The organism is Bosea sp. (in: a-proteobacteria) (assembly GCA_023910605.1).
Classification (GTDB): domain Bacteria; phylum Pseudomonadota; class Alphaproteobacteria; order Rhizobiales; family Beijerinckiaceae; genus Allobosea.
In genome coordinates this window covers 2265139-2380013 of record JAAVVV010000001.1, presented here as the reverse complement: position 1 = coordinate 2380013, position 114875 = coordinate 2265139, and the positions used below count along the sequence as shown (strand labels likewise).

At 65.2% G+C, this 114875-nt stretch carries 98 protein-coding genes, 2 tRNA genes and 3 pseudogenes (2 of these 103 only partly in view); 41 read left to right on the top strand and 62 right to left on the bottom strand.

Annotated features, from left to right (window positions below; translation table 11 throughout):
- Nucleotides 1–851, bottom strand: partial view of a glutamine-hydrolyzing GMP synthase gene (gene guaA, locus HEQ16_11430; GenBank protein MCO4054638.1) — the 5' portion only. It extends 706 nt beyond the left edge of the window; 851 of the gene's 1557 nt are visible here — the first part of the coding sequence; the start codon lies at nucleotides 849–851; its stop codon lies off the left edge, out of view.
- A 48-nt stretch (nucleotides 852–899) separates the two neighbouring features.
- Nucleotides 900–4295, bottom strand: coding sequence for an AsmA-like C-terminal region-containing protein (locus HEQ16_11425; protein MCO4054637.1), 3396 nt, complete (start codon nucleotides 4293–4295; stop codon nucleotides 900–902).
- A gap of 147 nt (nucleotides 4296–4442) precedes the next feature.
- Here HEQ16_11425 and HEQ16_11420 point away from each other — a divergent pair, with 147 nt between their 5' ends.
- A complete protein-coding gene (locus HEQ16_11420) occupies nucleotides 4443–4916 on the top strand; it encodes a peroxiredoxin (GenBank protein MCO4054636.1) in 474 nt (157 codons plus the stop codon).
- 147 nt (nucleotides 4917–5063) lie between these two features.
- Nucleotides 5064–6320, top strand: a complete 1257-nt coding sequence (locus HEQ16_11415; protein ID MCO4054635.1) for a M23 family metallopeptidase — start codon at nucleotides 5064–5066, stop codon at nucleotides 6318–6320.
- Nucleotides 6321–6364: 44 nt separating this feature from the next.
- On the opposite strand, the gene HEQ16_11410 is transcribed toward HEQ16_11415, so the two are convergent.
- From HEQ16_11410 to HEQ16_11400, 3 genes are all read right to left on the bottom strand, one after another.
- Nucleotides 6365–7496 (bottom strand): peptide chain release factor 2 gene (locus tag HEQ16_11410; GenBank protein MCO4054634.1). Its coding sequence is split into 2 segments (ribosomal slippage): nucleotides 6365–7426 and nucleotides 7428–7496, totalling 1131 coding nucleotides; the frame shifts between segments, so codons are not numbered across the junction.
- Nucleotides 7497–7610: 114 nt separating this feature from the next.
- Nucleotides 7611–10052 carry a penicillin-binding protein 1A gene (locus HEQ16_11405; protein ID MCO4054633.1) on the bottom strand — a complete coding sequence of 814 codons (2442 nt, stop codon included), beginning with the start codon at nucleotides 10050–10052 and terminating at the stop codon, nucleotides 7611–7613.
- Nucleotides 10053–10199: 147 nt separating this feature from the next.
- Nucleotides 10200–11432 (bottom strand): N-acetylmuramoyl-L-alanine amidase, encoded by a 1233-nt coding sequence (locus tag HEQ16_11400; GenBank protein MCO4054632.1) that lies wholly within the window; start codon nucleotides 11430–11432, stop codon nucleotides 10200–10202.
- A 547-nt stretch (nucleotides 11433–11979) separates the two neighbouring features.
- Between HEQ16_11400 and HEQ16_11395 the strand changes: the two genes are divergently transcribed.
- Nucleotides 11980–14769, top strand: a complete 2790-nt coding sequence (locus HEQ16_11395) for a ribonuclease E/G (protein ID MCO4054631.1) — start codon at nucleotides 11980–11982, stop codon at nucleotides 14767–14769.
- 91 nt (nucleotides 14770–14860) lie between these two features.
- Here the strand turns inward: HEQ16_11395 and HEQ16_11390 are convergent, their stop codons facing one another.
- Nucleotides 14861–16069 (bottom strand): aminotransferase class I/II-fold pyridoxal phosphate-dependent enzyme, encoded by a 1209-nt coding sequence (locus HEQ16_11390; GenBank protein MCO4054630.1) that lies wholly within the window; start codon nucleotides 16067–16069, stop codon nucleotides 14861–14863.
- 153 nt (nucleotides 16070–16222) lie between these two features.
- Here HEQ16_11390 and HEQ16_11385 point away from each other — a divergent pair, with 153 nt between their 5' ends.
- The 5 genes from HEQ16_11385 to accC all read left to right on the top strand — a co-directional run bounded on the left by HEQ16_11385 (nucleotide 16223) and on the right by accC (nucleotide 20815).
- On the top strand, nucleotides 16223–17548 hold the full coding sequence (locus HEQ16_11385; GenBank protein MCO4054629.1) for a M48 family metallopeptidase: 1326 nt from the start codon (nucleotides 16223–16225) through the stop codon (nucleotides 17546–17548).
- A 51-nt stretch (nucleotides 17549–17599) separates the two neighbouring features.
- A complete protein-coding gene (locus tag HEQ16_11380) occupies nucleotides 17600–18370 on the top strand; it encodes a DsbA family protein (GenBank protein MCO4054628.1) in 771 nt (256 codons plus the stop codon).
- A gap of 117 nt (nucleotides 18371–18487) precedes the next feature.
- Entirely contained in the window at nucleotides 18488–18943 is a 456-nt protein-coding gene (gene aroQ / locus HEQ16_11375) for a type II 3-dehydroquinate dehydratase (protein MCO4054627.1), read from the top strand.
- A gap of 29 nt (nucleotides 18944–18972) precedes the next feature.
- On the top strand, nucleotides 18973–19449 hold the full coding sequence (gene accB, locus HEQ16_11370; GenBank protein MCO4054626.1) for an acetyl-CoA carboxylase biotin carboxyl carrier protein: 477 nt from the start codon (nucleotides 18973–18975) through the stop codon (nucleotides 19447–19449).
- 13 nt (nucleotides 19450–19462) lie between these two features.
- Nucleotides 19463–20815 (top strand): acetyl-CoA carboxylase biotin carboxylase subunit, encoded by a 1353-nt coding sequence (gene accC / locus HEQ16_11365; GenBank protein MCO4054625.1) that lies wholly within the window; start codon nucleotides 19463–19465, stop codon nucleotides 20813–20815.
- 49 nt (nucleotides 20816–20864) lie between these two features.
- Here accC and HEQ16_11360 read toward each other — a convergent pair whose 3' ends face one another.
- The 8 genes from HEQ16_11360 to HEQ16_11325 form a co-directional block, all read right to left on the bottom strand.
- Nucleotides 20865–21686 (bottom strand): MBL fold metallo-hydrolase, encoded by an 822-nt coding sequence (locus tag HEQ16_11360; protein MCO4054624.1) that lies wholly within the window; start codon nucleotides 21684–21686, stop codon nucleotides 20865–20867.
- A complete protein-coding gene (locus tag HEQ16_11355; GenBank protein MCO4054623.1) occupies nucleotides 21683–22483 on the bottom strand; it encodes a TatD family hydrolase in 801 nt (266 codons plus the stop codon). Before HEQ16_11355 ends, HEQ16_11360 begins: the two co-directional genes overlap by 4 nt.
- The gene (locus tag HEQ16_11350) at nucleotides 22483–24060 is read right to left on the bottom strand and encodes a methionine--tRNA ligase (GenBank protein ID MCO4054622.1); all 1578 of its coding nucleotides are present in this window, start codon (nucleotides 24058–24060) and stop codon (nucleotides 22483–22485) included. The genes HEQ16_11355 and HEQ16_11350 overlap by 1 nt, the downstream gene beginning before the upstream one ends.
- 33 nt (nucleotides 24061–24093) lie before the next feature.
- Nucleotides 24094–25149: a DNA polymerase III subunit delta' gene (locus tag HEQ16_11345; protein MCO4054621.1), complete on the bottom strand. Its 1056-nt coding sequence runs from the start codon at nucleotides 25147–25149 to the stop codon at nucleotides 24094–24096.
- Nucleotides 25146–25862 carry a dTMP kinase gene (locus HEQ16_11340; protein MCO4054620.1) on the bottom strand — a complete coding sequence of 239 codons (717 nt, stop codon included), beginning with the start codon at nucleotides 25860–25862 and terminating at the stop codon, nucleotides 25146–25148. The genes HEQ16_11345 and HEQ16_11340 overlap by 4 nt, the downstream gene beginning before the upstream one ends.
- Nucleotides 25863–25864: 2 nt before the next feature.
- Complete coding sequence (locus tag HEQ16_11335) at nucleotides 25865–27022, bottom strand: D-alanyl-D-alanine carboxypeptidase (protein MCO4054619.1); 1158 nt, start codon at nucleotides 27020–27022, stop codon at nucleotides 25865–25867.
- 146 nt (nucleotides 27023–27168) lie between these two features.
- The gene (locus tag HEQ16_11330; GenBank protein MCO4054618.1) at nucleotides 27169–28170 is read right to left on the bottom strand and encodes a septal ring lytic transglycosylase RlpA family protein; all 1002 of its coding nucleotides are present in this window, start codon (nucleotides 28168–28170) and stop codon (nucleotides 27169–27171) included.
- A 334-nt stretch (nucleotides 28171–28504) separates the two neighbouring features.
- On the bottom strand, nucleotides 28505–28879 hold the full coding sequence (locus tag HEQ16_11325) for a hypothetical protein (protein MCO4054617.1): 375 nt from the start codon (nucleotides 28877–28879) through the stop codon (nucleotides 28505–28507).
- Nucleotides 28880–29119: 240 nt separating this feature from the next.
- Here HEQ16_11325 and HEQ16_11320 point away from each other — a divergent pair.
- Nucleotides 29120–29209 (top strand) — tRNA-Ser (locus HEQ16_11320).
- Between the two features lie 322 nt (nucleotides 29210–29531).
- Here HEQ16_11320 and HEQ16_11315 read toward each other — a convergent pair.
- From HEQ16_11315 to HEQ16_11305, 3 genes are all read right to left on the bottom strand, one after another.
- Nucleotides 29532–31223, bottom strand: a complete 1692-nt coding sequence (locus tag HEQ16_11315; GenBank protein MCO4054616.1) for an IS66 family transposase — start codon at nucleotides 31221–31223, stop codon at nucleotides 29532–29534.
- Between the two features lie 76 nt (nucleotides 31224–31299).
- Nucleotides 31300–31644 (bottom strand): IS66 family insertion sequence element accessory protein TnpB, encoded by a 345-nt coding sequence (gene tnpB / locus HEQ16_11310; protein MCO4054615.1) that lies wholly within the window; start codon nucleotides 31642–31644, stop codon nucleotides 31300–31302.
- Nucleotides 31641–32024 (bottom strand): transposase, encoded by a 384-nt coding sequence (locus tag HEQ16_11305; GenBank protein MCO4054614.1) that lies wholly within the window; start codon nucleotides 32022–32024, stop codon nucleotides 31641–31643. The genes tnpB and HEQ16_11305 overlap by 4 nt, the downstream gene beginning before the upstream one ends.
- A gap of 97 nt (nucleotides 32025–32121) precedes the next feature.
- Between HEQ16_11305 and HEQ16_11300 the strand changes: the two genes are divergently transcribed.
- The gene (locus HEQ16_11300; protein ID MCO4054613.1) at nucleotides 32122–32721 is read left to right on the top strand and encodes a GNAT family N-acetyltransferase; all 600 of its coding nucleotides are present in this window, start codon (nucleotides 32122–32124) and stop codon (nucleotides 32719–32721) included.
- A gap of 143 nt (nucleotides 32722–32864) precedes the next feature.
- Nucleotides 32865–33041, top strand: a pseudogene (locus HEQ16_11295) (transposase family protein).
- Nucleotides 33042–33078: 37 nt separating this feature from the next.
- On the opposite strand, the gene HEQ16_11290 reads toward HEQ16_11295, so the two are convergent.
- The 9 genes and pseudogenes from HEQ16_11290 to HEQ16_11250 form a co-directional block, all read right to left on the bottom strand.
- Nucleotides 33079–33870: an RES family NAD+ phosphorylase gene (locus HEQ16_11290; GenBank protein MCO4054612.1), complete on the bottom strand. Its 792-nt coding sequence runs from the start codon at nucleotides 33868–33870 to the stop codon at nucleotides 33079–33081.
- Entirely contained in the window at nucleotides 33830–34210 is a 381-nt protein-coding gene (locus HEQ16_11285; GenBank protein ID MCO4054611.1) for a DUF2384 domain-containing protein, read from the bottom strand. The genes HEQ16_11290 and HEQ16_11285 overlap by 41 nt, the downstream gene beginning before the upstream one ends.
- Nucleotides 34211–34232: 22 nt before the next feature.
- The gene (locus tag HEQ16_11280) at nucleotides 34233–34586 is read right to left on the bottom strand and encodes a helix-turn-helix domain-containing protein (protein MCO4054610.1); all 354 of its coding nucleotides are present in this window, start codon (nucleotides 34584–34586) and stop codon (nucleotides 34233–34235) included.
- Between the two features lie 402 nt (nucleotides 34587–34988).
- Nucleotides 34989–35378 (bottom strand): hypothetical protein, encoded by a 390-nt coding sequence (locus tag HEQ16_11275; GenBank protein ID MCO4054609.1) that lies wholly within the window; start codon nucleotides 35376–35378, stop codon nucleotides 34989–34991.
- A gap of 398 nt (nucleotides 35379–35776) precedes the next feature.
- A complete protein-coding gene (locus HEQ16_11270; GenBank protein ID MCO4054608.1) occupies nucleotides 35777–36601 on the bottom strand; it encodes an IS5 family transposase in 825 nt (274 codons plus the stop codon).
- Complete coding sequence (locus HEQ16_11265; protein MCO4054607.1) at nucleotides 36588–37199, bottom strand: hypothetical protein; 612 nt, start codon at nucleotides 37197–37199, stop codon at nucleotides 36588–36590. The genes HEQ16_11270 and HEQ16_11265 overlap by 14 nt, the downstream gene beginning before the upstream one ends.
- Before the next feature lie 292 nt (nucleotides 37200–37491).
- A pseudogene (locus tag HEQ16_11260) lies at nucleotides 37492–37698 on the bottom strand (type II toxin-antitoxin system Phd/YefM family antitoxin).
- A 34-nt stretch (nucleotides 37699–37732) separates the two neighbouring features.
- Nucleotides 37733–38113, bottom strand: a complete 381-nt coding sequence (locus HEQ16_11255) for a type II toxin-antitoxin system VapC family toxin (protein MCO4054606.1) — start codon at nucleotides 38111–38113, stop codon at nucleotides 37733–37735.
- A complete protein-coding gene (locus tag HEQ16_11250; GenBank protein MCO4054605.1) occupies nucleotides 38113–38325 on the bottom strand; it encodes an AbrB/MazE/SpoVT family DNA-binding domain-containing protein in 213 nt (70 codons plus the stop codon). Before HEQ16_11250 ends, HEQ16_11255 begins: the two co-directional genes overlap by 1 nt.
- An 84-nt stretch (nucleotides 38326–38409) precedes the next feature.
- Between HEQ16_11250 and HEQ16_11245 the strand changes: the two are divergent.
- A pseudogene (locus tag HEQ16_11245) lies at nucleotides 38410–38763 on the top strand (hypothetical protein).
- A 156-nt stretch (nucleotides 38764–38919) separates the two neighbouring features.
- Here HEQ16_11245 and HEQ16_11240 read toward each other — a convergent pair.
- The gene (locus HEQ16_11240) at nucleotides 38920–42681 is read right to left on the bottom strand and encodes a vitamin B12-dependent ribonucleotide reductase (GenBank protein MCO4054604.1); all 3762 of its coding nucleotides are present in this window, start codon (nucleotides 42679–42681) and stop codon (nucleotides 38920–38922) included.
- Nucleotides 42682–43484: 803 nt separating this feature from the next.
- Between HEQ16_11240 and HEQ16_11235 the strand changes: the two genes are divergently transcribed.
- Entirely contained in the window at nucleotides 43485–43895 is a 411-nt protein-coding gene (locus HEQ16_11235) for an NADH:ubiquinone oxidoreductase subunit NDUFA12 (protein MCO4054603.1), read from the top strand.
- Nucleotides 43896–44058: 163 nt separating this feature from the next.
- Complete coding sequence (locus HEQ16_11230; protein ID MCO4054602.1) at nucleotides 44059–44673, top strand: DUF2155 domain-containing protein; 615 nt, start codon at nucleotides 44059–44061, stop codon at nucleotides 44671–44673.
- Nucleotides 44674–44676: 3 nt separating this feature from the next.
- Here HEQ16_11230 and HEQ16_11225 read toward each other — a convergent pair whose 3' ends face one another.
- The 4 genes from HEQ16_11225 to lipB form a co-directional block, all read right to left on the bottom strand.
- Complete coding sequence (locus tag HEQ16_11225; GenBank protein ID MCO4054601.1) at nucleotides 44677–45342, bottom strand: leucyl/phenylalanyl-tRNA--protein transferase; 666 nt, start codon at nucleotides 45340–45342, stop codon at nucleotides 44677–44679.
- 331 nt (nucleotides 45343–45673) lie between these two features.
- On the bottom strand, nucleotides 45674–47281 hold the full coding sequence (locus HEQ16_11220; GenBank protein MCO4054600.1) for a methylcrotonoyl-CoA carboxylase: 1608 nt from the start codon (nucleotides 47279–47281) through the stop codon (nucleotides 45674–45676).
- Between the two features lie 112 nt (nucleotides 47282–47393).
- On the bottom strand, nucleotides 47394–47591 hold the full coding sequence (locus tag HEQ16_11215; GenBank protein MCO4054599.1) for a hypothetical protein: 198 nt from the start codon (nucleotides 47589–47591) through the stop codon (nucleotides 47394–47396).
- A gap of 344 nt (nucleotides 47592–47935) precedes the next feature.
- The gene (gene lipB, locus HEQ16_11210; protein ID MCO4054598.1) at nucleotides 47936–48667 is read right to left on the bottom strand and encodes a lipoyl(octanoyl) transferase LipB; all 732 of its coding nucleotides are present in this window, start codon (nucleotides 48665–48667) and stop codon (nucleotides 47936–47938) included.
- Nucleotides 48668–48739: 72 nt separating this feature from the next.
- Between lipB and HEQ16_11205 the strand changes: the two genes are divergently transcribed.
- The 3 genes from HEQ16_11205 (at nucleotide 48740) to mgtE (ending at nucleotide 50820) form a co-directional block, all read left to right on the top strand.
- The gene (locus HEQ16_11205; protein MCO4054597.1) at nucleotides 48740–49042 is read left to right on the top strand and encodes a hypothetical protein; all 303 of its coding nucleotides are present in this window, start codon (nucleotides 48740–48742) and stop codon (nucleotides 49040–49042) included.
- Nucleotides 49043–49135: 93 nt separating this feature from the next.
- Nucleotides 49136–49220 (top strand) — tRNA-Leu (locus HEQ16_11200).
- A gap of 193 nt (nucleotides 49221–49413) precedes the next feature.
- Entirely contained in the window at nucleotides 49414–50820 is a 1407-nt protein-coding gene (gene mgtE / locus HEQ16_11195; protein MCO4054596.1) for a magnesium transporter, read from the top strand.
- A gap of 10 nt (nucleotides 50821–50830) precedes the next feature.
- Here mgtE and queF read toward each other — a convergent pair whose 3' ends face one another.
- On the bottom strand, nucleotides 50831–51283 hold the full coding sequence (queF, locus tag HEQ16_11190) for an NADPH-dependent 7-cyano-7-deazaguanine reductase QueF (GenBank protein ID MCO4054595.1): 453 nt from the start codon (nucleotides 51281–51283) through the stop codon (nucleotides 50831–50833).
- 215 nt (nucleotides 51284–51498) lie between these two features.
- On the opposite strand from queF, the gene eno reads away from it, so the two are divergent.
- Both eno and HEQ16_11180 read left to right on the top strand, forming a co-directional pair.
- Nucleotides 51499–52782, top strand: coding sequence for a phosphopyruvate hydratase (gene eno, locus HEQ16_11185; GenBank protein ID MCO4054594.1), 1284 nt, complete (start codon nucleotides 51499–51501; stop codon nucleotides 52780–52782).
- Between the two features lie 111 nt (nucleotides 52783–52893).
- The gene (locus HEQ16_11180; protein ID MCO4054593.1) at nucleotides 52894–53820 is read left to right on the top strand and encodes a DMT family transporter; all 927 of its coding nucleotides are present in this window, start codon (nucleotides 52894–52896) and stop codon (nucleotides 53818–53820) included.
- Between the two features lie 13 nt (nucleotides 53821–53833).
- Here the strand turns inward: HEQ16_11180 and HEQ16_11175 are convergent, their stop codons facing one another.
- Nucleotides 53834–54130: a hypothetical protein gene (locus tag HEQ16_11175; GenBank protein MCO4054592.1), complete on the bottom strand. Its 297-nt coding sequence runs from the start codon at nucleotides 54128–54130 to the stop codon at nucleotides 53834–53836.
- A 186-nt stretch (nucleotides 54131–54316) separates the two neighbouring features.
- On the opposite strand from HEQ16_11175, the gene mazG reads away from it, so the two are divergent.
- Nucleotides 54317–55162 (top strand): nucleoside triphosphate pyrophosphohydrolase, encoded by an 846-nt coding sequence (gene mazG, locus HEQ16_11170; GenBank protein ID MCO4054591.1) that lies wholly within the window; start codon nucleotides 54317–54319, stop codon nucleotides 55160–55162.
- Between the two features lie 24 nt (nucleotides 55163–55186).
- Here mazG and hflX read toward each other — a convergent pair whose 3' ends face one another.
- Nucleotides 55187–56650, bottom strand: coding sequence for a GTPase HflX (gene hflX / locus HEQ16_11165; GenBank protein MCO4054590.1), 1464 nt, complete (start codon nucleotides 56648–56650; stop codon nucleotides 55187–55189).
- Between the two features lie 128 nt (nucleotides 56651–56778).
- On the opposite strand from hflX, the gene HEQ16_11160 reads away from it, so the two are divergent.
- A complete protein-coding gene (locus HEQ16_11160) occupies nucleotides 56779–58065 on the top strand; it encodes a SulP family inorganic anion transporter (protein ID MCO4054589.1) in 1287 nt (428 codons plus the stop codon).
- 44 nt (nucleotides 58066–58109) lie between these two features.
- Nucleotides 58110–59285, top strand: coding sequence for a UbiH/UbiF family hydroxylase (locus HEQ16_11155; GenBank protein ID MCO4054588.1), 1176 nt, complete (start codon nucleotides 58110–58112; stop codon nucleotides 59283–59285).
- Between the two features lie 6 nt (nucleotides 59286–59291).
- Here the strand turns inward: HEQ16_11155 and HEQ16_11150 are convergent, their stop codons facing one another.
- Entirely contained in the window at nucleotides 59292–60260 is a 969-nt protein-coding gene (locus HEQ16_11150; protein ID MCO4054587.1) for an AEC family transporter, read from the bottom strand.
- A gap of 207 nt (nucleotides 60261–60467) precedes the next feature.
- Here HEQ16_11150 and hspQ point away from each other — a divergent pair, with 207 nt between their 5' ends.
- Nucleotides 60468–60803, top strand: a complete 336-nt coding sequence (gene hspQ / locus HEQ16_11145) for a heat shock protein HspQ (GenBank protein MCO4054586.1) — start codon at nucleotides 60468–60470, stop codon at nucleotides 60801–60803.
- A 112-nt stretch (nucleotides 60804–60915) separates the two neighbouring features.
- Here the strand turns inward: hspQ and HEQ16_11140 are convergent, their stop codons facing one another.
- The gene (locus HEQ16_11140) at nucleotides 60916–61647 is read right to left on the bottom strand and encodes an invasion associated locus B family protein (GenBank protein ID MCO4054585.1); all 732 of its coding nucleotides are present in this window, start codon (nucleotides 61645–61647) and stop codon (nucleotides 60916–60918) included.
- Between the two features lie 278 nt (nucleotides 61648–61925).
- Between HEQ16_11140 and HEQ16_11135 the strand changes: the two genes are divergently transcribed.
- Together HEQ16_11135 and HEQ16_11130 are read left to right on the top strand one after the other, a co-directional pair.
- Nucleotides 61926–63812 (top strand): ABC transporter substrate-binding protein, encoded by a 1887-nt coding sequence (locus HEQ16_11135; GenBank protein MCO4054584.1) that lies wholly within the window; start codon nucleotides 61926–61928, stop codon nucleotides 63810–63812.
- Nucleotides 63813–63827: 15 nt separating this feature from the next.
- Complete coding sequence (locus HEQ16_11130; protein MCO4054583.1) at nucleotides 63828–64817, top strand: AMP-binding protein; 990 nt, start codon at nucleotides 63828–63830, stop codon at nucleotides 64815–64817.
- 39 nt (nucleotides 64818–64856) lie between these two features.
- On the opposite strand, the gene HEQ16_11125 is transcribed toward HEQ16_11130, so the two are convergent.
- The 5 genes from HEQ16_11125 to HEQ16_11105 form a co-directional block, all read right to left on the bottom strand.
- Nucleotides 64857–65261 carry a DUF350 domain-containing protein gene (locus HEQ16_11125; GenBank protein MCO4054582.1) on the bottom strand — a complete coding sequence of 135 codons (405 nt, stop codon included), beginning with the start codon at nucleotides 65259–65261 and terminating at the stop codon, nucleotides 64857–64859.
- Between the two features lie 16 nt (nucleotides 65262–65277).
- A complete protein-coding gene (locus HEQ16_11120; GenBank protein MCO4054581.1) occupies nucleotides 65278–66120 on the bottom strand; it encodes a VOC family protein in 843 nt (280 codons plus the stop codon).
- A complete protein-coding gene (locus HEQ16_11115; protein ID MCO4054580.1) occupies nucleotides 66120–67751 on the bottom strand; it encodes a CTP synthase in 1632 nt (543 codons plus the stop codon). The genes HEQ16_11120 and HEQ16_11115 overlap by 1 nt, the downstream gene beginning before the upstream one ends.
- A gap of 140 nt (nucleotides 67752–67891) precedes the next feature.
- The gene (secG, locus tag HEQ16_11110; GenBank protein ID MCO4054579.1) at nucleotides 67892–68284 is read right to left on the bottom strand and encodes a preprotein translocase subunit SecG; all 393 of its coding nucleotides are present in this window, start codon (nucleotides 68282–68284) and stop codon (nucleotides 67892–67894) included.
- A 293-nt stretch (nucleotides 68285–68577) separates the two neighbouring features.
- On the bottom strand, nucleotides 68578–69351 hold the full coding sequence (locus tag HEQ16_11105; protein MCO4054578.1) for a triose-phosphate isomerase: 774 nt from the start codon (nucleotides 69349–69351) through the stop codon (nucleotides 68578–68580).
- Between the two features lie 233 nt (nucleotides 69352–69584).
- On the opposite strand from HEQ16_11105, the gene HEQ16_11100 reads away from it, so the two are divergent.
- From HEQ16_11100 to lexA, 8 genes are all read left to right on the top strand, one after another.
- Nucleotides 69585–71495, top strand: coding sequence for a peptidylprolyl isomerase (locus HEQ16_11100; protein MCO4054577.1), 1911 nt, complete (start codon nucleotides 69585–69587; stop codon nucleotides 71493–71495).
- Nucleotides 71413–73017: an anthranilate synthase component I gene (gene trpE, locus HEQ16_11095; protein ID MCO4054576.1), complete on the top strand. Its 1605-nt coding sequence runs from the start codon at nucleotides 71413–71415 to the stop codon at nucleotides 73015–73017. The genes HEQ16_11100 and trpE overlap by 83 nt, the downstream gene beginning before the upstream one ends.
- A 127-nt stretch (nucleotides 73018–73144) precedes the next feature.
- Entirely contained in the window at nucleotides 73145–73810 is a 666-nt protein-coding gene (locus HEQ16_11090; protein ID MCO4054575.1) for an aminodeoxychorismate/anthranilate synthase component II, read from the top strand.
- A 6-nt stretch (nucleotides 73811–73816) separates the two neighbouring features.
- Nucleotides 73817–74830, top strand: a complete 1014-nt coding sequence (gene trpD, locus HEQ16_11085) for an anthranilate phosphoribosyltransferase (GenBank protein MCO4054574.1) — start codon at nucleotides 73817–73819, stop codon at nucleotides 74828–74830.
- A gap of 9 nt (nucleotides 74831–74839) precedes the next feature.
- A complete protein-coding gene (trpC, locus tag HEQ16_11080) occupies nucleotides 74840–75655 on the top strand; it encodes an indole-3-glycerol phosphate synthase TrpC (GenBank protein MCO4054573.1) in 816 nt (271 codons plus the stop codon).
- A complete protein-coding gene (moaC, locus tag HEQ16_11075; GenBank protein MCO4054572.1) occupies nucleotides 75652–76140 on the top strand; it encodes a cyclic pyranopterin monophosphate synthase MoaC in 489 nt (162 codons plus the stop codon). Before trpC ends, moaC begins: the two co-directional genes overlap by 4 nt.
- Nucleotides 76115–77359, top strand: coding sequence for a molybdopterin molybdotransferase MoeA (locus tag HEQ16_11070; GenBank protein MCO4054571.1), 1245 nt, complete (start codon nucleotides 76115–76117; stop codon nucleotides 77357–77359). Before moaC ends, HEQ16_11070 begins: the two co-directional genes overlap by 26 nt.
- Before the next feature lie 88 nt (nucleotides 77360–77447).
- On the top strand, nucleotides 77448–78146 hold the full coding sequence (gene lexA, locus HEQ16_11065; protein ID MCO4054570.1) for a transcriptional repressor LexA: 699 nt from the start codon (nucleotides 77448–77450) through the stop codon (nucleotides 78144–78146).
- On the opposite strand, the gene HEQ16_11060 is transcribed toward lexA, so the two are convergent.
- Entirely contained in the window at nucleotides 78124–80331 is a 2208-nt protein-coding gene (locus tag HEQ16_11060) for a ComEC family competence protein (GenBank protein MCO4054569.1), read from the bottom strand. The two genes, lexA and HEQ16_11060, sit on opposite strands and share 23 nt — an antisense overlap.
- Before the next feature lie 221 nt (nucleotides 80332–80552).
- On the opposite strand from HEQ16_11060, the gene HEQ16_11055 reads away from it, so the two are divergent.
- Nucleotides 80553–81995, top strand: coding sequence for a glutamate--tRNA ligase (locus HEQ16_11055; GenBank protein ID MCO4054568.1), 1443 nt, complete (start codon nucleotides 80553–80555; stop codon nucleotides 81993–81995).
- Nucleotides 81996–82155: 160 nt separating this feature from the next.
- Nucleotides 82156–83448 carry a citrate (Si)-synthase gene (gene gltA / locus HEQ16_11050; protein ID MCO4054567.1) on the top strand — a complete coding sequence of 431 codons (1293 nt, stop codon included), beginning with the start codon at nucleotides 82156–82158 and terminating at the stop codon, nucleotides 83446–83448.
- 46 nt (nucleotides 83449–83494) lie between these two features.
- Here the strand turns inward: gltA and lpxB are convergent, their stop codons facing one another.
- The 13 genes from lpxB to HEQ16_10985 all read right to left on the bottom strand — a co-directional run bounded on the left by lpxB (nucleotide 83495) and on the right by HEQ16_10985 (nucleotide 98385).
- Nucleotides 83495–84706 (bottom strand): lipid-A-disaccharide synthase, encoded by a 1212-nt coding sequence (gene lpxB, locus HEQ16_11045; protein MCO4054566.1) that lies wholly within the window; start codon nucleotides 84704–84706, stop codon nucleotides 83495–83497.
- Nucleotides 84706–85554: a UDP-2,3-diacylglucosamine diphosphatase LpxI gene (gene lpxI / locus HEQ16_11040; GenBank protein MCO4054565.1), complete on the bottom strand. Its 849-nt coding sequence runs from the start codon at nucleotides 85552–85554 to the stop codon at nucleotides 84706–84708. The genes lpxB and lpxI overlap by 1 nt, the downstream gene beginning before the upstream one ends.
- On the bottom strand, nucleotides 85551–86372 hold the full coding sequence (lpxA, locus tag HEQ16_11035; GenBank protein ID MCO4054564.1) for an acyl-ACP--UDP-N-acetylglucosamine O-acyltransferase: 822 nt from the start codon (nucleotides 86370–86372) through the stop codon (nucleotides 85551–85553). The genes lpxI and lpxA overlap by 4 nt, the downstream gene beginning before the upstream one ends.
- Nucleotides 86373–86395: 23 nt before the next feature.
- Nucleotides 86396–86887: a 3-hydroxyacyl-ACP dehydratase FabZ gene (fabZ, locus tag HEQ16_11030; protein ID MCO4054563.1), complete on the bottom strand. Its 492-nt coding sequence runs from the start codon at nucleotides 86885–86887 to the stop codon at nucleotides 86396–86398.
- Nucleotides 86887–87960 (bottom strand): UDP-3-O-(3-hydroxymyristoyl)glucosamine N-acyltransferase, encoded by a 1074-nt coding sequence (gene lpxD / locus HEQ16_11025; GenBank protein ID MCO4054562.1) that lies wholly within the window; start codon nucleotides 87958–87960, stop codon nucleotides 86887–86889. Before lpxD ends, fabZ begins: the two co-directional genes overlap by 1 nt.
- Before the next feature lie 52 nt (nucleotides 87961–88012).
- The gene (bamA, locus tag HEQ16_11020; protein MCO4054561.1) at nucleotides 88013–90517 is read right to left on the bottom strand and encodes an outer membrane protein assembly factor BamA; all 2505 of its coding nucleotides are present in this window, start codon (nucleotides 90515–90517) and stop codon (nucleotides 88013–88015) included.
- Between the two features lie 163 nt (nucleotides 90518–90680).
- Complete coding sequence (rseP, locus tag HEQ16_11015; GenBank protein MCO4054560.1) at nucleotides 90681–91835, bottom strand: RIP metalloprotease RseP; 1155 nt, start codon at nucleotides 91833–91835, stop codon at nucleotides 90681–90683.
- A 3-nt stretch (nucleotides 91836–91838) separates the two neighbouring features.
- A complete protein-coding gene (locus tag HEQ16_11010; GenBank protein MCO4054559.1) occupies nucleotides 91839–93254 on the bottom strand; it encodes a 1-deoxy-D-xylulose-5-phosphate reductoisomerase in 1416 nt (471 codons plus the stop codon).
- A gap of 697 nt (nucleotides 93255–93951) precedes the next feature.
- The gene (locus HEQ16_11005; protein ID MCO4054558.1) at nucleotides 93952–94716 is read right to left on the bottom strand and encodes an isoprenyl transferase; all 765 of its coding nucleotides are present in this window, start codon (nucleotides 94714–94716) and stop codon (nucleotides 93952–93954) included.
- 167 nt (nucleotides 94717–94883) lie between these two features.
- Nucleotides 94884–95447: a ribosome recycling factor gene (frr, locus tag HEQ16_11000; GenBank protein ID MCO4054557.1), complete on the bottom strand. Its 564-nt coding sequence runs from the start codon at nucleotides 95445–95447 to the stop codon at nucleotides 94884–94886.
- Nucleotides 95448–95536: 89 nt separating this feature from the next.
- Nucleotides 95537–96250, bottom strand: coding sequence for a UMP kinase (locus HEQ16_10995; protein ID MCO4054556.1), 714 nt, complete (start codon nucleotides 96248–96250; stop codon nucleotides 95537–95539).
- Between the two features lie 91 nt (nucleotides 96251–96341).
- Entirely contained in the window at nucleotides 96342–97265 is a 924-nt protein-coding gene (locus tag HEQ16_10990) for an elongation factor Ts (GenBank protein MCO4054555.1), read from the bottom strand.
- Nucleotides 97266–97392: 127 nt separating this feature from the next.
- Nucleotides 97393–98385 carry a 30S ribosomal protein S2 gene (locus tag HEQ16_10985; protein ID MCO4054554.1) on the bottom strand — a complete coding sequence of 331 codons (993 nt, stop codon included), beginning with the start codon at nucleotides 98383–98385 and terminating at the stop codon, nucleotides 97393–97395.
- 270 nt (nucleotides 98386–98655) lie between these two features.
- Here HEQ16_10985 and HEQ16_10980 point away from each other — a divergent pair, with 270 nt between their 5' ends.
- From HEQ16_10980 to HEQ16_10970, 3 genes are all read left to right on the top strand, one after another.
- A complete protein-coding gene (locus tag HEQ16_10980) occupies nucleotides 98656–99480 on the top strand; it encodes an IS5 family transposase (GenBank protein ID MCO4054553.1) in 825 nt (274 codons plus the stop codon).
- Nucleotides 99481–99578: 98 nt separating this feature from the next.
- Complete coding sequence (locus HEQ16_10975) at nucleotides 99579–101012, top strand: hypothetical protein (protein MCO4054552.1); 1434 nt, start codon at nucleotides 99579–99581, stop codon at nucleotides 101010–101012.
- Nucleotides 100940–101764, top strand: coding sequence for an IS5 family transposase (locus tag HEQ16_10970; GenBank protein ID MCO4054551.1), 825 nt, complete (start codon nucleotides 100940–100942; stop codon nucleotides 101762–101764). Before HEQ16_10975 ends, HEQ16_10970 begins: the two co-directional genes overlap by 73 nt.
- A gap of 272 nt (nucleotides 101765–102036) precedes the next feature.
- Here the strand turns inward: HEQ16_10970 and HEQ16_10965 are convergent, their stop codons facing one another.
- The 7 genes from HEQ16_10965 to HEQ16_10935 form a co-directional block, all read right to left on the bottom strand.
- On the bottom strand, nucleotides 102037–102861 hold the full coding sequence (locus HEQ16_10965; protein ID MCO4054550.1) for an IS5 family transposase: 825 nt from the start codon (nucleotides 102859–102861) through the stop codon (nucleotides 102037–102039).
- A 354-nt stretch (nucleotides 102862–103215) separates the two neighbouring features.
- Nucleotides 103216–106656 carry a DNA polymerase III subunit alpha gene (dnaE, locus tag HEQ16_10960; protein ID MCO4054549.1) on the bottom strand — a complete coding sequence of 1147 codons (3441 nt, stop codon included), beginning with the start codon at nucleotides 106654–106656 and terminating at the stop codon, nucleotides 103216–103218.
- A gap of 318 nt (nucleotides 106657–106974) precedes the next feature.
- Nucleotides 106975–107676: an ABC transporter ATP-binding protein gene (locus HEQ16_10955; GenBank protein MCO4054548.1), complete on the bottom strand. Its 702-nt coding sequence runs from the start codon at nucleotides 107674–107676 to the stop codon at nucleotides 106975–106977.
- Nucleotides 107669–108940 carry a lipoprotein-releasing ABC transporter permease subunit gene (locus tag HEQ16_10950; GenBank protein ID MCO4054547.1) on the bottom strand — a complete coding sequence of 424 codons (1272 nt, stop codon included), beginning with the start codon at nucleotides 108938–108940 and terminating at the stop codon, nucleotides 107669–107671. The genes HEQ16_10955 and HEQ16_10950 overlap by 8 nt, the downstream gene beginning before the upstream one ends.
- Nucleotides 108937–110286 (bottom strand): proline--tRNA ligase, encoded by a 1350-nt coding sequence (locus HEQ16_10945; GenBank protein MCO4054546.1) that lies wholly within the window; start codon nucleotides 110284–110286, stop codon nucleotides 108937–108939. Before HEQ16_10945 ends, HEQ16_10950 begins: the two co-directional genes overlap by 4 nt.
- Before the next feature lie 134 nt (nucleotides 110287–110420).
- Entirely contained in the window at nucleotides 110421–110921 is a 501-nt protein-coding gene (gene coaD, locus HEQ16_10940; protein MCO4054545.1) for a pantetheine-phosphate adenylyltransferase, read from the bottom strand.
- A gap of 45 nt (nucleotides 110922–110966) precedes the next feature.
- Nucleotides 110967–111638: an HAD family hydrolase gene (locus HEQ16_10935; protein ID MCO4054544.1), complete on the bottom strand. Its 672-nt coding sequence runs from the start codon at nucleotides 111636–111638 to the stop codon at nucleotides 110967–110969.
- 171 nt (nucleotides 111639–111809) lie between these two features.
- Between HEQ16_10935 and xylF the strand changes: the two genes are divergently transcribed.
- The 3 genes from xylF to HEQ16_10920 form a co-directional block, all read left to right on the top strand.
- Nucleotides 111810–112859, top strand: coding sequence for a D-xylose ABC transporter substrate-binding protein (gene xylF, locus HEQ16_10930; GenBank protein MCO4054543.1), 1050 nt, complete (start codon nucleotides 111810–111812; stop codon nucleotides 112857–112859).
- 151 nt (nucleotides 112860–113010) lie between these two features.
- A complete protein-coding gene (locus HEQ16_10925) occupies nucleotides 113011–114264 on the top strand; it encodes a sugar ABC transporter permease (protein ID MCO4054542.1) in 1254 nt (417 codons plus the stop codon).
- A 4-nt stretch (nucleotides 114265–114268) separates the two neighbouring features.
- On the top strand, nucleotides 114269–114875 hold the 5' portion of the coding sequence (locus HEQ16_10920) for a sugar ABC transporter ATP-binding protein (protein ID MCO4054541.1). Its footprint extends 176 nt past the window's final position; only the first 607 of its 783 coding nucleotides appear in the window; its start codon is at nucleotides 114269–114271; the stop codon falls past the right edge of the window.

Here is a 114875-nt window from a genome sequence, read left to right as displayed (position 1 = left end):
TCCGAAGCGTCCACGTGCACCAGCGGGATGTTGTAATGGCCGCGGAACAGCGACACGACCTGCTCTGCCTCGGCATGGCGCATCAGCCCGTGATCCACGAACACGCAGGTGAGCTGCTCGCCGATGGCCTCATGAATGAGTACGGCAGCGACCGCCGAATCAACGCCGCCAGACAGCCCGCAGATCACCTTGCCCGAGCCGACCTGTGCCCGGATCCTGGCAATCATCTCCTCGCGATACGCAGCCATCGACCAGTCCGCGCAGGCGCCTGCGATGCGCGTCACGAAGTTGCGCAGCAGCGCCGCGCCATCAGGGGTATGCACCACTTCGGGGTGGAACATCGTCGTGTAGATCTTGCGGTCCTCATCGCTGGCCACGGCGAAGGGCGCGTTCTCGGACACGGCCTTGACGGTGAAGCCCTCGGGCAGCACGGTCACACGGTCGCCATGGCTCATCCAGACCGGATAGCGGCCGCCAACCTGCCAGACGCCCTCGAACAGGGCGCTCGGCGCCTGCACAGCGACCTCGGCGCGGCCGAACTCGGCGGCGTGGCCGCCTTCAACCCGCCCGCCCAGCTGAACGGCCGTAGTCTGCTGGCCGTAGCAGATCGCCAGAACCGGAAGCCCGGCCTCGAAGATGCCTGCAGGAGCGCGGGGACTGCCCTCTTCCGTCACCGAGGCTGGGCCGCCCGACAGGATCACGCCCTTGGGGCGAAGCCGGTCAAAGGCAGACTGTGCAGACTGGAATGGGTGGATCTCGCAATACACGCCGGTTTCACGCACGCGGCGCGCGATAAGCTGCGTGACCTGGGAGCCGAAATCGACGATGAGGATGGTGTCATGCTGGGCCATGGCGGTGCGTTACGCCATCGGCGGCAGGGGCGCAACCGCCAGGCCCTGTCATTGCTCCGGAAGCCGCAGGGCAGCGCCATCGCCGCTCGGCACGCCGCCCATCGGGTCCACGAAGCGACGGAGTATTCCCGGCGCGATGGCCGACAGCGGATTGATTGTCATGGTCGGCGCCGTTGCAGGACCGGCGATCCGAAAATTGATCGCGAAAAGGCCCTCATATTGACCGCCGCCGAGCAGCGGTCCGATCAGCGGCACCTTGGCGAAGACGTTATTGAGCGCATAGCCGGGCACGAACGTGCCGGCGATGTCGGCGCGGTTGCGGGCATAGTCGATCGAGCCCTGCGCCGAGATGCCGATCTCGTTGCCCCAGATCACGCCATCCTTGATTTCGAATCGGCCCGGAGTGCGGATAAAATTGCCCTTGAGCCGTGTGAAGCGCACTTCGGTTCCTGCATCGCCACGGCCAGCGCTTCGTCCGGGCTGTGTAAACTGTTCGGCCAACACGCGCCGCAGGGCCGGCTCTCCCTGGACGGTGAAGTCGCTGAAATGGATTCCGCCCGCCATGCCGTCATTGCCTGGCCGCGCATCCACCACAAGTTCGCCCCCGAAAGCCCTCGTGTAGAGGTCGGCATAGCGCAGCAGTGCGCCGCCATCGGCGCTGCGCACCCTGAAGATCCGCCCCTCGCTTTCGCGCAGTTGCTGGATCGTCACGGGCGCGCGGCCGATCCGTCCGGAGAATTCGAGCTGGCGCATCTCGCGGCCGCGCATGCCGAGCTTCAGCGCAGCATTGCCGATCGCCTCGCTGTTGAAGCCCGTCAGGATCTGGACCGCCAGATCGAGATCGACATCGGGCGGCGCATCGGCCGGCCGCCGCGGCGCGGCTCCGCCGGGCGGCTTGAGAAAAGCCCGCGCATCCGCCACGGCGCCGCGGATGGTGATCTTGCTGACGTTGCCATCGCGCCGGATCTCGGCCTTCATGTCATCGCCGGTCGCCAGCCGGAACTGCGTGAAGGATGCCTTCTGGAGCTGGCCATCTGTCCCCAGCGAGGCCTTGCCGCGGATCAGGACTGGCGATGCGTCGAGGTTGATGTCGTTGAGGTCGGGCCCTTCATCGTCATCTGCCACGAGCGTGAAGCTCAGCCGCCCGGGACGGCCGGCCGGTTTGGTCCAGCTTGGCAAAAGCCCATCGATGGCCGCCCGGGCCAGATCGATCTCGAAGCGCGGCGATGCGTCGGGCTTGCGGCCCAGAGGCTTTACGACTCGCAGGCCGACCGGCCCCGTCACGGTTCCGCCAAGGCCAAGCCCGCGGCGCTGCCGGGTTGCCTGGTCCACCGTCATGGTCAGAACGGCCTCGCCAATGCCTTTCGCATCCTGCCGGATGTCCACCTGTGCAGGAGCCCCCGCCACACGCACATCGCCGCGCAGCGACAGTGCGCCACGATCATATTGCGCAGCCAGCGAGCCGTTATCGAATCTCTCGTTTCCGACCACGCCCTCGGCTGAGAGGCCAGCGATTGTCCCTGCCGCCTGCACGGCCACATCGGCAGCGGTGATGCCCTCAATCAGCGGCAGCGCAACCTGCGTGCGCAGGTCGATGCGCCCCTTGATGCTGTCAGGGTCGATCTGTCCGGGCGCGGCCTCCCTGAAGGCCGGCACGGCCAGCAGCGCCGCCAGCGCATCGACCCCGCCGGTCGCGCGGAAGCTCGATGTGCCGATCGGGCGCTCCGCCCATGTGTCAGCGATGGCGAAGCTGCCCTCGCTGAGCGCAAGCCTGCGGTTCGGGGCAAGGTCCATGCTCGCGCCGCTGGCCTGCACGGCCAGGGTGCGGCCAGTTCCGACCGCCGTCAGCGCCACATCCGTGAGCTTGGGAATGCCTTCTCCGATGACGAAGCGCACCCCGCGCCCGGCAACGTCGACCCGTATGGCCTCATCCGGCGTCGGTTCGCCTGCGCGCACCATGCGCAGCGCCGCTGGCGGCATGGCCACGCGCAAGGTCATGGTGTCGACGGTCCCCTTCTCCACGCGGTCGACCAGCAACTGCCGGATGATGGGCGACACAAGGTTGGGCCAGCCTGCCAGAAGCCCTCTCACGTCGGATGCGTTCGCCGTTAGCTGCGCATGAAGCTCCGGGCCCTCGGCGGTTTTGACAGCACGGCCGGCCGCGCCAAAATCGAGGTTTGGACCGCGCACGCTGAGAGACTTGATCTCGGCGACATCAAGACCTGTTCCCTCGATGAGCGCGCGCAGTTCCGTGACCGGCTGCGGCGCGTCGGGTCCCTCCCCGGCGAACTGGCCGGCTCCTGTCGCGGAAACGCGCCAGTCATTCTCTGAGCTGCGCTCGAAGGCGCCGGTGACGGCGAAGCGCGTGGCGCCGCGCATCACCTCGAGCGTCGTCACCTCGACCCGCTTCAAGGCGGCGTCGGCGTTGAAGCGGGCACGAGCCTGATCGATGCCCATCGAAAGCGCCCCGGAATCAGGCGAACGTATCCGGCCCGGGCCTAGCGCCAGATCCCCCTCAAGGCGCTTCGGCACTCCCGTCTCCTCGATGAGGTTGATGGTGCCCGAAAGCGGGAAACCGGCCATCATCGAGCCGCCTGTTCCCATGAACAGGCTCTCGACCTTGTCGATTTGGAAAGATCTGACAGCAAGCTCGATGCGCTGACCCGAGTCGCCATGGGGCTTGCGCGAGAAAATGATGTCCTTCGGCCCGGACTGCGATTGTCCGCTCAGGCGCAGGGCGCGGCCATCCGCCGTGCGGTCGAGATGAATCGCCACGTTCTCGAGGCCGACACGTTCACGGCCATCGGGCGCGACCAGGATCAGCCTTGCTCCTGTCAGCGCGATGCGGTCGAGGCCCGGCAGGATTCCGTCCTTCTCCAGCAGCGTGCCGATGATCCCGCCCGCCTGCTCGATCACGCCGAGGTTCGCCTGCTCGGGCGTCTGCGGCACAGCCGCCTTCGCGAGCGGCAGAGCGCCCTCCCCGGCATCGAGCGTGAGCGCGCCGCTCGCGTCCACTTGCAGGCGCAGGTTCACGCCGTGAATGTCGACCGAACTGATGTCAACGCCGCCACGCAGCAACGACCACGGATTGTAGCGCACATGGGCGTCCGGGGCCTTGATCCGAAGCCCGGAGCTGTGGCGGAACTCCGCGTTCTGGATTTCAAGCGCCGCGTGGCCGTCACGGCGCACGATCGCGGCCTTGCTGGTGAACACGGTCCAGCCATCGCCCAGACGTTTCTGCAAATCAGCCGCCACATAATGTTGCAGCCCAGTGAGAGGAACCACGCCCGAGACGAAGAGCGCGCCGGCGGCGGCCGCCAGGACGAAGACGATGACGCTTGTGGCGGTGATGACCCCGGCGACCAGACCCAGCAGGTCACGCCGCGTCCGCCGCCCCGTCTTGCGTGCCTTTGCAGCTGGCGCCGTGGGCGCAGGTGGCGGCATATCCGGTGTCAACGGGCCAGGTTTCCATCGCCGATGGGGGAGCGGGAGCGCAGGCGCGGAGCCATGAATCGCACCTTCACGGAAGTTCGCGGCGCACTATATCCAGCTCTCGGAGAAGCACCACAATCCCGACGAAAGGAAGGCATGATGACCCTGTCAGTTGGAGCCCAGGCACCCGACTTCACGCTCCCGGCCGATGGCGGCTCGACCATCTCCCTGTCGGGACTGCGCGGCCGTCACGTCGTACTCTATTTCTACCCCAAGGATGACACCAGCGGCTGCACCAAGGAAGCGATCGCCTTCAACGGGCTGCGCGGGGCTTTTTCGGCCGCCAACACCGAGATCATTGGCATGTCTGCGGATAGCGTGGCCAGCCACGACAAGTTCAAGAAGAAATACGACCTGAACTTCGCCCTGGCGGCAGATGAAGGCAGGTCTGCGCTTGAGGCTTACGGCGTCTGGGTCGAGAAGAGCATGTATGGCAAGAAGTACATGGGCATAGAACGCACCACCGTTCTGATCGATTCGCACGGCGACGTCGCCGCCATCTGGAACAAGGTCAAGGTCGATGGCCATGCCGAAGAGGTTCTGGCCGCTGCGCAGAAGCTTTCCGCAGCCTGACCATTTGAACGGGAAGTCCGCGCGGCGATTGCCCCGGCCGCATTTGGAAAGGATTAACCCTAATCGGGCGTAATCATCATATCCGTTCTGGCTGTGGTGACTCGCGTGTCAAAAGTTCCGCCTTCCTCAAGATATGACTACGCACTGGTGACAGTTCGTCGTTCGACTGTCGTCGCCGGCCTTTTCGCCGCAACCATCCTGACAGGATGGAGCGCGGGTGCGACATGGCTCATCCTGGCCCGGGACAATTTCACGGGCCACATGATCAAGCGCGAGACGGCGCGGCAATATGCCTATGAAGATCGCATCGCCGCGCTGAAGGCCGAGATCGACAAGCTCTCGAGCCGTCAGCTCGTGGACCAGGATGGCATTGAAGCGCGCGTGGCGGAACTCGTCACGCGGCAGAGCCAGCTGGAGACGCGCCAGGCCATCGTGGCGGCGCTCGCTGACAGCGTGTCAAGCCAGCAGCTGATTTCAGGAAGACAAGCGCGGGCTTCAGCTCCGCCGGCTCCGCTTGCCTCCACCCCGGCGAGCCCGTCTGCTTCCACGACATCCAGCATCTCGAGCTTCGTCCCATTCAGCCGGCCCATGCCCGTGCCGGAAATCCCCGGTCTGCGACGTGAGGGCGAAGCGCGGACGTCGCAGGCCGCAGGTGCCTGGGAGCAAAGCGCGATCGCGGCGCCGTCTCCCATCGATGCGCGCCTGGGCAAGGTCGAGCGGGGCCTCGGCCAGGTCTCTGCCGCGCAGATCAGGGCTCTTGGCCGCATCGAGGCGTCCGTCACCAGCGCGCATCAGGCGCTGCGCTCGGTCGTCACGGAGGTCGGGCTCGAAGCAGACCGTCTGGTTGCCACACAGCGAGCCCCCGCCGTCGGCGGGCCGTTCGTGCCTGCGAACATCGATCCGAAGGCCAGCCCATTCGAGGCGAGCGTGATCCGGCTCCAGCCCAGGCTGCAAGCGGTAGAGAAGCTGCGACAGGTGGTGGGCGCCCTGCCCGTCCGGCGGCCCATCAGTGCCGACGCCGAGCAGACCAGCCCGTTCGGCCACCGGCTTGATCCGTTCACACGCGGCCTCGCCATGCATACAGGCCTCGACTTTCGCGCCGAGACCGGCTCGCCCGTCCTCACGGCAGGCGCAGGGCGGGTCGTCACAGCGGAATACAATGGCGGGTACGGCAATATGGTCGAGGTGGACCACGGCTATGGACTGACAACGCGCTATGCCCACCTCTCGCAGATTCTGGTCAGCGAAGGACAACAGGTGGCGGCAGGCGCGCTTGTCGGGCGCGTTGGCTCGACGGGCCGCTCCACCGGCCCGCATCTTCATTATGAGACCCGGATGGACGGCGAGGCCGTCGATCCCCAGCGCTTCCTCAAGGCCGGCCAGCGCTTCTTTGCGCGCGACTGAGGCCAACCTGGCTGACTGCGGGCGCGCCGCTGGCCTTTATGGCCTCAGTCCACGTCCCCGACATCTCCCACCGTCGTGCCGTAGACACGTTGCGCCAGCGACGCCTCCATGAACGGATCGAGCGCTCCGTCGAGCACGTCGCCCGGACTGGTTGAGGTGGCGCCGGTGCGCAGATCCTTCACGAGCTGATAGGGCTGCAACACATAGGACCTGATCTGGTGCCCCCAACCGATATCGGTCTTGGAGGCTTCCACAGCGTTGGCCTTTTCCTCGCGCTTCTTGAGTTCGAGCTCGAAGAGGCGGGCTCGCAGCATGTCCCAGGCCTTGGCACGGTTCTTGTGCTGGGAGCGTTCCTGCTGGCAGCCTACTACGATGCCCGTGGGAAGGTGCGTGATGCGGACTGCCGAGTCGGTCGTATTGATGTGCTGTCCCCCAGCGCCCTGCGCGCGGAAGGTATCAATCCGGCAATCGGATTCCTTCACATCGATGACGATCTTGTCGTCGATGACCGGATAGACCCAGGCCGATGCGAAGCTGGTCTGGCGCCGCGCGTTCGAATCGAATGGCGAGATGCGCACCAGCCTGTGTACGCCCGATTCGGTCTTGAGCCAGCCATAGGCGTTGTGGCCCTTGATCAGAAGCGTTGCGGATTTGATGCCGGCCTGGTCCCCGGCCTGGCTTTCCATCAGCTCGACCTTGAACTTCCGCCGCTCGGCCCAGCGCGTGTACATGCGCAGCATCATCTCGGCCCAATCCTGGCTTTCGGTGCCGCCCGCGCCGGGATGGATTTCGAGATAGGTGTCGTTGCCGTCGGCCTCGCCGGAGAGCAGGGTCTCGACCTGACGGCGCGCCGCCTCGGCATGGACCGCGCGCATGGCCTCCTCGCCCTCGAGGATAGTCGCCTGATCGCCTTCGATATCGCCGAGCTCGATTAGGGTCCTGGCGTCATCGAGGTCCCGCTCGAGCCTGGCGATGCCGTTGATCTGATCCTCGAGAGAGGTGCGCTCGCGCATGATCTTTTGCGCAAGGTCGGCATCGTTCCACAGATCGGGATCTTCAGCCTGCGCGTTCAGCTCAGCCAGACGTTTTGTCGCCGTATCGTAGTCAAAGATGCCTCCTCAGCAGTCCGATGGACTGCCTGGCGGTTTCGGCAAGGGCCTCGATTTCGGGACGCATGGCGCGGCAAGCTTCTTTCGATGTCTGGAAACGGAGCGGCCGGATCGCATCGCGACCCGGCCGGGTTTCACTTAAGGTCGCGCCGACGCCGTGTAAAGCCGGGCGCGGCGGAGCTCAATACAGCCCGCCGGTGCCGGCGCGCAGGTTGCGCTCGGCCTCGGGCGAAACGCTGATGCCGCGCGGCCCGGCGGCCGACAGCCCGATGATCGAATAACTGTCCGGCGGAGCTGTGCCGGGCTTGAACGCTTCGAGAAAGCCGCCCTGCCCGCTCGAGCGCATGCCGGTACGCGGATCGACCGGGATCAGCTTGATGTTGGCCGGCACACGGAACGGCGTGTCAGGCTTGTCGCGCAGCGCGGCCCGCATGAAGTCGCGAAACACAGGGGCAGCATATTGCCCTGCGGTGGCCGAGTTGCCGAGCGACTTGGGCTTGTCGAAACCAAGATAGACGCCAACCGCAAGGTCGGGCGAGAAGCCAACGAACCAGACATCCTTCGCCTCGTTGGTGGTGCCGGTCTTGCCGGCAAGACGCTTGCCGACATCGCGGATCACCGTCGCCGTGCCGCGCTGGACAACGCCTTCAAGCATCGAGGTCATCTGGTAGGCCGTCAACGGATCCAGAACCTGTTCGCGACTGTCGACAAGGCGCGGCTCGCGCTGGTTGTTCCAGCTTTCGGCAGAGCAGCCTTCGCAGACGCGCTCGTCATGGCGGTAAATCGTTGCGCCCCAGCGGTCCTGGATGCGGTCGATCAGCGTCGGCTTGATGCGGCGTCCGCCATTGGCCAGCATGGCATAGGCGGTCGTCATGCGCATGACCGTGGTTTCGCCGGCTCCCAGCGACATCGACAGCACCGGCAACATATCATCATAGACGCCGAACCGGCGGGAATACTCGGCGACGAGCGGCATCCCCACATCCTTGGCCAGCCGCACAGTCATCAGGTTCTTGGACTGCTCGATTCCGTAGCGCAGCGTGCGCGGGCCTGCCGGCTTGCCGTCATAGTTGTCCGGCCTCCAGACGCCGAGGCCGCCCCCCTGGTCGATCTCGATCGGGCCGTCGAGCACGATGCTGGACGGCGTGTAGCCATTGTCCAGCGCGGTGGCGTAGACGAACGGCTTGAAGGACGAGCCCGGCTGCCTCAGCGCCTGCGTCGCGCGGTTGAATTCGGACTGGTCATAGGAGAACCCGCCCACCATGGCGAAGACTCGGCCTGTATGCGGGTCCATCACGACAATGGCGCCCTGAACCTCCGGGATCTGGCGCAGGCGGCCGAGGCCCGGCCGGTTCTCCACCGGCTCGACATAGACGACATCGCCTGCCGACAGCACTTGGCGGATGTTGCGGCGCGTCCAGCGGTGACCGTCCACGGTCACGGTCAGGATATCGCGCTCGGGAGCGACCTGGTTGCCGGCCTCGCGGCGGGGCTGAAGCCCCACCCGGGCCGAATCGCTCGCGACATCGAGAACCACGCCAAGACGCCAGGGCTGCACATCTGCAAGAGACGGCAGGGCAGCGAGAGCCGGGCCCCAATCACCAGAATACTCGAGCTTCTGGATCGCTCCGCGCCAGCCGCGCGCCTCGTCGTAGCGCACCAGGCCGTCGACGAGCGCCTTGCGGGCCATGAGCTGCATCCTGGGATCGATGGTGGTGCGGACGGACAGGCCGCCCTCAGTCACCTTTTTCTCGCCATAGCGCTCATTGAGGTCACGCCGCACTTCTTCTGCGAAGAAGCCGGCCGCGATGTTGTTGGGCGAGATGTTGCGCGGCTGCACGCCAAGCGGCAGCTTCTTCGCGGCTTCCGCCTCTTCGCGCGTGGCCGTGCCATCGATCGCCATGCGGTCCAGCACATAATTGCGCCGTTCCATGGCACGCTCGCGATTGCGGAACGGATGCAGTTCGCTGGGCGCCTTCGGCAAGGCTGCGAGATAAGCCGCCTCATGCAGTTGCAGCTCGTGCACCGACTTTCCGAAGTAATCGAGCGCGGCGGCGGCGATGCCGTGGCTCAGGCGCCCAGGCGTCACCGCACCAAGGTAGATTTCGTTCAGATAAAGCTCAAGGATCTTGTCCTTTGAATAGGCAGCTTCCATACGGATCGCCACCAGCGCTTCACGGATCTTGCGCTCGAAGGAGCGTTCATCGCCCACGAGGAAGTTCTTGGCGACCTGTTGCGTGATTGTAGAGCCGCCCTGAAGACGCCGGTTCGTGCCCCTGTTGCGGAAGCTGGCGACAACAGCGCGCACCAGCCCCTCGGGGTCGACCCCCATGTGCCGGTAGAAATTCTTGTCCTCCGCTGCGAGGTAGGCGTTGATCACCAGCTTCGGGACGGCCTGGATCGGGAGATAAAGCCGCCGCTCCTTGGCGTATTCCGCTATCAGGCTGCCGTCGCCTGCATGGACGCGCGACATCACCGGCGGCTCATAGTTCCGCAGCTGCGCGTAGTCGGGCAGGTCCTTGGAGTAATGCCACACGACCGCGCCAACGACGGCGACGCCGATCAGGAACAGAACGGCGCCAGCTGCGAACAGCCAGCCGAAAAACCGAAGGACAAACCGCATTCAGGGCCTCTGCAGAAACCGATCATCCGCACCATGCCGGACATCGCGGAGCGAATGTGCGCCCACCATCAGTTATGAGCATGGTTTATGAACAGTAACTCAACGGCGGTGGCATGGAGCCCGCCGCGAATCCACACTAGATCACTGTTAAGGTGAAATCGAGGCACCGCGCCGCGGTTGTGAGATTTTTCCAGATAAATGGCCGATGACGGCCCGGGTGATCGCTTCGGCGGCCTGCTGCTGCCATGCATCCGAGGTCAGCAACGCCATATCGTTGCGGCTGGACAGAAAGCCAAGCTCGATCAGCACCGAGGGGACATCCGGCGCCGTCAGGACCCGAAATCCCGCAGCCCTTTGCGGAACGCGGTGCATCCTCACGGCGCCGGACATCTCCGTGACAAGCCGGGCCGCGACAGCGCCGGATTGCGCCCGCGTCTCGCGCCGCGCGAGGTCCATCAGAATGTCGTTCACCTCTTCCCCGCGCTCGCCCGTCTCGGCGCCGCCGATCGCATCCGCCGCGTTTTCCTTCTGCGCAAGCCGGGCCGATTCCGCGTCGGTCGCCCGTTCGGACCCTGTGTAGACGGTGGCACCGCGGACATCCTGGGCGGCCGACAGCGAATCGGCGTGGAGCGAAACGAACAGATCGGCCCTCGCCTCGCGCGCAATGCGCACGCGTTCGGACAGGCTGAGGAACCGGTCATCGGCTCGCGTCATCATCACGCGAGCCACGCCTCGGGCCTCGATCCTTTCCTTGAGCTTGAGTGCGACGGCCAGAACCAGGCTCTTCTCCATGACGCTGCCGGAAACCGCGCCGGGGTCGATGCCGCCATGGCCCGGATCAATCACAACCAGCGGCAGCCGGTCGGACTCAGGCCGCGGCGCGATGACGAGCGGCGCAAGCGCCGCGGCGGCGCGGCTGGCTGCGCCTTCAGCAACCTGCGCCTCGAACTGGGCGGCGCCCTGCGTCTCGAATTCGATCACGAGGTCCACGACGCCATCGTTCCGCATCGTTTGCCGCACCGACGCCATCCGGGCAGGGCCGGAGAGATCGAACACGATTCGCGACCGGCCCGGCGCCACGAGCCCCGCGCGGAACCCGCGCACAAGGCCGATCTGGCGCGCCGGGCCCGAGCTGGCCTGGAAGTTCACCTCCGGCAACTCAGCGATGATCCGACGCGGCTGCGACAGCGATTCGAACGAGACAACCACGCGCGACGACAAGGTCGCGGTGAACCGTGCGGTGGTTTCGGTCGCCTCGAGCCGGGGATCCACGGCCACAACCGGCGCTGATGCCGCCTCTGCCAGCAGCTGCGCGGTCTGCGCAGCGGCGGAAAACGGCGCGGCCAGGCACGCAAGCGCGAGCAGAACCAGCGCTGCCATGCAGGCGCGCGGTGCGCATCGGGCCGGCGAGGCCGGGCGGATCAGGTCACGAGACTTGCCAATCACCATGGTCTGTCTGTATTGAAAATCAGGACGCAGCGCAGCGTCATTTGATCCCGGACCGTTTAAGCACACGTTAGGGCTGGCGATCCGGGTTCGCGACATCGATGCCGACCGTGCCCTTTCACGCCATCATCGACTGCGCTGTGAGCCTTGGTCAAACGGATCGCGAGCGACCGGGCGGATTCGGACACGGGATGTGACCGTGCCTCCGCCGCGTTGCAAGCGTGATTTACGGGCTGCCGCAGCGCGGCATGCTTCAGGTTTAGGTCGTAATGTCGAGGGCTGTGGCGCGAAGGCGTCAATTATCCCGTCTGGAGACAATGCACGCGCCGCGTGAGCGCGCGCATGCTGCTTCGACCGTCTCGTTATCCTTCCCAACATTGGCCGGCTTTGTCCGGCCTCGCCGCAGCCAGCCCCGCCGCGCCCAGCATTCTGCTGCAGTCGGTCCACGGGCGAGCGCTGCGCCGCACCCAGGTCCAATGCAATGGCAAACAAGATGCTTATCGACGCTTCGCACCCGGAGGAGACCCGGGTCGTCGTCGTCAGGGGACAGAAGGTCGAGGAATTCGATTTTGAATCCGCCTCGCGCCGCCCTCTAAGAGGCAACATCTATCTGGCGAAGGTCACCCGCGTGGAGCCCTCGCTCCAGGCGGCATTCATCGAGTACGGAGGAAACCGGCACGGCTTCCTCGCCTTCTCCGAAATCCACCCGGACTACTACCAGATCCCCGTCGCGGACCGGCAGGCGCTGCTCGCCGAGCAGGCCCGCTACGAGGAAGACGCCGAATCGGAAGAGCCGCGCGAACGCTCCGGTAGCCGCGATGGCGGGCGTGACGGCGGCCGTGGCCGTCGCCGGCGTCGCGGCGGGCGCGATGGCGGGCGCGAGAAGCGCGCGGGCGGTGATGCGACCGTATCGGCCCCTGTCGATGAGAATGGCGATTCGCGTGATGTCGAACGGCTTGATGACGACGGCGCCCCCATCGCGGCCAGCGTCGAGATGGACGCGCGCGATGCCGGCGACGACGAGGCGGAGCACGACGGGGCTGACCGCGAAGAAACCGACAATGGCGAAGCCGGGTCGCCCCGCAGCGCCGCTTCGGACGAGGACGATCGCGACGGCGAAGAGCGCGACGAGGACGAGGACGCAGACGAGGAAAACGACGAGCAGACGCGCGATGAGCGCCCTGCCCCGGAACAGGTCGGCGGCGGCGATGCGCTCGACGACATTCCCGAGCGCCCGCGTTATCAGAGCCGGCGTCAGTACAAGATCCAGGAGGTCATCAAGCGCCGCCAGATCCTGCTGGTGCAGGTTGTCAAGGAAGAGCGCGGCAACAAGGGCGCGGCGCTAACCACCTATCTTTCGCTTGCTGGCCGCTACTCGGTCCTGATGCCCAACACCGGGCGCGGCGGCGGCATCTCGCGCAAGATCACCAGCGCAGAGGATCGCAGGCGTCTCAAGGAAATCGCGGGCGAGCTCGAGGTTCCGGACGGCATGGGCATTATCCTGCGCACGGCGGGCGCGGCGCGTACCAAGCCCGAGATCAAGCGCGATTATGAATATCTGATGCGCATGTGGGAGAGCGTGCGTGAGCTGACGCTGAATTCCTCAGCGCCGGCGCTGGTCTATGAGGAAGGCTCGCTCATCAAGCGCGCCATCCGAGACCTCTACAACAAGGACATCGACGACATCCTTGTTGCGGGCGACGGCGGCTATCGTGAAGCCAAGGACTTCATGAAGATGCTGATGCCCAGCCACGCGAAGACCATCAAGGCTTATCGCGAGCCGCAGCCCCTCTTCGCCAAGTTCGGCATCGAGAGCCAGCTCGACGCTATGTTTTCGAACCAGGTCACGCTGAAGTCGGGCGGCTACATCGTCATCAACCAGACCGAGGCGCTGGTCTCGATCGACGTGAACTCGGGCCGCTCCACGCGCGAGCACAACATCGAGGACACCGCCCTCAAGACGAACCTCGAAGCCGCAGAGGAAGTCGCGCGCCAGCTGCGCCTGCGCGACCTTGCCGGCCTGATCGTGATCGACTTCATCGACATGGAGGAGAAGCGGAACAACCGCCATGTCGAAAAGAAGCTGAAGGATTGCCTCAAGAACGACCGCGCCCGCATTCAGGTCGGGCACATCTCTGCCTTCGGGCTGATGGAGATGTCACGCCAGCGCATCCGCACGGGCGTGCTTGAAAGCTCCTCGGTCAAGTGCCCGCATTGCGACGGCGCCGGTTTTGTACGCTCCACGCCCTCGGTAGCGCTGCAGATCCTGCGGGCGGTCGAGGAATCCCTGATCCGGGCCTCGACGCACAACCTCATCGTCAAGACACGGACGGAGGTGGCGCTCTACGTGCTCAACCAGAAGCGCGCGCACCTGACCGATCTTGAGGCGCAGTTCGGCGTCAGCGTCACGCTCGCCGTCGATGACCACCTGCTGGGGTCCACCTACTACACGCTGGAGCGGGGCGAGTTCGTGCAGGCAGAGCCGCGCGCGCCGATCACCGGCCTTCGTGCCGAAGCCATCGTCGCGGAGGATGAGGACGACGCCGAGATCATCGCCGAGGACGCAGAGGGCGAAGAGGCTGATTCGCCCCGCGCCGAGCCGGATTCGGCCGAGGAACGCGAACGTGCGGACAATGGCGAAGGTGGCCGGCGCCGGCGCCGGCGTCGCCGCAGGCGTGGCCGTGGCGGCGATCGCGAGTTCGGCGCCGACCGTGCCGAAGGCGGATCGTCCTCTGACGACTCCGACGATGACGAGGATGGCGACGACGAGCCGCGTCAGACGATGGACGGACCGGCCACAGAGACGGTTGCTGCAAGCCCTGACGATCTGTCGGACGAGGCAGGCCCACGCCCGCGCCGGCGTGGTCGCCGCGGTGGTCGCCGCACCCGTGAGGAAGGCGCAGCTGACGGCGGCGCTGTTGCAGCCGAGCCCGTTCATGATGATGAGCGGACGGAAGCTGTCGCTGCCACTGCTCCCGCGGCGGACGAAGCGCCTGCAGAGGTCGAGGCAACACCGGCCGGGAAGCCGAAGCGCAGTCGCGCCCGCAAGAAGGTTGTTGAGCCTGCTGCGAACGAGCCGGAGACGGCTGAGGGTGCACAGGCTGAACCTGCCGCTGCCGAGGCGGTCCTCGCCGCCGCCAATCGCGAAGCTCCGGCCGCCAGCGAGCCGGAGCCTGTGCCCGTCGTTGTCGAACCTGAGCCTGTCACGATCGTGCTGACCGAGATCGACCCCAACCGCCCCAAGCGCGGCGGCTGGTGGAGCAAGAAGTAGGCGTTGTCGTCAATGCATGACTGCGAAGGGCCGCCGGATGGGCGGCCCTTTTCATTTGCAGCCAGTTGCGTTCGGCATCGCGCCTTCCGGCTCAGGCGAGCCAGCCGCGGAGCCGCCGCAATGCCTCGATCATGTCGCCTTCGATGCCGGCAAAGGACAGGCGCACGAAGCGGTGGCCGTTGCGCGTGTCGAAGTCGAGCCCCGGCGTTATTGCGACGCCAGCTTCGCGAATCGCCCGGCGACAGAAATCCATGCTGTCATTGGTCAGAGCCGATACATCCGCATAGACATAGAAGGCCCCATCCACGGGCAGGAAATGCCCAAGGCCGATGCCGGACAGCTCGTTCATCAGGATGTCGCGGTTGCGCGCGTAACCCTCTCGCACGGCTTCCATTTCCTCCTGTCCGTCGAAGGCCGCCAATGCCGCGATCTGGCTGAGATAGGGCACCGATATGGACAGGTTCTGCTGCAGGCGCTCGATCGGCCGCACCAGCGCCTCCGGCACGACCATCCAGCCGACGCGCCAGCCGGTCATGCAGAAATACTTGGAGAAGGAGTTGATGATGATTGCGCCGTCATCGTGCCGAAGCGCCGTCTCCGCAACGGCGCCATAGGTCAGCCCGTGGTAGATCTCGTCGGATATGAAGGCGATGCCAAGACGCCGGCAGACGGAAGACAGCTCCGCGATGGCTTGCGGGCTCATCACCACGCCCGTCGGGTTGGCGGGACTCATGGCAAGCACGCCAGCAAGGGGCACCTCGGCATGGGCCGCCGCTATCTGCGCCCCGGACAAAGCATAGCGCGTCTCGGCGCCCGTCTCGATCTCAACGACGTCGAGGCCCAGAGCCTTCAGGATGTTGCGATAGGCGGGATAGCCCGGCGAGGCGATCGCGACGCGCTGGCCTGGATCGAACAGCGAAAGAAAGGCAAGCGTGAAGCCGCCCGAAGAGCCGGTCGTGACGATGACGTGGGCCGGATCGACGGACACACCGTGCCGCTCGCGATAATGCCGGGCGATGCGCTCGCGCAGCGGCCGGATGCCCAGGGCCTCGGTGTAGCCGACCCTGCCCTCGGAGAGCGCCCGGGCCGCAGCTTCCCGCGCGGTCCGGGGAGCGGGATGGCCCGGCTGCCCCACCTCCATGTGCACGATCGAGCCGCCCTCACGCTCGATCTGCGCCGCCTCCGCCATCACATCCATCACAATGAAGGGTGAAACCATGCCTGAGCGACGGGAGATGGCCAGCGGGCCCAGTGGATTGGTTTTCGGCAACTGCGTGTCCTTTCGCTTCACGGCCCGCATAGCCCGGTCGCATTCTTGCCTTCAAGCCTTTATACCGGAAGACGAGATGCCCGTTTCAAGACTGATGACCCGATGAACCGACGGATACGCCCATCGCTTCGCAAGGCTGGCTGGAACTGGCGCTGTGCGGCTGCCTCTCTGTTTGCTGGCGTGATGATGGCCCAGCCCGTCGCCGCGCAGGGCACTGGCACGCGCATCTCCATCGTGCGTGACACCGAGATCGAGCAGTTGCTGCGTGAATACGCGGCGCCGATCTTCCGCGCAGCCGGGGTCAATGCCAGCCAGACGGACATCGTCCTCATTCAGGACCGCACTTTCAACGCCTTCGTGGCCAATGGCCGCCGCATCTTCATGAATGTGGGTGTGCTCATGGATGCCGAGACGCCCAATGAGGTGATCGGCGTGATCGCTCACGAAACCGGCCACATTGCCGGCGGCCATCTGGCGCGGCTCAGGCAGGAAATCTCGAACGCCCAGATCTTTGCCGCCATTGGCATGCTGGCAGGCGCGGGTGCCGTCGTCGGCGCGGCCACAAGCGGCGACCGCGTCGGCAACGCGGGCCTGGGCGCGGCCGGCGTGTTCTCCGGCGGGGCGGAAATGGCGCGCCGCAGCCTTCTGGCGTATCAGCGCGGCGAGGAGCAGGCCGCCGACCGCGCAGCCGTACGCTTCCTCGACGCCACGGGCCAGAGCTCGCGGGGGATGCTTCGCACCTTCGAGCGCTTCGCCGAGTCTGGGATGTTCGCCTCGCGCGGCATCGACCCTTACCAGATCAGCCACCCCCTGCCCCAGGAGCGCATCGCGCAGCTGCAGACGCTGGCGAAGGCGAGCCCGCATTTCAATGCCGCAGAGCCGCCCCAGCGTTTGGCCCGCCATGCCTTGGCCCGCGCCAAGCTGTTCGGCTTCATCGATCGGGGCGACGGCATTGCGCGGCGCTACCCGCCGCATGACGTGTCATTGCCCGCGCGCTATGCCCGCGCGATCGCGGCGCATCGGGCCGGACGGCGCCAGGAAGCGCTCGCCGGCGTCGACGTGCTGCTGCGGATCGAACCCGCCAACGCCCATTTTCATGAATTGCGTGGCCAGATCCTGCTGGAAAGCGGCCAGGCGCAGGCTGGGATAGAGCCCTTGCGCCGCGCAGCGCGTGCCGCACCGACCTCGGGGCTCATTCGCGGCATGCTTGGCCATGCGCTGCTGTCGGCCGGCTCGCCAGCCTTGCTCGACGAAGCCATCCGCGAGCTTTCATACGCCGCACAACGCGAACGGGAGCTGTCCGATCCCCATCGCCACCTGGCCACCGCCTATGCGCGCAAGGGCAATGTCGGCATGGCGGAACTCTCAGCCGCCCAGGCGGCTTTCATAGAAGGCGATCTCGTCAGCGCGCAGACCCAGGCGGCCCGGGCCGCCCGCCGCCTTCCGGTCGGATCGCCGGGGCAGTTGCGCGCTGAAGACATCGTGAACTACCGGCCGCCGCGTTCGTGATAAGGACGCTTCCATAACGTAAGGCAACGATCGATTCGTTGAAGGAACTCCATGCTCCGCCAGTTTGCCCTCAGCTGTGTCGCCGCGACGGCCCTTGTCGCGTTCTCGCCCCCTGTTCTGGCCCAGCAGGCCTTCACGGCCGATCAGAGGGCAGCGATCGAGCTCATCATCAAGGATGTGCTGCTGAAGAATCCCGAGCTGATCCAGGAGGCGCTGGTCGAGCTTGAGAAGCGTCAGCAGCAGGCGCAGGTGGATGCTCAAAAGCAGGTCCTTGTGACCGAGCGCGCCGCCATCTTCGACTCACCGAAGAGCGCGGTGGCGGGCAATCCGCAGGGGGACGTCACGCTGGTGGAGTTCTTTGATTACAATTGCGGCTTCTGCAAGCGCTCGCTCACCGACCTGCAGGAACTGATCAAGATCGATCCCAAGCTCAAGGTCGTGCTGAAGGATTTCCCCGTTCTCGGCGCCGATTCGGTGGAGGCCAGCCGCGTCGCCGTAGCGACCAAGAACCAGCTCAAGGCTGACAAGTATTGGGCTTTCCACGTGGCGCTGATGGGCACGCGCGGCCGCGTCAACGGCGCGAAGGCCATTGATGTGGCCAAGGAGCACGGCGCCAATGTCGAGCAGCTCCGCCGCGACATGGATAGCGCCGAGACCCGGTCGGTCATCGAGGAGACGGTGGTTCTTGGCGACCGACTCGGCCTCACCGGCACGCCGGCCTTCGTCATTGCCGACGAGATCGTGTTTGGCGCTGTCGGCGTCGAACAGATCAAGTCGCGCATCGCTGCCGTGCGCAAATGCGGCCGCACGAATTGCGGCTGAGCGCGGGCGACGGGCCGATCAACAGCCGGCTTTGCTGATCCCCTTTCCCTCCGGGGATCGAACCGCTATGAGGACGCCGGCGCGGAGGGCATTGCCTTCACCGCGCGGGAGTTCGTCATGCTCGCTGTCCATCTGATCAACGGACCGAACCTCAACCTGCTCGGGCGGCGGGAGCCGGCCACCTATGGGGCTGCGACGCTGGCGGACATCGAAGGGCGTCTTGGCACGCTTGCCGCAGGCAAGGGCGTTGCGCTCATCTGCCATCAGTCCAACATCGAGGGCGAACTCGTCACGCTTGTCCAGCAGGCAGGACTCTCAGGCGCGGGCGTCATCATCAACGCCGGCGCCTACACCCACACCTCCATTGCGCTTCGCGACGCCATCAAGGGCTCCGATGCGGTGGCGATCGAGGTGCATCTGTCCAACGTCCACGCGCGTGAGGAATTCCGTCATCATTCCTGCATCGCGGCCGTCTGCGCCGGCGTGATCGCCGGCTTCGGGGCGCACAGCTATGAACTTGCGCTGGACGCCATCATTCCTTTGCTTCAAGCCAGAGCCCGGCAGGCAGGCTGATCCTTACTTCCGTCATGAAAGACCCTCGCATGGCAACCAAGAGCCCGTTCGACCCCGATCTGGTGCGCGACCTCGCGCAACTCATCAACGAGACCGACCTCACCGAAATCGAGGTCCAGAAAGGCGATCTGCGCATCCGCGTGGCGCGCACCATCACGGCGCATGTGCAGGCCCCGATCCATCACGCGCCAACCCCTGCGCCTGCCGCGCCTGCGCCCGTCGCCACCGCTGCGGCGCCTGCGGAGACCGGCAAGAGCGCGGCCTCACTCCATCCGGGCGCCGTCAAGTCGCCCATGGTCGGCACCGCATATCGCCGCCCCTCACCTGATGCGAAAGCCTTCGTCGAGATAGGCTCGGTGGTGAAGGAAGGCGAGAAGATCCTGCTCGTGGAAGCCATGAAGACCTTCAACGAAATCGTCGCGCCCCGCGCCGGCACGATCACGGCCATCCTGGTCGAGGACGGTCAGCCGGTCGAATATGGCGAGCCGCTCGTCGTGATCGAATAGGGCGCGCCGGGCCATGTTCGACAAGATCCTGATCGCCAACCGGGGTGAGATAGCGCTTCGTGTGCTGCGCGCCGCGAAGGAACTGGGCATCGCCACTGTCGCCGTGCACTCCACCGCCGACGCAGAGGCCATGCATGTGCGCCTCGCCGACGAGAGCGTGTGCATCGGCCCTCCGGTCGCCCGCGAATCCTATCTCAACATGCCCGCGCTGATCGCGGCCTGCGAGATCACCGGGGCGGATGCCGTGCACCCGGGCTATGGCTTTTTGTCCGAGAACGCGCGCTTCGCAGAGATGCTGGCGGCGCACAACATCACGTTCATCGGGCCCAAGGCGGAGCACATCCGCATCATGGGCGACAAGATCGAGGCCAAGCGCACGGCGCGGCGTCTTGGCATCCCGTGCGTGCCCGGCTCGGATGGCGGCGTGACCGAGGATGCGGAAGCCTTGAGGATAGCCCGCGACATCGGCTTTCCCGTCATCATCAAGGCCGCTGCCGGCGGCGGCGGTCGCGGCATGAAGGTCGCGCGCAGCGAGGATGACCTCGTGGTGGCGCTGCAGACGGCCCGGACCGAGGCGAAGGCCGCTTTCGGGGATGACGCCGTCTACATCGAGAAATATCTCGAAAGGCCCCGCCACATCGAGATCCAGATTCTGGGCGACGGCAAGGGCCACGCCATCCATCTGGGCGAGCGCGATTGCTCGCTCCAGCGCCGCCACCAGAAGGTCTGGGAGGAAGGCCCCTCGCCAGCTCTCAACGCCTCGATGCGCGCCGAAATCGGCGAGACCTGCGCGAAGGCGATGCAGGAGTTGCAATACATCGGCGCCGGCACGATCGAATTCCTCTATGAGGACGGAAACTTCTACTTCATCGAGATGAACACGCGCATCCAGGTCGAGCATCCGGTGACGGAGATGATAACTGGCATCGATCTGGTCAACGAGCAGATCAGGATCGCGGCCGGCGCGGAGCTGTCGATCAAGCAGAGCGACATCGTTCTCGAAGGCCACGCCATCGAATGTCGCGTCAATGCCGAACACCCGGCGACGTTCCGGCCCTCGCCCGGGCGCATCCAGTCCTTCCATACGCCGGGGGGGCTGGGCGTCCGCGTCGATTCGGCTGTCTATCAGGGGTATACGATCCCGCCCCATTACGACTCGCTGGTGGGCAAGCTCATCGTGCATGGCCGCACCCGCAACGAGTGCCTCATGCGGCTGCGTCGCTCACTCGACGAGTTCGTTGTCGACGGCATCGACACCACGCTGCCGCTGTTCCGCACGCTGGTGCGTAACCAGGACATCCAGAACGGGCTCTACGACATCCACTGGCTCGAGAAGTTCCTGGCCGCTGGCGGCATGGAGCCGTAAGCGCCAGGGCGCATACAGGCCCAGGGCCGCTGACTGCGGGCCATTCGGCTCAAGGGCTGATGACCGCGCCGTCCTCTTCCAGCACGATGGTCATGCCGTCATGGGCGACATGGACGCCCTCGGGCACGGTGGACGCGAGAGTCGCATAGTCGAGATCGGTGTGGAGGTTGGTGAGCACCGCCTGACGCGGCTGCATCCGTTTGATCCAATCCAGCGCGTCCGACAGCGAGAAATGCGACGGATGCGGCCTGTGGCGAAGCGCATCGATGATCCAGACATCGAGCCCGGCCAGATGCGCGAGCGCCGCGTCAGGGATGCCGCTGACATCGGGCATGTAGACAAGCTTGCCAACCTTGATGGCAAGCGCCGCAATGTCGCCATGGGCGACCGCGATGGGCATGACCTCGACAGGTCCGCCATTCCCCTCCACCTTGAAGGGCCGCCCCGCCTCGATCTCGCGGCGCTGTGCGATGGGAGGATAGGAACTGCCTGGAAGGCTCTCGAAAATGTAGCGGAAGCGCTGGAGCATCACAGCGCTGGTGACGGCATCCATATGAACTTCCACCGTACGCCGCATGTGCAGCACCACGGGGCGAAGATCATCGATGCCGTGGCAATGATCGGCGTGCTCATGGGTCAGCACGACGCCATCAAGCGTTGTCACACCCACGCCGATCAACTGCTCACGCAGGTCCGGGCCGGCGTCGACGAGCACCGTTGTCGTACCCTTGCGCCCGCGCCTCTCGATCAGGATAGCGCAGCGCCGGCGGCGGTTGCGCGGCTCGGCTGGATCGCACTCGCCCCAGCCGGAGGCCGGCCGCGGCACCCCGCCAGACGAGCCGCAGCCGAGGATCGTGACCGTCAGCGTCATGCCGCCGCCGTGTCGCGCGCAAAAGCGGCCATGCGGGGGAAGATGCGCTCGGCATTGGCGCTTGTTGCGCTCGCGAGTTCAGTCGCACCGATTTCCCTGACGCGCGCCAGCACCTCTGCGGTCCGGACCATAAAGGCGGGCTCATTGCGCTTGCCGCGGTAGGGCTCCGGCGCAAGATAGGGCGCGTCGGTTTCGACCAGCAGGCGGTCAAGCGGCGTGGCGGCCGCGATCTCGCGCAGTTCAGCGGAGCGCTTGAAGGTGATGATGCCGGAGAACGACAGGTAGAAGCCGAGCTCCACGCCCGTGCGCGCCAGCTCCGCCCCAGACGAAAAACAATGCAGGATCGCGCCGAACGGACCCTGCGCATGTTCCTCGCGCAGGATGCCGATCATCTCGCTGTCGGCGTCGCGAGCATGGATCACGAGCGGCAACCCCGTGCCCCGCGCCGCAGCGATGTGACGCCGGAAAACCTGACGCTGGATGTCGCGAGGGCTCTTGTCATAATGAAAATCGAGGCCGGCTTCGCCAATCGCCACGCATTTGGGATGTTGCGACAAGGCCATGATCGCCTCGGCTGTCTCGTCGGGCTCGTCGGCGGCATTGTGCGGATGCGTGCCCACCGTGAAGAACACGTTGGGAAAGCGATCCGCCAGCGCCATGTAGCCTGCCCTGCGCGCCAGATGCGTCGAGATCGTCACGATGCGGCCAACGCCCGCCGCGCGCGCGCGCGCCACCACCGCATCGACATCGGATAGAAGGTCAGGGAAATCGAGATGGCAATGCGTGTCGATCAGCATCAGCCCGCTTCGCCCCCGCCCAATGCCTCGACATAACGCGGGAAAATCCCGACCGGAGCCGGAAGTCCGACGCCGGGCACAAGCCGGTGCCCGGGGCCAAGCCGGCTGAAGTCGCGCGCGTCCGCTTCGACAGCCAGCAGGTCAAGCAGTTTGCCGGCCGCAGTCGGGATCGCCGGCTGCACGAGAATCGCGGTCTGCCGCAGAAGCTCGGCTGTGACGTAGAGCACCGTCTCCATCCGCGCTGGATCGGTCTTGCGCAGGACCCAGGGAGCCTGCGCCGCGAAATAGCGATTGGCCTCCGCAACCACCGCCCACACCTCGTTCAGAACCTGGTGGATCGCGAAATCCTCCATTGCCTTGCGGGCCTTGCCCAGAAGCGAGTCGACCTGCGCGAGCATGGCTTCATCTTCGGGAGTGAAGACGCCCGGCATGGGCACGCGCGCCTCGCAGTTCTTGTTGATCATCGACAGCGAGCGCTGCGCCAGGTTGCCAAAGTCATTGGCGAGGTCGGCATTGATGCGGTTCACGATGAGCTCGTGCGAATAGGCGCCGTCCTGCCCGAATGGCACCTCGCGCAGGAAGAAGTAGCGCAACTGGTCGACGCCGTAAGCCTCGGCCAGATTGAACGGGTCCAGCACATTGCCCACGGATTTGGACATCTTCTCTCCCTTGTTGAGGAGAAATCCATGTCCGAACACGCGGCGTGGAAGCGGCAGCCCGGCCGACATCAGGAAAGCGGGCCAGTAAACCGCATGGAAGCGCGTGATGTCCTTGCCGATGATGTGCACATCGGCCGGCCAGTAGCGCGCCCTCGGATTGTTCTCATCGGGAAAGCCCGTGCCGGTCAGATAGTTGTTGAGCGCGTCGATCCAGACATACATCACATGGCCGGCAGCGCCCGGCACAGGCAGGCCCCAGTCGAAGGTTGTTCGGCTGATGGACAGGTCGGTGAGCCCTGCCTTGACGAAGCTGACGATCTCGTTGCGGCGCGTGTCGGGCGAGATGAAGTTCGGCTGCTCCTCATAGAGCGCCAGAAGCCTGTCCTGATAGGCCGAGAGCCGGAAGAAGTAGCTTTCCTCTTCCACCCATTCGACCGGGGTGCCCTGCCCGCCAAGGCGCGTGCCGTCGGCCAGCAGCGAGGTTTCCTTCTCGTCATAGAAGGCTTCGTCGCGCACCGAATACCAGCCCGAATATCCGCCGAGATAGATGTCGCCCCTCGCCTCCATGCGCTGCCAAAGCGCCTGGGTGGAGGTCAGGTGGTCATCATCGGTGGTGCGGATGAAGCGGTCGAAAGACAGGTTCAGTGCCGGGCCCATGGCCTTGAACATGGCCGCAAGCCCGTCTGCGCAGGCCTTGGGCGAAACTCCCTGCGCCTGTGCCGTGCGCAGCATCTTCTGGCCATGCTCGTCGGTCCCGGTCATCGCAAAGACATCGAAGCCGTCGAGCCGCTTGAACCGGGCAATCGCATCCGCCGCCACGACCTCATAGGCATGACCGATATGCGGCGGGCCGTTAGGATAGGCGATCGCGGTCGTCAGGTAGAATTTCGGGCGATCGTGCGGGTCGGCGAAGCTCATGGGACGCGGGTTCCGAAGGTGGCGACCCCGCGGTCAGGCCGCCCGCAAGCGCGACACGGCGTCCGCAAGATCATGAAAGATCGACAAGACGAGCGCCCGGCGGTCGAGATTGAACGCTTCTGTCTCTCGCACGGAACGGCTCGTCTTCTCCCATACCTCCGCCAAGGGCGCAAGGCGATGCGCTCCTGCGGCAATGTTGCCGTGCATGTGCTGGCTGACCCAATCCTCCAGCGTTTCCATAAAAATCGCCGATTCAGCCTCCCCGCGCTTGCCGGCGATCTGGTTGGCGATCTTCATCACGCCGTCGAGCGCAAAGCGCGGCAGCTTGTCCAGTTCGGCCCTCGTGGCGAGGATCAGCGCGGCAGTGTCCGGATCAAGCCGCAGCAACGCCCGGCGCACGGCCCCATCGGACAGGCTGGCCGCCTGCTTCATCGCGGCAGCGTCCGCGCTCGGCTCGATGAGCCGCAGCGCATCCAGAACCTCGCCCTCGGCAAGTGGCCTCAGCATCAGCTTGCGGCATCGCGAGCGGATGGTGGGCAGAACGCGGCCCGGCTGGTGCGCTACGATGAGAAAGATAGCCCGCGGCGGCGGCTCCTCGATCACCTTGAGCAGCGCATTGCCGCTCGAGCTGTTGAGGTCATCGGCGCTGTCCACGATGCACACGCGCCACCCGCCCTGCCCGGCGGTGGATGCGAACATGTCGAGCGCCCGGCGCGCGTGGTCGACCGTGATCTGGGTTGAGATAGTGCCGGTTCTGGGCTGGAGCTGCCGCCGCAGCACGACGAGATCGGGATGCGCCAGTTGCGCCACCAGCCGGGATGCTGGCGCGGCCTCGTCCACAAACGGCATCCCGTCGGCTCCGGCAGCACCGCAATGCACTCCAAGAAGATGCTTGGCCATGCGATAGGCGAAGGTCGCCTTGCCGATCCCTTCAGGCCCGCCGATCAACCAGGCGTGGTGCAGCCGGCCGCCTTTCAGGCCGTCGAGCATGGCGGCCTGTGCGCCCTGATGTCCGAACAGGGCGCTGGCTTCGCGCGGATGGGGAAACCCTTCCAACCTGTCCGGCTCGTCCTGCTGCGCGGTGCTCATGCCGTGCCCCCCTGTGCTGTAGGGCCAGCGGCGGCAGGCTGGCTGAGAAGCCGGCCTTGAATTGCCGACCAGGCGAGTTCCTGCACGTCCTCGGGCGAGGCGTCCGCATCGATGACGATGCAGCGATCCGGCTCGCGCTCGGCAATGTCGAGATAGGCCTTTCGCAAGCGTTCGTGGAACCCGCGTCCCTCCTTCTCGAAGCGGTCGGCGGCGCCAGCGCCACGCCGCGCTGCCGCCCGGGCGAGCCCCACCGCCACGGGCACGTCGAGAACCAGCGTCAGGTCGGCCTTGAAGCCGCCCAGAGCGCTGCGCTCCAGCCCCGCCAGCAAGGCTGGGTCCAGGCGGCCCAACGTGCCCTGGTAGGCTCGGGTCGAGTCCGCGAACCGGTCACTGATCACCCATTGGCCGCGCTTGAGCGCCGGCTGGATGGTGTGGTCGAGGTGGTCGATGCGCGCGGCATAGAACATCAGCGCCTCGGCAAAGGGACCGAACGGCGCTATGTCGCCGGCGAGGAGAGCCTCGCGGATCAGCTCCGCCTTCGGCGATCCGCCAGGCTCCCGCGTCACAACGCAGTCGATGCCGCGCGCCAGCAGCCGCGCCTGCAACGCGCGGGCAAGGGTGGACTTGCCTGCGCCCTCCCCGCCTTCGAGCGTGATGAAGCGCGCCCGTGGAAGCGGCGCGAAGCTCGCGGGGTCGCGCGTATCGGCAGCCAGGGTCACGGCGAGGATCGCGTGAACACGCGGCGGATCCAGCCGGTCGAGACTTCGAAGGCGGCATCCGTGGCGCGCTGGGTCAAAGAGCCAGCCGCCACATCCTCGGCGGCGTAAAGCGGCAGATCGAGCGCGCGGGTTTCGCCACGCTCGATCCTGAGGCGGCCGATCTCGGCGCCCCTGGCGACAGGCGCGCGCACTGGCCCGCGATAAATGATGCTGCCGCGCACCCTGTCGCTGCTGCCCCGGGGGAGCAGCAGCTTGACGGGACCTTTGGCGGTGACGGCGACGCTTGCCTTCGCGCCGCCGAACAACGCCACCTCGCCTACGATCTCGCCGGCCGCGAAGATCTCGCGTGCCTCGAAGGTGCGGAAGCCCCATTCGAGCAGCTTGCGCGCCTCCTGCGCGCGGTCACGCGCGGTCTTGAGCCCGTTGACGACGACGATCAGGCGCTGGCCGTTCTGGACCGCAGATCCGACCAGGCCAAAGCCGGATTCCTCAATGTTGCCTGTCTTCAGCCCGTCAGCCCCGATGTCCATGGTAAGGAGAGGATTGCGGTTCTGCTGCCGCACGCGGTTCCAGGTGAACTCGCGCTGGCTGAACAGTCGATAGTGCTGCGGGTAGGTGGTGATGATGTGGTCCGCCAGCACCGCCATCTCGCGTGCCGTCACGCGCTGTTCCGGGTGGGCAAAGCCCATGGTGTTGCGGAAGGTGGAGCGCGAAAGGCCGATCTTGCGGGCGCGCTCGTTCATCAGCTTCACGAAGTTGTCTTCGCTGCCGGCGATGCCTTCGGCCAGCGCAATCGCCGCGTCATTGCCCGATTGAACCAGGAGCCCGGACAGCAGGTCGCTCACCTTGATGCGGCTGTTCGGCAGCGCGAACATGGTCGAGCCGCCTGAGACGGCGCCCCCGCGCCGCCAGGCGTTCTCGGACACCACCATCTCGTCCTCGAGCCTCAGGCGCCCCTGCTCCAGTTCCTCGAACACGACAAGCGCCGTCATCAGCTTCACCATGCTGGCCGGGGCCATCAACTGGTCGGCATTGCGCTCGAACAAGGTGCTGTGGCTGTCCGCATCGAAAAGCAGGGCCTGCGGCGCGAGGGTCTGGAAGCTCTGGCTGCGGACGGGGCTTGCAAGGCCAAACGACAGCACCAACGCCAGCATGAACGAGAAGGCCGGCAGCGCATGCCGCCGGCCGGCAATCCGGTCACGGGGCAACGATGGCCACAAGCGGCGCAGACGCGAGTTGTTGCAGATCATGCCCCGTTCTGCGCTGGCCGCCCGCCGAAATCAACCGGCGCGGATGCGACTCAGCGCAACGCGACGAAACGCTGGGGCTTCAGGTCACGCACGAGCGGATGGCGCGGATCGAAGCGCTGCGCCACCGGTTCGGGCTTCGCGAAATACAGGCTCGCGACCATCGGCCTTGCGGCGGCGATGCGGGACGCGCCGGGAGCAGCGCCGGCAAAGGTGATCGGCGTGCCTGCGCCCGGCACCGTCAGCAGATCATAGGGGCGTACGGGCGGACGCGGCGCATCCGACATGACGCGCGCGGATTGGACAGGGGCTTCGGACTGCAAGACGGCAGGCTCCGCCACGGCGCGCTGGGCAGGCGCCTGCGCCACCGCCACGGTCTCATTGACAGGCCGCTCGACCACTCCGGTCGCAGGCATGAGGCGCGGCGAGGTCAGCGGCGGCGCATTGGCGATCATCGTGCCGGGCTGGCTCAGACCGGGCACGCCGGCCGGCGAGCCGTCCGTGGTGAGCGAGGCGACCAGCGTTCGGTCATCACTGCCCCGCAGGGAGGCGCGCCCGACATACTCGACCCTCACCCGGGCTGTGCCGAGATGGCGGAAATCGAGAAGCTCGGCCGTCTTCTGGGACAGATCAATGACCCGGCCGCCATGGTAGGGCCCTCGATCATTCACACGCACGATGATGGAGCGGCGATTGCCCAGGTTGGTGACACGCGCATAGCTCGGCAGAGGCATGGTCGGATGCGCGGCGGAAACGCCGTGACGATCATAGATTTCTCCATTCGCGGTCTTCCGGCCGTGGAAGGCCGGCCCATACCAGGAGGCATTGCCAGTGATCACGTATCCCACCGGCTTCACGTATGGCGTGTAGCGCTTGCCGGCGATGGTGTAGGATCGCCCGACATGGTCACGGCCGCCGCCCTTCGGCACCTCCTGACCATCGGCCACGACGCGGGGGCTGGCGGGCCCGAATTTGCGTTGGGAGAAAAAGCCGATCTCACGGCTTTCCTGCGAGGACAGCCGCCCCCCCTGCGGAGTCTGCGAGCAATTCGCCATCAGCACCGCAAGCCCTGCTACGCCCGTGACGCGCAGAATGGCCTGACCTTGCGCCGACACCACACAGATCGCAGCGCCCAGGCGCGGCGAGACGGAAAGGCTTGAGCTCAGCATCCGCATGGAGGCCCTTCTGGTATGATCCGCAACCCATGCCGTGACAGCATTGATCAGAGAATTTCGCCGGGTTCCGTGAAAGGACCGTTAAGCGAAGTTTCCGCCGCCGGCAAGATCGACGGCTGCGGCCTCTCGGCGATCGTGCAGGAACCGCTCAATTGCGGCGCGATTGTGGTGCTGCGCCTCATCGAAGCCAAGCACAAGGGCGCGGCGGCCCGGCTCAGTTGCCGATGCGGGCCAGCCCAGTGTCCCCGTTATCCTGATTCCAGCGCAGCTTGTCGCCGCCCAGATGGATCAACTGGAAGCACATCCGCTTGCCGTCGTACCAGTTCTGCCATTGCTGGCACAGGCGATTGCCGCTCACCCACCAGCGGCCAGAGTCGGTCGGCCGAGCGAGGCGCCCCAGACCGACAGCCGTCCCGGAGCCATCGACACGCCCGTCCTGGCGATAAAACAGCGGAAACTCGCCGCCCAGCGGCACGGCGAGATAGATGCGCTTGCCCGCGATCTTGTCACGGATGTCATCGGCCGCCAGTTCCCGCGCCCCGGCGGCGCCGGCGCCCAGCAGCGCCAGCATCAGCGCGGACGCGGCCATGCCGGTCGCGCGGCGAATGCCGGAGCCAGAGAACGCGCCGCGCCCGGCGGCAGGGCTTGTCTTCGTCATCATGCATGTCTCCTCAAGGATCGCGCGCAACGGGGCTCACGCAGGACTGAGCCCGTGCGAGAATTTACGTAGGGTCTGGTCCCACGGATGCTGCTTCATTAGGTCGCACGCGGGCGTGCAGGGCGATGATGCTTGCCCATCGCCACGCAATCGGGCATTGCACAGCGCGCTGGAAGGGTGGCCGAGTGGTTTAAGGCAGCGGTCTTGAAAACCGCCGTGGGGGCAACTCCACCGTGGGTTCGAATCCCACCCCTTCCGCCAGTTTGCATGGATTTCATTGTGTCATTTTAGCTTTGTTCAACTAACCCGCCACAGGATCCGTGATCCAAAAATTGGTGGCGGATCCCATGAAAAAGGCGGGCAATGCCCGCCTTTTGTTCGATATCAGGCGATGATCAGTTCACACCGACGGATTAACGGGCGACTGTAGCATGTCCACCTCTGGACACCGCGCCGGCGGTCGATGCGGCGGCGACAGCCGCCATGAGCTTTGCTGAAGAGAACGCCCGAAAGCGGCGATGTTTCGGCCCTGGCCTTTGCGGAGTCCTGCTCTGGCGGCCTCGACGCCGTCAGGTGTAAGCGGTTAGCTGAGGGCGTTTGACCTGAAGTTCCAGGGCATGAGGGCGTCGATTTTGGATGCGGGCCATCCTTGGGCGATATGCGCGAGGGTTTGCGACAGCCAGTCGAGAGGATCGACATTGTTCATCCTGGCGGTTTGCAGAAGCGTTCCCAGTGTAGCCCAGGTCCTGCCACCGCCTTCACTTCCGGCAAAGAGGCTGTTCTTTCGCGTAATGGTTTGGGGCCTGATGGCCCGTTCGACGATGTTGGAGTCGATTTCAATGCGACCGTCGGAGAGGAACCGTTCGAGTGCTTCACGGCGGGCGAGCGCATAGCGGATTGCTTCCGCCGTCTTGGACTTGCCGGAGACCTTGCCGAGCTCCCGTTCCCAAAGATCGAAGAGGCGCGCGACGACAGGCGCAGACTTTTCCTGCCGGAGCTTCGCGCGGGTGTCTGCATTCCGGCCGCGCACGTCATCTTCGACCCTCCACAGCTCGGTCATGGCCATGACGCTGTCCGTGGCAGCCTGCGAGACGCCGCTGATGTGCAGATCGTAGAACCTGCGCCTGAGATGCGCCCAGCATCCGGCAAGCCTCATCGTTTCTGTGCTGCCGGTTTTGGCCTGGCTTTTGGCGTGGCTCTTGGCCTGGCTCTTGGCCTGGCTCTTGGCCTGGCTCTTGGCCTGGCTCTTGGCAAGGCTGCTATAGGCCACGTATCCATCGACCTGCAGGATGCCGTTGTACCCGGACAGATGACGGGCCACACATTCAGCGCCTCTGCCGTCTTCGAAGCGATAGGCCACCATTGGCGGACTGGTGCCGCCATAGGGGCGATCATCGCGCGCGTAGGCCCATAACCAGGCCTTGGTTGCTTTCCCCGATCCGGGAGCCAGAGTGGGCAAGCTCGTTTCGTCGGCAAAGATCCGCTCACCCTCCTTGATCTTTTCGAGGATGTAATCGGCCAGTATCTGCAGTTCAAACCCAAGATGGCCCATCCATTGGGCCATCAGGGATCGGCTGATCTCGACCCCGTCGCGCAGGTAGATCGCCTCCTGACGGTAAAGCGGAAGACCGTCGGCATATTTGGAGACCGCGATAAAGGCGAGCAGCCGTTCCGTTGGCAATCCGGCTTCGATGATGTGTGCCGGTGCGAGCGCCTGGATCACGCCGTCATGGCCACGGAAGGCATATTTGGGACGGCGCGTCACGATGACCCTGAACTTCGGCGGAATGACATCGAGCCGTTCGGAACGGTCTTCGCTGATCAGCACCTTCTCCAGGCCCTCATATCCAGCGGGGAGTTCCGGCTCGATGACCTCCTCGATGCGCTCAAGATGCGCAGCAAAGCCTTTGCGCGGGCGTGGAGCGCGTTTCGGCTTGTCCCTGGCGCCCCGGTCGAGTTCGCTCTGGACGCTCGAAAGGCCGGTCTCCACCTCCTCGAAGGCAAAGGCAATCTGCTCGTCGTCGAGGACCCCAGGACCACCGGCGCGGAGCCGTTCAGAGCGCTTGCCATGTTGCGCGCGCTGCAAGACCTTCATGATCAGCGTCAGGTTGGCAATCCGCTCGTTGGCGCTCTGTTCGATCGCCTCCAGCCGGGCGATTTCAGCCTCCGCGGCTCTTAATCGAACATCCCCTTGCGCCTGCGCACGCGCCAGGGCGAGCACCATCGCCTTGAGCGCATCCACGTCGTCCGGCAAGGTGTTCAGGGGTAAATCCATGGGTGCAAATAGAGCACAAAACCGCTCACTTTCCCAATGATTACAGCAGCATGATTCATCTTGCCGCAGATCGACATCATCCCGTCAGCAAGGGTCGCCGCACCTTTGTCGGACGGATCTTCTTCCAGTCCATCCCGGCCAGAAGAGCCATCAGCTGCGAATGGTCCAGGCGAATGCGAGCCGCCGATAGGGCAGGCCAGCAAAAGCCTTGCTCCTCAAGCGTCTTCGAATAGAGACAAACGCCGCTGCCATCCCACCACACGATCCGAACACGGTCCGCACGTTTCGACCGAAACACGTAAAGCGCGCCGTTGAACGGGTCGAGGCCGCCATCCCGGACAAGCACCATCAGGGATGCGGCACCTTTACGAAAGTCGACGGGCTGGCACGACACGTAAACGACGACACCCAGGCCAATCATGCTTTGCGCACCGCCCTCAGTATCACGGTCAGATGATCCGCATCGATGTCGCCGCCAACGCGGACAACCGTATCCCGAATGACAATCTCCACAGCCCAGTTGCCAGCCGCCTCGACGCGCGCAAACTTCACCTCATCGTGCGCAACGGGCATGGCTTTGACCGCCCCGGATGCCCGGGCCTGTCGCCGCCATCCATAAAGCTGCGAAGGGTCAACCCCGGCAGAACGCGCAATCGCCGAAACATTCGCACCAGGCAACAGCGTCTGGGAAATCAGTCGTGCCTTCTCGTCGACCGACCAATCACGTAGCCTGCGCCTCGTCCGCACCGGCGCTGCCGTCAAAACCTCAAAAACTCGATCTTGATTCATACTCTCGCTCATAGGATTCCCCACATGATTCACCGGGAAAATGAGCGATCAGAACACCAAAAGATACGTGGGGCTGCCTACACGCTTACCGTCAGGTTATCGTGAGTCCATGTCATTCGAAAGCCTCCCTTCAGCTGAATCCGATACGCCGAGTGAACCCCTTGTCCGCGTTCGCCGCATTCATCGGCGCGATCTCAGCCGCACCTGGGAATTCCTCAAGCTGGTCTTCCGGGAGGTGAACCGCACCACGGTGGAGTTCCAGCGCCCGACCTCCAAGAAGCGCTTTCTGGAGCGCTATGAGGAGAAAGGCGTAGAGCAATTGCTGTTCGTGACACGGATCGACGGCAAGGAGCAGATCATAGGCTATGCGGAATGCGCCGAGGCCATCATCGGCACCGATAGCTGGATGAACGAGCGCTATTTCCGCAATCGCGAGATGCATCCGCTCTATGTCGAGGAACTGGCCGTGCATCCTGCTTATCAGGGCCGCGGGCTCGGCTCCTTCGTCATGGAGCAGCTCGAGCATCTGGCCCGCGTGCGCGGCTGCTCGCATCTGGTTCTCGAGGTCGCGGAGAACAATGACCGGGCGCTGCAATTCTACAAGGCGCGCAACTTCACCAAGCTCGACGCCGCCATCTTCATGGCCAAGAAGGTGCTGACCGATGCCGAGATCCTGCCTCCTCGGCCGTTGAGCCCGCCACGGAAGTGAGGGCCGGCATTTTCGCCGGGGTGTGTCAATGGCGGCGCAATTTCCTTCAGGGCACCGAACTCGGGTTAACGGCGGTTTTCGGGTTGTTGCAATTGTGATTCGGTGCGGGGTCTGATTCGGAGCCCCGCGCATGAGCCTCGCCTTTGCTGTTTTTCCGTGAAAAGCCGCGTCTGAAGGCGCTTCTGGATCATTTTTCGACCATTGAGGACCCGCGCGAGGCGTGGCGGGTCGCGCATCCCTTGCGTGAGGTGCTGCTCCTCGTGGTGTGCGGATCGATGGCGGACTGCGACCATTATGAGTCCATCGCTGCCTGGGGCGAGGAGATACGATCGGGCGTGTTCGACTGAACGGGGTGGCCTAAAGGTCGCCACGGTCCCAGTTCAGGGCCGCGATCCGCGGATCGGCGGCGAAGGTTCCACGCGGAAACTCAAGACCCTGTCGGGGGAACTCGCATATGGCCTGGACACCGGATGGGCTCAAGCGAATGCGCCAAGTTTGCCGTTCAAGGATCTGCCGGTCGACCGGTGCAGGACTTGCGAAGGCGCGGCACATCAGGATCGCGAGATTTGCGCCTCGATCCGGATCGCGCACCGACTGGTAGCGGATCACGTCAGCGTCTGCCGCTCGGGCAGCGTCAGCGAAGGTCTGGCAAGGACCGTAGTCCGTGACATCCGTCCAGAGGAGGCTGTCGTGCGAGAGCGGTTCGCTCATCAGATCGAGCAGCCGCACGCTCGATACCGCAGCCGAGAACGCCGTGTATTCGGCTGCGTCAGACGGCCATGGCGTGGCGGGCGACTCGGCAAAGAACAGGAGCCGGTAGAACGCCATCTCGGCGACAGCGGTCGCCGGGTGTTCCGCAGCGTAGTAGACGCCGAGCGTGCGCCCTGCGCGCCGAAAGCGGGACCCTGCCGGATAGATAGCGCCATAGCGGAACGGCGTCGCCAGCAGGAAATCGAGATGGCGGCAGTCCGGCGGGATCGCGGGTTTCGTCTCCTCGATCAGGTCTTCGAGCAAGGACTGTTCGGCGAGCGTGTCGGTCAGCTTCAGGGTCGAGACGCGGTGCTGGGCCTCGACGAGACGCCAGCACGCGCCGTCGAAGCGCCGGAACTCAGACGAGAGCGCGACGCGCGTCCAGATAGGCGATGACATCGACGAGCCCGCTCACGGTTTGCAGCTTCTCGATCGGCCGGGCGTCGAGAGCGGTGTTGGGATTGACGAGCCAGCTTGCCGCGACCCTGTCGTCGCCTCCCGCAATCGCGTCGAGGGAGCGGAACAGGCGCACGAAGAGGACCGCCAGCTCGAACGGCTTCGTCCCAGGCTCAAGACCGAATTCCCCGCGCTTCATGCGCGAGACCGTCGCCTCGCTGACACCGATGACGGTGGCGAGGATCCGGGCGGTCACGCCCAACTGATCCGCGGCACGAAGAACAGCCTTGGTGACGACCGGGCCGGCTTCCGGGCGGGCGGCGGCGGACAGAAGGACTGTCATAGGCGTCTCCTTTCTGGATAAACTATATGGCATGAAAATTCCTAAGGAAAGGGAAATCAGTGGAGGCCTTCCGTGCTGCGCTCGACGTCCTGTTCGCGGATCCGAACCTTGGCGAGCATGCGCTGTGGCTGGCCGGCGGCGTCGGCCCCGGCGTCGCCGTACGCGTCATCCGCCGCCGCCTGGCCCGGCAAGAAGAGGCTGCCGAGGAAGCGTCATATCCTTGCGCCGTGCCAGAACTGCGTTTGATCTCGCGCGATATGGTCGGTCCAGAGCGCCCCAGATGCCCGGCTATCCAGCGACAACTCCGACCTTCATTCAGATGCCGATGAATGAAATTGCGTTCCTCACCGCTGAGGTGATTGTAAACTTGGCCCATCAATCAACCGATAATCCGTCAGGTGATGCACTTCAAATGTGAGACGGCCTTCTCTATCCACATACTAATTGCCACGTACATTACGTAGCGTTATAAGAAAAAAATGTACCCAATGGAAGGCGGGTATTTCGGGCGATGACATGGGAAGCCGCGATCAAAGCCGGAATATGGATTGTTTGCCTATCGCCGATATGGGGCGCGTTCGTATGGGTAGCTTGGGAAGGTTCAATTAGGCCGCGCTTTATCCCTGAAGCCGAAATCAACGCTTTGGCCAATGCCCACATTGCCCGCTACGGTGAACGCGCGGCTGAAATGGCATTCATAGAGGAAGATAGAGCATGGCGTTACAGCGATTTCTTCGCTCAAGGAAAATGGAAGCGCGTTCGCCAAGCGATTGACCGTCTATCGTGCGGGCCGTGAAAGAAACGGCTCAACCGAGTTCAATGCATTTTCGATGAACTTGCGCCGTTGCTGTTCTTCAAGCAGGGCCACAATTTCAGCGTCGGTGAGTTCGGCATAGTCTACGGTGAGCGCTTCTTCGCGCTGAAGGATCATTTCACGCGGCACCAACGACGCAACCAAGCGAAGATAGGTCGCCGGGTCTTTCTGGCGAAGCTGCGATATGGCCTCAGCGCCATGTTCAGCGAAATCATCGACAACGACGGAAAGCAGTACATCGGATAACTTGTTTCGCGATCCTTTTGGCCCATCAATCAACCGATAATCCGTCAGGTGATGCACTTCAAATGTGAGACGTCCGCACGAATTTTTTGAAGAAGTCTTCGATTTCAATCAGGAAACCTTTTTGCGGGTTGGTGGTCTTGTTGAATTCAAAAGCCCTTAATACGGCTGGCTTCCATAGCCGTAGCTTTGCTCTATCAAAGTGAGGTATGACGCCACTGGTCAACCTATTTGCGAGGTGAACCTTTGGCGACCTAGAATAGGGTTTCTCGTGAACTTCCCAAATCCTGTCATATCTGACTGACTGCTTTGTGACTTTAAAACAGACGACAATTTTACCAGCGATGTCGTCCCAGTCCTCAAAGCCGTCGAGACCTTTGCCGTCGGGTTCGCTTACCCTAGCTTCCGCAACAACCTTTTGTGCCGCATCGCTCAGATCGTTGTTGTAAACACATACGTAAATTCCTAATTCTTGCCATGGGTTTTCTTCTAAGAGTCCGTTTGGAAAGTCAGGGATGAGCGTTTCTTCGGATAAGAAGGCCGCCCATGGCGACGTGGATCATGGCGGTTGAGACGTCGATGCGTTTTTCATAGTCGCGGACGAGGCGGCGCCAGCGCATCATCCATCCGAAGGTCCGCTCGACGACCCAGCGCCGGGGCAGAACATGGAAGCCCTTCTGCTGCTCGGAGCGCCGGATGATCTCGATGACGAAGTTGAGATAGGCGGCCTTGTCCATCAAGGTCAGGCGGTCGTAGGCGGCGTCGGCGAAGAGATGCTTCACCCAGGGCCAGCGCTTGCGGATGGCATCGAGGATGGCTTGCGCACCGGCGCTGTCGGAGATGTCGGCGGTCGTCAGATTGACCATCAAGAGCCGTCCGTCGGTATCGACCGCGATATGTCGCTTGCGGCCGCGTATCTTCTTGTTGGCGTCGTAACCCCTTGTTTTGGCTTGCGGAGCCTTGACCGACTGGCTGTCGATCACCGCCGCCGTGGGGCTTGCCTCGCGACCAACCCGCTCCCGGTCGAGCATCAGCTCGACATCGTGGATGGTCTGGAACAGGAAGCGCCGCGCCAGTTCGCGGAACCAGCCGTAAACCGTTCGCCAATGGCCGAAATGATGAGGCAGCATCCGCCAGCCGCAGCCCGAGCGCACCAGATAGCGCACGGCGTTGATCACCTCGCGGAAGTCCGTCTCCCGAGGCCGTCCCGTCCGTCCGGGTTTGGGCATCAAGGGCGCGATCCGGGCCCACTCCTCGTCCGTCAGGTCGCAGGGATAGCGCTTCGTCTTCTTGGCGATCTTGGCCATCCGGCCCCGGTTCTCATGTGTCCACATCCGTAATGTGAATCACATTCGCCAGCCCACCGAAACACCAATCGCCGACTTTCCAAACAGTCTCTAAGGAGTTAAAGTTATCATAGAGGTCAATGTTATTTAAATCCGAGACTCTCTGAATAAGTCTCCGTCTGCTATTAAATAGTTTCTCTGCAAGGGTGAGATCATCGTCGGAAGCGGGACGAGATTTGTTCCAGATATCGTCAAAATTTTCCTTTAAAAAGGCGATTTGAGATGCGTCCGATAGCTCAACGTTAGTTTCGTGCCAGCCGGACAGGACTTCACCTTGCAACGATAGGCCATTCGCTGATGCGTTCGACGAGCCAACAAAGGCGACGTCGTCAAAAAGATAGATCTTCGAATGAAGAGTATCGAGATGGCGGACCTCGAAACCAATGTCGATCAGCTCCCGGATGACCTTTGGGCTTGTTCCCCCCATGGTCAAGTTGCAGATGATGCGTGCCTTCCTGATCTCGGAAAGGCCCAAAGCCTTTATGGACCCCGCTCCCCAGAAAGCGACGGCGAAGTCCATGGCGGTGGCAGAGCTCGCAATTTTGAGGATGCGCTCTCGTAGCTGAGGTCCGTTTAGAATGTTCACGATGTCTAACCTTCAATTTGATCTTTTTGAATTTGGATGATGCGTCGGAGTCCCGCTAACCCATCTTATTCACGACGGAGTTCTTTCTGGGTTGGTGGATGTAGCGTAAAGGTATGATATCGTTTAAGATTTGGCTGTTTACACCAATACCGGCCACGCCATCTCCGCAAGCCACACCCGCCATGACTGACGTTACGATACTTCCCTTCACTTTTCCAGCCGTGGGAGGCAGGAAAATCACAGCCGCTTTTGACGGCGGTTCCAGGGAGATAGGATGAGCTGACTGCCCCTCTCTCTCATCGGCTATGGCTTGCAGCTCCAGATCGTCAAACCGTTCGAGCAAAGCCTCATAGGCCTTGGCTGGAATGCAGTAACAGGCGGGCCGGTTGCGGTTCAACACGGCGACGGGAAAACCTTACGCAGCAGCCACGACACCCATGGGGTTTCGCTTGAACTCGGTGATGCTGGCAACGGTTTCCGCATGAATCTGGTGCACAATGAACTCCTCCGCCGAGCGTCAGACAACTTCGCCTTCAGGTTTCTGCCTTCGGAATGAAGGTAACGCCCGGCAATCCATCAAAATGCGCATCGCATGTCAGAAGCCCGGCGCCATGTCGCAGAGCCGTGGCGTAGATCACGGCATCGGCCGTCGCCAGCTTGTACTGGCGGGACAGGTTCGCGGCATCAATCGCAGTGGCGGTGTCCAAAACTGCCACGACGCATTTTTGCGTGTAGGCGATGAATTCGTCGGCAACTTCTTCGCCCCGCTCCCGCAGGAGCCACCTGGTGAGTTCGTGCTGCACGATCGTCGGCACCAGCAAGTCGCTCTTAACTGGCATTTTCTGAGCAAGCTCAGCGGTCAAAGGGCCGTCGACGAGCCACTCGATCCACGCCGAAGAGTCGATGGCCAGCATCAATAGCGGTCCTTGCGGTCCCGGTAGTTCGAGGGGTCTGCGCCTTTCGCCAGCCCTTTCAGATCTTCAAGGCTCGGAACCGGCATCAGCAGGACACCCTTTCCCTTGGGGATGAAGACGAATTCCTGGCCGGCGTTCCAATGCTGCCCGGTGCGCACGGCCTTGGGGATCGAAATCTGGAACTTTGTCGAAAGCGTTGCTGTGTCGGACATGAGCCTTGCCACCCCTGATCGATATGTATCTGGTAAGAAAATAACACGGAACCCCTTCAGCAGGAAGGCCCAACAGGTTGCGTCATGCCCTCGAAACGCGAAACCGTCCTTGGCGCGGTGAAGGCGCTTGTCGCTGCTGCCCTGCCGGGCGCGGACCTGAAGCGTAACCTCGCCAAGCCGGAGCGCATTCCGCCGGGTGGACTGATCGTGATCCGCGATGGCGATCCGGGCGAGCAGGACGTCACGCTCTCGCCGATATCCTACCTCTACGCCCACCGCATTCCCGTCGAGATCGTCGCTTTCGAGAGCGCGACGCTCACGCGCGAGGAAGTGCTCGACGGCATGCTCGCCGCCATCGGTGCGGCGATCGTCGCCAACCGACAGCCCGGTGGGCTTGTCGACTGGATCGAGGCCGAGGCCCCGACCTCCGACGACATTGTTCGGGCCCCGCTGTCGTTGATCGATCTGAACCGCTTAATTCTGAACGATTTCAACTTCATGCAGGGAAATCCGCCCAATTCCTTCAAACTATCTCAGAGATAGAACATTCGCGCCAAGTCCAAGACTTTCGCGCGCCTATCAGCTTCTCCATACTCAGCTACACCCAGTCGTTGAGCCACAGGTGTCGCACTTCAGGCAGGTGCCATTGCGGACCAGCGTGAAGTTGCCGCACTCGCCGCATGAGTCGCCGACATAGCCCTTCATGATGGCTTCGGCGCGCTTGTCGGCGGCGGTGCGGCTCTGCGGGGCAGCGGAGGCGAAGCCGAGCTTGGCGAGTTCGGCTTCGGTCAGCGTCACCTCCATGTTCGGCTCTGGCTTGAGCGCGGTCGCGCCCATGGTCATGCCGGCCGCGACGCCGCCAAAGGGCGCGGCGGGAGATACCGACACGGCCGAGGCCGGGAGGGCCGCGCCGGCGCCGCCGGAGATCAGCATCAGCTTGTCCGTCTTCGAGCGCAGCAACCCCTTGGATACGGCCTGCTGGGCCGCAGTCTGGGCCGGCGCGCCAAGCTCGGACTGTGCTTCGCCCTTGCCGAGCACGGTGTTGCCGATCTCGCCCGGATCGACATGCGCGAGATCGTAGCGCTGGAGATAGGAGATGGCGAGTTCACGGAAGACATAATCGAGGATCGAGGTCGCGTTCTTGATCGCCTCGTTGCCCTGCACGAAGCCCGCCGGCTCGAAGCGGGTGAAGGTGAAGGCCTCGACATATTCCTCCAGCGGCACGCCATATTGCAGGCCCAGCGACACCGCGATGGCGAAATTGTTCATCAGGCTGCGGAAGGCGGCGCCTTCCTTGTGCATGTCGATGAAGATCTCTCCGATGCGGCCGTCATGATATTCGCCGGTGCGCAGATAGACCTTGTGGCCACCCACCACCGCCTTCTGGGTGTAGCCCTTGCGGCGATCGGGCAGGCGCTCGCGCTCGCGGTTGCGCTCGACCCGCTCGATGATGCGCTCGACGATCTTCTCGGAGAGCGCGGCGGCCTTGGCGGCGGCCGGCATGGCCAGCAGGGCCTCCACGGCATCCTCGCCCTCGTCATCCTCATCGGCGATGAGCGCGGCGTTGAGCGGCTGGCTGAGCTTGGAGCCGTCGCGATAGAGCGCGTTGGCCTTGAGAGCCAGCCGCCAGGACAGCATGTAGGCGTTCTTGCAATCCTCGACCGTGGCGTCGTTGGGCATGTTGATGGTCTTGGAGATCGCGCCCGAGATGAAGGGCTGCGCCGCCGCCATCATGCGGATGTGGCTCTCCACCGAGAGATAGCGCTTGCCCAGGCGTCCGCACGGATTGGCGCAATCGAACACCTTGTAGTGCCCGGCCTTGAGGAACGGCGCGCCCTCAAGCGTCATCGCACCGCAGACGTGCACGTTCGCGGCTTCGATGTCGGCCTTCGAGAAGCCGAGATGGCCAAGCAGGTCGAAGCTCGGTTCGTTCAGCTTTTCGGTCGGGACCTTGAGCGTGCCGGTGAGGAAATCCTCGCCCAGCGTCCACTTGTTGAAGACGAACTTGATGTCGAAGGCGCTCTTCATGCCCTTCTCGACCGCGTCAATCTTCTCCGGCGTGAAGCCCTTCGCCGCGAGCGTGGCGTGGTTGATGGCCGGAGCCTGGGCGATCGAGCCATGGCCCACGGCGTAGACCTCCATCTCGGCGATCTGCGCTTCGGAATAGCCGAGGCTGCGCAGCGCGTCGGGAACGGCGCGGTTGATGATCTTGAAGTAACCGCCGCCGGCAAGCTTCTTGAACTTCACCAGCGCGAAATCGGGCTCGATGCCGGTGGTGTCGCAATCCATCACCAGGCCGATCGTGCCGGTTGGCGCGATCACGGTAGCCTGCGCATTGCGGTAGCCATGGGCAGAGCCGAGCTCGAGCGCGCGGTCCCAGGCAAGCCTGGCGCGCTCCACGAGCACGGGCTCGGGGCACGAGGCGTGGTCCAGCGGCACGGGCGCTACCGACAGGCCCTCATAGCCCGTAGCCTCGCCGTGGGCGGCGCGGCGGTGATTGCGGATCACGCGCAGCATGTGCTCGGTGTTGGTCTTGCCATCGGCGGACTTGCGCACCGCGCCGGGGAACGGACCCAGCTCGCGCGCCATCTCTGCCGAGGTGGCATAGGCTACGCCGGTCATGATCGCGGTCAGCGCGCCGCCAAGCGCCCTGCCCTCATCGGAATCATAACCCAGGCCCATCGTCATAAGCAGCCCGCCGATGTTGGCGTAGCCGAGGCCGAGCGTGCGATATTCATAGGACAATTCCGCGATCGGCTTTGACGGAAACTGCGCCATCATCACCGAAATCTCGAGGACCATCGTCCAGAGCCGGCACAGATGCTCATAGCCGACATAGTCGAAGGCGCGGGCCTGACGGTCGTAGAACTGCAGCAGGTTGGCCGAGGCCAGGTTGCAGGCGGTGTCGTCGAGGAACATGTACTCCGAGCACGGATTGGAGGCGCGGATAGGCCCCGAGGCCGGGCAGGTGTGCCAGTCGTTCATCGTGGTGTTGAAGTGCAGGCCGGGATCCGCCGAGGCCCAGGCGGCATGCCCGATCTTCTCCCACAACTCGCGAGCCTTCAGCGTCTTGGTGACCTTGCCCGTCGTGCGAGCCGTCAGCTGCCAGTCGCCACCGGCTTCGACCGCGCGCAGGAAGTCATCCTTGATCGAGACGGAGTTGTTGGAGTTCTGCCCGGCGACGGTGTTGTAGGCCTCCGAATCCCAATCTGTGTCGTAGGTGTCGAACGAGATGTCCGTGTAGCCCTGCTTGGCGAACTGGATCACCCGCTTGATGTAGTTGTCCGGCACCATGGACCGGCGGGCGAGCTTGATCTCCTTCTTCAGGACGGGGTTCTTCTCCGGATTGAAGCAGTCATCGCCATTGCCTTCGCAGTTCACGCAGGCCTTCATCACGGCCTTCATGTGCTTCTGGACGATCTTCGAGCCGGTCACGAGAGCTGCGACCTTCTGCTCTTCCTTCACCTTCCAGTCGATGTAGGTCTCGATATCCGGATGGTCGGCGTCGACCACGACCATCTTGGCGGCACGCCGGGTGGTGCCGCCCGACTTGATCGCGCCGGCCGCGCGGTCGCCGATCTTGAGGAAGCTCATCAGGCCCGAAGAGCGCCCGCCCCCGGCCAGCCGTTCGCCATCGCCGCGCAGCGCCGAGAAATTGGAGCCCGTGCCCGAACCATACTTGAACAACCGCGCCTCGCGGACCCACAGGTCCATGATGCCGCCTTCATTCACCAGATCATCGGCCACGCCCTGGATGAAGCAGGCATGGGGCTGGGGGTGCTCATAGGAGGACTTCGAGCGGGTCAGCTTGCCGGTCTGCCAGTCCACGTAGAAATGGCCCTGGCTGGGGCCGTCGATGCCATAGGCCCAGTGCAGGCCGGTGTTGAACCATTGCGGCGAGTTGGGCGCGACCATCTGCTGGGCGAGCATGAAGCGCAACTCGTCGAAGAAGGCCCGGGCATCGTCCTCGGAGGTGAAGTAGCCGCCCTTCCAGCCCCAGTAGGTCCAGCAGCCAGCGAGCCGGTCGAAGACCTGCTTGGACGAGATCTCGGAACCGTAGCGCTTGTCTTCGGGGAGACGGGCGAGAGCCTTCTCGTCCGCCACAGAGCGCCACAGGAAGGACGGGACACCGTTCTCCTCGACCTTTTTCAGGGCCGCCGGAACGCCGGCCTTGCGGAAATACTTCTGCGCAAGCACGTCGGAAGCCACCTGGCTCCACACCTCCGGCACCTCGACCCCTTCAAGCCGGAACACCACCGAGCCGTCCGGATTGCGAATCTCGCTCACCGTCTCGCGAAATGCGATCGGTGTGTAGGGCGACGCTCCGGCGGTGGTGTAGCGGCGGTCAATCTTCATCTCGTCAATCCTTCAAAAATGCTTTGGGCACGACAATGCACCGCTTCCCCACGGTGCGGCGCAGCGTCAGCCCTGTTGTGATGCCCCTGTCGGCGCCCGGTTGTCTCCAGGCCCTTCCGGTGTCAATCGCCCGCAAGTCTCGCAGCGCTGGCGCCCCAAGTCGCGGAGGCCCGAACGGGCCATTCGCGCAAGCTGCGGGACGACATCTCTTCAAGTCCGTCCGACCCGACTTGGGCCGGCCGCGCTGCGGACAACGCGACCATCCAAACCTAGGCCCAGGGCCGTCGAACGTCAAGGTTTTGTACATGGAATGTAACGCCAGCACTACATGTGGTGTGTCGCTGTGGATGTTGGGGATAACCTGCAAGGGCTGGCGTTAAGCGCCGGTAATGCCAGCGAGAATCACGCCCGCCGCGGAAACATGAGGCTTTCGCGGAGCGTGGCAAAGCCCTTTCCGCGCAGCCTGCCGCCGCCATTCCATGGTTAATCAAGGGTATCCATAGCCGCTTCGCACATCACGCGAGGGCACGGCCATCAAACCTCTGTCCTGCCAACAACATCAGCCGTCGAGAGCGATTATCTCGGAAGCCGGAGCCGCCCGAATCAACATCCGGAATGCGGGGGCCAGTCGCGAATCGGTTTCGAGGCGCACGCCACGCCGTCGCGTCCAGGGCGAGCGCGCTGGACATGACGGCGCGCTGAGGCCATAACCGCGCGCAGAAGTCCGGAACCGGTCAGGCGGTCGGCGCATGCGCGCCGGGTGACATCCGGCGGGCACGACAGACCCTCGATGCGAGGCGCACATGAAGACCTTCCTGCTGCAGTTCTTCACCTGGTGGAATGGCCAGACCCTCGGCACCCGCTTCAACACCTGGCGCCATGGCGAGCTGGTGGGCAAGGATGAGTTCGGCAACGTCTATTACCGCACCAAGGGCCGCAAGCTGGATCCTGCGCTGGGCCATGAGCGCCGCTGGGTGATTTTCGAAGGGCTGGCCGAGCCGTCGCGCATTCCGCCCGGCTGGAAGGGCTGGCTTCAGCACACGGTCGATGTCGCGCCTTCGGAGGAAAGCTACAAGGCGCGCAGCTGGCAGCGACCGCACCGCGCCAACATGACCGGCACCGACGAGGCCTATCGCCCCGCAGGCTCCGCGGTGAACACGTCCGTGCATCCGAAGTCAGAAGGCGCCTACGAGGCGTGGACGCCGGGCCGCTGAAGCGGCCGCCCTTGCGGTCATGGCCCCGGCGACGCGCCTGAGCGGCGCCGCGCACGGTCAAGGTGTAATCATGGTGCGTTGAGTCGCGTATTTGTCGGCCCCGGGGCGGCAGCCGTCCTGGCGCCGTCATGCAAGAGCAGCCTTGCCAGAGCAGAGACACCGAATGAACCGAGCCTTCTCCACCCTTGCGCTCTCGGCCCTCGCACTGGCCATGTCGCAAGCCCCTGCGCTGGCTGACCGCATCCGCAATCCGATCGCGGTGTTCTCGGGCCTCGACAAGATCACCGGCCGCATCATCGCCTTCGAAGTCAACATTGACGAGACCGTGCAGTTCGGCTCGCTGCAGATCACGCCGCGCGTGTGCTGGACCCGGCCTGCCACCGAGCAGCCCCAGACGACATCCTTCGTGGAGGTCGACGAGGTCGGCTTCAACAACGATTATCGCCGCATCTTCTCAGGCTGGATGTATGCCGCGAGCCCCGGCCTGCATGGTGTGGAGCATGCCATCTACGATGTCTGGATGACGGATTGCAAAGGCGGGACCGAGGTCATCGTGGAGCCGCGCGAGCCCAGCGCGGATGCTGTCGAACTGCGGCGGGATCGGCAGCAGAGGCCGCAGCGGCCCGCCGCAATGGCGCCGGCCACCGATGGGCGAATCGATGTGAGGCCGCCCCAGGGCGTTCCTGTCGCGCCGCAGCAGCCGACGCAGCGGTTCTTCCCGACCAATCCGTCGCAAACGCCGCAGCGACAGATCTTCCGTGAACCAGCCAACAACTGACGCTCATCGCTTCGCGCGATTGTCGTCGATCGCGCGCAGGGCCTCCGCTCCGCCGAGGCCCACGCCAGCAGCCGCCCAGTCGCCCCAGCCGCTTTCGATCGCCAGCGCCAGAGCGGCCTGATAATCGGCGCGCCCCACTTCGCGTGTGCCGAACTGGGAGAGGTGCGCGGTCTGGAACTGGGTATCGAGCAGCATGTAACCGCCGCGGATGAGCCGGGCAACCAGATGCACGAGGGCGACCTTCGAGGCATCGGTCTGCAGGTGGAACATGCTTTCGCCGAAGAAGGCGCGTCCGAGCGACACCCCGTAAAGGCCGCCCACCAGCATCCCGCCGGACCAGGCCTCGACCGTATGGACGTAACCGCGTCGAAACAATTCGCCATAGAGCGCGCGGATGCGGCCATTTATCCAGGTTTCGCCGCGCCCCGCCTTGGCTGCGGCGCAACCGGCGATTACGCCAGCAAAGTCGGTGTCGCTGCGGATCTCGTAAATGTCCTGCCGGACGGTCCGCGCGAGGCGACGCGGCACGTGGAAATCATCGAGCGGCATGATTCCGCGGATCTCCGGATCAACCCAGAACAGGCCGGGATCGTCCGCGCCCTCGGACATGGGGAACATACCTGCCGCATAAGCGTGCAACACGATGTCCGGTGTAACTTTCACGCTCATGCAGCAGCGTTTCCGGACGTAACATCGGATGAGCCGCAGGCATGCATCGGCTTGGTTTTTGCTGCCATGATGTAGCCAGACCTCCCCGCCAGACCGTCAACCATACGATGCAGTTATGGACTGCTGTACCTGAGCTGCCTCATCATTGTCATGGACGGAGGTCAATTGTGGCGTCGGAAAACCGCGATCATACGCCCCGACATGTTGCCTCGTCGAGCATAGGCTTGCCGGATGAGCTGCTGAAGGCTCCCTGAAAAAGCAGCGACACCGTGCCAACTCTCAACCCATGCAGAGCAAACGCCCTGCTGCGCGCACCGGCCGAGGCGGCCAGTCACATCCTGAAGACGCCAAAGCGCGTCGGTGGGATCGGCGCGTTCAGGCAGGCGGAGAAGGCCAGCGCCAGCACGCGCCGCGTCTCGGATGGCAGGATGATGCCGTCATCCCACAGCCGCGCGGTTGCGTGATAGGGGTTGCCCTCGGTTTCGTACTGCTCGCGCACCGGCGCCTTGAAGGCTTCCTCCTCCTGCGCGCTCCAGATCTTGCCTGCAGCCTCGATATTGTCGCGGCGCACGGTGGCGAGCACGCTCGCCGCCTGCTCCCCGCCCATGACGGAGATGCGGCTGTTGGGCCAGCTGAACAGGAAGCGCGGCGAATAGGCTCGGCCGCACATGCCGTAATTGCCGGCCCCGAACGAGCCACCCACCAGCACCGTGATCTTCGGCACCTGCGCGCAGGCCACAGCCGTTACCAGCTTGGCGCCGTCCTTGGCGATGCCGCGGGCCTCGAAGTCGCGACCTACCATGAAGCCGGAGATATTCTGCAAGAACAGCAGCGGGATGCGACGCTGGCAGCACAGCTCGATGAAATGCGTGCCCTTTTGCGCGCTTTCCGAAAACAGGATGCCGTTATTGGCGATGATGCCGATCGGCATGCCATGGAGCCGGGCAAAGCCTGTCACCAGCGTGACGCCATAGCGCGCCTTGAACTCATCGAAGTCGGAGCCGTCCACCAAACGGCCGATGACCTCGCGAATGTCATACTGCTTGCGCAGGTCCGTGGGCACGATGGCTTCCAGTTCGGCCGGATTGAGCAGGGGCTCCGCCGCGTCGGACAGCGCGATCGACGGGCTCTTCACCGTGCCCAGCGTGCCGACGATGCGGCGCGCCAGCGCCAACGCATGCTGATCGTCGGCGGCAAGATGGTCTGCAACGCCGGAAAGGCGCGTATGCACGTCTCCTCCGCCGAGATCTTCGGCGGACACCACTTCGCCGGTCGCAGCCTTGACCAGCGGCGGGCCGCCCAGAAAGATCGTTCCTTGCCGGCGCACGATGATCGTCTCGTCGGACATGGCCGGCACGTAAGCGCCGCCGGCGGTGCACGAGCCCATCACCACCGCGATCTGCGGAATGCCGAGCGACGACAAGGTGGCCTGGTTGTAGAAGATGCGGCCGAAGTGCTCCCGGTCGGGGAAGACATCGGTCTGGTGCGGCAGGTTCGCGCCACCCGAATCCACCAGATAGACGCAAGGCAGGTGGTTCTCGCGCGCGATCTCCTGCGCGCGCAGATGCTTCTTCACCGTCATGGGATAGTAGGTGCCGCCCTTGATGGTGGCGTCGTTGCACACCACCATCACCTCTCGGCCGGAGACCCGGCCGATGCCGGCGATCATCCCCGCGCCATGGATGTCGTCACCATACATGCCGAAGGCCGCAAGTGCGCCTATCTCCAGGAAGGGAGAGCCGGGATCGAGAAGCGTGGCGACCCGTTCGCGCGGGAGCAGCTTGCCGCGCGCGGCGTGGCGCTCGCGCGCCTTCGCGTTGCCGCCGGCGGCCGCAGTCCCGCGCCGCTCAAGAAGCTCGGCTCGCAACCGCTCCCATTCGGAGGCGCAGACTCTTGCGTCCGCCGCGTTCACGTCGATGGTGCTGGTCACGACAGCCATGAGCCGACCCTTCTCAGATGGTGGCCGGTTATGGCGCGGGCTGGTCCCCCGCGCAACGGCGCAGGACTGCACGGTCAGGAAGCGGAACGTGGCACTGCGACGATCGGGGGGATTACTGCGTGCGCCGCAAGGTGCCGGTCACAGTGGGAGCGGCGACCGCGCCGATCGCGCCACCTGCAATCGCGCCGATCGGGCCGGCCACCAAGGCCCCCGTCCCTGCACCAGCCGCCGCGCCGGCAATGCGCTGATCGGTGGTCGTGCAAGCCGCAAGGCCGAGGGCGACAATCGCGAGCGCTGCTACTTTGATCATGATGTGCATCCTTTGAATCACTGATTCCGCAGAATCGATGATTCCATCACAGGGTGAATGAAGCCTTTCCCTGGCTTCAGGCGGCGAAGCGCCGCCTGCTTCGGGGCGTCGGCGGGTGCGGCGATCCGGGCGGCGCGTTTCACGCGCGACCCCCGGAGCCGGGCCGGCATCATCGAGCCCGCTTTCATCAAGCACTCGACCTTCGCAAGGGTTCGCCGCAGACCACATGCGGTTCCGTTTGCGCGGTTAGATCAGCCAGTTTCTGTCACGGCGAGCATGATGGCTTTCGAGCCAGGCCGCCCTGTCGCCGACCTCGACCTGCTTTTGCCTGCTGCCGGCCATGATCAGGCTGTGATCGAGATGGTCGGGCCGAAAAGGCTCTCGAAGGCTTTGCGCAGCGCCATGTCCGTTTCCGTCATCGACACTGTCAACCCGAGATCCGCCAAAGAGGTCACCCCGTGCAGTTGCACCCCACAGGGCACGATTCCGTCGAAATGGCTGAGGTCTGGCTCCACATTCAGTGAAACGCCGTGGAAAGAAACCCAGCGCCGGACGCGGATGCCGATCGCCGCAATCTTGTCCTCCGCCATCATTCCTTCCGGCGCGCCCGGCGGCGGGGCGCGGTCCGGCCGCCTCACCCACACCCCCACCCGATCCTCGCGGGTCTCCCCGGCGACGTTGAACGCCGCCAGCGTCTCGATCAACCAGGCCTCGAGGCTGGCCACGAAACGGCGCAGGTCTGGGCCCCGCCGCCTGAGGTCCAGCATGACATAGGCCACGCGCTGGCCGGGCCCGTGATAGGTGTATTGCCCTCCCCGACCCGCCTCGAACACAGGAAAGCGCTCCGGCGCGATCAGGTCGTCACTTCTGGCGGAAGTGCCCGCCGTGTAAAGAGGCGGATGCTCAAGCAGCCAGACGAGTTCGGGCGCCGCTCCATCAGCGATCGCCGCGACGCGCTCCTCCATGGCGCGGACGGCGTCGGGATAGGCCACGGGGCCGTCGCTGATGCGCCACTCCACCGGCGCTCCGGCTGAAGAATTCAGCTGAGCGAGGCCTTTTCGCGATGTGAGATTCACAACCGGTTAACCTTGTCCGCCGCACTGTACCGCAGGCATTCATGTGGCAAGTCCGCGTGCAGGAGGCAAGCGTTGCAGACCGATCTTGACAAGGTGCTGATCGATGTCAGCGTGATCCTTGGCCAGACCATCATGCCGGTCCACAAGCTGCTGCGCATGGGCCGCGGCGCGGTGGTCGAGCTCACCACGAGCGAGGCGGATTTCGTCGAAATCGTCGCCAATGGGCATGTCTTCGCCATGGGCCAGGTGATCGTGTCCGGCACGCGAATCCAGATCGAGGTCACGGAGCTGCTAAAGCGTCCCCGCATCATACGCGAGGTCTATCGACCCGAGGAACCGGAGCCCGAACCCGGGCCCGATGCCATCGCAGCCTGACGTCGCCGCGAGGTTTTCGTGCTTGTGGCGGTGACGGTGATTTGCTAAGCCGCGCTCGCTGCCTTCGCGTTGCGACGCAACCAGGGGCTTCCCGCGGCCATGGCGGAATTGGTAGACGCGCTAGCTTGAGGTGCTAGTTGGGAAACTAGTGGAGGTTCGAGTCCTCTTGGCCGCACCAAATCTGGGCGAAAGCCTGTGAGACGGCGATCCTGCAAGGGTCGCCGTCTTGCGTTTGGGCACAGCCCGGTACAGCTCTGGCGCCGGGGATATGATCGGCCAACGGCCGGTTTCGCGCCTTTGCAGCGTTGTCAATCCAGCCCCGGTTTGCGACAAGTCCGTCGATCATCCCCCGGGCGCCAGGACGGAACCGCATGCTGGACGAGCGAGCCAACGCAGCGCAGCAATCCTTGCCACTCGCCTTCAGGGACGAGGATGGCGAGATTGAAGCTGCGTTCGTGGCGCGTGTCGAGGATTTCGTCGCGGCGGGCGATCATGATGGCCTGTTGGCTCTGGCGGGCGCCTTGCACGAGGCAGACCTTGGCGCTCTTCTGCAGGCGCTCGATGCCGATGACCGGCCCAAGCTGATCGAGACGCTTGGAGCAGACTTCGACTTCACGGCGCTGACCGAGGTCGACGACGCCATCCGCGAGGAAATCCTCGAGGAACTCGAGCCCGAGACCGTCGCAGAGGGGATGCGCGAGCTCGACTCCGACGATGCTGTCTACATCCTCGAAGACATGGATGAGGCCGACAAGGCGGAAATCCTCGACAAGATGCCGGCCACGGAGCGGATCGCGCTCCAGAAAAGTCTCGATTACCCGGAGGGCAGCGCCGGGCGCCGCATGCAGACCGAGGTGATCGCGGTGCCCCCTTTCTGGACCGTGGGTCAGTCGATCGACTTCATGCGCGACACGCAGGACCTGCCGGAAACCTTCTACGAGATTTATGTGGTCGATCCTTCGCAGCGCTTCGTTGGAGCGGTAGCGCTCGACAAGCTCCTGCGCACAAAGCGTCCCGTGAAGATGGCGGCGCTTGCCGACCCTGACCGCAGGACGATCAAGGCGACGGATGAGCTCACCGACGTGGCGCAGATCTTCAAGCGCTACAATTTCGTCTCGGCGCCGGTGATCGATGCGGCGGAACGGCTGGTCGGCGTGATGACCATCGACGACATCGTCGACATCATCGACGACGAGGCGGACGAGGAGATCAAGGCGCTTGGCGGCGTCAAGGCGGATGAGGAACTTTCGGATACCGTGCCCGCGATCGCGCGAAGCCGTTTCCAATGGCTTTTCGTCAATCTCCTTACCGCCTTCTTCGCAGCGGCCGTGATGAAGCTCTTCGAAGGCAGCCTGGAGAAGATGGTGGCTCTGGCCGTGCTTGCCCCGGTGGTGGCCAGCCAGGGCGGCAATGCCGCGACCCAGACCATGACGGTGGCCGTGCGGGCGCTTGGCACGGGCGAACTCGGCAACTTGAACATCAACCGTTTCGTGAAGCGCGAATTGCTCGTGTCGTTCATCAACGGCGCGGCCTTCGCCCTCATCACGGGCGCGGTGGCGGGCCTCTGGTTCGGCAATCCTCAACTCGGCGTGGTGATCGGGCTTGCGATGATGGCGAATCTGTTCGCCGCTGCCGTCGCGGGCGCCGCGATTCCCATCATGCTGGACAGGGTTGGCATCGACCCGGCCGTGTCATCCGGCACCTTCGTCACCACGGTGACGGATGTGGTCGGCTTCTTCGCTTTCCTGGGGATCGCGACGCTCTGGTTTGGCCTGTAGCGCGCCGCAATCAGCGCGCGCGATAGGGTGCCACGCCCTGATCGGGCAGCCACAGGCCCTGCGGCGGGGCGGCCGTTTGCCAGAACACGTCGATCGGGATGCCGCCGCGTGGATACCAGTAGCCGCCGATGCGCAGCCATCGCGGCTCGAGCAGGGCCGCCAGCCTCTTGCCGATGCCGATGGTGCAGTCTTCGTGGAAAGCGCCATGATTGCGGAAGCTGGTTAGGTAGAGCTTCAGCGATTTCGATTCGACCAGCCAGTCACCGGGCACATAGTCGATGACGAGGATGCCGAAATCGGGCTGACCGGTGACAGGGCAGATCGAGGTGAATTCGGGCGCGGTGAAGCGCGCCAGATATTCCGTGCCGGGGTGGGGGTTGGGGACACGGTCAAGGACGGCCTCTTCCGGCGATGCGGGAATGGTGGAGGATTGTCCGAGGTGGACGGTCGATGGACTGGCCATGGCGGCTCCTGGTGACGACACACGGGCCTTTTGGCAGGCTCGACACCCAAGCGCAACTCATCGCCGCCGCGCTTTCGATCAGGCGTCCGTCGCCCTGGATGGAATGCCGGGTTTGGCGAGCCCCCCGCTGCGTTGCCCAGGCGGAACCCTTGCGCCAGTTGCCCAATCGACGTAACCGAAGCCCTCAACCATTCACCCCCATAAGGGAGCTGCCCATGACCGCGATCATCGACATCAGCGCTCGCGAGATTCTCGACTCGCGCGGCAATCCGACCGTAGAAGTCGACGTGATCCTGGAGGATGGCTCCATGGGCCGCGCCGCCGTGCCATCAGGCGCTTCCACCGGCGCGCATGAGGCCGTCGAGCTGCGCGATGGCGACGCCTCCCGCTATGGCGGCAAAGGCGTTCTGAAGGCTGTGGCCGCCGTCAACGAAAGCATCGCGGAAGAACTTGTCGGGCTGGAGGCCGAGGAGCAGGTGCTGATCGACGAGGCCATGATCAAGCTCGACGGCACGCCCAACAAGGCCAGGCTCGGCGCCAATGCGATTCTCGGCGTATCTCTTGCCGTGGCCAAGGCTGCTGCCGACGCATCCGCCCTGCCGCTCTATCGCTATGTCGGCGGCACGCAGGCCCGCACCCTCCCCGTTCCGATGATGAACATCATCAATGGCGGCGCTCATGCCGACAATCCCATCGACTTCCAGGAATTCATGATCATGCCGACCGGCGCGCCGACGCTGGCCGAAGCGGTGCGCTGGGGTTCCGAGATATTCCAGACCCTCAAGGGCGCGCTCAAGAAAGCCGGCCACAATACCAATGTCGGGGATGAGGGCGGCTTCGCGCCGAACCTCGCATCCGCTGAAGCGGCGCTGGACTTCGTGATGCAGGCCATCACCAGGGCGGGCTTCAAGCCGGGCGAGGATGTGCATCTGGCGCTCGATTGCGCCGCGACGGAGTTCTTCCAGAACGGCGTCTATGACTATCACGGCGAAGGCAAGAAGCGCCCGATCGCCGAGCAGGTCGATTACCTCACATCTCTGGTCGCCGCCTACCCGATCGTCTCGATCGAAGACGGCATGTCGGAGGATGACTGGGAGGGCTGGCGGATGCTGACCTCGCGCATCGGCGCGTCCTGCCAGCTCGTAGGCGATGACCTGTTCTGCACCAATGTCGAGCGCCTGACCCGCGGCATCAAGGGCGACTATGGTAACGCCATCCTGATCAAGGTGAACCAGATCGGCTCGCTGACCGAGACATTCAACGCGATCGACACCGCACAGCGTGCCGGCTTCCGGGCCGTGATGTCGCATCGCTCGGGCGAAACCGAGGATTCGACCATCGCTGACCTCGCCGTCGCCAGCAATTGCGGGCAAATCAAGACAGGTTCGCTCTCCCGTTCCGACCGCACCGCGAAGTACAACCAGCTCATCCGCATCGAGCAGGAGCTGGGCTCGCAGGCGCTCTATGCCGGCAAGGCCGCGCTGAAGGCCCTCGCCTGACCGCACAGGCGGCCGGACTTTCGCATGCGGCGCGCACGCAGCCATGCGTTGCGCGCCGTTTTCAATGACGGCGCGCTCATGTCTTATCGCCATGGGCGCACGGCGGATCGCATGGCATTTCTGACGAACCTCTCGAAACGGCACCTTGCTTTCGCCGGCATGGCCTTCGCGATGCTGATCTACGGCTCGAACTTTGTGGTCAGCCGGCATGCGGTGCTCAACGGCTTGTCAGCGCACGACCTGCTGGCGCTGCGATTTGCACTGGCGGGCCTGATTCTTCTGCCGGTCTTCGGGCTCACGGGCTGGCGTGATTGCGCGGGCATCGGCTGGGGCCGCGGGCTTGCGCTCACGGCAATGAGCGGCTTTCCCATGAGCTGGCTGATGCTCACCGGGCTGACCATGGCGCCCGCCGCCCATGGCGCGTCAATCGGCCCGGGCACCGTGACCCTCATCGGCATCATCGGCGGCGTCATGATGTTCGGCACGAAGCTGAGCCGGCCGCTTGTCATCGGCATCGCCGTGGTGCTGTCAGGTCTGGCCTGCCTCGCGGTGGCTGGCGCCAAGCCCTCGGCCGCGACGCCGGACATGCTGTGGGGCGATCTGTGCTTCCTCGGGGTTGGCCTGCTCTGGGGCTTCTATCCGCTGATGCTGACTCGCTGGAAGACTGACGGGCTCAAGGCGACGGCCATCGTTTCGGTTCTGTCGATCGCCTACCTGCCATTTTACGCGCTGTTCTTCTTCCGTGGCTTCGATGTGGCGCCCTGGTGGGTGCTGCTGGCCCATGGGCTCAACCAGGGCCTGCTGAACGTGGTGATCGGGCTCTGGGTCTGGGCCTGGGCGGCCAAGATCATCGGTGTGGGCGTCGCTGGCCGGTTCCCGCCCATGATCCCGGTCGTCGGAACCATTATGGGCATGCCGATCCTCGGTGAATGGCCGGGGCCGCTCCAGCTTGCGGGCATAGGGCTCATCGTAAGCGGGCTGCTCATGGCCGCCTGGAAGCCGGCGCCCAAGCCCCGGCATGACGCGACGCCGGCCTGAATGCTGCACCCGATCAGCGGCGCGAAGTATCTCGCGCCGGCTCCTCAATGACGCGATACTCCACATCCTCGATGTCCGGGCCGGGCGGCTTGCGCGTCGCATGCCGGCGGTCCACGCCTGGCCGAGGCGTCGACAGGCCCGCGCCGCTCAGCACGCGCTCGATGCGCTTGCGCATCACGAAGGCCGTGACCCCGCCCGCGAGCAGCACGACCGGCAAAAGCAGCACCGCAAGCGCGCTGATGACCAGGAACATGGCGATGCCCAACGCGGCGCTGCCGGCCGCCATGAGCCCGAAGGCCCAGCTGGGCATGGTCACCGATTTCCGGCGCGAGCGTCCACGGAAGGACAAGCGGAGCATCAATCTGGCACCTTGCGGCGAACCCATCGCCGAGGTTCCTATGTGGCCTTGGGCTCGGGCGAAAGCAAGGCGCGCTCTCCACAGCCTTTTGCCGCAGCCGGCGCTGACGGCAGGACGGCGCGCCGCTAGGGTCGGGCGATGAAACCCGGCCGCGACATCGAAAGCCTTCTTGCCGTCATGGCGGCGCTGCGCACGCCGGGCGCCGGCTGCCCGTGGGATCTGGAGCAGGACTTCGCCAGCATCGCCCCCTACACGATCGAGGAGGCCTATGAGGTGGCCGATGCGATCGAGCGCGGCGACATGCCGGACCTGCGCGAGGAGCTTGGCGACCTGCTGCTTCAGGTCGTGTTCCATGCCCGCATGGCCGAGGAAGAGGGCCTGTTCGACTTCGCCGATGTGGTGGAGGCAATCAACGCCAAGATGATACGGCGCCATCCCCATGTCTTCGGCGAGAGGCGGACATGGACGCCGGAGGAGGTCAAGGCCTCCTGGCGGCGCATCAAGGCTGAGGAAAAAGCCGAGCGCGCCGCGCAACGGCAAAAGGCCGGCCCGGGCAACCCGGAGCCTGGCCTTCTCGCCGACATTTCCGCCGCGATGCCGCCGCTGGCCCGCGCGGTGAAGCTGCAGGCCAGGGCCGGCACCGTCGGCTTCGACTGGAACGATCCTCTCGCCGTGCTGGCGAAGATGCGCGAGGAGATCGACGAGATCGAGGCAGCGCTGAAGACGGGCCAGAGGGACGCGATCGCTGACGAGACAGGCGACATGCTCTTCGCCATCGCCAACCTGGCGCGCCATCTGGGAATCGATCCCGACCGGGCGGTGGCCGGCGCGAACGCCAAGTTCATGCGCCGCTTCGCCTTCATCGAGCGCGCGCTGGCAGCGCGGGGGGCGACGCCCGCCACGGCCAGCCTCGAGGAGATGGACGCGCTTTGGAACGCGGCCAAGGATGCGGAGACATCATCGGCTGCGGACGCCCGCTCCTGAAGAATCGTGGCCTCAAGCCGGACCTTAATGCCCGGGGCGCTCCCGCGCCGAGGGAAAGCGCTGCAGGATGCGATCGCGGCGTTGGGGCGGCGCCCGCACGACCATGATGATGCGGCCGTCCTGATCCTCGCGGCGTTCGAGCACCTCGCCTTGCGTGTAGAGCCAGGCGAGGCCCGCGCCGTCCGAGGGATCAAGCGTGATGACGAAGTTCGAGGCATCGCGCGCGAGCCTGTCCTCGATCCGGGCCAGTAGCGGAGCTATGCCCTCGCCCGAGAGCGCCGAAACCAGCGCAGGCCGCTCCTCGATCGGGCGGTGGGCGGCGATCTCGGCCAACTGGTCATGAACGTGCGGCTCCAGCAGGTCCGCCTTGTTCCAGACCTCGATCAAGGGCGTCGGCCCCTCGCCCTGCTGCGCCTCGCCTGAGCCGGGGCGCGCGCCGCGCACGCCAAGATCGCGCAGGATGACCTCGACGTCGGCGCTCTGGGCCTCGGTGTCGTCATGCGCCACATCGCGGACGTGCAGGATGACATCAGCCTCCACCACATCCTCAAGCGTGGCGCGGAAGGCCGCGACGAGCATGGTCGGCAAATCCGAAATGAAGCCGACCGTGTCGGTGAGGATGACGTTCTGCCCGTGCGGCAGGCGGATGGCGCGCGCGGTGGGATCGAGCGTGGCGAAGAGCAGGTCCTTTGCGAACACATCCGCACCCGCCAGCCGATTGAACAGCGTGGACTTGCCTGCGTTGGTGTAGCCCACCAGCGCGACCACCGGATATGGCACCTTGGTGCGGCTCTTGCGGTGAAGCCCGCGCGTGCGGACGACGGTTTCAAGATCGCGCTCGATCTTGCCGACGCGCTCCTGGATCTGGCGGCGGTCGGCCTCGATCTGGGTCTCGCCGGGGCCGCCGAGGAAGCCGAATCCGCCGCGCTGGCGCTCAAGATGGGTCCAGGAGCGGACAAGCCTGCTCTTTTGATAGTTCAGATGCGCCAGCTCCACCTGCAGCGCGCCCTCCCGGGTGCGGGCGCGGCGACCGAAAATCTCGAGAATCAGGCCTGTACGGTCGATGACCTTGCACTTCCAGGCTTTCTCGAGATTGCGCTGCTGGATGGGCGAGAGCGGCGCATCGACGATCACCAGCCGGATCTCGCCAGCCTCGATCAGCGCGGCGATTTCCTCGACCTTGCCCTTGCCCATATAGGTCGATGGACGGATGGCCTGAAGCTGAGCGATGCCGGAGCCCGCGACGGTGAGGTCGATGGCGGCGGCAAGGCCGATGGCCTCCTGCAACCGCGCCTCCATGGCGCGCGTCGCGGCGGGGCTCCGCTCGGGATCAGAATGAGCCTTGAGCTGAGCGCGTGGCGACAGATAGGGTCCGAGCACGAAGGCCCTCGTGCCCGAGGCGATGTCGCGCTCGATCTCGTCCAGCGCCTTCCTGGTCTCATTGACAGCGCGGTCGGCCTTGGCCTTGCCCATGATCTGATCATTCATTCGACAACATTAGCCCAGCGGGATGGCAGGGTCGAGGCAAGGCAGGCGCTCATTGCTTTCCACGCATTGCTGATGTGAGATGATCAGGCTGTTCCAGCCGCATGGAACCTTTGAGGAGTCGCCCCGTCATGGCTGGGCCCAGACTATCCGGGGATAGGGGCGCGGGCGAACCGTTGGTCCCCAAACTGATCTCGACCCTCGCGGAGGGCTATGACGCGCAGCGCCTGGGACGGGACGCCGTGGCGGGGCTCACGGTGGCCATCGTGGCGCTGCCCTTGTCCATGGCGATCGCCATCGCCTCCGGCGCGACGCCGGCAGCGGGGCTCTATGCGGCCATCGTGGGCGGATTCCTCGTCTCGGCGCTGGGCGGCAGCCGCTTTCAGGTGGGCGGGCCGGCCGGGGCCTTCATCGTGCTCGTGGCTTCGATCATCGATCGGCACGGTTTCGACGGGCTTCTGCTCGCCACCGCGATGGGCGGCGCGATCCTCGTGTGCGTCGGACTTCTGAGGCTTGGTGGCCTGATCCGCCATGTGCCTCATGCGGTGCTGCTGGGGTTCACAGCCGCGATCGCGCTCATCATCCTGGCGAGCCAGCTGCGGGACCTGTTCGGCCTGACCGTGCCGGGCAAGGAACCCTCCGCGCTCTTGCCAAAGCTCATCGCGCTGGCGCAGGCGGGGGGGAGCGTCAACCTCGCGGCTCTCGCTCTCGCGCTTTGCGTCATTGCCGTGATTCTCGGGCTGAGGCGGCTGAACCCCGCCATTCCGGGACTGCTGGTCGCGGTGGCGGCGGCATCCGTCCTGTCGCTGGCGCTTGGGCTGCCGGTGGAAACGATCGGGACGCGGTTTGGCGGCATACCGGGCGGGCTTGGCAACCCATCGCTGCCCGCGCTCTCGCAAGAGCGGATGCTGATGGTGCTTCCCGATGCGCTGGCCATCGCCTTTCTTGCGGGACTCGAATCGCTGCTGTCGGCGGTGGTGGCGGACGGCATGAGCGGGCGACGGCACCGCGCCAACATCGAGCTTGTCGCGCAAGGCTTCGCAAACCTGGCGAGCGCCCTGTTTGGCGGGCTGTGCGTCACAGGCACCATCGCCCGCACCGCCACCAACATCCGGGCCGGGGCCACGAGCCCGATCGCCGGGATGCTGCACAGCGTGTTCCTGCTCGCATTCCTTTTGGTCGCCGCGCCGCTTGCCTCGCATGTTCCGCTGGCTGCCCTGGCCGGCGTGCTCGCGGTGGTGGCGTGGAACATGGCCGACAAGGGCGAGGTCGGCCGTGTCCTCATGCAGCGCGATGGCGAAGCGGCCGTGCTGGCGACGACCTTCCTGCTCATCATCTTCGTTGACCTCATGGTCGGCATGATCGCCGGCTGCGCCCTCGCCGGCTTCATCGCCCTGTGGCGCAAGCGCGCGGCTTGATGCGCCATATGGCGCAATCAGATGCAAGGCGGTAGAAGCGACGCATGCCAACCCCTGACACCGCCCGCGCTTTTGATGTCGCCATCATCGGCCCCGGACCGGTTGGCGCGACGGCGGCGCTGGCCTTCGCCGCCAGGGGACTTGAGGTCGCGCTGGTCGGCCCTGCCTCGCCGCGGCGGGATGGACGGACGGTGGCGCTCATGGACGTGTCGTGGCGGCTTCTCGAGCAGTTTGGAGTCGCCGACACCTTGCAGGCCGTGTCTGCGCCCCTCTCCACGATGCGGCTCGTGGATGACACGGGCAGCCTGTTCAGGCGGCCGCCGACGGAGTTCCGGGCCGGCGAGATCGGGCTTGAGCAGTTCGGCTGGAATGTCGAGACGGTCCGTCTCAACGAAGCGCTGCTGGACGCCGTGGCCGCGCACCCCGCGATCACGCGCCTGACGGACAGCGTGACCAGCGTGGCCGCCAACGCCGGCGGCCATGCTGATGTCGCGCTGGCGAATGGCGCGACGCTCCAGGCCCGGCTCGTGGGCGGCGCGGATGGCCGGCAATCGGTCGTGCGCCGCGATGCCGGGATCGTCGCCAGGACGTGGACCTATCCGCAAGCCGCGCTGACGACGATCGTGAAGCACACGCGCCGTCACCGCGACGTGTCCACCGAGTTCCACACGCGGTTCGGCCCTTGCACGACGGTGCCCCTGCCGGGGCGTCGCTCCAGCGTCGTCTGGATGGCGAGTCCCGACGAGGCGCAGCGGCTGATGGCTCTTGGCGACGCAGAACTGGCGGCCGCCATTGAAACGCGCACCCATTCCATCCTCGGGCAGCTCACCATCGACGGCCCCCGCGGGCTGACGCCGATGGGGGGGCTGTCAGTCGAGCGGTTCACGGGTCCCCGGACGGCCCTGCTGGGCGAGGCGGCGCATGTGTTCCCGCCCATTGGCGCGCAGGGGCTCAATCTGGGCTTCCGCGACGTGGTCGGCCTCGTGGCCTGCGCATCCGGTTCGGACCCGGGCGCGGCGGAGGGGCTGGAGCGCTACGAGCGGAACCGGGCGGGCGATGTGCGCACGCGGACCAGCGCGGTGGATGCGCTCAACCGCTCGCTGCTCTCCGACCTCGTGCCCATCGATCTCGCACGCGGGCTCGGCCTGCTGGCCCTCGACACGCTCGCGCCGCTGCGCCGCTTCATGATGCGGCAAGGCCTGAGCCCGACAAGGGCCTGAGCCTGCTCAGCGAGCCGGGAAAAGGTCGTGCGGCATGTAGCCCTCCCGGATCAGCCAGAGGAACAGCGTCAGCGTCACCATCGATGAAATGGTGCCGACCAGGATGCTGGCGGAGGCCCGTTCGATGCCAACCCCGTATTGCGACGAGATAACGAAGATGTTCAGGGCTGGCGGGAGCGCCGCCATGATCATGCCCGCGAAAACCCAGTTTGGCGGGAAATCCCCGATGATCGAGAGCAGGAGCAGAATCAGCAGCGGATGGACGATCAGTTTCACGAACATCAGCGGCGGCACTTCGGCGGGCATCTTCGTCATGGGGCGGATGGCCACTGTCACGCCGAGCAAGAACAGCGCGCAAGGAGCCGCAGCTCCGGAAAGCCAGATCGTCATCTTGTCGAGGGCGCTGGGCAGCTTGAGCTGCGAATAGGCGGCTATGACGCCGAGCACCGTGGCGACATTGAACGGATGGGTCGCGACCTTCCAGGCCACTTCGCGCGCTGTCTGGAGAACGCTCTTTTTCTCGACCCCTGCCAGCGCCATCAGGAAGGGTATCAGCGAGAACAGCAGCAGATTGTCGAACACGAAGATCAGAACGACCGGTGCGCTCGCCGCCGGCCCCAGCGCTGCGAGAATCAGCGGCGGGCCCATGTAGCCGATGTTGGAATAGGCGCCCGCCACACCCTGCATCACGGACTGGGGCAGATTGCCCCTGGTGAAGTAAAGGCCGATCGCGAAGGAGAGCGCAAAGACCACATAGGTCGACAGCGTCGTGCCGATGACGAAGGGCCAGTTGGTCAGCTCGTTGAGCGGCTTGTCGGCGATCAGCCGGTAAAACAGCGTGGGCAGGGACACATAGATCAGGAAGAACTGCATCCAGGCGAGACCCGCGACCGGCAGGTTGATGCGCTTGCCGCAAGCGTAGCCAAGCGCGATCACGCCAAAGAATGGCAGCACCAGATCAAGCAGGGACAGGATGCTGGCCATGGCTATCGCGGAATGTGGACCTGCGCGAGGGGTAAGAGCTTGACGGGCCGGCGGCAACTGCGCATTTCGCCCAAGCCTTGCCTGCGCCGCATGCGGACCCGCGCGCAGGCGCATGCACCCTGCGGCACGCTGCGATATTGACGCCCATGGCTGGTGTGCTTAGCTCTTGACGACGGCAAAGATCTGGCCGCACCGGAGATGGATGTGAAGGCGCGGGACGCTAAATTCAGGATCGGACAAGTGGTGAAGCACCGGATCTATCCGTTCCGGGGCGTGATCTTCGATGTCGATCCGGAGTTCGCCAACACGGAGGAATGGTTGAATTCCATTCCCGAGCATGTGCGCCCCACCCGTGACCAACCCTTCTACCATCTGCTCGCCGAAAACGCAGAAACAGAATATATCGCATATGTTTCCGAGCAGAACCTCGTTCTAGATGAAAGCGGAGAGCCGGTCCGGCATCCCCAGGTCGAGGACTATTTCCTCGGCTCGGTCGATGGCGAGTACAAGGTCGCCACAGGCCGGTTGAATTGACAGGGGCGCCGGGCTTGCTCCGCAAGGCTTTCTCCGACGACAGCCTCCGCCCTGAAGCAGAAAACCCCGGCGCCAGGCCGGGGTTTTGCATGTCTGGCGATGGCTTTTCGGCTCAGGGCCGCGGCGGAGCGGCCGGGCCACCCTCGCCGGTGAGGCGGCGGCGCAGCTCGTCCTCGCGCTTCTGGATTTCCTGCTGAAGCTGCTCCTGCTGCTTCTGCAGCTCGGCCGGATCGATCGGCGCGCCGTCGAATGCCTTTGTGAAACCTGCGAGCGGGACCTGGAAGGTGACTTCGCGGGCCGCCTGGTTCTGAACGCTGACGCTGACGGTGGTGCCGCGCTTGAAGGCGTTGAGCTGGGCCTCATTGACCGTGGCTTCGGCGAAGCAGCCATTGGGGAAGCATATCTGGAAGCGACCGGCGATCGGCTGCGCCTGATCGACGCCAAAGCGCATGCCGGGCTGGAGAAGAAGGCCGATAGGCAGCAGGAAGCGCACGATGCGATTATTGTCGCCCTTCACGTCGTAGACCGCCACCGCCATGACAGGCTGGCCCTGATCGGACACGAAGTCGCGCGTGGTGTAGCAGATTTCGCGCTGGTTGCCGGGGTCTTTGCCGCAGACCTTGGTCCATTCGGTCTGGCTCGGCTCGGGCCGGACCTGCACGATGGTCGGACCGGCGGGCTGCTGTTGCGCCTGGGCCGGCGCGGCAGGGGCCGCAGGGGCCGCCGGCGCCGGAGCGCGCGGCGCCGGCGCAGCCGGGCGCGGCTGCGGGGAAGCGGGCTGCTGCGCGAAGGCCGGGAAGCTCGTGGCCATCACGGAGGCGGCGGCAACGGTCGCCACCAGCATCCTGGCCGGGCGGAGCGGCCCCTGCATGGCGGGCGCTTTGAAAACGGACATTGAATTCCCCTTGTTCGTGCCGGCCCCTTGGGCCGACAGCCATCTCGACAGTCAACGGCGTCAGCCGCCCCGCGGCCCGCCCCGGACGCTCGCTGGAACGCGGCGGGAAGGAGGGCTGCAGTAGGGTCGCGATTGCGGCGACAGCATGACTCGGGTTTCGCTTTATCTGTTCAGTGGAAACTTTTCCAGCCTCAGACGCATCAAGATCGTCATGCTAGGATGAAGCCATGCGGATTCGCGCCAACCCTTTGCTTATTGGCCTCGTTGCTCGCCTTGGCGGCGTTGCGGGGTGGATCGGCCGCGCCCTGGCGGCGTTGTGCGTTGCCGCGCTGATCGGCGCGCCCGCAGGCGCCACCGAGACGCCCCGGCGGCATGGGGTCGCGATGCATGGCGAGCCGGGCCTGCCGGCGGGCTTCAGCCACCTGCCCTTTGTCAACCCCGCCGCGCCGCGCGGCGGCCGGCTGATCCTTGGCCAGCAAGGCACATTCGACAGCCTCAATGCCTTCGTCGTGCGCGGGGTGGCGCCCGATGCGATGCAGCGTTTCGTGCTGCAGAGCCTGCTCTACCGCTCCCCAGACGAGCCCTTCACCGGATATGGCCTGCTCGCGCGCGAGATCGAGCTGCCGGATGATCGGGCCTGGGTGACGTTCCACCTCGATCCGCGCGCGCGGTTCTCGGATGGCGCGCCTGTCACGGCTGCGGATGTCGCGTTCTCCTTCGAGATGCTGCGCACGCAGGGCAAGCCATTCCACCGATCGAGCCTTGGCCGTGTGGCGAAGGTCGAGACGCCGGACGAGCGCACGGTGCGCTTCGTGTTCGGCCCCGGCGCTGATCGGGAAACGCCGTTGATCATCGGGTCCATCCCGATCTTCGCCAGGCATGCCACCAACCCGGCCACCTTCCCCGAGACCACATTCACTCCGCTTGTCGGCTCGGGGCCCTACCTGATGACCGACATCCGGCCGGGCGAAAGCATCACCCTCACCCGCCGCCAGGATCACTGGGCTCAGGAACACCCCTTGATGCGCGGCATGCACAACATCGAAGTCATCCGCTACGATTACTTCCGTGATTCCAACTCCTTGTTCGAGTCCTTCAAGGCGGGGCTTTCGGATCTGAGGGTCGAGTCCGATCCCACGCGCTGGACGACGGGCTATGATGTTCCGGCCGTGCGGGAGGGCAGGATCCTGCGCCGTTCCCTCACGCTGGAGGCGCCGAAGGGGCTTTCGGCCTTCGTGTTCAATACGCGCCGGCCGCTCTTCCAGGAGCCGCGGGTGCGCGAGGCGCTTGCCCTGATGTTCGATTTCGACTGGGCCAACCGGAACCTGTTCTTCGGCGTCTACCAGCGCTCCGACAGCCTCTTCGCCGCTTCGGAGCTGTCGGCGGCAGGCCGGCCGGCCGATGCCCGCGAAATGGCGCTGATGACACGGCTTGGCGCCGCCCTCCCCCAGCCGATGCTGGACGGAAGCTGGGCGCCGCCGACATCGGACGGCTCGGGCCGCGACCGTGAACTCGCGCGGCGCGCCGTGGGACTGCTCGAGGCCGCCGGCTTCACGCTCACGGACGGGGTCATGCGCCGGCGTCGTTCGGGCGAGGCGCTGGCCTTCGAGATCACCGTCTCGTCACGCCCGCAGGAGAGGCTTGCGCTCAACTACGCCAAGTCCCTGCAACGGATCGGGGTCGAGGCCCGGATCAGGCTGATCGACGACGTGCAGTACTGGCGCCGTCTCGCCGCTTTCGATTTCGACATGGTGCAATGGGTCTGGCCCGTATCGGCCAGCCCCGGCACAGAGCAGGCCAATCGCTGGGGCACGGCGGCGGCCGACCGCCAGGGCTCGCTCAACTATTCAGGCGCAAGCTCCACCGCGATCGACGGCGCGATCCAGGCGATGCTCGCCGCGCGTGAGCGCGAGGATTACGTCGCCGCAGCGCGCGTCCTCGACCGCCTTGTGATGGGCGGCCATTATGTCGTGCCGCTCTTCTATCTGCCTGACATCTGGATCGCGCATCAGCGCGGGGTCGGGCTGCCATCGCGGCCGGCGCGCTTCGCTTTTCCGGTCGAAGCGCTGTGGCGGGAGCCTGAGCCCGCCAATGGCGCGCGCATATCCAACTGACGAGGAACCGGCCGCATGTCCGCCCAGCGCAAACCTACGCTCGATCTCGAAGGCATCGGCCTCGATTCCCTCGTCGCCATGGCTGTGCGGAGGCGGCCGGGCGACATCTTCCTGCGCGAGCCGCTGCGGCGGTCGCAATGGGCCGGAAGCGATGGGCAGAATCTGAGCTTCGCCGAGATCGACCAGCGCGCTACGCGCCTTGCAGGCCTGCTCAGCCTTTCGCGATTGCCGGAGCGATCCCAGGCCCTGATCCTCGCACCCATGGGTTCGGACATGCTGCTGGCCATGATCGGCGCGCTGCGGGCCGGGCTTCGCCCGATGCTGCTGCCGCTGAGCGCCAGAACCGACCAGTTGCGCCATTGGCTCGACGTGGCAGGACCTTCGGTGGCGCTGGCGAGCACACGCTGCGGGGACATTGAACCGGCGCGCATGATGCGCGACGCGGCTGCGCGCTCATTCAATCCGCGCCTTGTCTGCGCCTTCGGGCCGGATGCGCCCGATGGCGTGGTGCCACTGGACCATGTGCTGGGCGGTGCCGGCGAGACCCCGCCGCCTCCGACCGTGACATCGCCGCCCGGCATCATGACCATCGGCATCGAAACCGCTGAGGGCGCGCGACTGGTCCTGACCGAAAGCGATCTGCTGGCGGCCGCCATGGAGATCGCCAAAGAGACCCGGCTGTCGCAGGAGGGCCGGGTCCTCTCGCTGATGACCAGCCCTGGGCTCTGCGCCCTCGCCGCTGGGCCCTATCTCGCACTGCTCACGGGCGCCGAGTACATGCCGCTTGGCCTGTTCTCTCTCAGCGCGCTCTGGGCCGGGCTCTCGGATGGCCGGCCGACCTGCCTCATCGCGCCGGGGGGCGTGGAGGCGGCATTGCGGTCCGCCGGCATCGTGGGGCATAAATCCATCAGCGCCATCGTGATGATCCACCGCGCGCCCCAAGGCGATGCGCCCGAACGCGACGCGGGGGCGGGACGGATCCTCGACCTTTACCCGCAAGCCTGACGGGTCCGGCGTGGGTTTGTTCGAGCCGCGCTGCCGGGCTCAGAACACCATCGAGGCGGCGGTGAGCACCCCTGCTGCCAGAGAGGCCGCGCCGAGGAAAAGCGCTGAGGCGACCTCCCCATTGCCGATGCGCCGGGAGAGATTCGGCAGCAGCAGCCGCACCAGCCAGTAGACCAGGATCTGGATCGCCATGGCCACGAGGCCGTAGACCAGAAGGTCGATCACGGTCTTGGCGTTGACGATGGCGCTCGACAGCGGCAGCGCGAACCCCGTCAGGCTCAGCCCGAGAGAGGCGGCCGCCGCCACGTTGTTCTGGCGGATAAGCTCGAACTCGTTGTGCGTGGTCGAAAGCGTGTAGAGAAACAGATAGAACACCGTGAGTGCGGTGGCCGCGCTGAAGAAGAGCAGAAAATCGGGCAAGGCCTGGATCGATGTGTAGAACATGGGCATCCTTTCGGCCTCAGGCGGCCTGAAACTCGATGGTCACGCCATAGGCCGCATCGGACGGGACAAGAAGGCGTAAGGCGTCCAGCTGGTAGCCGATGCCCGCTTCGTCCAGCCGCAAGGCCAGCGACCGCAGATCCGAGATCGTGACAGTGAAGGCAGCGAGCCCGGCCCGATCGGAGCCATGATGCGCCTGCGCAGCCTCCGGCGCCAGTACATTGATGCGTCCGCGCTCAAGGATAAGGCTTCTGGCGTCGTCCTCCAGATCCCCGGCGCCGGCGAAGCGCCCGAGAAATGCCATCTGGCCAGCGGGATCGGCTGTGACCATCGTCACCGCCGGGAAGCTGACGGCGCCATTCGGATGCTGCTGAAACGCCGGATTCCAGAAACTCTGCGGCTCATGCTGCTGGCAGACGAAAAAGGCCTGCCGAGCCATCGCCTCGTTGCGGGCGAAAGCGAGGCTGAAGGCGACGCGCACGGTCATGCCGTCTGGCCCGACGGCCTGACGCTCGAAAAAGAAAGGTTCATAGCCGCCGATGCCGTCAGCTCCGAAGCGGTCATTGTCGGCGGCTGCGTCACGGCTTTCCAGCACCAGCATGGCGAAGCCCTCCCCGGCAGCGAGGAAATCACGCACGCAAGCGCCGAAGGAAAAACGACCCGGCGCATGTTCGACGAGCTTTTCCGGTTCGCCGACGGTGATGAGTTCGAGAAACGTGCCCGGGCACTGCACGATGCGGTTATGAGTGCCCCAGGGGTGGCGGTTTCGTGCGCCGACCGTGAAGCCCAGGCGCTGGTAGAAGGCTGCCGCAGCCTCGAGATCGTGCACGGCCAGCACGAAGTGGTCGAGGCCGGCCGCCATCACACCAGCCGGCTCTGGGTTTTGGCGGCGTCGATGAAGCTGGCGAAGAGCGGGTGCGGCTCGAAAGGGCGAGACTTCAGCTCGGGATGATACTGTACGCCGATGAACCAGGGATGGTCGACATATTCCACAGTCTCGGGCAGCAGTCCGTCCGGCGAGACGCCAGCGAAGCGCATGCCCTTCGCCTCAAGCCGCTCGCGATAGGCCATGTTGACCTCGTAACGGTGCCGGTGCCGTTCGGAGATGACATTGGCGCCATAGATGTCAGCGATGCGCGAGCCCTTGGCCAGCGCGGATTCGTAGGCCCCGAGGCGCATGGTTCCGCCGAGATTGCCGCCTGCCGCCCGCGTCTCCAGCTCATTGCCCTTGAGCCATTCGGTCATGAGGCCGACCACCGGCTCGGTGGTTGGTCCGAACTCCGAGGAGTTGGCGGCCTCGATGCCGGCAAGAGAGCGGGCGGCCTCGATGACGGCCATCTGCATGCCGAAGCAGATGCCGAAATAGGGAACCTTTCGTTCCCGCGCGAAGCGGGCCGCGCGGATCTTGCCTTCTGCGCCGCGGCTGCCGAACCCGCCCGGCACCAGGATGCCATGAACGTGCTCGAGGAAGGGAGACGGGTCTTCCTTCTCGAAGACCTCGCTCTCGATCCAGTCGAGATTGACCTTCACCCGGTTGGCGATGCCGCCATGGGTCAGGGCCTCGATAAGCGACTTATAGGCATCCTTCATGCCCGTGTACTTGCCGACCACGGCGATGGTGACCTCGCCTTCGGGCGCATGGATGTGCTCCGAGATGCGTTTCCATCCTGACACGTCCGGGGCCTGGACGGCGCCTGTCATGCCGAAGGCGGCGAGCACCTCGTCGTCCAGGCCTTCGTCGTGGTAGGCGAGCGGGACATCGTAGATCGAGCCAAGGTCGCGCGCCTCGATAACCGCCGTGGGCCGCACATTGCAGAACAGGGCGAGCTTGCGCCGCTCCTCGACAGGGATGGGCCTGTCCGTGCGGCACAGCAGGATGTCGGGCTGGATGCCGATGGAGCGCAGCTCGGCCACCGAATGCTGCGTCGGCTTCGTCTTCAACTCGCCCGCGCTCGGGATATAGGGCAGCAGCGTAAGATGGATGAAGATCACCGTGCCGCGCGGCTGCTCCTGGCCGACCTGACGGATGGCCTCGAGGAAGGGCAGGCTCTCGATGTCGCCTACCGTACCGCCCACTTCAACCAGAACGAAGTCGTAATCCTCGTTGCCGCGCAGCACGAAGTCCTTGATGGCGTTGGTCACATGGGGGATGACCTGGATCGTGGCGCCCAGATAGTCGCCGCGGCGCTCCTTGGTCAGGATATCCATGTAGATGCGGCCGGTGGTGATGTTGTCGTCGCGCCGGGCGGCCCGTCCGGTGAAGCGCTCGTAGTGGCCAAGATCGAGATCGGTCTCGGCGCCGTCATCGGTGACGAAGACCTCCCCGTGCTGGTAGGGGCTCATCGTGCCAGGGTCGACGTTGAGATAGGGGTCGAGCTTGCGCAGCCGGACCGTGTAGCCGCGCGACTGCAGGAGTGCGCCCAATGCGGCTGCCGCGATGCCCTTGCCAAGTGAGGAAACCACGCCGCCGGTGATGAAGATGTACCGCGTCATGGGATTCGACCTCTAAACCTGTTCGCGCGATTCGGGGAGAGCGCACGCATCGTCGCGCACTCCGCGTTCGTCGATTGTCCACACAAGAGAAAACGCTGCCGGCGCTCCGGCCGAGGGCCAGGACGAGACGCCCGCCTGCCCTACTGCGGCGGGAGATTCGGCCGGGGCGGCTGTGCGCCGCTCTGGTCCTGAAGCTGACGGAGCTGGTCCAGCACCGAGCCGCCAGCGGGAGCCGGCGCCGAAGGCCCTCCCGGCACAGCCGGGGCAGCGGGCGCCGCGCGATCGAGGATGGAAGCGGGCGTCCGGTTCTGCGAGGCCAGAATCGACAGGGTGATGCTCGTCAGGAAGAACACGCCGGCCAGGATCGCCGTGGTGCGCGTCAGGGCGTTGGCCTGCCCCCGCCCCGTCATGAAGCCCGAAACGCCGCCGCCGCCGCCGCCAAGGCCCATGCCGCCCTCCGAGCGCTGGAGAAGCACCACGATGACCAGCGCGACGACGACGATCAGATGAATGACGATGAGGACTGTCTGCATGATCTCACGGACACAGTAAGCCGGCCGGCAAAGCGCCAGCCCTGAATGTTGGCGCCCGATTAGCATGCGCTACCCCCGATGGGAAGGCGCATGTCTCGCGGGACAAACAGCCACCGGACTTTGGTTGGGCGAGAGCCAGCGCTGCGTGGGCTATCCCGGCGACATCTTCCCGACATGCGAGAACCCCGCAGGCGCTGGCGGCGGACATGACCTTCTTCGACAGACTGGCGCGCTCTTCGGACGGCCGGCAGCTCGACGCATGGCCGAAAGCCCGCCGAGCCGCAGGCCTGCCCTCACCCCACGGCGCGGATGATGCCGAGGAAATCCTCCGGCTTGAGGCTCGCGCCGCCGACCAGCGCGCCATCGACATTTGGAAGAGCCATCAACTCGCCGGCATTCGAGGGCTTGACAGATCCGCCATAAAGAATGCGCACATTCAGGGCTTCGGCCTTGCCAAGCTGACGGCCGAGCTCCGCACGGATCTCGGCATGAACCCCGGCGACATCGGCCGTTGTCGGGGTCTTGCCCGTGCCGATCGCCCAGACCGGCTCGTAGGCGATGACAATGCGGGAGCCATCAAGGCTGGCCTCGCCGCTGCCTGTGGGCAGAGAGCCTCGGAGTTGCTTCTTCACCACTGCGATGGTCCGGCCCGCCTCGCGCTCGGCAAGCGTCTCGCCGATGCAGATAACCGGTGTGAGGAAGGCGCTGAGCGCGGCTGCGGCCTTGGCGCGAACCATCTCGCTCGTCTCGCCATGGAGCGTGCGGCGCTCGGAATGGCCGACGATGACATGGGTTGCGCCAGAATCGGCGATCATGGGGGCCGATATGTCGCCGGTGAAGGCGCCTGTTGCCTCTGCGTGGCAATCCTGCGCGCCGGTCGCGATGCCGGTTCCGACGAGGCTGGCGCTGGCAAGATAGAGCAGCGTCGCGGGCGGGCAGATCAGCACGTCGAGCTTGCGCCGGGTGTCGGCATCGAAGCCCTTGCCGACCTCGACCATGGCGTTGAGCGAGGCCCGCAAGCCGTTCATCTTCCAGTTGCCGGCGATCAGGGGCTTGAGGCTGCTCATGGGTTGTTCCTGCTTGGGGCCTGCGCCGACCGGAAGGGGACAGGGACGCTGTCCGGCGTCGCACCGGTGGTAGCAAGCCGCCGCGGGGGCCGCAATTGCCTGATTGCAGGCGATGCGGGCCATCCCTATAAGTCCGCGAAGCGCGCCTGCGCCAGGTTCGTGCCCGCGATGCTTGCGGGCCGTTTCAGGAAGCAGCGCCCCCTGCGCACGAGATCGGGAGCCGTTCATCCGCCATGATGATGCAGAGAATCCGCAATGCCGGCAAAAGCTGGGCCGGCAAGCTCCTGGTCGGCATCCTGTTCGCACTTCTGATCGGCTCCTTCGCCATATGGGGCATCGGCGACATCTTCCGCGGACAGGCGCGCAACACGGTCGCCACCGTGGGCAAGACGGAGATCGACCTTGAGCGCGTGCGGATGGCCTATCAGGCCGAGGTGCAGCGCCTTTCGCGGCGCTTCCGGCAGAACATCACGCCCGCTCAGGCACGGATGCTGGGCGTTGACCAGCAGGTCCTCTCGCGCCTTGTCACCGAGGCGGCGCTGGATGCCGAAGCCTCGGCGCGGGGCCTGACGATCAGCGACGCGTCGGTGGCGCGCTCCATCGTCGAGGACCAGAATTTCAGGGGGCCTTCGGGCCAGTTCGATCGCAGCATGTTCAATGAACTGCTGCGGCAGACCCAGCTCAACGAGGCGATGTATGTGCGTGAACAGCGCGGCGCGATCATCCGCAACCAGTTGGCTGAAGCAATTTCCGGACTGAGCGCAGCCCCGATCGCCATGCAGGAGGCGGCGCACCGCTATCGCAACGAGCAGCGCATCCTGGCCGCGATGGAGCTGCCGCCGGCGCTGGTGGGAGAATTGGCCGACCCTGCCGACGACGTGCTGAAGGCCTACTTCGAAGAGCGCAAGGCCAGCTTCCGCGCGCCTGAATACCGCACCGCCAGCGCCCTTGCGCTGACGCCTCAGGCACTTGCCGATCCCGCCGCAGTCAGCGCACCCGACGCGCTTGCCCATTACGAGCGCGTCAAGTCGCGCTTCGGCACGCCCGAGCGCCGCACAGTCGAGCAGATCGTTTTCCCGATCGAGGCCGACGCCGCAGCCGCCGTGGCGCGCATCCGCGCCGGCACGGCCTTCGAGGAGATCGCCCGCGAGCTCAACATTTCCGAAGCCGACCGCAAGCTCGGCATTTTCACCCGCACCGAAATGCTTGACCAGGGCGTTGCAGCGGCGGCCTTCGCACTCGCGCCGGGAGCCGTCAGTGATCCCGTGCCAGGCACCTTCGGCCATGCTTTGGTGCGCACGCCAAGCATCGAGGCCGAAAACGTCCGTCCCTTCACGGAGGTCGAGGCCGAAGTCCGCGCCGATCTCGCGCTGGCCCGCGCCGGGCAGCAGATCACTGAAAAGCATGACCGCATCGAGGATATGCGCGCCAGCGCGCGCCCTCTCGCCGAGATTGCAAGCGAGATGAAGCTGAAGATCGTGACCATCGGGCCGATCGACCGCAGCCGCCAGCAGGCCAGCGGCGCGCCATCGCCGGCCGTGCCCGCGCTCGATCAGGTGGTCGAGGCGATGTTCCGCGCCGACATCGGCACCGACAACGAGGCTGTCCGCACGCCCGCGAATGGCTATGTCTGGTTCGACCTCACCGGCATCGAGCAGGCCCGCGAACGCAGCTTCGACGATGTGCGCGCCCAGGTGTCGTCGCTGTGGAAGCAGGACGAGATCGCGCGGCGGCTTCAGGCCAGGGCCCGCGAACTGACCGAGCGCCTCGCCAAGGGCGAGACGATCGAGGCGGTCGCCGCGTCGGTGGGCGTGGGCGTGGTCAACTCCCCGCCTCTCACCCGCCAAAGCAGCATGCCCGAGTTCCCGGCGAATGTCCTGACCGTGGCCTTCGCGACGGCCATCGGCGCTGCTGGAACGGCCGAGCTTGGGGCGGCGCGCGGGCGCATGGTGTTCAAGGTCCAGTCAGCCAGCCTGCCGCCTTTCCTGCGCACCACGCAGGAGGCGGACCAGATCGCGCAGCAGCTCGGCAACGCCGTCGGCGACGATCTTCTGGCGCAGTATGTCAGCGCTGTGCAGACGCGGCTGGGCGTGCGCATCAACCAGACGACGTTCCGCAACGCCACGGGCGGCGGCGAGAGCTGATCCGGTGGCTGCAGCTTTCGATCAGGCGCGTTTCACCCGGCAATACGAGACAGGAACCGGGCAGATCCTGTGCGAGGTTCTGGTCAGCGACTGCGAGACGCCCGTCGCCGCCTTCCTGAAGCTGCGGAGCTTCGCCAAGGGCGCGGCCTTCCTGCTCGAGTCTGTCGAAGGCGGCGCCGTGCGCGGCCGCTATTCGATGATCGGGCTGCAACCGGATGTGGTCTGGCGCTGCGAGGGCGGGCGGGTTGCGGTGGCGCATCCCTTGCGCGGCTCGCCTGACTTTTCTCCCGAGGATGGCGAGGCCTTCGCAAGCCTGCGCCAGCTCATCGCAGCCAGCCGGCTCGACACCGCCGGGCTCGATCTACCCATGGCCGCGGGCCTGTTCGGTTATCTCGGCTACGACATGGTCCGGTTGATGGAGCGACTTCCTGCCCGGAAGACGAGCGGGCCCGACCTGCCCGACGCCATCCTGATCCGTCCCACCGTGATGGTGATCTTCGACGCGGTGAAGGACGAGATTTCGGTGGTGGCCTCGGTCCGGCCTGAGCCTGGCGTCAGCGCCAGCGCGGCGATGGAGACGGCTCGCGACAGGATCGAAGCCGTGGTCCGCGCGCTGGAGGGGCCGCTGCCGGCGGAAGCCGCTATCGACATCAGCGCCTTCAGCGCGCCGACGCCGGTATCGAACACCACGCCGGACGCCTATTCGGCCATGGTGGACCGCGCCAAGGATTACATCAGGGCCGGCGACATCTTCCAGGTGGTCCTGTCGCAGCGCTTCGATGCGCCGTTCGAGCTGCCGCCGTTCGCCCTCTACCGCGCCCTGAGGCGCGTCAATCCGGCGCCTTTCCTGTGCTATCTCGATTTCGAGGATTTCCAGATCGTCTGTTCGAGCCCGGAAATCCTGGTGCGGCTGCGGCAGGGCAAGGTGACGATCAGGCCGATCGCGGGCACTCGCCGCCGGGGCGAGACCCTTGCCGAGGATGAGGCGCTGGCGGCAGAGCTGCTTGCCGATCCGAAGGAGCGGGCCGAGCATCTCATGCTGCTCGACCTCGGCCGCAACGATGTGGGCCGCGTGGCGTCCATCGGCAGCGTGGCCGTGACCGACCGCTTCTTCATCGAGCGCTACAGCCAGGTGATGCACATCGTCTCGAATGTCGAGGGGGCGCTGGCGCCGGGCAAGGACGCGCTGGACGCGCTGATCTCGGGCTTTCCCGCCGGCACCGTCTCGGGCGCGCCCAAGGTCAGGGCTATGGAGATCATCGACGAGCTGGAAGGCGATGCCCGCGCCGCCTATGGCGGCTGCATCGGCTATTTCGGCTCCAGTGGCGAGATGGACACCTGCATCGTGCTGCGCACGGCGATCATCAAGGACGGCGTGATGTCGGTGCAGGCCGGCGCCGGAATCGTGCACGACTCCGTCAATGCTTCCGAGCAGATGGAATGCGCCAACAAGGCCAAGGCGTTATTCAGGGCGGCGGAAGAAGCGGTGCGGTTCGCCGGACGCGCCGGACGCGGGCAGTGACAGCATGGGTCGGCTTCCAGCCGGCGTGACCTGCGTTGATGAATAGGCTCCGGCCGAAGCTTTTGCGGGCGCGGGCGTGCGCTTGCGGCCCTGGGCCGGACTGGCGCGGCGCTTGACCGTTCCCACCATGGCGGGCACACAGGCGAGGCCAAGGATCTGCGCCGTGAGATTGCTGCTTATCGACAACTATGACTCCTTCACCTTCAACCTTGTGCAGCTGATTGGCGCGCAGGAGGTGGCGATCGAGGTCGTCAGAAACGACCAGATGACTGCGGAGGCGGCGTTGTCGCATCATGCGGACGCCATCGTGCTGTCGCCCGGGCCTTGCACGCCGAATGAGGCCGGCATCTGCCTTGACGTCGTCCGTGGCGCTCCCGGGCGAAAGCCGGTCTTCGGCGTGTGCCTCGGCCTTCAGGCCATCGGCCAGGCCTTCGGCGGAAAGGTGGTGCGCGCGCCGCAGCCCATGCACGGCAAGATCAGCCGCGTCAGCCATGGCGGGCACGGCCTGTTCCGCGGCATCAACGGGCCATTCGAAGCGACGCGCTATCACTCGCTGGTGATCGACAGGGCCTCCTGCCCCGCCGCACTCGCGATCGAGGCCGAGACCGAGGACCAGCTGATCATGGCGGCTGCGCATCGGGACTGGCCCATCGCCGGCGTGCAGTTCCATCCCGAGAGCATCATGTCCGCACACGGCGCGACCATCATCCGCAATTTTCTTGACATCGCAGCGTCATGGCGCGACGCGAAAACGTCATCCGCGGTCGCCGCCGTCCAGCCTGCCAGGTCCTGATCTCCCATGGATACGTTCAAGCCTTTCATCGCCAAGGTCGCGACGGGCGCCAGCCTGACGGCCGCCGAGGCGCGCGACGCCTTCGATACGATCCTCTCGGGCGAGGTTACGCCAGCGCAGTCGGCCGGATTCCTCATGGCCCTGCGCGTGCGCGGCGAAACGACAGAGGAAATCGCTGGTGCAGTGAGCGCGCTGCGCTCGCGCACCTTGAAGGTTCAGGCGCCAGCCGAAGCCATCGACATCGTGGGCACCGGCGGCGACAATTCGGGCAGCTACAACATCTCCACGCTGGCCTCGATCATCGTGGCATCCTGCGGCGTGCCGGTGGCCAAGCATGGCAATCGCGCCGCTTCCTCCAAATCCGGCACCGCGGACGTGCTGACCGCGCTTGGCGTCAAGGTCGGGATCGACGCTGCCGGCGTGGAGCACTGCCTGGCCGCAGCCGGCCTTGGCTTCATGTTCGCGCCCGCGCATCATGCCTCGATGCGGCATGTCGCGCCGGTGCGGGTGGAACTGGGCACACGGACCATCTTCAATCTCATCGGGCCCCTGTCCAATCCTGCTGGCGTCAAGCGCCAGCTTCTGGGCGCCTTCGCCGAGAGCTGGCTGCTGCCCATGACGGAGGTGCTGCGCTCGCTCGGTTCAGACCGTGTCTGGGCTGTGCACGGGGCCGACGGGCTCGACGAGATCACGACCACCGGCCCGACACATGTCGTGGCGCTCGAGAATGGAGCCACCCGCAGCTTCGTGATCAAGCCCGAGGATGTGGGGCTGGCGACAGCCCGGATCGAGGACCTGCGCGGCGGCACGGCGGAGGTCAACGCACGCGCGCTGAGCGCGGTTCTGGATGGCGCGCAGATCCCCTATCGCGACATTGCCGTCTTCAACGCCGCGGCCGCGCTCATGGTGGCTGGTGCTGTGGGCTCGCTGCGCGAGGGCGTGGAGCGCGCCGGCGGCGCCCTTGACAGCCGGGCCGCAAAGGGCACGCTTGCGAAGCTGATCGCCGCCTCCAACGCCTGAGACACCACCTTGACCGACATCCTGGCCCGGATCGAAGCCTACAAGCGTCGCGAGATCGCCGCAGCCAAGCTGGATGCGCCGCCCGAACTCATGGCGGAGCGCGCCGCAGCAGCCCCGCCGCCACGCGACTTCACGGGCGCGCTGCGGCGCTGCCATCAGGCCGGACGCCCCGCCCTCATCGCGGAGATCAAGAAGGCGAGTCCGTCCAAGGGGCTCATCAGGCCCGATTTCGATCCGCCCGCCCTGGCCGAGGCCTATCGCGAGGGCGGTGCGGCCTGCCTTTCGGTGCTGACCGACGAGCCATCCTTTCAGGGCAAGCCCGCCTATCTGGAGCAGGCACGGCAAGCGAGCGGCCTGCCCTGCCTGCGCAAGGATTTCATGTTCGAGCCCTATCAGGTCCATGAGGCCCGCGCCTGGGGGGCCGACGCCATTCTCGTCATCATGGCGAGCGTCAACGATGCGCAGGCCCTGGCGCTGGTGGAGTGCGCCACCACGCTCGGAATGGCTTCGCTGATCGAGGTGCACGACGGCTCCGAACTCGAGCGGGCGCTCGCCCTGCCCTCGCCGCTGATCGGCATCAACAATCGCGACCTGCGCAGCTTCCAGGTCGATCTGGCCGTGACGGAAAGGCTTGCGCCGCGCATTCCGGCCGACCGGATCATTGTGGGCGAAAGCGGCATCTTCGCCTTGGCGGACATCGAGCGCCTGGGCCGCGCCGGCGTCGGCACCTTCCTTGTGGGCGAGGCCCTGATGCGGCAGGCAGACGTGGCGGCGGCCACGCGGGCGCTGCTCACCGGGGCCAAAGCGCCGGAGAAGGCGGCATGAGCGGGCTCACCCACCTCGATGCGCAGGGCCAGGCGCACATGGTCGATGTGGCCGACAAGGCGGTGACATCGCGCCGCGCCGTTGCCGAGGGCTGCGTGGTGATGGAGCCAGCCACGCTGGCGCTCATCCGTGCCGGCGATGCCAAGAAGGGCGATGTGCTCGGCACCGCCCGGCTGGCCGGCATCATGGCCGCCAAGCGGACGCACGAACTGGTGCCGCTGTGCCATCCGCTGGCGCTCTCCAAGGTGTCGCTGGAGCTTGCGCTCGATGACGCCCTGCCCGGCGTGCGCGTCTCGGCCGAGGTCCGCGTGTCGGGGCAGACAGGCGTGGAGATGGAAGCTCTGACCGCCGTCACGATCGCCTGCCTGACCATCTACGACATGGTGAAGGCAGTTGATCGGGCAATGCGCATCGAGGCCATCCAGCTGGTGCACAAGTCGGGCGGCAAGTCGGGCGTTTATGAGCGCCCCGCCCGCCCGGCCTGAGCGAGGCGCGATAGCCATGCTGACCCCGGCCGAGGCGCGGGCACGCATGCTGGCTGCCGTGCGCGGCCCGGTCGAAGCCGAGAGCATCGCCATCACGGAGGGCGCGGGGCGTGTGCTTGCAGAAGATCTTGCGGCACTCCTGACCCAGCCCCCTTGCGCCGTCTCGGCCATGGATGGCTATGCGGTCCGATGCGAGGATATGGGGACAGGCCGGCCCCTTGCCGTGATCGGCGAGGCCGCGGCTGGCCGGCCCTTTGCAGGACGCTTGCAGCCTGGAACGGCCATCCGCATCTTCACCGGGGCGGAAGTGCCCCAAGGGGCAGACACCATCCTGATCCAGGAGAATGCCGAGGCCTCGCAGGCGGGCCTGGTCCAGCCACGACAGGAGGAGGCGCGGGGGCGGTTCGTGAGGCCCGCCGGGCTTGATTTCAAGACAGGCGACGTTCTGCTCCATGCCGGGATGGGGCTGGACCCGCGCCGGCTCGGACTCGCCGCCAGCATGGGCCACGGCAAATTGCCTGTGCGCCGGCGCCCGCGCATGGCCATTCTCTCCACCGGCGATGAGCTGGTGGCCCCGGGGCAGGCGCCCGGACCGGGACAGATCATCTCATCCAATGCGCTGGCCCTGTCCGCATTGGCGCAGGCCAATGGGGCCGTTCCGCTGGATCACGGCATCGTGCCGGACCGCGAGGACGAGACGCGCGCTGCGATCATCCGCGCGGCGGCTGAATCCGATCTCGTCATCACCTGCGGCGGCGCCTCCGTGGGAGACCACGATCATGTCCGGGCGGCGCTCACGGGTGCGGGCTTCTCGATCGATTTCTGGCGCGTCGCGGTGCGGCCCGGAAAGCCGCTGATGCTCGGGGTCCGCGGGCCGACGCTGTGCATTGGGCTGCCGGGAAACCCGGTGTCGTCCATGGTGTGCGCGCTGCTGTTCGTGCGGCCTGTTCTGCGCGCGCTGCTCGGCCAGCCGCAGGAGCCGCATGATGGGCGCGAGCCAGCGGTGATCGGCGCCGCTCTGCCCGCCAATGACGGACGCGAGGACTATATGCGCGCCAGCCTTCACCGCGATGCATCGGGCGGCCTCGTGGCGATCGCCCTGTCGCCGCAGGACAGCTCCATGCAGCATGTCCTCGCCAGGGCGGACGCCCTGCTGATAAGGCCGCCCCATGCCCCCGCAGCTGTTGCCGGTGAGGCCTGCGAGATCATGCGGCTGTAAGGCTTGCGAACACAGCGGGAACATGCTTTCATGTTCACGTTACGTTTTTCGATTCATCCCAGTCCGCTCGTGTCCAACAGGAGGTTCCATGCTGACCCGAAAGCAACATGAGTTGCTCCGCTTCATTCATGAGCGCCTGCGCGAGGCTGGCGTTCCTCCCTCCTTCGACGAAATGAAGGATGCGCTCGACCTCAAATCCAAATCCGGCATTCACCGGTTGATCATGGCGCTCGAGGAGCGTGGCTTCATCCGCCGCCTGCCCAACCGCGCGCGTGCGCTTGAAGTGATCAAGATGCCGGATGCCAGCATCGCAGCGGCGGCGCGGCCCCGCTTCAACCCCAGCGTGGTCGAGGGCGGGCTGTCGCGCCAGCCGCCGCCGCGCAGCGCGGAAGATGAAGGCAGCCGGAACGTGGCCATTCCCGTGATGGGCAGGATCGCCGCCGGCGTGCCGATCACCGCGCTCCAGAACAGGAGCCACAGCATCGCGCTGCCGCCGGATCTTCTTGGAACGGGCGAGCACTATGCGCTCGAGGTTCAGGGCGATTCGATGATCGACGCCGGCATTCTCGATGGCGACACAGTGGTGATCCGCAAGCAGGACAACGCCAATACGGGTGAGATCATCGTGGCGCTGATCGACGATGAGGAGGCCACGCTGAAGCGGTTGCGCAAGCGCGGCACCTCCATTGCGCTGGAGGCAGCGAACCCGGCTTACGAGACGCGGGTTCTGGGGCCTGACAGGGTTAAGATCCAGGGCAAGCTCGTCAGTCTGGTTCGCCGCTACTGACGGGTTCGGCAGCCGGGCTCGTGCTGGCGACTGGCGTCCGTTGGGGCAACGGGGTCACCTCCCGGCGGCTCCATGGCCTCGGCGCATCAGGATCGCGGCCGGTGCCGGCCACAAGGCCTTGCGGGGTGGAGCGCACCGACATCGCCCCATGGCGGTCGAGAGTGCGACGGTCCACCATCAGCGCCTTGCAGGCTCCATCCCAGCGCAGTGGCGTCACAACAAGGTCCGCGCGCCCGCAGTCTTCGGCAATGGTGAGCGGATCGCGTGACCAGGCAATGATGCGCCTGCCCGGCAGTGTGACGATGCAGCCTCCCCCATCGCAGGCGGCGCCCATGCGCAGGCCAGGATCATCGGGGCGGCGGGCGTCGCCGGCGGCGCGCAACCATTGCTGCACGACGAAGGCGCTTGGCGACCCGACGATAGCCATCGGCCCGGCCGCGGTTCGCGCCGCGAGCCCGGATGCCTCCCGGTCGATGAAGAGGTCGGCTGGGTGCGACGACATCGCCAGCGCCAGCGCGGTCGCCAGCGGCGCCAGTGCCAGCCAGCGCAACCATGTCGTGAACAGAGTGGCCGCCAGAAGCGCTGCCGCAAAGCCGGCGAGCGCTCCTGGACCGAAGGCTGGCACGATCCGCGTCGAACCTGCGAAGCTGGCCACGAACCGTGAGGCGGCAAGGACGGGTTCGGTGGCGAGGCCCATCACCCACCAGGCGATGGCGTCAAGCCCCAGAGGATAAAGCAGCGCACCCACCACGGCTGACGGCATCACGATCAAGGACACGAACGGCAGGGCCATGAGATTGCCGATCAGGCCGAAGGGGTTCATGGTCTGGAAGTGGTAGGCCGCGAAAGGGCCGGTCGCGATCGCGGCCAGCAGCGAGGTCAGCACCAGCCCCGCGATGCCGATCTGGATCGAACCGAGGGCGCGCCCGAACCAGCCTGGCTCCACCACATCGCTGCGGGGGCGGCGGCGCTGCCACTCGGCGAAGGCAATCAGCGCCGCGACCGCGCCGAACGACATCTGAAAACTCGGCCCCAGAAGCGAATCGGGCTCGAGCGCCAGCACCACCAGCGCCGCCAGCGCGAGATTGCGCATGCTCAGGGCCGGCCGGTCGACGAGGATGGCGCCCAGCATGATGAGCGTCATGATCAGCGATCGTTCCGTGGCGACTTCCGAGCCCGAGAAGACACAGTAGGCGCTCGCGCCGAGCATGGCGCAGATGGCGGCGATCTTCTTGAGTGGCCAGGCCAGGGCGAGCCCGGGGATGATCGCGAGGCCGGCGCGGGCCAGCCAGAAGATGGCGCCGGCCGCCAGCACCATGTGAAGCCCGGAGATCGAGACGATGTGATAGATCCCGGCACCACGCAGGATCTCGTTGGTTTCCTCGGTGATGAGCCCGCGCTTGCCCGTGACCAGCGCGGCCGCGACCGCGCCGGCCTGGCCGCCCACCAGCCCCGCGATGCGCTCGGTCATGGCGTTGCGGGCAAGGTCGATGCGCGCGATCAACTTCACAGATAGCGGCGCGGCATGGGGCGGCGCCATCCGTTCCACCGCGCCCAGGCCGGAGCCGACGGCGCCGAAGCCGCGGAAGAACGCGTCGCGTGCGAAGTCATAGCCGCCCGGTCGTGCGGCCTCCGGCGGCGGCATCAGCCTTGCCGTCAGAGCGATGTGCTCGCCCGCCAGCAATGGCGTCTTGCGCAGTGTGATGCGCACGCGCCGGGGACGCGCCTCCTGAGGCAGGGCGGCGAAGCCGGTGACCAGCAGCAGCAGACGCTGGTCGGCGCTGCGCTCGTCGATGCTTTCGATGAAGCCGGACAGCGTGCCGATCATGGTGCGTTCAAGCACCGGCGCCTGCACCCTTTCGGTGCGCAGCATGCCCGCCAGCAGCCCTGCGGCGGCCACGCACAGCGCGACGAACGTTGCCATCAGCAAGGGGCGCAGGCGCGCGAGCCAGGCAGCAAGGGCGAAGATGCCGATAGCCAGCGGCGGCCCCCACCACAGCGGTTCGCGGTCAGCGGCGAAGTACGCGCCGATGCCGAGGCCGAAGGCGACAGGCAGCGTGTTGAACCAGGTTCGCCGCTCGCCTTCCAGCGCGACAGCCGCCGATGCCCGGCGGCCCCATGCCTCCGCCGATAGCGCAAGGCGCGTGCGCCAGCCGATGGTTGCGGGAGTCCACCCAGCAACCATGGCGGCGCGTGGCCTGCCGCCGCGCCGGCGCGGCCCGGTCTCTGGCTGCTTACCTTCCATGGACCGCCATGCTAGATCACGCGCGCGGGAAAGTGGACTCGCGCTGCTTGCTCCGCCCGCCCTCTTCCCGGATAAGGCGCTGCGGTCGGCCACGCGCCACATCCCGCCCTGCCCTCGTTTCCGCCCAGGGCGCAGTGTTGCGCCCGAACAATCGGTCCGTCATGTCCAGTCCTGCCTCCCCGAAGCCTGTCATCACCCGGTTTGCGCCCTCCCCGACCGGCTTCCTGCACATTGGCGGGGGCCGGACGGCGCTCTTCAACTGGCTGTTTGCACGCCGTTATGGCGGCAAGATGCTGCTGCGCATCGAGGACACCGACCGAGAGCGCTCAACCGAGGCAGCGATCGGCGCCATCATCGACGGGCTGAAGTGGCTTGGCCTCGACTGGGATGAGGAACCGATCTTCCAGTTCGCCCGCGCCGCGCGCCATGCCGAGATCGCTCATGAACTGCTCGCCAGGGGGCGCGCCTACATGTGCTTCGCGACGCAGCAGGAGCTTGAGGAGATGCGTGAACTCGCCCGCAAGGAAGGGCGGCCGCTGCGTTATGACGGGCGCTGGCGCGACCGCGACCCAGCCACAGCGCCCCCCGGCCTCAAGCCCGTCATCCGGCTGCGCGCGCCGCTCGAAGGAGAGACGGTGGTCGAGGACCAGGTGCAGGGCCGCGTCAGCTGGCAGAACAAGGATCTCGACGACCTCGTGCTGCTGCGTTCGGACGGCACGCCGACCTACATGCTCGCCGTGGTGGTGGACGATCATGACATGGGCGTCACGCACATCATCCGCGGGGACGACCACCTCACCAACGCCGCGCGGCAGACGCAGATCTACCAGGCGATGGGCTGGGACGTGCCGATCATGGCGCATATCCCGCTGATCCACGGGCCGGATGGGGCCAAGCTTTCCAAGCGCCACGGCGCGCTGGGCGTGGATGCCTATCGCTCGCTGGGGTATTTGCCCGCTGCGCTGCGCAATTATCTGGTCCGACTTGGCTGGGCGCACGGCGATCAGGAGATCTTCACCACGCAAGAGATGATCGCGGCTTTCGACCTGCCGGCGATCGGCCGCTCCGCATCCCGCTTCGACTTCGCCAAGCTCGAGAACCTCAACGGCATCTACATGCGCGCGGCGAGCGACGACGAGATTCTCGCGGCGCTCGAGCAGGTGATGCCGGAGCTGGGCCCGCCGCGCGGGCTGGGCACGGCTCTTGCGCCATCGCTGCGGGCCGCCCTGGCTGCCGCCATGCCGGGGCTCAAGGAGCGCGCCAAGACGCTGGTCGAGCTCATCGACAGTGCGTCCTATCTTTATGCGCAACGCCCTTTGAACCCTGACGAGAAGGCGGCGGGGCTGCTCGACGGCGAGGCGCGCCGGCGCCTGGGGCTGCTGGCCGCCGAATTCGCCGCGATCGAGCCATGGACGGCGCAATCGACCGAAGCGGTGGTCCGCGCCTTTGCCGAGGCGCATGGCCTCAAGCTCGGGCAGGTCGCGCAACCGCTGCGCGCTGCGCTCACCGGCAAGGCGACTTCGCCTGGCCTGTTCGACGTGCTGGCCGTGCTGGGGCGAGAGGAAAGCGTGGGCCGGCTGAGGGATGTCGCGCCGCAGGGTTGAACCGCATCAAACCTTAGGCGCTGTTGCTGCACTGCGGCAGATACGTTAGCACTTGAGAGCAGAGCCGCCCGCCGCATCGCCCGCCATCATGGGCGGCCGGAGGGCGCGCTCCCTAAAAGCACGAACGACAAGGCGAAAAGCCTGTGGGAAAGGAAGAGCGATGAGCGCTACGACGGGGCATATTGTTGTCGACAGCCACAAGGTCGAGGTCACGGTCAAGGAAGGCACGATCGGCCCGAGCGTCATCGACATCGCCAAGCTCTATGGCCAGACGGGCATGTTCACCTATGACCCTGGCTTCACCTCGACCGCGAGCTGCGAATCCAAGATCACCTACATCGATGGCGACGAGGGCGTCTTGCTTTATCGCGGCTATCCCATCGAGCAACTGGCCGAGCACGGCGACTTCCTCGAGACATGCTATCTGCTGCTCTACGGAGAATTGCCCACCGCAGCGCAGAAGGCGGATTTCGACTATCGTGTTACGCGCCACACCATGGTTCACGAGCAGATGGCCCGGTTCTACCAGGGCTTCCGCCGCGACGCCCACCCGATGGCCGTGATGGTCGCGGCCGTCGGCGCCATGTCGGCCTTCTATCACGACTCGACCGACATCTCCGATCCGACCCAGCGCATGATCGCCTCGATGCGCATGATCGCGAAAATGCCCACGCTCGCCTCGATGGCTTACAAGTACAGCGTCGGCCAGCCCTTCGTCTATCCGCTGAACAGCCTAGACTATTCCTCGAACTTCCTGCGCATGTGCTATGCCGTGCCGGCCGAGGAATACAAGGTGAACCCGGTGCTGGCGCGGGCGCTGGACCGCATCTTCATCCTGCATGCCGACCATGAGCAGAACGCCTCGACCTCGACCGTGCGACTTGCCGGCTCTTCGGGCGCCAACCCCTTCGCGTGCATCGCGGCCGGCATCGCCTGCCTTTGGGGTCCCGCCCATGGCGGAGCCAATGAAGCGGCCCTCAAGATGCTTGAAGAGATCGGCAGCGTCGAGAACATCCCGAAATACATTGCCAAGGCCAAGGACAAGAACGATCCGTTCCGCCTGATGGGTTTCGGACACCGGGTCTACAAGAACTATGATCCGCGCGCCAAGATCATGCAGAAGACCTGCCATGAGGTGCTCAACGAACTCGGCATCAAGGATGACCCGCTGCTTGACGTTGCGATCGAGCTTGAGCGGATCGCGCTGTCCGACCCGTATTTCATCGAGAAGAAGCTCTATCCGAACATCGATTTCTATTCAGGCATCACGCTGAAGGCGATGGGTTTCCCGGTCTCGATGTTCACGGTGCTGTTCGCGCTGGCCCGCACGGTCGGCTGGATCGCGCAGTGGAAGGAGATGATCGAGGATCCGTCCCAGCGGATCGGCCGGCCCCGCCAGCTCTATATCGGCGCGCCGCAGCGCGATTACGCGCCGATCGGCAAGCGTCGCTGACCGGAATCGAGGAACCAGATCTAAAGGGCGGCGCGAGCCGCCTTTTTCATTGGCGCTCGACGCGATGCCGGGTGGCGTTCTGCCCGACGAGATCCAGCGCCACGTCAACGGCGGCATCCGCGGAGGCGCGCCCGCCTGGAAGTCGCATGATGTCGTCAAGCCGCGCGAAGGCCTTGACCTGCGCCAGCCGTGCCGGACTGTCGGCAAGCAGTTCGCCGAGCGCGGCGGCGAGCGCGGCGGGCGTTGCCTCGTCCTGCAACAACTCGGGCGCGATGTTCGCGCCTAGCACCAGGTTGCACAGCAGCACGCTGTGGCTGCGCACGAGGCGGCGCGCGAGCCATGCCTCGATGGCGTTGCCGCGATAGGCGCCCACCAGCGGGATGCCGGCGATGGCCAGTTCGAGCGTGACCGTGCCTGATGCGGCCAGCGCTGCGCGCGCGCGGCGGAAAGCGGCGCGCTTGGCTGCTTCGCCCAGCACAACCTCAACCCTCACGGGCCAGTGCGCAACCTCGGCGGCGATCGTCTCCGCCAGATGCGGCACGGCGGGCAGCACATAGTGCGCGTGGGGATTGCGCGCGGCCAGAAGCCGGACAGTCTCGCGGAAGACAGGCAGCAGATGCTTGATTTCCGCGCGCCGGCTGCCGGGCAGGATCAGCACCACGGGCGCCGCGGCCTTGTCGCGTATGCGTTGCTCCTCGCCATCGGGGCGGATGGCCTGCGCATTGTCGAGCAATGGATGGCCGACATAGACTGTGGGCGGACCCTTCAGACGGGCGAAGGCTTCCGGCTCGAATGGCAGGAACGCGAGCAGCCGGTCGACATGGGGCGCCATGGCGCGTGCGCGGCCAGGGCGCCAGGCCCAGACGCTGGGCGCAACCCAGTGCATGATCGGAATGGACGGAGCCGCCTTGCGCACCTTGCGCGCCACACGCATCGAGAAATCAGGCACATCGACAGTGAGCAGCAGGTCAGGCCTGGCCTCCGCAACCGCTGCGGCGGTGCCGGCAATGCGCAACAGCACTGTGGGCAGGTTGCGCAGCACAGACAGCACTCCCATAAGCTGGATGTCCTGCGGATCGAACCGCGACACGAGCCCGAGACGCTGCAAAGCGAGCCCGCCGACGCCGATCACCTCGACCGGCCGCGGCTCCAGGCGGGCGCGCAGGGCCAAGATGAAGCTTGCAGCGAGCTGATCGCCCGACGCCTCGCCCGCCACGACGAAGAGACGGAAGGGTCTGAGTTCCTGACCGGCCTCGATCACGAGACGGCCTCGATGAACAGGCCAAGTTCATCGGCTAGCCTGATGGCTTCCGCCCGCTCGGCCACCAGCACAGTCCCGACGGAAATGGCGATGCCCTGCAAGCCCGCTGCAGCTGCGTTCCGCACCGTTTGGGGGCCAATGGCGGGGATGTCGATGCGCAGGCTCTGGCCGCGCTTGGGCGTCTTCACCAGAACGCCGCCCCCGGTCTCACGCCGCAGCCGTCCGATGCGGCGCATTTCCGTGACCCGCTCCAGCATGGCGTCAGTGCCCTCGGCGCCTTCGATCGCGACCGGGCGGCCGTCGCTGACGACGACGCACTGGCCGACATCGAAACGCGACAGCGCCTCGATCAGCTCGAAGCCGAGCCTGATCTCCGAAACGGCATGGGCATTGGGCTTCACCGCGCCGATCAGGCCCGGCTGGCCGATTGCGAGGTCAGGTGCGAGCGTGAGCGCGGAGATCACCGAGATGCCCTGCGCTTCAACGATGCCGATGATGGCGCTCAGAAGCCCGTCATCGCCCTTGCCGAAAGCATCCGACAGCGCGGACCAATGCTTGATGAGGCCAAAGTCGGGCCTGATGTCCATCAGCCCCGGCCTCACCACCGCGCCGATGAAGGAGGCCTGCGACACGCCCCGCGCGCGCAGGGCCTTGATAAGCCCGCCAAGCTGACCCAGCCCGAAGCTCCTGCAATCGAAGCCGTGAAAATCGGACGGGTTGGCCGATCCGGACAGCGCCGCGATGAAGACCTCACGCCCGGCTGCGCGCGCGCTTGAGGCCACATGCAGCGGCAGCGTCCCCGAGCCGGCGATGACCGCAACGCGTGATCGTTGCGCCTCTGTCACGCCGCGCTGTCCGCCGACGATGCCGAACCTTGCCCCGAACGCGGCGTGAGCAATTGCCTCTTGCCGCGTGCGCGGATGAAGGCGATCACCTCGCCCACAATGGCCTGGCCGGGATAGAGTTGCTCCACCGCTTCGACCTGCCGCTGGAGCGGCGCGGACTCATCGAAGATGATGCGGAAGGCCTGACGCAAGGCGTGGATGTCAGCGCGGACGACGCCGCGGCGCTTGAGGCCGATGATGTTGAGCCCGCCCAGATAGGCGCGGTTGCCGAGCGCCATGCCGTAGGGGATCACATCATGCTCCACCGCAGCGAGGCCGCCGATGAAGGCGTTGTGGCCCACGCGGGTGAACTGGTGGACGGCGGAGCCGCCGCCCATGATGACGTTGTCGCCAATCTCGGCATGGCCCGCGAGCATCACATTGTTCACAAGCGTGACGTTGTTGCCCACGATGCAATCATGGCCGACATGGGCGTTGACCATGAAGAAACCGTTGTCTCCGACGCGCGTGTGGGAGCCGCCGCGTGCGGTGCCCGTGTTCATGGTGACATGTTCGCGGATGATGCAGTTGCGGCCAATGCTCAGGCGAGGCTCCTCGCCGAGCGGCTTCGTGTCCTGCGGGCCGCGGCCCAGGACGGCGAAAGGGTGGACGTGGCAACCCTCCCCGATCGTCGTGTGGCCCTCCACCACGACGTGGCTCGCCAACTCGCAACCGGCGCCGATCGAGACATGGGGACCGATCAGGCAGAAAGGCCCGATGTTCACGCCATCTGCCAGCGAGGCTGTCGGCGCCACGATCGCGGTTGGGTGTATCGCCATGTGGGGTCGGCCTCCCGCGCCGCTCAGCCGTCGTTCTCGACCAGCATGGCCGAGATGACGGCCTCCGCGACGACCTCGCCCGTCACCTTCGCCTCACCCTTGAACCACCACATGTTGCGGCGCTGGCGCTGCTTGGTCATGTGAAGCTTCATCACGTCGCCAGGGACGACGGGCCGGCGAAACTTGCACTCGTCGATGGTCATGAAATAGACGAGCTTCGGCGGCGGGCGGTCAGGGCCGCGGCTGAACACGCACATCGCGCCGGCCGTCTGGGCCATGGCCTCGATGATCATCACGCCCGGCATCACGGGCTGCGCCGGGAAATGGCCCTGAAACTGCGGCTCGTTGAAGGTGACGTTCTTGATGCCGATGCCGGAATTGTCGCCATCAATCTCCTCGATCCGGTCGATGAGGAGGAATGGATAGCGATGCGGCAGCAGCTGCATGATCTTCATGATGTCGGCGCTACCCATGACACGGCCGGTCGCGGCCACGGGCGCAGAAGTGTCGTTCATCAGGACTGCTCCTCGGAGTTGGCCGCCATGGCCTGCGTTGCCTTGCGCGTCGCCAGACGATTGACGACGGCGATCTCCCGCATCCATTCGCGCATCGGTTTGGCGGGTGTTCCGCCCCAGCGCGCGCCGGGAGGAATGTCGCTGGCCACGTTGCTCGTGGCGGCGATCTGGGCGCCGGAGCCGATGCGCACATGGCCGACGACGCCGACCTGCCCGCCGAGCACCACGCCATCCTCGAGCGTGGCAGAACCCGAAATGCCGACCTGCGAGACGATGACGCAATGGCGTCCGATCACCACATTGTGCGCAATCTGGACGAGATTGTCGATCTTGGTGCCCTCGCCGATCATGGTGTCGCGGATGGCGCCGCGATCGATGCAGGTATTGGCGCCGACCTCGACGTCGTCCTGAATGATGACACGGCCGATCTGCGGGACCTTGAGGTGCCCGCGAGCGCCCATGGCATAGCCGAACCCGTCCTGACCGATCCGGACACCCGGATGCAGGATCACGCGGTTGCCGATGAGCGCATGCTGGATTGTGACATGGGGGGCGACCGCGCAGTCGCGACCGATCTTCACATCAGGGCCGATCACGACATGCGCTGCGATGACGGTTCCCGCGCCGATCTCGGCGCGCGGGCCGATGACAGCTCCGGGATCGACGATCACGCCATGTTCAAGGCGCGCGGTTGGGTGGATGGTCGCGCCGGCGCTGACGCCGGCGGTCTCGGAGAAGGAAGCAGGCCGGGCGGCGGCAGGCGCCATCGCGGCGATGCAGAGCGCATAGGCGCGTTGCGGATCCGCGCATTCGAGGACAAGGCTGGTGGCCGGAACGCGCGAGGCAAAGCGGCGCGACACGAGAATGGCGCCAGCGCGGCTTGCCGAGAGCTGGTCGAGATAGCGCGGGTTGTCCATATAGGAGAGATCGCGCCGACCCGCTTCATCAAGAGGACGGATGGCGAGGAACTCCGCGGCCGGATCGCCTCCGGCGGGAAGCGGCGCTCCGGCAAGCTCCGCAGCCCGCGCGAGGGTCAGCGTCCGGATATCATGGAAGAATACGGGCGCGCGCATCACGGTGCATTCCGGAGGGGGCAAGCCCCCTCCAAGGGTCAACGGCCCGCCATCAGAAGCTGGTGCCGCCGGAGAAGCGGAAGGCCTGCAGACGGTCGCCGCCGTAGCGAACCCCGCCAGCGAGGACGCCCTTGTCGTAGGTCAGGGCGTGGGCGTAGTCGAAGCGGATCGGGCCGAGCGGCGATTGCCAGAGGATGCTCGCACCGACCGACGAGCGGATCACGTTGTTGTCGCGCACGCAGGCCACTTCGCTGATGCCGGGGATGCCAGCACTATCTTCGACATTGTTGCGGTTCACGTCAAAGAAGCGGCCCTTCGAGCCGGTCACGCAGCCACCCGCACCCGTCGCGCGGCCGCCATCGAAGTTGAACAGCGTGCCGGCATCGGCGAAGACCGCGCCGCGGATGCCCAGTTCGCGCGGCGCGAAGGGGATCGGGAACTGCACTTCCAGAGAGCCGCCGAAATAGGTGGTGCCGCCCAGCGCCGCAGTTGAGGCCGTGGATGGGTTGGAGATGTCGCGCGGGCCGAAGCCTGACGGCGCGAAGCCGCGCACGAGGCTGGGGCCGAGGAAGTTGTGATCGATGATGCGCAGCGGCTCGTTGCCGAAGCCCATGGTATGGCCGCCCTGCACGCGCAGGAAGCCGACCACGTCGTCATAGATCTCGCGGTAGTAGCGGGCATCGCCCGTGACGCGGAAGAACCTGGAGTCGCCGCCCAGGCCAGCGACTTCAGGCTTAAGCTCACCGAAGAAGCCGTTGCGCGGATTCCGGACATTGTCGAGCGAGTTGTAGACGAAGCTCAGGCCCGCCAGCGATGTGATGCGCGTTCCGCGCGCTTCCTTGATCGCGATGGAGGCTTCGCCGTCCAGCAAGCATCCGGGAACCCCGATATCGATCGGTTTCGTGTAACCGGGAATGTCAACAAGGCAGTTATTATAGGGCTGATCGCTGGTGTTCGGGATCTTGATGCGCGTCTGGTAGAGCGAGTAGCGCGGCGTGATCGAGAACTCTTCCGTGATCGGCAAGGTCGCGCGGATGGTGGCGCCGGTCGTCTCGCTGGTGAAGCGCGACGTGATGGCGTTGTCGCTGAACTTCGAGAAGAGGTCGAAGCCCGCCGCGATTCGCTGGCCCATGAAAAACGGCTCGGTGAAGGAGAACTCGATGCCGCGCGAACGCTGCCCGAGAGAGCCACCAATTCGCACGAACTGGCCGCGGCCAAGGAAGTTCGATTCGGACAGCGACACGTCGCCGATGAAGCCATCGGCCGTGGAGTAGCCGCCGGAGATGGAGAACGAGCCGGTGGGCTTGTCCTCGACATCCACGTTCACGACCACGCGGTCAGGCGCGCTGCCCGGCTCGTTGGTGATGCGGACGCGATTGAAGAAGCCCAGATTGTTCAGACGGCGCTCGGCGCGGTCGATGAACACCTTGTTATAGGCATCGCCCTCGCCCAGGTCGAACTCGCGGCGGATGACGTGATCCAGCGTGCGGGTGTTGCCGCGCACATTGATGCGCTCGACATAGACGCGCGGGCCTTCGTCCACCACGTAATTGATCGTGACGGTCCGGCTCGCAGCGTCGCGCTGGCCAGTGGGGCGCACCTGCGAGAAGGCGTAACCGCGGCGCGCGACCTCGACCGTGATGGCCGCAAGTGAACGCTCAACAGCCTCGGCATTGTAGGTGTCGCCCTGGTTGGTGCTGACGACGCGGCGAAGGGCGGACGGATCGATATCGCGCAGGCGGGAGGAGACCTCGACGCCGCCGACCGTGTAGCGGGGACCTTCGCTGACCCCGATGTTGACGACATAGCCGCCGCGCGCAGCGTCGAAGCTCGCCTCGCTGGAGGTGATGCGGAAATCGGCATAGCCGTTGCGGAGATAGAAGCGGCGGACGAGCTCGAGGTCAGCGGCGATGCGGTCCGGATCATAGACGTCCGAGGTCTTGAACCAGCTGAGCAGGTTCATCTCGGTCGTCGTCATCAGGCCTTTGAGCCTGCTGTCGCCATACTCGTTGTTGCCGGAGAAGTTGATTTCGAGAACGCCGGTCTTTCCGCCCTCGGCGATGGTGAACACCACGTCCGAACGGCCATTTGGCAGCGGCACCAGACGGGACGTCACGGTGACGGCATAGCCCGACCGGCGATAAAGATTGCGGATGCGCTCGACGTCGGCGGCGATCAGCGAGTCGCTGATGGGGCCGCGCGAACGCGATTGGACCTCGCCGACGAGGAACTCGCTCTTCAGGCGACGGTTGCCCTCGAAGGCGACATTGTTGATCGAGTCATTCTCGCGGACCGACACCACTGTCTGCGAGCCGCGGCGCGAGACGCGCACATCGGAGAACATGCCGGAGCCCATCAATTCGGCGCGAACGGCCTCCGGCGAGCCGCCACGGCTCACATAGCCGCGAATCGTCTCGGCATCGACGCGGCGATTGCCCTGCACCACGACAGCCTGCGCGAGCGCGGCGGTTCCGGTCATGACAACCATCGCAAAGCCGATCGCGGTCGACATCTTGAGCCGTGCCGCAAGGCGGCGGTTTGTAACCGTCGAGATCATTGGATCCATACACCGTCCGTTAACTACAAACCGGCTATATCCGGTTGCAGAGCATACGAGTCAAATTGCTTCTACAAAGTTTCCAACCGGTTGCAAACATGCAAACCGCCCGGACAATCAGTTTGCGCAGCTTCGTGGCATCGATGCCACGTGGCGCGCTTCATTATGTCGCGCTGCGCGTGATAATGCGCGCGATGTCGTTCCAGGTGACGAACACGGTCAGCATCAGCACGAAGGCGATTCCGGCGCGGAATGCGTATTCCTGGATTCGTTCGCTCGCCGGGCGGCCGCGCAGCGCCTCGTAGGCATAAAAGACCAGATGCCCGCCATCGAGCATGGGGATGGGAAACAGGTTCATCAGGCCGATCGACACCGAAAGGACAGCCGCCAGAGTCACCAGCGACATGAACCCGCCGGTCGACGCGACGTGGCCGGAAACTTCGGCGATATGGATCACGCCAGACAACTGATCGGCCTTCTCGCGGCCGGAGATCAGCTTGCCGAGATAGTCGAAGGTGCGCGTGATGATGAACCAGCTCTCGCGCGCACCATGGCCCAGCGCCTCGATGGGACCATAGCTCACGAGCTTGACGTCCTCGGGCCGGTTTGCCGCAGTCACGCCGATGACGCCCAGCCGTTCCACACCCAGCGGATTGCGCCGCTCGACCAGCGTCGGCGTGACATCGACCGAAACCGCCTCGCCATTGCGCCGCACGAGGAAGCGCAGCCGGCTTTCGGCGTTGATGCTGACAATGCGGCGCACGTCATCGAAGTTGGCCATGGGGCGGCCCTCGATCTCCAGGATGAGGTCGCCGGAAGCGAGGCCTGCCTGCTCGGCGGCGCTGCCGGCGTTGACCTTGTCAACCCGCGGCGCGATCGTGGCCTTGCCGAAGGCCATCACGATCGCGGCGAAGACCAGGATCGAGAAGATGAAGTTGGCGGCCGGGCCTGCCGCCACGATGGCAGCGCGGCGGCCCACGGACGCGCCCGGCAAGGTGCGCCGGCGCTCGGCTTCCGTCATCTGGGCCATGGCCTCGCCATCGGGCAGGCTTGCGGCGTTGGAATCGCCGGCGAACTTCACGTAGCCGCCAAGGGGAATCGCAGCCAAGCGCCAGCGCGTGCCGTGCTTGTCGGTCCAGCCCAAGAGCTCACGGCCAAAGCCGATCGAGAAGGTGGTGATGTCCACGCCGCACCAGCGGCCGACCTTGTAGTGACCGTATTCATGCACGAACACGACGACCGTGAGGATGAACAGGAACGGGACCGCATAAAACAGCAGGTTCGAGCCCAGCGACCAGAGCGATCCGAAAACGTCCATTCCTCACTCCTGTCGCTGCGATCCGGCGCCTCGCCGGTGCAGGGCCACGTCCCGCGCCGTGATGCGCGTGATATGGTCGATCTCGAAGGCTTCATCAACCGAAGACGGCGCCTTGAAGCCATGCCGCGTCATTGCATCCAACGTGCGCGCCACCAGTCCGGCGATGTCGCCGAATGAAAGCTCGCCCGCCAGGAAGGCCGCCACCGCGATCTCGTTGGCTGCGTTGAGGATCGCCGTGGCGGCTCCGCCTTCCTCCAACGCCTTCATGGCAAGACCGAGGCAGGGAAACCGCTCGAGGTCCGGCGTCTCGAACGTCATGGTTCCCAATGAAGCGAAATCGACGGGCGCGACGCCGCTGTCGAGGCGTCCTTCCCGGGCAAGGCAATCGGCCATCGGCACGCGCATGTCAGGCATGGCCATGCCTGCGATCACGCTGCCATCGCGGAAGCTGACATAGCCGTGGATGATCTGCTGGGGATGGATCACCGCCGCCAGCCGTGCGGCCTCGACGCCGAAGATGTGGTGCGCCTCAATCAGTTCCAGTCCCTTGTTCATCAGGCTGGCGGAGTCGACCGTGATCTTGGAGCCCATCGCATAGTTGGGATGGCGCAGGGCCTGTTCGCGCGTGGCGGCACGGATGCGTGCGGCATCCCATGTGCGGAAAGGCCCGCCCGAGGCTGTGAGGGTGATGCGCGTTGCATCGCGGGGCGATCGCCCACCCAGCGCCTGCTGCACGGCGTTGTGCTCTGAATCGAGAGGAAGGATCACGGCGCCAATCCGCCGGGCCTGCTCCATGAAGCAGGCGCCGGCGCAGACCAGCGTTTCCTTGTTGGCAAGCGCGATGCGCCTGCCGGGAGCCAAGGCCGCCACCGTCGGGCCAAGCCCCGCAAAGCCGCTGATCCCCGCCACCACGATGTCCGAATCGCGCCGGCAGGCTTCCAGCACGGCCGCCTGCCCTGCACCGCTCTCGATCCCGCTTCCAGCCAGCGCCTCACGCAATTCAGGAAGGCCCCGATCATCAGCGAGGGCAGCGAAGCGGGCGCCAAGCTCGCGCGCCACGGCGGCCAGGGCGCCGGCATCACGCCCGCCGACCACCGCTTCGACCGCGAAGCCGGCGCGGTTCGCCGCGATTACATCGCGCGCGGCCCGGCCGATCGAGCCGGTCGCACCCAGAAGCGTGACGCGCTGATGGGATGAGGCGCCGCTCACCGCCAGATCGCCACAGCAATGGCCACCAGCGTCACGACGACGACGAAGGCATCGAGCCTGTCGAGCACGCCGCCATGGCCGGGAATGATCGAGCCCGAATCCTTGACGCCGAAATGCCGCTTCAGCGACGATTCCAGCAGATCGCCCAGCTGGCCGGCGGCCGAAGCGAGAAGGGCGCAGCCGGCCGTCGCGGCGAAGCCAAGCGTCCATGCCGCCCCCATCCGCTTTGAGATCCAGGCGACCAGCAGCCCTGCCGCGATGCCCGCCATCGCACCGCCTATGGCGCCTGACCAGGTCTTCTTGGGGCTCACGGCCGGCAACAACTTGGGGCCGCCCAGGGCGCGGCCCGCGAAATAGGCCGCGACGTCGGTTGACCAGACCACCGCAAAGCACCAGGCAATGAGCGCGAGGCCCAGCGCAGGCTCCGCTCGCACTATGATCGGCGACATGGCGATGGCGGCCGCATAGACGACGCCGGCCGCCGCGACCATGCGCACGGCCTGCGGCGACAGCGTGGCGATGCCCAGCACTGTCAGCCCGCACAACACGATTCCGAAAGCTTCCGCTCCGTAGAAGGCGGCGACGCCTGTGGCCGCGACCCCCGCCATGGCCAGCGCGCGCGAGGCCTTCGGGGCTGCGGGCGTCACGATCTTCAGCCATTCGGTGACGGCGACAACGCCTACCAGCGTCCACAGCACCGCGAAGGGCCAGCCGCCAAGCCACAAGGTGGCGCACGCCACCGCCACCATGACGAGAGCGGACCCGACCCGCAAGCTGAGTTCGCTGCGCGGCGCGGCCGCCGGGGCATCACCGGACATGGTGCGTTTCCTGACCTGAACCCTTGCGGCTTGTGAGCGCCGCTTGCCACCACCTTAGAGCCAAGCGCGCGGCCCGCGTCAAACGCTGGTCAGACAGCCTTCTGCGCGAGGCCGCCAAAGCGGCGATCGCGCCGACGGTACTCGGCAACGGCGACCTCGAGCGCGGCCTGATCGAAATCAGGCCACAGCACGGGGGTGAAGACAAGTTCCGCATAGGCTGCCTGCCACATCAGGAAGTTCGAAAGCCTGAGCTCTCCGGAAGTCCTTATCACGAGGTCAGGATCCGGAATGTCGCCTGTGTCGAGGCTGGCAGACAAATCCGCCGCGGTGACGGCCGCGCGGCTGCCGGAGGCGTCGCGCTGGTCCATCAGGCGGTTCACGGCCCGCACGATCTCATCGCGTGCGCCGTAATTGAAGGCGATCACGAGTGTCAGCGCGGTGTTGCCGGCGGTGAGCGCCTCAGCCTGGTCGATCAGCTCGATGATGTCGGGCGGCGTGGAGGCACGGTCCCCGATCATCCGCACGCGCACATTCGAGGCATGAAGTTCGGCCAGATCATTGCGGACGAAGCGCTTGAACAGGGAGATGAGGAAACTGACCTCCATCGCCGGACGGCGCCAGTTCTCGGTCGAGAAGCTGAAGATGGTCAGATAGGAAATGCCCAGCGCGCTGGCCGCGCGCACCGTGCGGCGCAAGGCCTCCACGCCGCGGCGGTGGCCCTCGGTCCGGGCAAGACCCCGCGCCTGGGCCCAGCGCCCATTGCCGTCCATGATAATGGCGACATGGCGAGGGCCCGGCGGATCATCCGACGCCTGAGGCGCCGCTTGTCGTCCGAGATCGGAGGAAGGGCTCATGGTCCACGGGCAAGGGTTTGGGGGAACATCCGGCCCGCAGAGATGTCACTGCCGGCGCGGAAAAAGCAGTTCTATAGCATGAACGCAGCGGCAGGTTAACAGAGACTCATCGTTTGCGTCGAATTTTCAGGCTCGGCAAGATCAAATCCCTCATGCGCCGCCTGCCCTCAGACCTGCATGATTTCCTTTTCCTTGGTGGACAGGGCCTGATCGACTTCAGCCACGGCCTGGTCGGTGGCCTTCTGCACCTGATCGGACTGGCGGGCGGCGTCATCCTCGGACATGAGGCCGTCCTTCTCGAGCTTTTTCAGGATTTCGAGGCCATCGCGGCGGACGTGGCGCACTGCGACGCGGGCCTCCTCGGCATATTTGTGGGCGACCTTCACCAGTTCCTTGCGGCGCTGCTCGTTAAGCTCGGGAATGCGGATGCGGATGGTCTGGCCTTCGGTCTGCGGATTGAGGCCGAGGTCCGAATCGCGGATAGCCTTGTCGACGGCGCTCGCCATGGCGCGGTCCCAGACCACCACCGACAGGAGCCTCGCCTCGGGGGCCGAGACGGTCGCGACCTGTGTGAGCGGCATCTTGGAGCCATAGGCATCGACCATGATCGGATCGAGCACGCTGGGAGAGGCGCGCCCGGTGCGCAGCGAGTTGAGGTCATGCTTCAGCGACGCGATGGCGCCCTGCATGCGGCGCTTGACGTCGGCGAGATCGAAGGTCGGAGGAGCCATGGCAAGGGCCTTCTGGTCGTTTCGGCGTTGGGAGGACCATGCGGAAGGGCATGGTGCGGGTCAAGGGGCGGCTGGCTGCGGCGGGCAGCTCAGGGCACCACGTAGGTCGCCCTGCCCTCGCCGCGCAGCACGGCGGATATGGAGCCTGGCTGCGCGACGGAGAATACACCTATGGTGAGCGCGGCGTCTCGCGCCAGCGCGAAGGCGGCGGTGTCCATGACGCCGAGATCCCTCGCGATGGCCTCGGCATGGGTCAGCCGGTCGAAGCGGATGGCGTTCGGGTCCTTCTTCGGGTCGGCGGTGTAGACGCCGTCAACCTGGGTCGCCTTGAACACGGCCTCGCATTTCAGCTCGGCGGCGCGCAGCACGGCGGCGGTGTCGGTGGTGAAGAACGGGTTGCCGGTGCCGCCCGCGATGATCACGACATGGCCGCGCTGCATGTGGTGCAGCGCGGGCTGGCGGGCATAGGTCTCGCAGATGGTGGGCATGGATACGGCGGACATGGTGCGCGCGGTGCAGCCGGCGGCGTTGACGGCATTCTCGAGCGCGATCGAATTCATGGCGGTGGCGAGCATGCCCATGGAATCGGCCGTGGCGCGGTCGATCCAGCCGGCGGACGAGACGCGCGCGCCGCGGATGATGTTGCCGCCGCCGATGACGAGCGCGATCTCGATGCCGGCCCTGGAGGCTTCGGCGATGTCGGCGGCCAGCGTGTTGAGCACCGGCGGATAGAGCCAGTAGCCGTCTGGCGCGGCCAGCGCCTCGCCGGAAAGCTTGATCAGCACCCGCTTGAACCGAGCCATGCCTGGCCTCCTTCGGTCAGCCCCGCAAGCGGGGCGCAAAAAAGCGGCGCTTCGGGCGCCGCTCTTGCCGCCGGAGCGGTGTGCGACGCGATCAGGCCTTGACGCCGGCCGCCGCGGCCACCTCCGCCGCGAAATCGGTCTCTTCTTTGGCGATTCCCTCGCCGAGCGCAAATCGCGCGAAGCCGGTGAGCTTCACAGGCCCGCCGAGCTTGCCTTCAGCGTCCTTGAGCGCCTGGCCCACGGACTTGCCGGTGTCGTGGATATAGGCCTGATCGAGCAGGCAGTATTCCTTGGCGTAGGACTTCATGCCCGATTCGACGATCTTTTCGAGGACGTTGGCGGGCTTGCCGGCGTTCTTGTCGGCGAGGATCGCCTTTTCGCGGGCCAGCACCTCGGGATCGACCGAGGCGAGGTCGAGCGCGACGGGGTTGGTGGCGGCGACATGCATGGCGAGCTGGCGGCCCATGGCCATCAGCTCGTCGGTCTTGCCGGTGGATTCGAGCGCGACGAGCACGCCGATGCGGCCCATGCCCTCGGCGGCTGCGTTGTGCAGGTAGGCGGCGACGACGCCGGAGGAAACGCTGAGCTTTCTGGCGCGGCGCAGGGCCATGTTCTCGCCGATGGTGGCGATGGCGTTGGCGATGGCGTCCTGCACGGTGCCGCCGGCGGGATAGGCGGCGGCCTTCACGGCCTCCACGTCATCGCCGATCCTGAGCGCGACGGCGGCGACATTGCGCGCCAGCGTCTGGAACTGCTCGTTCTTGGCGAGGAAGTCGGTCTCGGCGTTGACCTCGACCACGACGCCCGAGGCGCCTTCGGTCATCACGGCCACGAGGCCTTCGGCGGCGGTGCGGCCGGCCTTCTTGGCGGCCTTGGAGAGGCCCTTCTTGCGCAGCCAGTCGACTGCGGCCTCCATGTCGCCGCCGGTCTCCACCAGGGCGGCCTTGCAGTCCATCATGCCTGCGTCGGTCTTGTCGCGCAGTTCCTTCACCAGAGCAGCCGAAATCACGGACATCTCTCTTCACCTTTCGAACGGGAGCCCGCAGCGGCCGGGCAGCTTTGATAACGAGAACCGGCGCACCCCGAGGGCTGCGCCGGCGCTTCATGAGACAAGGGGGCAGGCCGCGGTGCGGCCCGGCGCGTCAGGCGTCGACGAGGGCGGCGGCCTGGGCGATCCAGCCATCGCGGCCGATGCGGCCCGAGAGCTTGAGCGAGGCGTCCACGGCCGTCTCGTCGGCCGGGGTCATCGCGGCGAACTGCCAGTAGTGGAACAGGCCGCCCTCGTTGAGCTTCTTCTCCAGCTCGGGGCCGACGCCCGTGAGCTTGGTGAGATCGTCGGGCGCGCCGCGCGGGGCGCTGAGCAGCTCGAAGCCGGTGGCGGCCTCGATCGGCAGCTCCTCGACCATCGGGGCCTCGGAGGCGCCCATGTCGACGCCCGAATGGCCCTGCGCGCGGGCGATGCCGTCCAGCGCGGCGCGGGCGACCAGCTCGCAATAGAGCGAGATGGCGCGGCCGGCGTCGTCGTTGCCCGGAACCGGGAAGGTGATGCCGTCGGGGTCGCAATTGGTGTCGACGATGGCGGCCACCGGGATGTTGAGGCGCTGGGCCTCCTTCACGGCGAGCTGCTCCTTGTTGGTGTCGATCACGAAGATCATGTCCGGCGTGCCGCCCATGTCCTTGATGCCGCCGAGCGCCTTTTCGAGATTGTCGCGCTCACGCGACAGCATCAGGCGCTCCTTCTTGGTGAGGCCCTGCGCGCCGACGGCGAGCATCTCGTCGAGCTTGCGAAGACGCGCGATGGAGCCCGAAATCGTCTTCCAGTTGGTGAGCATGCCGCCGAGCCAGCGGGAGTTCACATAATACTGCGCCGAGCGCTTGGCGGCGTCGGCCACGAGGTCCTGCGCCTGGCGCTTGGTGCCGACGAAGAGCACGCGGCCGCCACGGGCCACGGTGTCGCTCACGGCCTGCAGCGCGCGGTGCAGCATGGGCACGGACTGCGCGAGGTCGATGATGTGGATCTTGTTGCGCTCGCCGAAGATGTACTGGGACATCTTGGGGTTCCAGCGATGGGCCTGGTGGCCGAAGTGGGCGCCGGCCTCGAGGAGCTGGCGCATGGAGAATTCAGGAACAGCCATTGTCGTTCTTTCCGGTTACGAGTGCCTCTGCGGGACCAGCGCGGCTGACCGGGGGACGTGGCCATCAAGGCCCGCCCGCGATCCGCCACCGGAAGGACGGAATAAGCTTCCGCCCGATAAGGCCCGCATGTGGGATGCCGGGGGCGTTAGCAGGGTTTGGGGGAGAGGGCAAGGGGCTGACATGCCTGTTGAAGTAAGCCAACTTAGAGACTGTTTGGAAAGTCGGCGATTGGGGTTTCGGTGGGCTGGCGAATGTGATTCACATTACGGATGTGGACACATGAGAACCGGGGCCGGATGGCCAAGATCGCCAAGAAGACGAAGCGCTATCCCTGCGACCTGACGGACGAGGAGTGGGCCCGGATCGCGCCCTTGATGCCCAAACCCGGACGGATGGGGCGGCCTCGGGAGACGGACTTCCGCGAGGTGATCAACGCCGTGCGCTATCTGGTGCGCTCGGGCTGCGGCTGGCGGATGCTGCCTCATCATTTCGGCCATTGGCGAACGGTTTACGGCTGGTTCCGCGAACTGGCGCGGCGCTTCCTGTTCCAGACCATCCACGATGTCGAGCTGATGCTCGACCGGGAGCGGGTTGGTCGCGAGGCAAGCCCCACGGCGGCGGTGATCGACAGCCAGTCGGTCAAGGCTCCGCAAGCCAAAACAAGGGGTTACGACGCCAACAAGAAGATACGCGGCCGCAAGCGACATATCGCGGTCGATACCGACGGACGGCTCTTGATGGTCAATCTGACGACCGCCGACATCTCCGACAGCGCCGGTGCGCAAGCCATCCTCGATGCCATCCGCAAGCGCTGGCCCTGGGTGAAGCATCTCTTCGCCGACGCCGCCTACGACCGCCTGACCTTGATGGACAAGGCCGCCTATCTCAACTTCGTCATCGAGATCATCCGGCGCTCCGAGCAGCAGAAGGGCTTCCATGTTCTGCCCCGGCGCTGGGTCGTCGAGCGGACCTTCGGATGGATGATGCGCTGGCGCCGCCTCGTCCGCGACTATGAAAAACGCATCGACGTCTCAACCGCCATGATCCACGTCGCCATGGGCGGCCTTCTTATCCGAAGAAACGCTCATCCCTGACTTTCCAAACGGACTCTTAGCGCAACAAGCCTTGAACTTGGAAGTTTACCTACTACCCTGATAAAAATGCGAAATAGTTAGATAACGCAAGGCAACAAATGGAACCGCTCGAAGCCCTAAAAAACTCCAGTTTCGGCAAAAGGACTGCCGAAGAAGAATTTGATCAGCTCAAGAACTATTTTGTTGAAACAGACCAATGGAAGCAGGTAATCGACGGCACTGTCGATGTTGTATACGGCCCAAAAGGCAGTGGGAAAAGCGCAATCTATAGTTTGATATCTCAGAACGGTGAGTTGCTCAAAGAAAAGAATATTTTAGTTGTACAGGGGGAAAACCCACAAGGGACACCTGCATTCAAGATTCTTATCGACGACATGCCGGTCGATCAGTTCGAATTTATTAGCATTTGGAAATTGTACGTACTCAGCCTCTGTGGCCAAGCGATAAAAATCAATGGAATTAGTAATAAAAAGTGCCTTGATTGTATTTCAATTCTTGAAGAGGCAAATCTGATACCATCAGATCCCTCTCTATCGAAAGCTCTCAAGTATGCATTTGACTATGTTAAGAGCCTGACGAGGATTCAGGCTATCGAGTCCGAGCTAAAGATCGACCCGATAACGGGCATGCCAACCGGTATTGCCGGCCGTATCGTCTTGAGGGAGCCTGGGGCTGCCGCATCTAAGGTCGGCGTTCGATCGGTAGACGATCTATTCAAGAGTATGTCGGATGCATTGAAAGACGCAGGCTACACAATCTGGATTACCCTAGACCGTCTCGACGTTGCATTTCAAAACAATGAAAAATTAGAGAACGCTGCTCTGAGGGCGCTATTTCAGTTTTATTTGGAAACGAAATCAAATAACAATATAAAGACAAAAATATTCCTTCGTAGCGACATATGGAAAAGCATATCTGCCTCAGGCTTCAGAGAGGCGAGTCATATTGAAAGATCATTGAACATTGAATGGAACAACGAAACACTCGTAAATTTGTTCGTGCGGCGCGCCGTGGCCAATAAGTCAATATGTGATTATTTTAAAATTGTACCCGACGAGATTTTATCAAATTTTGCGTCTCAGCAAGCTTTCATAGGATCTATATTTCCACAACAAGTCGACTCGGGCCCAAATAAACCAAAAACTTTTGATTGGATTTTGAGTCGGACAAAAGACGGTACGCAGCCTAATGCTCCACGGGAGCTTATCCATTTTCTCAACGAGTTAAGGACCGTACAGATTGCTCGATTGGAAAGAGGCGAGAAAACCCTACCAGCTGGCAAACTATTTGACCAAGTAGCATTTAAAGAGGCGCTACCAAACGTATCAAAAGTACGCCTAGAGCAAACTCTTTTCGCAGAATATCCAGATATCAAACAACATGTCGAGGCAATGAGAGACTGTTTGGAAAGTCGGCGATTGGTGTTTCGGTGGGCTGGCGAATGTGATTCACATTACGGATGTGGACACATGAGAACCGGGGCCGGATGGCCAAGATCGCCAAGAAGACGAAGCGCTATCCCTGCGACCTGACGGACGAGGAGTGGGCCCGGATCGCGCCCTTGATGCCCAAACCCGGACGGACGGGACGGCCTCGGGAGACGGACTTCCGCGAGGTGATCAACGCCGTGCGCTATCTGGTGCGCTCGGGCTGCGGCTGGCGGATGCTGCCTCATCATTTCGGCCATTGGCGAACGGTTTACGGCTGGTTCCGCGAACTGGCGCGGCGCTTCCTGTTCCAGACCATCCACGATGTCGAGCTGATGCTCGACCGGGAGCGGGTTGGTCGCGAGGCAAGCCCCACGGCGGCGGTGATCGACAGCCAGTCGGTCAAGGCTCCGCAAGCCAAAACAAGGGGTTACGACGCCAACAAGAAGATACGCGGCCGCAAGCGACATATCGCGGTCGATACCGACGGACGGCTCTTGATGGTCAATCTGACGACCGCCGACATCTCCGACAGCGCCGGTGCGCAAGCCATCCTCGATGCCATCCGCAAGCGCTGGCCCTGGGTGAAGCATCTCTTCGCCGACGCCGCCTACGACCGCCTGACCTTGATGGACAAGGCCGCCTATCTCAACTTCGTCATCGAGATCATCCGGCGCTCCGAGCAGCAGAAGGGCTTCCATGTTCTGCCCCGGCGCTGGGTCGTCGAGCGGACCTTCGGATGGATGATGCGCTGGCGCCGCCTCGTCCGCGACTATGAAAAACGCATCGACGTCTCAACCGCCATGATCCACGTCGCCATGGGCGGCCTTCTTATCCGAAGAAACGCTCATCCCTGACTTTCCAAACGGACTCTGAGGTATCAGAAATCAACTCAGTCGATCGCGTCACTGATGTCATTATGGCGAACCTCTGAAGGGGAAACCGTAAAGATTATAGCAAGGCTTGAGGAGGTCGGATTCTTTGAAAAAGTCACTCGCTCTGGTGAAATAACGTGGCGAGTACCATTCCTCTATAGGCCAGCTCTTGAACTCGTGCAAGGAACCGCAAGCGAAAACTAAATAACATACTTTCTTATTTGAGAGCCCGACTCATAATGACCTAAGCGATATCATGGGCTTGCGAGGCGTCGGACGAGGAGCCTGATGCTAGCGACCATGATCCATGCCTGTGCGCTTGCGATTGTGGCCTCGAAGTCCTTGGCGAGCCGCCTGTCACGATTGAGCCATGCGAAGGTGCGCTCGACCACCCATCGTCTGGGCAGAACGTGGAAGCCTTTGGCCTGATCGGAGCGCTTGACGATCTCGATTTTCCACTGGCCGATGAGCTTGAGCGCGCCCTTGAGCTTCTGGCCCGCATAACCGCCATCGGCGAAGACATGGCGCAGCCAGGGATGGCTCTTGCGGATGGAGGCCAGCAACGGCACGGCCCCATCGCGATCCTGGATATCGGCGGTATGGACCAGCAACCCGATCAGGAAGCCACAGGTGTCGGTGATGATATGGCGCTTGCGGCCCTTGATCTTCTTGCCGCCGTCATAGCCGCATGGACCGCCACTTTCAGTGGTTTTGACGCTCTGGGAGTCAATCACGCCCGCAGTTGGGCTGGCTTGCCGGCCTTCACGCTCGCGCGCCTGCATGGTCAGGACGTGGTTGATCTGGGCCAGCGTGCCGTCGGAGCGCCAGCGGTAGAAGTAACGTTGCACTGTCGAACTCGGCGGAAAATCTGTCGGCAGCTGCCGCCATGGGATGCCGCCCCGCGCCAGATAGAGGATGGCATCGACCACATCGCGCAGGTCCACCTCGCGGGGGCGCCCCAAAGAACGTGTCCGAGGCAGATGGGGTTCGATCAGAGCGTATTCAGCATCGCGCGTATCGCTTGCATATCGCAAGCCCGTGCGCTCATATCTCTGCCGGGCGGCCTTGGTCCATGGCATTGTCATCTCCGCAGTTCTTGCGCAAAACCACGGAATCACATGCAACAGGGCCGCTCAACCCCCCAACGCTATCGGCCATAAACATCTCAAATCGTTGAACTCATTTCGGGACGGGCTCTGATAGTCACGCTCTTTAATGCACAATAAAGATGCGCAATAATTTGAATTATGTAGATTCTATTGTATGTTATTTCACTAATGATTCAATTATTAGATGCCCTCGCCTAGTCTTCGGGCACGTCCCTGTTGCCCTCTCCAGTTTTGGATCAAGCTCATCCATAACGGGAGAGGAGCATCTGGGGTAGCGAAGCCACGAGGGGCACACAGCAAATACGCTCGCCGAGCATCCCGCCGTCAACACAACTCCACACTCACCACCCCAGGCACGGCGCGCAAGGCCCCCGCAATCTGCGGGTTGACCAAGCGTTTGCCCGGCAGCTCGACCTCGATTTCCTCGTCGCCCTGGCCGACGATGACGACGACGGAGATGCGGGCGTCGCCCTGGGCCTTCAGCCGCTCGGTGAGGGCTGCCACGGGCTTGTCGTCGCGCACGAAGATGCGCATGTCCTGCTTCTGGCGGGCGGCGGCGGCGTCCAGCGGCTCCACGCTCTCGATGCGCGGCTTGACCTCGTCGCCATCCAGCGTGGCCGAGACCATGAGCAGCACCACCTGCCCCGGCTCCAGCAGATCCCGGAAGCGTTGCAGCCCCTCGGCGAAGAGCACGGCCTCGAAATGGCCGCTCTGATCCGAGAGCTGGACGATGCCCATCTTGTTGCCGGTCCTGGTGCGGCGCTCCGAGCGGTCGATGACGGAGGCCGCGATGCGCCCCATCGAGGCGCCCGTCAGGCGCACCGTGGCGGCGAACTCGGTGAAGCGGCGCACGCGCAGCCGCTCCAGCACCAGCGCGTAATCATCCAGCGGATGGCCCGACAGGAAAAAGCCCACCGCCGCATGCTCGCGGCTCAGCTTCTCGGAGGTGGTCCACGGCGTGTGCGCGGGGATGACGAGGCTGTCCGACCCGCCTGAGCCGAACAGCTCATCCTGCCCGCCCTCGTGCGCCTCGCGCGTGCGCTGCGCCAGCGCCACCATGCCATCGATGGCGGCGGCGGCGCGGGCGCGGTCGGGCTCCAGCCCGTCGAAGGCGCCGGCCGCGATCAGCGCCTCGATGGTGCGCTTGTTGACGCGGCGGCTGTCCAGCCGGCGGGCGAAATCCGCGAGGTCGGAAAAAGGCCCCTGCTCCGCGCGGCAGGCCACGATGGACCTCACCGCCTCCTCCCCCACCCCGCGAATGGCGGCGAGCGCATGGAAGATGCGCCCCTCCGCGACATCGAACGCCACGCCCGAGCGATTGATCGAGGGCGGCTCGACCCTGATGCCGAGGCGCTCCGCATCGCGGCGGAATTCGGCCAGCTTGTCGGTGTTCGACATGTCCAGCGTCATCGAGGCGGCCATGAACTCGACCGGGTAATTCGCCTTGAGATAGGCCGTCTGGTAGGAGACGACCGCATAGGCCGCCGCGTGGCTCTTGTTGAAGCCGTAATCGGCGAACTTGGCCAGAAGGTCGAAGATCTCCGAGGCCAGGCTCTCGGACAGGCCGCGCTCGGTGGCGCCGCGGGTGAAGCGGTCGCGCTGGGCGTCCATCTCGGCCTTGACCTTCTTGCCCATGGCGCGGCGCAGCAGGTCCGCCTCGCCCAGGCTGTAGCCCGAGAGCGCCTGCGCCACCTGCATCACCTGCTCCTGATAGACGATGATGCCATGCGTCTCGGCCAGATAGGGCTCAAGCTTGGGGTGCAGGTAGCTGGGCTTTTCCAGCCCCAGCTTGCGGCGGCAATAGGTGGGGATGTTGTCCATGGGGCCGGGGCGATAAAGCGCCACCAGCGCGATCAGATCCTCCACCCGGTCGGCCTTCATCTCGACCAGCGCCTTCCTCATGCCGGCGCTTTCCACCTGGAACACGCCCACCGTCTCGCCGCGCGCCAGCATCTCGTAGGTCTTCGCGTCGTCGAAGGGCAGCGCGTCGAGCCTGATCTCGATGCCGCGCTGCTTGAGCAGCCGCACCGCGGTGGTCAGCACGGTAAGGGTCTTGAGGCCGAGGAAGTCGAACTTCACCAGCCCGGCCTGCTCCACCCACTTCATGTTGTATTGCGTGACGCGCGCGCCCGTGCGCGGATCGCGGTAAAGCGGCACCAGCCTGTCGAGCGGCCGGTCGCCGATCACCACGCCGGCGGCATGGGTCGAGGCATGGCGGTGCAGCCCCTCCAGCTTCTGCGCGATCTCCAGCATGCGGCCCACGATGGGCTCGTCCCTGGCCGCCATCTGTAGCCTGGGCTCGCCGGAGATGGCCTCGGCCAGCGGCGTGATCTTGCCCGGCGCCTGCGGCACCAGCTTGGTCAGCTTGTCCACCTGGCCGTAGGGCATCTCCAGCACGCGGCCGACATCGCGCATCACCCCGCGCGCCAGAAGCGTGCCGAAGGTGATGATCTGCGCCACACGCTCCGCGCCATAGCGACGGCGCACATAGTCGATCACCTCCTCGCGTCTGTCCTGGCAGAAGTCGATGTCGAAATCCGGCATCGAAACGCGGTCAGGGTTGAGGAAGCGCTCGAAAAGCAGCCCGAAGCGCAGCGGGTCCACATCCGTGATCGTCAGCGCATAGGCCACCAGCGAGCCCGCGCCCGAGCCGCGGCCGGGGCCGACCGGAATGTCCTGCGCCTTCGCATGCTTGATGAAGTCCGCCACGATGAGGAAGTAGCCGGGGAACTTCATCCGCTCGATGACGCCCAGCTCGAAGGCGAGCCGCTTCTCGTAATCATCCACCGTGAAGCCGGGGCTCGGACCATGGGCGGCCAGGCGGATGCGCAATCCGGCCTCCGCCTGCTCGCGCAGCTCGGCCGGCTCGTCGCGCCCGCTCCCGGTCTCATAGCGCGGCAGGATCGGCTTGCGCACAGTGGGGCGCCAGGCGCAGCGCCGCGCCACCTCCACCGTGGTGGCCAGCGCCTCGGGCAGATCGGCGAAGCGGCGCGCCATCTCGGCCCGGGTCGCGAAATACTGGCCGTCGCTGACGCGCCGGCGGTCGTCATCGGACATCAGCCGCCCCGCCGCGATGGCAAGCAGCGCATCATGCGCCTCATGGTCCTGCGGCTTGGCGAAGAAGGGCTCGTTGGTGGCGACAATGGGCAGCTCCAGCCCATAGGCGAGCCGCAGCAGCGCGGCCTCGGTGGGCAGCGCGCCGCCGGAAGCGGGCCGCTGCACCTCGACATAAAGCCTGTCGCCAAAGGCGCTCAGCAGCGTGCGCAACCGAGCCACGGCCAGTTCCCGCCTGCCCTCGCGCAAGGCCGTGTCGACAGGCCCGCCCGCGCCGCCCGTGAGGCAGATCACGCCCTCCGCATGGGCGCCGAACCGGGCCATGCCGACGACAGGCGGCGCGCCGAGATCAGGCAGCATGTAGGCGGCGGAGATCAGCGCCAGCAGGTTCTCATACCCCTTTTCGCTCGCGGCCAGCAGCACGACATGCGGATGGGAGGGCTGCATGGGCTTGCGGCTGTCGGTGGCCACATCCGCGCAATCAAGGCACAGTTGCACGCCGACCAGCGGCTGGATGCCGGAGCCGGCCAGCTTCTCGGAAAACTCGAGCGCGCCAAACAGGTTGTTGGTGTCGGTGAGGGCCAGAGCGGGCTGGTGGTCCGCCGCCGCGAGCTTGGCCAGCACGGGGATCGTCATGGCGCCTTCGAGCAGCGAGTAGCTCGAATGAACGTGCAGGTGGACAAAACCGGGCTCGGGCGGAATCGCGTGCATCGGACACTCCTCGCCCGGTTATCACCCCTGCCGCCAGCAAGGTCGAGCGCAACCCGCCCTCTTCCGCCTTCTGTTCACACCCTTGGCGCCAGAAGCAGGATCAGACGCCGGGCGCCGCGAAGATGGCTGCCCAGGTCAGGATCATGGCGATGAAGGTGGTGAGGAACGCCATTTCGGCGAGGCTGGTGACGAAGAGACGGGCCATGGAGATCTCCTGTTTTTGATATGTTCCATTATGTATTTGTTTTGTTCTTTGATCAAGCCGTTGTTGGGCGGCTCCACGCCGACGGTTACCAGAATGCTAACGGAGCGGCAGCTTCAATCCAGCGTGACGACCTGGCCGCCCTTTATGGTCACGCGGCGGTCCATCTGGGCGGCGAGTTCCAGATTGTGCGTGGCGATCACGGCGGCGAGGCCCGAGGCGCGCACCAGAGAGGTCAGGGTTCGGAAGACGTGCTTGGAGGTGCCTGGGTCGAGATTGCCGGTGGGCTCGTCAGCAAGAAGCAGGCGCGGCGCGTTGGCGACGGCGCGGGCTATGGCGACGCGCTGCTGCTCGCCGCCGGACAATTCTCCGGGGCGGTTGCGCAGCCGCTCACCCAGGCCGAGGAAGTCGAGCAGATCTGCGGCGCGCTTCTCCGACTCCGCCTTGCCGAGCCCGCGGATGAGCTGGGGCATCACGACATTCTCGAGGGCCGAAAACTCAGGCAACAGATGATGGAACTGATACACGAAGCCGATCTCGGTGCGGCGCAGCCGCGTGCGGTCGGCGTCGTCAAGCTTCGCTGTCGCAACGCCGCCGACATAGACCTCGCCCGCATCGGGATGCTCGAGCAGACCCGCGACATGCAACAGCGTGGACTTGCCGGTGCCGGAAGGCGCGACAAGCGCCACCAGTTCCCCGGGCCAGATTGCAAAATCCGCCTGCTTCAGGATCTCGAGCATGCCACCGCTCTGCGGATAGGCGCGGTCGACCTGCGAGAGGAACAGCGCAGGCGTTGCCGGTGCAGGAGCGTCAGCCATAGCGAAGGGCCTCGACGGGATCGAGCCGGGCCGCACGCCAGGCCGGATAGAGCGTGGCCAGCAGAGACAGCACAAGCGCCATGGCGACCACCGCCGCGACCTCTGCCGGATTGGTCTGGGCAGGGATCTCTGTCAGGAACCGCACTGTGGGGTCCCAGAGCTGGGTGCCGCTGATGCGGCTCACGAAATTCTGGATCGACTGGATGTTGGCGCAGATGAACAGCCCGAGCGCGAAGCCGGCCAAAGTCCCGACCACGCCTATCGACGCGCCGGTGATGAGGAAGACCCGCAAGATCGAGCCGCTTGTCGCGCCCATGGTGCGCAGGATGGCGATGTCCGAGCTCTTGTCCTTCACCAGCATGATGAGGCCCGAGACGATGTTGAGCGCGGCCACAAGTACGATCAGCATCAGGATGAGGAACATCACGTTCCGCTCCACCTCAAGCGCGGAGAAGAAGGTGCGGTTGCGCTGCCGCCAATCGGTCAGCACGAGGGGCCGGGGCGCGTTCGCCTCGATCGCGTCCCTCACCTGCTGCGTCCGGTCGGCGTTCTCGATGAAGACCTCGATGACATTCACATCGTCGTCGCGGTTGAAATAGGCCTGCGCCTCGCCCAGCGGCATGAAGACGAAGGTGCCGTCGAACTCGGACATGCCGATCTCGAAGACCGCCACGACGGGATAGGCCTTGATGCGCGGCGCCGTGCCGAAAGGCGTGGCCGCCCCACGCGGGCTGATGATGGTGAGGCTGTCGCCAGCGCGGATCGAGAGTGTTTCCGCGAGACGCTGCCCTATGGCCACGCCATTCGCGCCATCGAATCCTTCAAGCGTGCCCTGCTTCAGTTTTCGTGCGATGAAGCCGATGGTCTTGATGTCGCTCTCGCGCATGCCGCGGATCAGCACGCCGCTGTTGCCATATTGCGAGGAGGCCAGGGCCTGCCCCTCGACCATCGGGATGGCATGGGTGACGCCGCGGATTGCTGTCAGCTTCTGGGCGACCTCGCGATAATCATCGAGCGGGCGCTCTATGGGGGTGAGGAAGATGTGGCCGTTCACGCCCACGATCTTGTCCAGCAATTCCTTCCGGAAGCCGTTCATCACCGACAGCACGATGATCAGCGTCGCCACACCGAGCATGATGCCGAGAAAGGAAAAGCCCGCGATGACCGAAACGAAGCCCTCGCGTCGCCGCGTGCGCAGGTAGCGTGACGCAAGCATCCATTCGAAGCGCGAAAAAGGCTTCGTGTCTGCGGGAGCGTCAATCATCGGACTTGCCGTGTTTTCTGGGCGACCTGCACCAGCCTGTCGAGCGCGGCCGCAGGCGAGAGCAGCTCGCGCTCGCCTGTCGCGCGGCGCTTGAGCTCGACCTTGCCTTCGGCCAGGCCCTTGGGGCCGACGATCAGCTGCCAGGGCGAGCCGATCAGGTCATTGACGACGAACTTCGCGCCTGGCCGCTCGTCGCGGTCATCATGCAGAACCTCGACGCCGGCATTGCCGAGCCCGGCATAAAGCTCGCCGCAGGCGCCGTCGGTTGCTGCGTCGCCGGATTTGAGGTTGAGCAGCGACACAGCGAAGGGCGCGATGGCGTCCGGCCAGATGATGCCCGCATCGTCATGGCTGGCCTCGATGATGGCGGGCACGAGCCGTGACGGTCCGATGCCGTAAGATCCCATGTGCACGTGAGTCTCCTTGCCGTCAGGGCCTGCGACGGTGGCGCCCATCGGTGCCGAGTACTTGGTGCCGAAGTAGAAAATATGGCCGACCTCGATGCCGCGTGCAGAAACGCGCGATGCCTCGGGAATTCCGGCATAGGCTGCCTCTTCATGCTTCTCCGATGTGGCGGCATAGAGCGAGGTCCAGCGGTCGACGATGCCCTGAACGCCGGCGATGTCGTCAAAGTTCGTTTCGACGCCAGGCACCGCGAAATCGAGGAAATCCTTGTGGCAGAACACCTCGCTCTCGCCCGTTGCAGCGAGAATGATGAACTCGTGACTCAGATCGCCGCCGATCGGGCCGGTGTCGGCCTGCATGGGGATCGCCTTGAGGCCCAGGCGGTCGAATGTCCGCAGATAGGCCACGAACATCTTGTTGTAGCTGTGGACCGCCGAGGCCTTGTCAACGTCAAACGAGTATGCGTCCTTCATCAGGAATTCCCGGCTGCGCATGGTGCCGAAGCGGGGCCTCACCTCGTCGCGGAACTTCCACTGGATGTGGTAGAGGTTCAGCGGCAATTCCTTGTAGGATTTGACGTAGGACCGGAAGATCTCGGTGACCATCTCCTCGTTGGTCGGCCCGAAGAGCATGTCGCGGTCATGCCGGTCCTTGAGGCGCAGCATCTCCTTGCCGTAATCATCATAGCGTCCGCTCTCGCGCCACAGATCCGCAGACTGAATCGTAGGCATCAGCAGTTCGATCGCGCCGGAGCGATTCTGCTCTTCCCGGATCACCGCATTGATGTTGTTGAGCACCTTGAGCCCGAGCGGAAGCCAGGCATAGCTGCCGGCTGCCTGCTGGCGGATCAGCCCCGCCCGCAGCATCAGCCGATGCGAGAGAATCTCCGCCTCCTTGGGCGTGTCACGCAAAATGGGAAGGAAATAACGGGAAAGGCGCATAGGAAACCTGTTCAAGGGCGCGTGCGGGTCGAACGGCCCGCCCGCGAGTCAGCGCTTGACGTCGACAACCGACTGACACCATCCAAACAGCGAAAATGCAAGCCTGAATGCCGCCTGTCCCGCCCGCGCCAGCTTCAGCTCCGGGCGAAACGCGCCTTGAGGCTTGCCGCCACGGACTCCGGGACGAAGGCCGAGACGTCCCCCCCCAGGGCGGCGATCTGGCGAACGAGCGTGGCCGTGATCGGCCGGAACGCCGGCGAGGCTGGCAGAAAGACGGTAAGGATGTCCGGCGCCATGGCGCCATTCATGCCGGCCATCTGCATTTCGTAGTCGAGATCCGTGCCGTCGCGCAGGCCGCGGACCATCATGGTGGCGCCGGCTTCGCGGGCGGCTTCCACGGCCAGTCCGGCGAATGTCACAACCTCGAGCCGTGCCTGCTCGATCCGGGCGATGGGACCGCAGGTGGCGCGCAGCAGTTCGGCGCGCTCATCGGAGGTGAAGAGCGGAGCCTTGCCGGGGTGGACGCCGATGGCGATCACGAGCCGGTCCGCCATGCGGCAGGCTTGCCGGACAACATCGAGATGGCCGTTGGTGACGGGGTCGAAAGAGCCGGTATAGAAGGCTGTGAGGGTCATGATCCATCGGTAATCGAGCTTGGGCCGCTTTGCAAAGGGCCCATCTCAGCCCTCGCGAATGGCTCGCACCATGGCGGGCCACTCGTTCATGTGCCCGATCACGGCGAGAGCGCCGGCCTCCTTCAGACGCGACGCGATGCGTTCCTTGTCATGGGCGACGCCGGTGAAGCCGATCACCGGCATTCCGGCCGAGCGCGCCGCGAGCACGCCTGGCACGGAATCCTCGATGACAAGACAGCGCTCTGGGCGAGCGCCCATGGTTTCGGCCGCGAACAGAAACACATCCGGATGCGGCTTGCCGCGCGAGACCTGGCTCGCCGAGAAGACATGCGGATCGAACAGGTCGATCAGGCCGGCCGTGGCGAGGTTGCGCTTGAGCGGCTGCAGGCTGGTGGAGGATGCCACGCAGCGCGGCCCGTCGATCGCATTCACCGCCTCGCGCACGCCGGGCAGCGTCTGGAGTTCATCGAGGAAGCGGCGCTTGACCTCGCGCTCGATCGCCTCTTCGAAATCAGGCGGAAGAGGCCCGCCATAATCGGCCTCGATGATCTTGCGGCCGGCGGCGACGGGGATACCCACCATGGCGTCGACATAGGAATCCATCGTCCAGTGCGTCAGCCCGATGCGGTGATAGGCGCTGAGGTTGATTTCGGCGTAGATCGTCTCCGTGTCGATCAGCGTGCCGTCACAATCATAAATGACAAGATCATGCGGCACGGTCAGGTCCTTTCATGGCTAACACTGGTATTGCCTCGCAAGGGCTTGTTCAAGCGCTCTGCGGCTGGTTGACGAGGCCAGTGAAATCCCGTCTTCTACCAGAGCTACAACAACTGAGATACGCTGGCGAGCGCTCGCGCGACAGCGACAAAAACAACGGGAAGAAACGCAATGAATCGTCATCTCATCCTGCTGGCCGGGGCTTTTGCTGCCGGCCTCTTCAGCAGTTCCGCCGCCTTTGCCCAGACAAGGGGCCCCGTGGTTGGCGTGAGCTGGTCCAACTTTCAGGAAGAACGCTGGAAGACGGACGAAGCCGCCATCAAGGCCGCCATCGAGAAGGCAGGCGGCACATACCTCTCGGCCGATGCGCAGTCCTCGCCGGGCAAGCAGCTGACCGACATCGAAAGCCTGATCGCGCGCGGCGCCAAGGCGCTGATCGTGCTGGCGCAGGACGCGGCGGCCGTCCGCCCGGCGGTCGAGAAGGCCATCAACGAGGGCGTCGCCGTCGTCGGCTATGACCGCCTGATCGAAATTCCGCAGGTGTTCTATCTCACCTTCGACAATGTCGAGGTCGGCCGGATGATGGCCCGCGATATCCAGAAGGCGAAGCCGGAAGGCAACTATGTCTTCATCAAGGGCTCGGGCTCGGACCCGAACGCCAACTTCCTGTTCCAGGGCTCGATGGAAGTGCTCAAGCCTGCGATCGACGCCGGCAGGATCAAGAATGTCGGCGAGGCCTTCACCGATGGCTGGCTGCCCGCCAATGCCCAGCGCAACATGGAGCAGTTCCTCACGCGCAACAACAACAAGGTCGACGCCGTGGTCGCCGCCAATGACGGCACGGCCGGCGGCGCCATCGCGGCGCTGGCTGCCCAGGGAATGGCTGGCTCGGTCCCGGTCTCGGGACAGGACGCCGACCGGGCGGCTCTCAACCGCGTGGCGCTCGGCCAGCAGACCGTGACGATCTGGAAGGATGCACGCGAGCTTGGCCGGAATGCCGCAGAGATCGCGATCCAGCTTGCGGGCGGCAAGAAGCTGAATGAAATCGCGGGCTCGACCGCGTGGAACCAGGGCCCGAACAAGGCCAGCATGACCGCGATGTTCCTCAAGCCAGTGCCGATCACGCAGGCCACCCTCAATGTCGTGATCGATGCGGGATGGGCTCCGAAAGCCGCAGTCTGTCAGGGCGTGCCTGCCGGCCGGGTGCCCGCCTGCAACTGAGCGACAAGCCGGGGCGGCCCTCGTGGCCGCCCTTTGGCTTTTGTCCCTCATCTGGCCAAGATGAAGCAATGATGGGGGTGGCGCCGGCGCGGCGCCTGCCATCGTCGTCCCCTGCGGCCGCCAGACACCAACCCACGCGAACAGGCCCTACATGAGCCGCTGGCTGCAAACTCTTGAGATACCGCCGCGATTGGTCGGCATGCTTGTCGCGCTTCTGGTTATCTGGACAGGATTTCATATAGCCTCGGGCGGCGCCTTCCTTACCCCGCGCAATCTGTGGAACCTCTCGGTCCAGACAGCCTCGATCGCGGTCATGGCCTGCGGGATGGTGCTGGTCATCGTCACGCGCAACATCGACCTGTCGGTCGGCGCGATGCTTGGCTTCATCGGCATGATCATCGGCGTGTTGCAGGCGCAATACCTGCCCGCGCTGTGGGGACTCGAACATCCCGCAACCTGGATCGTGGCCGTGCTGGTTGCCATCACCACGGGCGCCCTGATCGGTGGGCTGCAGGGCTCCATCATCGCCTATCTCGGCGTGCCATCCTTCATCGTCACGCTTGGCGGCCTGCTGATCTGGCGGGGCGCGGCGTGGTGGGTGACGCAAGGCCAGACCATCGCGCCCATGGATTCGCGGTTCAGGCCTATTGGTGGCGGCATCGAGGGGGCGATCGGCGCGTCGCTCTCCTGGACCATCGGCGTGGGCGCCTGCATTCTGATCATTGCCTTCAGCTTCGTGATCCGGCGGCGGCGCAAGCGTTTCGGCTTTCATCTCAGGCCCTTGTGGGCGGAGCTTCTGGTGGCGGGCCTGCTGAGCTTCTCCGTTCTCGGCGCTGTCTGGGTCGCGAACAGCTATCCGCTGCCCGCCGGCGTCGCGCGGCGAATGGTCGAGGCCGGCGGCGGCGTCTGGCCTGCCGGCGGCGTGTTCATCGCGCATGGGCTCGCCATTCCGGTGCTTGTCGCCGTCGCCGTCGGGGTCGCGGTCACCATCCTGGCGACGCGGATGCGCTTCGGGCGCTATGTCTTCGCGATCGGCGGAAACCCGGAGGCGGCCGAACTGTCAGGCGTCAACACCCGGCGGCTCCTGATGCTGGTTTATGCGCTGATGGGGGCGCTGGTGGGCATCGCCGCCTGCATCTCCACGGCACGCCTCAACGCCGCCACCAATGCGGCCGGCACGCTCGACGAGCTTTACGTGATCGCTGCGGCGGTGATCGGCGGAACCTCGCTGGCAGGCGGGCTTGGCACCATTGTGGGGGCCATGCTGGGCGCGCTGGTGATGCAATCATTGCAGTCGGGAATGGTGCTGCTCGGCGTCGATGCGCCCCTGCAGAACATCGTGGTCGGCCTCGTCCTCGTCACGGCCGTGTGGCTCGACACGGTCTACAACAAGCGCGTCAAGTGAGGCCATGATGAGCAGCCAGACTCCTCTCGTCGCCATGCAGGGCATTTCCATCGCCTTTGGCGGGATAAAGGCCGTGGACAATGTCGATGTTGATCTTCATGCCGGCGAGGTTGTCGCGCTCCTGGGCCATAACGGCGCCGGCAAGTCGACCTTGATCAAGATCCTGTCGGGCGCCTATCGCCCCGATGCCGGGGATATCCGCATCCGCGGCGAGAAGGCCGACATCGCCTCACCGCGCGACGCCAAGCGCTACGGCATCGAAACGATCTACCAGACGCTGGCGCTGGCCGACAATGTCGACGCTGCCGCCAACATCTTTCTGGGCCGCGAACTCGTGACGGGCTGGGGCATGCTCGATGACGCGGCCATGGAGGACGAGACGCGCAAGGTGATGGCGCGGCTCAACCCGCACTTCCGTCGCTTCAAGGAGCCTGTCCGCGCGCTGTCCGGCGGCCAGCGGCAGTCGGTTGCGATCGCCCGCGCCATCTATTTCGACGCGCGCATCCTCATCATGGACGAACCCACCGCAGCGCTCGGCCCGGCCGAGACCAGGCAGGTCGGCGACCTCGTCAAGGAGTTGAAGAAGCAAGGCATCGGCATTTTCCTCATCA

Coding starts and splice junctions, on each gene's coding strand:
- HEQ16_11235 (MCO4054603.1), top strand. CDS start 43,485: ATGAAGACCTTCCTGCTGCAGTTCTTCACCTGGTGGAATGGCCAGACC.
- trpE (MCO4054576.1), top strand. CDS start 71,413: ATGTCAGCGCTGTGCAGACGCGGCTGGGCGTGCGCATCAACCAGACGA.
- hspQ (MCO4054586.1), top strand. CDS start 60,468: ATGGATGTGAAGGCGCGGGACGCTAAATTCAGGATCGGACAAGTGGTG.
- HEQ16_11135 (MCO4054584.1), top strand. CDS start 61,926: ATGCGGATTCGCGCCAACCCTTTGCTTATTGGCCTCGTTGCTCGCCTT.
- queF (MCO4054595.1), bottom strand. CDS start 51,283: ATGGCCAGTCCATCGACCGTCCACCTCGGACAATCCTCCACCATTCCC.
- HEQ16_10985 (MCO4054554.1), bottom strand. CDS start 98,385: ATGGCTGTTCCTGAATTCTCCATGCGCCAGCTCCTCGAGGCCGGCGCC.
- tnpB (MCO4054615.1), bottom strand. CDS start 31,644: ATGATTGGCCTGGGTGTCGTCGTTTACGTGTCGTGCCAGCCCGTCGAC.
- HEQ16_11385 (MCO4054629.1), top strand. CDS start 16,223: ATGATGGCCCAGCCCGTCGCCGCGCAGGGCACTGGCACGCGCATCTCC.
- HEQ16_11425 (MCO4054637.1), bottom strand. CDS start 4,295: ATGCCGCCACCTGCGCCCACGGCGCCAGCTGCAAAGGCACGCAAGACG.
- accB (MCO4054626.1), top strand. CDS start 18,973: ATGGCAACCAAGAGCCCGTTCGACCCCGATCTGGTGCGCGACCTCGCG.
- lpxA (MCO4054564.1), bottom strand. CDS start 86,372: ATGGCGATACACCCAACCGCGATCGTGGCGCCGACAGCCTCGCTGGCA.
- mazG (MCO4054591.1), top strand. CDS start 54,317: ATGAAACCCGGCCGCGACATCGAAAGCCTTCTTGCCGTCATGGCGGCG.
- HEQ16_11120 (MCO4054581.1), bottom strand. CDS start 66,120: ATGGCGGCCGGCCTCGACCACTTCGTGCTGGCCGTGCACGATCTCGAG.
- HEQ16_11070 (MCO4054571.1), top strand. CDS start 76,115: ATGAGCGCCCCGCCCGCCCGGCCTGAGCGAGGCGCGATAGCCATGCTG.
- HEQ16_11325 (MCO4054617.1), bottom strand. CDS start 28,879: ATGGCCGCGTCCGCGCTGATGCTGGCGCTGCTGGGCGCCGGCGCCGCC.
- HEQ16_11400 (MCO4054632.1), bottom strand. CDS start 11,432: ATGGCAGCGCTGGTTCTGCTCGCGCTTGCGTGCCTGGCCGCGCCGTTT.
- HEQ16_11300 (MCO4054613.1), top strand. CDS start 32,122: ATGTCATTCGAAAGCCTCCCTTCAGCTGAATCCGATACGCCGAGTGAA.
- HEQ16_11180 (MCO4054593.1), top strand. CDS start 52,894: ATGGCATTTCTGACGAACCTCTCGAAACGGCACCTTGCTTTCGCCGGC.
- HEQ16_11395 (MCO4054631.1), top strand. CDS start 11,980: ATGGCAAACAAGATGCTTATCGACGCTTCGCACCCGGAGGAGACCCGG.
- HEQ16_11225 (MCO4054601.1), bottom strand. CDS start 45,342: ATGAGCGTGAAAGTTACACCGGACATCGTGTTGCACGCTTATGCGGCA.
- HEQ16_11335 (MCO4054619.1), bottom strand. CDS start 27,022: ATGCTGGCGTTGGTGCTGTCGTTTGGCCTTGCAAGCCCCGTCCGCAGC.
- moaC (MCO4054572.1), top strand. CDS start 75,652: ATGAGCGGGCTCACCCACCTCGATGCGCAGGGCCAGGCGCACATGGTC.
- HEQ16_11420 (MCO4054636.1), top strand. CDS start 4,443: ATGACCCTGTCAGTTGGAGCCCAGGCACCCGACTTCACGCTCCCGGCC.
- HEQ16_11305 (MCO4054614.1), bottom strand. CDS start 32,024: ATGAGCGAGAGTATGAATCAAGATCGAGTTTTTGAGGTTTTGACGGCA.
- HEQ16_11280 (MCO4054610.1), bottom strand. CDS start 34,586: ATGGGCCAAGTTTACAATCACCTCAGCGGTGAGGAACGCAATTTCATT.
- HEQ16_11360 (MCO4054624.1), bottom strand. CDS start 21,686: ATGACGCTGACGGTCACGATCCTCGGCTGCGGCTCGTCTGGCGGGGTG.
- HEQ16_11105 (MCO4054578.1), bottom strand. CDS start 69,351: ATGAGCAGCCTCAAGCCCCTGATCGCCGGCAACTGGAAGATGAACGGC.
- dnaE (MCO4054549.1), bottom strand. CDS start 106,656: ATGCACGCGATTCCGCCCGAGCCCGGTTTTGTCCACCTGCACGTTCAT.
- HEQ16_11160 (MCO4054589.1), top strand. CDS start 56,779: ATGGCTGGGCCCAGACTATCCGGGGATAGGGGCGCGGGCGAACCGTTG.
- HEQ16_11140 (MCO4054585.1), bottom strand. CDS start 61,647: ATGCTGGTGGCGACCGTTGCCGCCGCCTCCGTGATGGCCACGAGCTTC.
- HEQ16_11345 (MCO4054621.1), bottom strand. CDS start 25,149: ATGAGCACCGCGCAGCAGGACGAGCCGGACAGGTTGGAAGGGTTTCCC.
- HEQ16_10955 (MCO4054548.1), bottom strand. CDS start 107,676: ATGGCTGACGCTCCTGCACCGGCAACGCCTGCGCTGTTCCTCTCGCAG.
- HEQ16_11060 (MCO4054569.1), bottom strand. CDS start 80,331: ATGGTTGCTGGGTGGACTCCCGCAACCATCGGCTGGCGCACGCGCCTT.
- eno (MCO4054594.1), top strand. CDS start 51,499: ATGACCGCGATCATCGACATCAGCGCTCGCGAGATTCTCGACTCGCGC.
- HEQ16_11390 (MCO4054630.1), bottom strand. CDS start 16,069: ATGCGGGCCGTGAAGCGAAAGGACACGCAGTTGCCGAAAACCAATCCA.
- HEQ16_10970 (MCO4054551.1), top strand. CDS start 100,940: ATGTGGACACATGAGAACCGGGGCCGGATGGCCAAGATCGCCAAGAAG.
- HEQ16_11290 (MCO4054612.1), bottom strand. CDS start 33,870: ATGTCATCGCCTATCTGGACGCGCGTCGCGCTCTCGTCTGAGTTCCGG.
- HEQ16_11350 (MCO4054622.1), bottom strand. CDS start 24,060: ATGAGCTTCGCCGACCCGCACGATCGCCCGAAATTCTACCTGACGACC.
- HEQ16_11130 (MCO4054583.1), top strand. CDS start 63,828: ATGTCCGCCCAGCGCAAACCTACGCTCGATCTCGAAGGCATCGGCCTC.
- HEQ16_10945 (MCO4054546.1), bottom strand. CDS start 110,286: ATGCGCCTTTCCCGTTATTTCCTTCCCATTTTGCGTGACACGCCCAAG.
- secG (MCO4054579.1), bottom strand. CDS start 68,284: ATGCAGACAGTCCTCATCGTCATTCATCTGATCGTCGTCGTCGCGCTG.
- HEQ16_11220 (MCO4054600.1), bottom strand. CDS start 47,281: ATGGCTGTCGTGACCAGCACCATCGACGTGAACGCGGCGGACGCAAGA.
- HEQ16_10995 (MCO4054556.1), bottom strand. CDS start 96,250: ATGGCTCGGTTCAAGCGGGTGCTGATCAAGCTTTCCGGCGAGGCGCTG.
- lpxD (MCO4054562.1), bottom strand. CDS start 87,960: ATGCGCGCGCCCGTATTCTTCCATGATATCCGGACGCTGACCCTCGCG.
- bamA (MCO4054561.1), bottom strand. CDS start 90,517: ATGATCTCGACGGTTACAAACCGCCGCCTTGCGGCACGGCTCAAGATG.
- HEQ16_11250 (MCO4054605.1), bottom strand. CDS start 38,325: ATGTCCGACACAGCAACGCTTTCGACAAAGTTCCAGATTTCGATCCCC.
- gltA (MCO4054567.1), top strand. CDS start 82,156: ATGAGCGCTACGACGGGGCATATTGTTGTCGACAGCCACAAGGTCGAG.
- HEQ16_11330 (MCO4054618.1), bottom strand. CDS start 28,170: ATGGCGAATTGCTCGCAGACTCCGCAGGGGGGGCGGCTGTCCTCGCAG.
- HEQ16_11405 (MCO4054633.1), bottom strand. CDS start 10,052: ATGCGGTTTGTCCTTCGGTTTTTCGGCTGGCTGTTCGCAGCTGGCGCC.
- HEQ16_11255 (MCO4054606.1), bottom strand. CDS start 38,113: ATGCTGGCCATCGACTCTTCGGCGTGGATCGAGTGGCTCGTCGACGGC.
- HEQ16_10925 (MCO4054542.1), top strand. CDS start 113,011: ATGAGCCGCTGGCTGCAAACTCTTGAGATACCGCCGCGATTGGTCGGC.
- HEQ16_10980 (MCO4054553.1), top strand. CDS start 98,656: ATGTGGACACATGAGAACCGGGGCCGGATGGCCAAGATCGCCAAGAAG.
- HEQ16_11090 (MCO4054575.1), top strand. CDS start 73,145: ATGGCGGGCACACAGGCGAGGCCAAGGATCTGCGCCGTGAGATTGCTG.
- HEQ16_11315 (MCO4054616.1), bottom strand. CDS start 31,223: ATGGATTTACCCCTGAACACCTTGCCGGACGACGTGGATGCGCTCAAG.
- HEQ16_11215 (MCO4054599.1), bottom strand. CDS start 47,591: ATGATCAAAGTAGCAGCGCTCGCGATTGTCGCCCTCGGCCTTGCGGCT.
- coaD (MCO4054545.1), bottom strand. CDS start 110,921: ATGACCCTCACAGCCTTCTATACCGGCTCTTTCGACCCCGTCACCAAC.
- HEQ16_11055 (MCO4054568.1), top strand. CDS start 80,553: ATGTCCAGTCCTGCCTCCCCGAAGCCTGTCATCACCCGGTTTGCGCCC.
- accC (MCO4054625.1), top strand. CDS start 19,463: ATGTTCGACAAGATCCTGATCGCCAACCGGGGTGAGATAGCGCTTCGT.
- HEQ16_11100 (MCO4054577.1), top strand. CDS start 69,585: ATGATGATGCAGAGAATCCGCAATGCCGGCAAAAGCTGGGCCGGCAAG.
- HEQ16_11380 (MCO4054628.1), top strand. CDS start 17,600: ATGCTCCGCCAGTTTGCCCTCAGCTGTGTCGCCGCGACGGCCCTTGTC.
- HEQ16_11230 (MCO4054602.1), top strand. CDS start 44,059: ATGAACCGAGCCTTCTCCACCCTTGCGCTCTCGGCCCTCGCACTGGCC.
- HEQ16_11125 (MCO4054582.1), bottom strand. CDS start 65,261: ATGTTCTACACATCGATCCAGGCCTTGCCCGATTTTCTGCTCTTCTTC.
- HEQ16_10965 (MCO4054550.1), bottom strand. CDS start 102,861: ATGCCATGGACCAAGGCCGCCCGGCAGAGATATGAGCGCACGGGCTTG.
- HEQ16_11270 (MCO4054608.1), bottom strand. CDS start 36,601: ATGTGGACACATGAGAACCGGGGCCGGATGGCCAAGATCGCCAAGAAG.
- fabZ (MCO4054563.1), bottom strand. CDS start 86,887: ATGAACGACACTTCTGCGCCCGTGGCCGCGACCGGCCGTGTCATGGGT.
- frr (MCO4054557.1), bottom strand. CDS start 95,447: ATGGCTCCTCCGACCTTCGATCTCGCCGACGTCAAGCGCCGCATGCAG.
- hflX (MCO4054590.1), bottom strand. CDS start 56,650: ATGAATGATCAGATCATGGGCAAGGCCAAGGCCGACCGCGCTGTCAAT.
- trpD (MCO4054574.1), top strand. CDS start 73,817: ATGGATACGTTCAAGCCTTTCATCGCCAAGGTCGCGACGGGCGCCAGC.
- xylF (MCO4054543.1), top strand. CDS start 111,810: ATGAATCGTCATCTCATCCTGCTGGCCGGGGCTTTTGCTGCCGGCCTC.
- HEQ16_10975 (MCO4054552.1), top strand. CDS start 99,579: ATGGAACCGCTCGAAGCCCTAAAAAACTCCAGTTTCGGCAAAAGGACT.
- HEQ16_10950 (MCO4054547.1), bottom strand. CDS start 108,940: ATGATTGACGCTCCCGCAGACACGAAGCCTTTTTCGCGCTTCGAATGG.
- HEQ16_11005 (MCO4054558.1), bottom strand. CDS start 94,716: ATGAGCCCTTCCTCCGATCTCGGACGACAAGCGGCGCCTCAGGCGTCG.
- HEQ16_11355 (MCO4054623.1), bottom strand. CDS start 22,483: ATGCTGATCGACACGCATTGCCATCTCGATTTCCCTGACCTTCTATCC.
- lexA (MCO4054570.1), top strand. CDS start 77,448: ATGCTGACCCGAAAGCAACATGAGTTGCTCCGCTTCATTCATGAGCGC.
- aroQ (MCO4054627.1), top strand. CDS start 18,488: ATGCTCGCTGTCCATCTGATCAACGGACCGAACCTCAACCTGCTCGGG.
- HEQ16_11175 (MCO4054592.1), bottom strand. CDS start 54,130: ATGCCCAGCTGGGCCTTCGGGCTCATGGCGGCCGGCAGCGCCGCGTTG.
- HEQ16_11240 (MCO4054604.1), bottom strand. CDS start 42,681: ATGAAGATTGACCGCCGCTACACCACCGCCGGAGCGTCGCCCTACACA.
- HEQ16_11285 (MCO4054611.1), bottom strand. CDS start 34,210: ATGACAGTCCTTCTGTCCGCCGCCGCCCGCCCGGAAGCCGGCCCGGTC.
- HEQ16_11115 (MCO4054580.1), bottom strand. CDS start 67,751: ATGACGCGGTACATCTTCATCACCGGCGGCGTGGTTTCCTCACTTGGC.
- rseP (MCO4054560.1), bottom strand. CDS start 91,835: ATGGACGTTTTCGGATCGCTCTGGTCGCTGGGCTCGAACCTGCTGTTT.
- HEQ16_11010 (MCO4054559.1), bottom strand. CDS start 93,254: ATGGACGCTTGGCTTCGCCGCGACGGCCGGCTGCGCCCTTCTCGCTTC.
- HEQ16_11155 (MCO4054588.1), top strand. CDS start 58,110: ATGCCAACCCCTGACACCGCCCGCGCTTTTGATGTCGCCATCATCGGC.
- HEQ16_10990 (MCO4054555.1), bottom strand. CDS start 97,265: ATGTCCGTGATTTCGGCTGCTCTGGTGAAGGAACTGCGCGACAAGACC.
- mgtE (MCO4054596.1), top strand. CDS start 49,414: ATGCTGGACGAGCGAGCCAACGCAGCGCAGCAATCCTTGCCACTCGCC.